This is a genomic window from Pseudomonas kuykendallii (genome assembly GCF_900106975.1).
Taxonomy (GTDB): domain Bacteria; phylum Pseudomonadota; class Gammaproteobacteria; order Pseudomonadales; family Pseudomonadaceae; genus Pseudomonas_O; species Pseudomonas_O kuykendallii.
In genome coordinates this window covers 164,891-274,870 of the sequence record NZ_FNNU01000006.1, presented here as the reverse complement: position 1 = coordinate 274,870, position 109,980 = coordinate 164,891, and the positions used below count along the sequence as shown (strand labels likewise).

The following is a 109,980-nucleotide window of genomic DNA, read 5'->3' as shown; positions in this document are numbered from 1 at the left end:
CGGGACACCGCTTGGTGGGTTACGCGGCTGTCCGGTGCGGAGCGGGTAGGCGGATCGAGCGAACGCTGCTATCCCAGCCTACGGTTCGGGGCCGCTTCGCCGCTGTCGAATGCACGCGTCGTTTTCGTAGGGCGGGTGCAACCCGCGAACGGATAAGTCAGTGATCAGCCTCCCGGACGCGCCACCAGGCCTTTCAGCAGCGCCTGGTGGAAGCGCTCAGGCGCCTGGATCTGCGGGGAATGGCCCAGGTCGGGAAAGGTCACCAGCACCGCGCCGGGAATCCGCGCGGCGGCTTCCCTGGCCAGTTTCGGGTAATTGCCGAGCTGGCTGCGCAACGCCTCGGGGGCCGCGTCCTTGCCGATCGCGGTGGTGTCTTTTTCGCCGATGATCAGCAGGGTCGGCACCTCGATCCGCTCCAGTTCGTAGTACACCGGCTGGGTCTGGATCATGTCGTAGGTGAGCGCTGAGCTCCAGGCGATGGCTTCGCGCCCCGGTCCGTTGAACATCCCGGCCTGCATTTGCACCCACTTGTCCCATTCCGGGTGCCATTGTCCGGCGTAGTAGGTGCTCCGCTGGTAGCTGCGGATGCTCCCGGCGGTGGTGTTCAGCTCGCGGGCGTACCACTCGTCCACGCGGCGATAGGGTACGCCCTTGGCTTTCCAGTCCTCCAGGCCGATGGGATCGACCAGCACCAGCTGCTCCAACTGCTGCGGATACATCAGGGCGTAGCGGGTGGCGAGCATGCCGCCCATGGAGTGGCCGAGCAGGCTGAAGCGCTCGATGCCCAGACTTTGCAGCAGTGCGTGGGTGTTGCTCGCCAGTTGCTGGAAGCTGTACTGGTAGTGCTCGGGCTTGCTCGATTTGCAGAAGCCGATCTGGTCCGGCACCACCACCCGGTAGCCGGCGCCGGTGAGTGCCCTGATCGTGCCTTCCCAGGTCGCGGCGCAGAAATTCTTGCCATGCAGCAGCACCAGCACGCCGCCGTTCGGGCGTTCGGGCAGCACGTCCATGTAGGCCATCTGGCGTTTGCCGTCCTGGGATTCGAACTCGAAATGCTGGACCGGGTAGGGATAGTCGAAGCCTTCGAGCTGGGCGCCGTAACTCGGCGTTTCCGCCCTAACGGTGGCGGCGGCGCACAGCACGAGCGCAGGTAACCAGCGTCTGTACATGATGTCGTTCCTTATCCGAAGTGAGCGTTACGCCTGTTTGTGAACCTGTGGCGGCGCTTCGGTTCGAGCGATGGCGCTTCGGCCTGCCAGGACGCCCCTGGCAGGCCAGCAACGCCGACGAAAGGTCATCTATCTCAACCTGTACAGGAATTCGATAATCGAGAATTCGTGTAGGATTTTCCTCTGTGTCACCCTACGCCGGTATATTTATCAGGCGGTTGCAGCGTGATGCAGCACGCATCGATCATTCCGGCCGTAGGCGAATCGACCCGTTCGAGTCCGTTCCGGCTCCGTGAGAGGAACGCCCTTGTACCCCAGTGAACGTGCAGCCGCGCTGGCCAGCGCCAGCGAAGTCTGTGCCCGAGAACCCATCCACATCCCCGGCAGCATTCAGCCGCATGGATTCCTGCTGGTGTTCGAGGCGTCCGACCTCAAGGTCATTCAGGCCAGCGAAAACGTTGCCGACCTGCTCGGCGTCGAGGTCGCCGGATTGCTCGGCCGCCACTTCGACGAGCTGCTGGAAGATGCCGCACGGCTGCGCGGCAAGCTCGATTCGCTGGCCAGTGAGGACCGCAATCCGTTTCACCTCGCCGATGTGACGTTCCGGGTCGGCGATCCGGGCCCGGCGTTCGCCCTGATGGTGCATCGCCACGACGGCGTGCTGATCACCGAGTTCGAGGCCGTGGACGATGGCACCGCCGCCTACCTGGACCTCTATCCGCTGGTGCGCACCTTCGTCACGCGCCTGCAGGAAACGCCCACCGCCGAACTGCTCTGCCAACTGGCGGTGACCGAGGTCAAGCGCATGACCGGTTTTGGGCGGGTCAACGCCTATCGCTTCGACGCCCTCGGCAACGGTGTGGTGATCGCCGAGGATGCTGATCCGGGCTACCCGCGCTACCTCGGCCTGCATTTCCCCGCCTCGGACATTCCGCAGCAGGCGCGCGCGCTCTACTGCGCCAACCGCATCCGCGTGATCGGCGATGCCGACTATCGGCCGTCGCCGATCCTGCCGCCGCTCAACCCCGTCAGTGGCCAGCCGCTGGACCTGAGTTACGCCGCGCTGCGCAGCGTTTCGCCGGTGCACGTGCAGTACATGAAGAACATGGGCACCCGCGCCTCGATGTCGATATCCGTCGTCGTCGACGGCGCGCTCTGGGGGCTGATTTCCTGCCACGACGCCGCGCCGCAGCGGGTGGGTTTCCAGACCCGTACCGCCTGCGAAATGCTCGGCCGCATCCTGTCGCTGCAGATCGAAGCCAAGGAAACCCACGCCAACGCCGACAGGCGGCTCAAGCTGCGCGAGCACATCGTGCAGATGCTCTCGCTGATGGCCGATCGCGAACGTGGCAGCGTCGCCGAGGGACTGCTGGCGGCACCGGACGTGCTTCTTGGTTTCGCCCGCGCCAGCGGTGCGGCCATCGTCCTCGCCAACCGCTGCGAGCTGATCGGCGAGACGCCGCCGCGCGAAGCCGTGGAGGCGCTGGTGCGCTGGCTGGCCGAGAGGGAGGTCGGCGAGGAATTCCACACCCATAACGTCGGGCGCGACATCGCCGAACTGACTGAGTTGAGCCGGTACGCCGGCGGGCTGCTGGCGGTGTCGCTCTCCGAGCTGCACTCGCATTACCTGATCTGGTTCCGCCCGGAGCTGGTGCGCACGGTCAACTGGGCCGGAAAGCCTGAGAAACACCTCGGGCAAGGCGGCGCGCTGAACCCGCGGCACAGCTTCGAAAGCTGGCAGGAAACCGTTTTCGGCCAGTCGCTCGGCTGGGACCGGCTGGAAATCGACAGCGCGCTGGAGCTGCGCAATGCGGTGCTTGGCATCGTCCTGCGCAAGGCCGAAGAGCTGGCCCAGCTGGCCGGCGAGCTGAAGAAGTCCAACCGCGAGTTGGAGGCGTTCTCCTACAGCGTTTCCCACGACCTGCGCGCGCCGCTGCGCCATATCGCCGGCTACGCCGAGTTGCTCGGCGAGGTCGAGGGCGGGCGCCTGACCGACAGCGGCATGCGCTTCCTCGCCAATATCAGCGAGTCGGCGCGCTTCGCCGGCACCCTGGTGGACAACCTGCTGAGCTTTTCCCAGATGGGCCGTGCCGCACTGCACCTGTCGGACGTCAACCTGCCGGCGCTGGTCGACTCGATCCGCCAGGAGATGCTTCCGGATTACCAGGGCCGCACGGTGGAGTGGCACGTCCAGCCGCTGCCGATCCTGATCGCCGATGCGGCGTTCATTCACCTGGCGCTGCGCAACCTGTTGTCCAATGCGATCAAGTACAGCCGCACCCGCGACGTCGCGGTAATCGAGGTGGGCGCCGAGGAACACCCCGACGAACATTGGGTCTATGTGCGCGACAATGGTGTCGGCTTCGACATGGAATACGCCGGCAAGCTGTTCGGCGTGTTCCAGCGCATGCACCGCATGGAAGAGTTCGAAGGCACGGGTATCGGCCTGGCCAGCGTGCGCCGCATCATCGAGCGGCACGACGGACGGGTCTGGGCGGAAAGCCGGCCGGACCAGGGGGCGACCTTCTATTTCGCGCTGCCCAAACGAATACATGCCCGCGTTTCACGCTGAGAGGTGATTCAAGCAAATGCTCAAACCTATCCTGTTGGTCGAGGATAACCCGCACGATCTCGAGCTGACCCTGGTCGCGCTCGAGCGCAGCCAGCTCGCCAACGAGGTCATCGTGCTGCGTGATGGCGCAGAGGCACTGGATTACCTGTTTCGCCGCGGTGCTCACAAGGACCGCGGTGAAGGCAATCCCGCGGTGCTCCTGCTGGACCTGAAACTTCCCAAGGTGGACGGCCTCGAGGTGCTCGAGGCGGTACGCAACGCCGAGCCGCTGCGCAGCATGCCGGTGGTGATGCTGACCTCCTCCCGCGAGGAGCCCGACCTGCAGCGCGCCTACGGGCTGGGGGTGAACGCCTACGTGGTCAAGCCGGTCGAGTTCAAGGATTTCGTCGCCGCGATTTCCGACCTGGGCATCTTCTGGGCGGTGCTCAACGAACCGCCGCCTGGCTCCGCGCGCCTGGCGCGTCGGCGCACGCCCCGTTCCGGTGGCGACGAGCAATGAGCAGGCCGCCGCGCGCAGCGGCGTGTTCAGCTGTAGTTCCGCCGCCTGTGGCCGGCATTTCCGAGGTACCGAAGTTGGCGGTGATCGATGTCCGCTAGACCGTTGAAGATGCTTTTCGTCGAGGACAGCCCGCATGACGCGGAACTGACCCTGGCGACCCTGACGCGGCACGGCTTCCAGGTCGACTGGACCCTGGTGCACAGTCATCAGGGCGTCGAGCAGGCGCTGCGCGCCGACAGCTTCGACCTGATCCTTTCCGACTTCCTGCTGCCGGGTTCCTCCGGCATGCAGGCGCTGCAGGTTGCGCGTCGTCTCGCACCGGAAATCCCGTTCCTGTTCCTCTCCGGCATCTTCGGCGAGGAACACGCGGTCGAGATGATGCGCCTGGGCGCCGTCGACTACGTGCTCAAGCAGAACCTCACCTTCCTGCCCAAGGCCATCGAACGCGCGATGGCGGAAGTCTCCGAGCGTCGCGAACGGCGCCGCGCCGAGGACGCGTTGCATGAGGTCGAGCTGCGCGCCGACCTCGCCATCGAAGCGGCGCGCCTCGGCCTGTGGGACTACCGGCCGCAGACCGATACGCTGATCTGGGACGCGCGCTGCAAGGCGCTGTATGGCCTGCCCAGCGGCAAGCAGGTGCGCGACATGGCTTCGTTTCTCGACGCCTGCGATCCGGCCGATCGCGAGCGCCTGCATGAGCAGGTGACGCGCACGCTGTCGCGCGACAGTGGCGACGAGCTGAGCGTCGAGTACCGCATCCAGGTAGCGGGCGCGGTGCGCTGGCTGTCGATCCGCGGGCGCGCCTCCTTCGAGGACGGTCGCTGCGTGCGCCTGATCGGCGTGCTGCAGGACATCAGCGAACAGAAGCAGGTGACCCTGGCGCTGCAGGAGCTGAACCAGACCCTCGGCGAACGCGTCGAGCGGCGCACGCGCGAGCGCGATCGCACCTGGGATCTGTCACGCGAGCTGCTCGCGGTGATGCGCTTCGACCTCACACCCATCGCCCTCAACCCGGCCTGGCACGAAACCCTGGGCTGGTCGCGGGAGGAATTCCTGCAGGGGCCGCTGTGGCATCTGCTGCATCCCGAGGATGTCGCCAGCACCCGCGCCGAGGCGCAGCGCATCGCCGACGGGTACGTTTCAACGCGCTTCGTCAACCGCCTGCGCCACGCCGACGGCGGCTATCGCTGGATGTCCTGGACGGTGGTGCCGGAGCAGAGCCTGATGTACGCCGCGGTGCGCGACATCACCAGCGAGCGCGAGGCCCTGGACGAGCTCGCCAGCAGCAACCGCCAACTGCTCGAACAGATCGCCGAGCGCGAGCGCGTCGAGGCCGCCCTGCAGCAGATGCAGCGCCTGGAAGCGGTCGGCCAGCTGACCGCGGGCGTAGCCCACGACTTCAACAATCTGCTGACGGTGATCCTCGCCAGCGGCTCCTTCCTGGCCCGCGATCTGCCGGCGACGCCCGAGTTCGACAAGGCGCGCCAGCGCCTGCAGAACATCCGCGAGGCGGGCGAGCGCGGCGCCAAGCTCACCGGGCAGCTGCTGGCCTTCTCGCGTCGCCAGCGGTTGACCCCGGAGCCGGTGGACCTCAACGACACCGTGCGCGGCATGCTCGAGCTGTTGAGAAGCACGCTCGGTGGCAGTGTGCTGATCGAGACCGAACTGGCCGAAAGCCTGCGCCTGGCACTGGTCGATCCGACGCAGTTGGAACTGATCATCCTCAACCTGGCGATCAATGCGCGCGACGCCATGGCGATGGGCGGCACCCTCTGCCTGAGCACCCGGCGCGAACGGGTCGAAACGCCGCCGCTGGGTGCCGAGGACCCGGAACCGGGCGACTACGTGGTGCTGTCGGTGCGCGACTCGGGCACCGGGATGAGCGACGAGGTGCTGGCCAAGGCGTTCGAGCCGTTCTTCACCACCAAGGATGTCGGCAAGGGTTCCGGGCTGGGCCTCGCCCAGGTATTCGGCTTCGCCAAGCAGTCGGGCGGCGGCGCGCGGATCGATACCCGCCTCGGTGCCGGTACCACGGTGAGCGTCTATCTGCCCTGCGCGCCGGAGGAGACGCTCGAGGCGCCGCCGTCATCGGCCGAGACCGTGCATGACGAGGCGCAGGGCCAGGCGTGCCGGGTGCTGCTGGTGGATGACGACCCCAACGTGCGCGCGGTGACCGCGATGCTGCTGGACGACCTCGGCTACCGGGTGGTCGAGGCCGACAGTGGCGTGCAGGCGCTGGAGCTGCTCGACGAGCACATCGACATTCTCCTCGCCGATTTCGCGATGCCCGGCATGAACGGTGCGGACGTGGCGCGCGCGGTGCGCCGGCGCTTCCCGGACATGCCGGTGGTGTTCATCACCGGTTACGCCGAGCTGGGTGGGCTGGACGTGGAGAACGCCCTGATCGTGCCCAAGCCGTTTCGCGGCGAGGAACTGTCGGCGAAGCTCAATGCGGCGCTGTTGTCCGCCGAATCGCGCGCCGACGGCTGATCGCGCGGGGGCCGCTTCTTCAGGCGCGGGTGTCGCTCAGGCTGGCGAGAAAGCTCGGCACGTCTGCAGCGCCGGCCTGGCGTAGGGCACGGCCCAGCGCATCGGCGGCGGCTTCCTCGCGCGGCAGCAGCAGCCATTCCGGCGTTCCGGGCGGGCTGATCTGGTCGAGGCGCGCGTAGGGCGTGCCGCTGCTCAGCAGCAGGTCCATGAATTGGGGATGTGCCCAGGCCTGCTCCGGCAGCGCGAGCACGTGGAAGGCTGCGTCCAGCGCCGCGAGTCCGGCTGGGTTCAGCCGGTAGTGCTGGCGGATCGCCGGAAGGATCACCTGCAGCCCACGCCGGCGCGCATAGGCCAGCGCCACGCCGAAGGCCGCTACCTGCTGGTGGCCACCCCAGTACAACCGGTTGCCGTGCCAGTCGGCCTGGCGCACCTCGATCTGCTGGCCGCTGAGGTAGCGAGGCAGGGCCAGGCTGATCGCCTTGACGAAATCCTTGTAGCTGATGATGCGCACCGCGCGCCCGGCCGGCGTTGTCGCGAAATCTTCCAGATGCGCAAGCGGGGGGTGCTCGCCGCGCGGCGCGCAGACGCCGTCCAGTTCGCGCAGGTCGAAGGCCTCGCTCTCCAGGCTCTGCAGCTCGACGCAGCGCACCAGCAGCGCGTGGGCTTGCGCCTTGACCTGCTGCACCGGACCAGAGAGCGCGCCGCGCGGCAGGTCGAACAGGCGTTCCAGCGGCGGGCCGTCCTGCCACCAGATACTGTCCTCCGGTCGCTGCAGCGCCTTGAATGGCAGATGCTCCAGCCCGGCGTGCTCGAGTCGCGGGCGCTGCCGGCCGCCCAGGCCCAAACGCTGCGCAAACTGGGACAGGCGCATGGCGAAGGAGGGTGGTTCGGGCACGGACATGGCGGCGCTTCTACTCCCGTAATGGCCGCAGTTTGGCTATGGACGGCGGGTTGACGCTACAACAATCTTTTGACGTCGGAGAGTCGATTCTTCCCGGATGAAGCGCTGTGGCACACTTCGCGAAACCGATCCCACGGACACGCCATGCAGCGCATCCTGCTCGACATCCACATCCCTGCCGACCGCCTGCTGGCGCTCTATCAGGGCCGCGCCAACCGCATCCTGCTCAAGGCTCGGGACGGCCGGAGCGTGAGCCTGCCGGCTCATCACCTGCGGCCGTATTTCGTCCATGACGGCGTGCACGGCGCCTTCGAGCTACAGGTGAGCGATTCCGGCGAGCTGCTGGAGCTACGGCGCCTCGCTTGAAGGTCGCCGCCCCGGCTATAATCCGCGGCTCGCTCACGACCCGAAGCCCGCCCAATGTATACCCTGGCTCGCGACCTGCTGTTCAGACTCTCCCCGGAAACCTCCCATGACCTGTCCCTGGACCTGATCGGTGCAGGCGGGCGGCTGGGCATCAATCGCCTGCTGACCAAGCCGCCGGCAAAACTGCCGGTGTCGGTGATGGGTCTGGAGTTTCCCAATCCGGTGGGCCTGGCCGCGGGTCTGGACAAGAACGGCGATGCCATCGACGGGTTCGCCCAGCTGGGTTTCGGTTTCGTCGAGATCGGCACCATCACGCCGCGTCCGCAGCCGGGCAACCCCAAGCCACGGCTGTTCCGCCTGCAGGAAGCCGAGGCGATCATCAACCGCATGGGCTTCAACAACCGCGGCGTCGACTACCTGTTGCAGCGGGTCGCCGCGGCGAAGTTCGACGGCATCCTCGGCATCAACATCGGCAAGAACTTCGACACGCCGGTCGAGCGCGCGGTGGACGACTACCTGATCTGCCTGGACAAGGTCTACGCCCACGCCAGCTACGTGACGGTCAACGTCAGCTCGCCGAACACGCCGGGGCTGCGCAGCCTGCAGTTCGGCGACTCGCTCAAGCAGTTGCTCGAGGCCCTGCGCCAGCGCCAAGAAGACCTGACGGCGAAGCACGGCAAACGCGTGCCGCTGGCGATCAAGATCGCCCCGGACATGACCGACGAGGAAACCGTGCTGGTCGCCGAGGCGCTGCGCGATGGGGGCATGGACGCGGTGATCGCCACCAACACCACGCTCGGCCGCGAAGGCGTCGAAGGGTTGCAGCACGGCGACGAGGCGGGCGGGTTGTCCGGCGCTCCGGTACGCGACAAGAGTACGCATACGGTGAAGGTGTTGGCCGGCGAGCTGGGCGGGCGACTGCCGATCATCGCGGTAGGCGGCATCACCGAAGGCAAGCATGCGGCAGAGAAGATCGCCGCCGGCGCCAGCCTGGTGCAGGTCTATTCAGGGTTCATCTACAAGGGCCCGGCGCTGATCCGTGCCGCCGTCGACGCCATTGCGGCGCTGCCCGGCTCGGCTCGCTAGCTTCGGAGCCATGAAAAAGGGCTCCCGAAGGAGCCCTGGGCACTACGCCCGCCGCCCGGATGGGGCGCGCTTCATGAGATGTAATCGATCCTGATCAGCCGACGGCGTGAAGTTCGTTAAGACGATGAATGCCGGCGGTGCCGGTAAATCCATCCCACTGATCGCCACGTCCCTCGCGCCAGCCGTTGATCCAGGCTTGGCGGGTGGCCGCAAGGGTGAAAGGACAAAGGTCGCGGGATTTACCATGAATGCCGTGCTGATAACCACGCAAGAATGCTCGTTCCAACGGATCACGCTTAAGTCTTCTCATAGGGTGTTGCCCTCACTGGTTGACTGTTATATGTCCCGTTGGCCTCGTGGCGAGGCCAGGCAGAATGCGATCTGCCGACGGAGCCGCTGCCGGCGTCGCGGTCTCCTTCCAGCGGCGTTGCACCGATGGGGTAACTGAGTTCTAACCAATGCCCGGAAGCATTGGAATGATCGTTTTGTCATAAGCACGTAATGCTTTTCTGAGTGAGGCCATAAGAACAGGGCGGGTTGGCACCTGACGGCGCATGAAGGCCGGTGCAACCGCGGCAGTAGACGGGGCGCCGACCAGGGCGTTATTGCGAACTACTCTTGCCTGTAAGGGCTCACTATTCCGACGAAGGGTCGTGTACGACCTTTTGCCACTTTCTGACGCGGCAGACACTGTCCGTCATCGACCGCCGCAGGCACCTGGAAACTCATGTCGGACCGTTATGAACTCGTTCTCACCTGCCCCAAGAGCCTCGAAGGGCTGCTACTCGAAGAAGCCACTGCCCTGGGGCTGGAAGAACCGCGCGAACAGACCGCGGCGATTCGCGGTTTCGGCAGCCTGGAGCTGGCCTACACACTGTGCCTCTGGTCGCGCCTGGCCAACCGCGTTCTGCTGGTTCTCGACCGCTTCACGATCAAGGACGCCGAATCGCTGTACGATGGCGTTCATGCCATCGACTGGAGCGAACATCTTCAGCCCGACGGCAGCCTGGCGGTGGAGTTCAGCGGTCATGGTTCGGGCATCGACAACACCCACTTCGGCGCGCTGAAGGTCAAGGATGCGATCGTCGATCGTCTGCGCCAGGCCGACGGCACGCGGCCCTCGGTGGACAAGATCAACCCGCATCTGCGCGTGCACCTGCGCCTGGACCGCGGCGAGGCGATTCTGTCCCTCGACCTGTCTGGGCACAGCCTGCACCAGCGCGGCTACCGCTTGCAGCAGGGCGCGGCGCCGCTGAAGGAAAACCTCGCCGCGGCGGTCCTGATCCGTGCCGGCTGGCCGCGCATCGCCGCCGAGGGCGGAGCGCTGGCGGACCCCATGTGTGGTGTCGGCACCTTCCTGGTGGAGGCAGCGATGATCGCCGCCGACATCGCGCCGAACCTGACCCGCGAGCAGTGGGGCTTCAGCGAATGGCTGGGCCACGTGCCGGCCTTGTGGAAGAAACTGCAGGGCGAAGCCCAGGAGCGTGCCGCCGCCGGCCTGGCACGGCCGCCGCTGTGGATTCGCGGCTACGAGGCCGATCCACGACTGATCCAGCCGGCGCGCAACAACATCGAGCGTGCCGGGCTGGGTGACTGGATCAAGGTCTACCAGGGCGAAGTGGCGACCTTCGAGCCGCGTCCGGACCAGAATCAGAGAGGCCTGGTCATCAGCAACCCGCCCTACGGCGAGCGCCTGGGTGACGAGGCGAGCCTGCTGTACCTCTACCAGAACCTCGGCGAACGTCTGCGCCAGGCGTGCATGGGCTGGGAGGCGGCGGTCTTCACCGGCGCGCCGGACCTTGGCAAGCGCATGGGCATCCGCAGCCACAAGCAGTACGCGTTCTGGAATGGCGCCTTGCCCTGCAAGCTGCTGCTGATCAAGGTGCAGCCGGATCAGTTCGTCACCGGCGAGCGGCGCACGGCGGAGCAGCGTCAGGTCGAACGCGAGCAGGCGCAGGCGTTGGTCGAGGAAACCGCGCAAGCGCCGAAGCTCAACCGGAACGGCAACCCGATCAAACCGACACCGGCGCCCGCGCCGGTGGTCGAGCAGGCTCGTCTGAGCGAAGGCGGGCAGATGTTCGCCAACCGCCTGCAGAAGAACCTCAAGCAACTGGGCAAATGGGCCAGGCGCGAGGGCATCGACTGCTACCGTGTGTATGACGCCGACATGCCGGAGTACGCCCTGGCCGTCGATCTGTACCACGACTGGGTGCACGTACAGGAATACGCCGCGCCCAAGTCGATCGATCCGGAAAAGGCCCAGGCCCGCCTGTTCGATGCCCTAGCGGCGATCCCGCAGGCGCTGAACATCGACAAGAGCCGGGTGATCATCAAGCGACGCGAGCGCCAGAGCGGCACCAAACAGTACGAGCGGCAGAGCGCCCAGGGCAAATTCGTTGAAGTCAGCGAGGGCGGCGTCAAGTTGCTGGTGAACCTCACCGACTACCTCGACACCGGGCTGTTCCTCGACCACCGCCCGCTGCGCCTGCGCATCCAGCGCGAGGCGGCCGGCAAGCGCTTCCTCAACCTGTTCTGCTACACCGCCACGGCCACCGTGCATGCGGCCAAGGGCGGCGCGCGGACCACCACCAGCGTCGACCTGTCGAAGACCTACCTGGACTGGGCGCGGCGCAACCTGTCGCTCAACGGCTTCTCCGACAAGAACCGCCTGGAGCAGGGCGACGTGATGGCCTGGCTGGCCGCCGACACCAACCAGTACGAGCTGATCTTCATCGACCCGCCGACCTTCTCCAATTCCAAGCGCATGGAGGGCGTGTTCGACGTGCAGCGCGACCATGTGCAGTTGCTGGACCTGGCGATGGCACGCCTGGCGCCCGCTGGCGTAGTCTATTTTTCCAACAATTTCCGCAAGTTCCAGCTCGATGAGGCACTTGCCCAGCGTTACCGGGTGGAGGAAATCAGCGCCGAGACCATCGCCGCCGATTTCGCCCGCAACCCGCGTATCCACCGCGCCTGGCGCCTTCAGCCGTTGAACGGCTGAGCAAACCGCGCCCGGGCAGGCCGACCTCTCCCCAACAGAGTGGTGTATGAAGCGACCGAACGCATTCAAGAAGAATCGGGGCTACATAGATCCAGCCACGGCTGGCTGGATGACCATCGGCGCGTCGCTGATCGTGGGCGCGCTGATCACTGTCGCGGTGTCCATCGTAACGCGTCACTTCTATGAGCAGCAGTTGCAGGAGCGCTTCGAGCTGGCCGCCGTCGAGCGTGCCAGCCTGGCCCGGGAGCGGCTGATCGACCAGACCCAGCGTCTGGACGCGCTGAGGCGGTTCTTCGTTTTTTCCGAGGACGTCGATCGCCGGTCTTTCGAGGGCTACAGCGAGCCACTGCTGAACGACACCTTCGCGCTGACCTGGTATCCGCGCATCGAGGCGAGTGCCCGCGACGCCTTCGAGGCCGCCGTACGCCAGGATGGCGTGGCAGACTTCCGCATCCGCGAGCTCGCCGATCCGGAAGGGGACGATCTGGCGCTGCGCCCGGCCGGCGAACGCGCCGAATACTTTCCCTTGCTCTACAGCGTCTCGCACCAGGCGCCGCGCCGCCCGCTGGGCTTCGACCTGCTGTCCTACGGCTCGCTGCAGCCGCTGCTCGACCGTGCGCGGACGGAGAACCGCACGATCATTTCCGAAAGCATCGCGCTGTTCGGCAGCCGCCGCCCACAGGACCGCGGGCTGCTGATCTTCGCCCCGGTCTACAACGCCACGCCGTCATCGCCGAGCGGGGCGCTGCAGGGCTACGTGGGGGCGCTGGTGAGCCTGCAGAGCCTCATGGAGTCGGGCATCTCCGACAAGAGCCGGCACAACCTGATGGTCGAACTGCTGGACGTGACGGGCGACTCGCCGCAGTCGCTGTACCGTTCCGAGGATCTCGCGGCGCACAGCGAGATGCGTTACGCCTTGCAATTTCCCCTGGATAACCGGCTGTTCGAGCTGAGAATCCAGCCGACCGACCTGTTCATGCAGGCCAACCAGTCGCCGCTGGTGATCTGGGTGGTGCTGTTCGGCATCGTCCTCACGCTGCTGATCAGTGCCTTTCTCTACAGCCTGGTCAACCAGCGCCAGCGCGCCCTGGCGCTGGTCACCGAGCGCACCGCCGACCTGCGGGCTCGCGAGCAGGAGCTGGCGGCCAGCGAACGGCGCTGGAGCTTCGCCCTGGACGGCTCGGGCGACGGGGTCTGGGACTGGGACATGCGCACCGACACCATGTTCTTCTCCGGCGCCTGGAAGAGCGGGCTGGGTTATGCGGAGGAAGACATCGGTAGCGGCTTGGACGAGTGGAGCAAGCGGGTGCACCCGGACGACCTGCCGCGCGCGGTGGACACCCTGCAGCGGCATTTCGACGGCGAGCTGCCGAGCTACCTGTGCGAATACCGCATGCTGCGTCGCGACGGCACCTGGGCCTGGATTCTGGACCGCGGCAAGGTGGTCGAGCGCGACGCCGAGGGCAAACCCACCCGCGCCATCGGCACGCATTCCGATGTCAGTTGGCGCAAGGCGGCGGAGCTGGAACTGGCGCGCGCCCACGGCCAGTTGAGCGGACTGCTGGACGCGGCGACCCAGGTGTCCATCGTCGCGACGGACATGCAGGGCCAGGTGATGACGTTCAACGTCGGCGCCCAGCGCATGCTTGGCTATTCGGCGCAGGAAGCCGTCGGCCAACTGAGCGTGCTGCAATTGCATGATCCCGAAGAACTGCAGCGGCGGGCCGAGGAACTCGGCCAACAGCTGGGCAGGCCGGTGGAACCCCTGGAGGCCATCGCCTTCGAGGTGCTCCGGGAGAATCGCCATGACGAGCGCGAATGGACGTTCGTTCGCCGCGACGGCAGCAGGCTCACCGTCAACCTGGTCCTCACCGGCATTCGCGACGAGGCGGGCACGCTGGTCGGCATTCTCGGCATCGCCACCGACATCACCGAGCGGCGTCGCGTGCGCGCGGCGCTCGAGGCGCGCGATCAGTTGCTGGAGAAACTCAGCTCGCGGGTGCCGGGGGTGATCTATCAGTACCAGTTGAACCCGGATGGCACCGCCAGCTATCCCTACGTCAGCGCGGGAATCCGCGAGGTCTACGAGATCGAGCCCGAGGCGTTGCGCCGGGATGCATCGCTGATTCACGAGCGCGTGCATCCGGACGACCGGGCGCGGGTCGATGAGTCCATCCAGCGTTCGGCCGAACGCCTGAGCTTCTGGACCGAGGACTACCGCGCGCTGCTGCCCGGCAAAGGATTGCGCTGGTTCCGCGCCGAGGCGCTGCCCGAGCGGCTGGCGGACGGCGCGGTGCTCTGGCACGGCTACCTCTCCGACATCACCGGCCTCAAGCTGGTCGAACAGGAGCTGCGCGAGCTGTCGATCACCGACTCGCTCACCGGCGTGTATAACCGCCGCTACTTCCAGCAGCAGCTGGAAATCCAGATCGTGCGTCTGCAGCGCCATCCCGGCGCGCTGTCGGTGGTGATGCTGGACATCGATCGCTTCAAGCAGATCAACGACCAGTTCGGTCACGGCACCGGGGACCTGGTGCTCAAGCGGATCAGCCAGCGCATCGGCCAGCGGGTGCGGCGCAGCGACGTGTTCTGCCGTCTTGGCGGCGAAGAGTTCGCCGTGCTCTGCCCGGATACCGATCTGCAACAGGCGGAAATCCTCGCCCGCGCGTTGCTCGAAGAGCTACGCCGCGATCCGGTCGAGGGCGTGGGCGTGGCCACCGCCAGTTTCGGCGTGGCCCTGTGGCAGGCGGGAGAGGACGCCGACGCGTTGCTGCGCCGGGCGGACGCGGGCGTCTACGCGGCGAAGCAGGCGGGAAGGGATCGGGTGGTGGTGAACTACGGTTGAGCAGCAGGCGCGCCGTCATAGCTGACGGTGCGCCCGTGGACCTCAACGCGTGGCGGTGCTGTTGGCGAGCTTGGGCTGGCGATACAGCTCGACGAGGATCTGGTCGAGCACCGAGGAGGCGCCCCACGGCCGCGGATCGTTGAGGATCGCCACCACCGCCCAGGTGTTGCCGTTGATGTCGCGACTGAAACCGGCGATGGCGCGCACGTTGTTCAGCGTGCCGGTCTTGATGTGGGCCTCGCCGACCAGGGCGGTTTTGTGCAGGCGCTTGCGCATCGTCCCGTCCATCGCCGCCAAGGGCAGCGAGGAAATGTACTCCGCGGCATAACGGCTTCCCCATGCGGCTTGCAGCAGGGTCGCCATCTCGCGCGCGCTGACCCGCTCGTCCCGCGACAGCCCGGAGCCGTTCTCCATCACCAGGTGCGGTGCGGTCAGTCCCTTCTTCGCCAGCCACTGGCGCACCACGCGTTGCGCGGCCTTGCCGTCGTCGCCATCGGCGTCGTTGCGAAACTGCGCGCCGAGGCTGAGGAACAGCTGCTGGGCCATGGTGTTGTTACTGAACTTGTTGATGTCGCGGATGATCTCGACCAGGTCCGGCGAATAGGCACGGGCCAGCAGGCGGGCGTCCTTGGGTACCACGTCGACGCGGTTGCCGCCGAGGATGCTGCCGCCCAGTTCCTGCCAGATCGCCCGCACGGCGCCGGCGGCGTAGTCCTTGTGATCGAGCAGCGACAGGTAGGTCTGTGCGCTGCAACCTTCGGCCAGTTCGCCGCTGGCCGTCACGGTGACGCCGCCGTTGGGGTTGTTCACCGAGTTGTAGACGACGTCCGGGTAGGTCTTGCACTTGCTCGCCTTCAGCGGCTTGACCCGGTTGTCGATCTGCACGTTGGCCATCGGCGGTTCGACCGCGACCGAAACCTTGCCGCTGTCGGTGCGGGCGATGAAGCGCATGGCCTTGAGGTTGATCAGCAGCGAGTCCGGGCGGACCAGGAACGGCTTGTTGCTGTCGCCGCCGTCGTCGTTGAACTCCGGCAGGTTGGGCTGGATGAAGTAGCTGCGGTCGAGCACCAGGTCGCCGGTGACTTTCTGTACGCCGTTGGCGCGCAGGTCGCGCATCAGCAGCCAGAGCTTCTCCATGTTCAGCTTGGGATCGCCGCCGCCCTTGAGGTAGAGGTTGCCGTTGAGCACGCCATCCTTGAGCTGTCCGTCGGCGTAGAACTCGGTGCGCCACTGGTAGGTCGGGCCGAGCATTTCCAGGGCGGCGTAGGTGGTCACCAGTTTCATGGTGGACGCCGGGTTCACCGACACGTCGGCGTTGTAGATGGTGGTCTGGCCCGGGCCGTTGAGCGGTATGGCCACCAGGGAGAGGGAGTTGGGCGAGATCTTGTTGGCCTTCAGCGTCTGCTGCACCTTGTCCGGCAGCGAGGTACTGACATTGGCGGCAAAACTGGAAGACGGCGCCCCGATGGCGAGCGGCAGCAGGCTGGCGAGGGCCAGGCGGCGAAGAATTCGATTCATGGGCAGGAGAGAGAAAGCGAAGCGTGGCATAGGGGGAAATTCCCACATCGTCAGGGAAGTGGCCGCATTATGCCCGAAGGCCGCGGCGCTGCCGAACGATGATTGAGGCGCCGTTATTTCCCTTCGGCGTCATGGAGGCGGGCGCGCGGCCGGCTAAACTGCTAGAGTGCCGCGCGTTTATCACTCTCGAGGACTTACTCCATGGCTACCAACCGTTCCCGCCGCCTGCGCAAGAAACTCTGCGTCGATGAATTCCAGGAGCTGGGCTTCGAGCTGAACCTGACCTACAAAGACGGCCTCGACGACAAGGCGATCGACGATTTCCTCGATGCCTTCCTCGACGATGCCATCGCGGCCAATGGCCTGAGCTATGTCGGCGGCGACGACTACGGCTTCGTCTGCCTCGGCAAGCGCGGTTCGGTCGACGAAGAACAGCGTACCCAGGTCGAAGCCTGGCTGAAGGGCCGCAGCGAACTGACCGAGTACAAGCTCAGCCCGCTGATGGACGTCTGGTATCCGGAAAACCCGATCAACCCGGCGTAACACCTGAGCGCAGGCGCGGCTCCGTCACGGAACGCGCCCGCGATCGCAACACCGCGTCACCCCCGCCTTTCGCCGGTATCCGCCGGTTCCGCTTTTCGGTCCAGACGCTTGCGCAGCAGGTCGATCACCTGGGCCACCAGCAACGCCAATGCCACCCCAAGCAGCGAGTTGAGAAGGCGCACGCCCGGTAGATGCCAGTCGCGCGACAGACTCTCCGACAGCAGCACGAAGCAGAACGTCGTCTGCAGCACGAACAGCCCGTAATGATTGACCTGGAAGGCGCGGCTCAGAACGATCAGCGGCAGCAGCGTCGCCACCATCAACGCCGGGCTTTGCAGGCTATGGCCGATGAACACCAGCAGCACGGCGGCCGCCAGGCTGGCGGCGCTGGCCTGTACGGCGCGCACGAGGCTGTTGTGGAACTCCAGTTGCAGGGTGGTGATGACCGCCACCGTCAGCCAGTACCCGCGCGGCAGATTGGCGAGGTTCACCAGCAGGCCGGCCAGCCCGCAGGCCAGCATGCAGCCCAGCGCATGCAGGCGCCATTCGCGGCGGGGCAGGCGCTGCGCGTGGCGGCGAAGTACCTTGAGCAGCGAGACGAAGCGCGGCAGGCGCGGCCACATGCGCAACCCATGGCCACCCCGCAGGGCGAAGGCGAGCAGCGTGACCCAGAGACCGCCGAGGACGAACAGGGCGGCGACCGCGTAGGGGTTGTGCAATGCGCCCATCGTTTGCTGGCCGTGGCCGAGGCTCAGGCAGACCGCCAGGCCGACGCCGAGCTTGCCGGCCTCGTTGCCGAACCGTTGTAGCCAGGCGAGAAGGAAGCCGAAGGCCGCGAACAGCATCAGGCTGCTGGTGGGCCAGGGCGCGGCCCAGAAGCCCAGCGCGGCGCTGCAGGCGCCCAGCGCGATCAGCAGGAGCATGCGCAACATGCCCAGGCGATGCAGCGGATTGGCCTGGGATGCCTGGAACGCGCCGACCGAGGCCCAGAGAAATCCGGGGTGGGCGCTGAACAGCCCGAGGAGCAGGGGCAATCCACAGCCGATACCCGCCACCATCGCCGGTCCCCAGGCGGGCGGTTGCGCTTTCCAGGTCAGGCTTGTGCGTAGAACCCTGTGCATCGGTGCTGGTTTTCCTCAGGCTGCCGCACCTCGTAGGGCGTGACGTCGTCTTCGTGGCCGTGCGGCCCGTCAGCGCTCATAGACTGACGGTTCGCCCCGGTCGTTCCCTCCGATCCGTCCGCGCCCGATGCCCGCCTGCCGGAGCTGCCTCAGGTCGGCGCCGAACGACCGGTCATTTCCCGCGCCATCTCGCTGGCATAGCTGTCGGTCATGCCGGCGATGAAATCGATCATGCGCAGGAACGAGTGGTGCAGCGAGCCATCGGGTTTCGGGGCGTTGTTGCCGAGCAGGTCGAGTATCCGCTGGTGCTTGAACGACGGCGTGCGACCACCATGCTGCTCCAGCGCCGCGCCGCAGAAGGCGTTGAGAAGGATTTCCAGGGTCGTATAGGCGCCGATCTCGTGCAGCGTCTTGCGCTTGTCCTGGAAAATCCGCTCCCGCGCGATGGCCTTGGCGCGCAGCACGCAGTGTTTCGCCGAGCCCTGCATGTGCTCGACCAGATCGCCTTGCAGGGTACCGGCAAGCAGCGCGCCTTGCTGTTCGACGAAAGCCTGGGCCGCGGCGTTGGTCAGGTGCTCGATGGCCTTGCCGCGCAGGATCGCCAGCTTGCGCCGCCGCGAGTCCTTCGGGCCCAGCTGGCGGTAGGTTTCGGGGAGGTCGCCTTCGACCAGGTCGAGCAGCAGTTCCTCGACCTCGCTGTAGTCGAGCAGCTCCATCTCCAGGCCATCTTCCAGGTCGATCAGCGCGTAGCAGATGTCGTCCGCGGCCTCCATCAGGTAGACCAGCGGATGACGCGCCCAGCGTTGCTCCTCCAGCAAGGGCAGGCCGAGCTTGCCGACGATCTGCTCGAGCAGCGGCAGCTCGCTCTGGTAGCAGCCGAACTTGTGCTTCTTGTAGCCGGGCGATTGCGCGTGGCGGGACGTCCAGGGGTATTTCAGGTAGGTGCCGAGCGTTGCGTAGGTGAGCCGCGTGCCGCCATCGAACTGGTGGTATTCCAGCTGGGTGAGCACCCGAAAACCCTGGGCGTTGCCTTCGAAGTTGAGGAAGTCGGCACGCTCGACATCGCTCATGTCGTCCAGCCAGCCGCGCCCGGCGGCCTGCAGGAACCAGTGGCGGATGGCGTCTTCGCCGGAGTGGCCGAACGGCGGGTTGCCGATGTCGTGGGCCAGGCAGGCCGATTGCACGATCATTCCCAGGTCGGCGGGATCGCACCAGTCCGGCAGCTCATCGCGCAGCACCTCGCCGGCTCGCATGCCCAGCGAGCGGCCGACGCAGCTGACTTCCAGCGAGTGGGTCAGGCGTGTGTGGATATGGTCGTTGCTGGTGACCGGATGAACCTGGGTCTTGCGCCCCAGGCGGCGGAACGCGCCCGAGAAGATGATCCGGTCGTGGTCCTTGTGGAAAGGGCTGCGTCCCAGTTCTTCGGTGTTCTGCAGGGACTTGCCGAGGCGTTCGCGGGTGAGCAGGGTCTGCCAATCCAAAGCGGGTACTCATCGTGGATGAATGGACCCGCTAGCTTCCCGGTTGTGGGCGGTCTATTCAAGCCGGCCCGACCGGCAACGTCGGCGCGTCCCGCGCGTCAGAGTCCGGCGGCGTCGATATCCACCAGCAGCAGGCGCCGGCCGTTGTCGATGAACAACCCGGCTGTCAGGCAGTACTGGTTGGTCGTGGCGTCGCGGTAGGTGCTGGAGAGCGTCAGGCGGCGCTCTTCCCAGCCCTCGGCGAGCAACTGGTAGAAGTACGGGCGCCACGACCAGTTGTGGTTCAGGTAGCGCGTATCTTCGTGCCAGGCGCCGTTACGCCACTCCAGGTTGGGGCTGACCTGGGTGCCGTGGCGATCGCACTCGTAGACCCGCAGCAGCCACGGGTACTGGACCGGTGGCGGAATGCTGTGGGGAAAACCGTCGGAAGCCAGTGTGCGCAGGCTGCTCATCAATTGAGTGAGTTGCTGACGCAGCGCCACCAGTCGCGCGCGTTCGGCCAGCTTGCGCTGCACGTAATGCTCGCGCAGCGCAGCGAAGCGCTCGACGAAGGCGTCCGAGGGGAAGAAGTTCTCCTCCGGCCGGGCGAACAGGTAGCCCTGCACGTAGCGGGCGCCACATTCGAGGGCGAAATCCAGCTCGGCCTCGGTCTCCACGCCCTCGGCGATGATCCAGCAACCGGTCTTCTCGGCCATCTGCGCCAGGGCCTTGACCACCTCTCCGCTCGGCCCGCCACGGGCGGCTTCCTGGAACAGGCGCATGTCGAGCTTGAGGATGTCCGGCTGCAGGGCCAGCACGCGATCCAGCTGCGAGTAACCGGCGCCGAAGTCATCGATGGCGATGCGGGCACCGGCCTCGCGATAGCGTTGGACAACTTCCGGCAGGCGCAGGCTCGCGCCGCCCAGTTCGGTGATTTCGAAAACGATGCGTTCCGGCGCAATGCCATGGGCGCGCAGTTGCTTGAGGCTGGGAAGCGGCTGGCTGGGTCGCAGGCGGCTGATCCAGCGCGGCGAGATGTTGATGCTGAGAAACCAGTCGGCGGGCGCTTCGTCCAGGCGGCTCAGGGCGTTATCGCGAATCTGGCGATCGAGTCTGCGCAGCGCGCTGGGGGAAACCTTGGGATCGACGAAGAGGGGGCCGACGGACGATACGGCGCCGTCCTCCTGGCGCAGTCGACCCAGGGCCTCGACGCCTGCGATGAGGCCGGTGGCGGTATCGATGAACGGTTGGAAAAATGCTATTGCTTGCCCGTTTATCACGGACGCATCCTTGATCAGAGAAAGGGAAACAATTCAAAGGCATGGTAACGAGTTTCGGCCGAATTGTTTCCCACTGTTTGCAAGAATGCGGCCAGCGCTGCGCCGGCCTTTTACTAAGGTCGCACGACGGGACGTTCGACCACGACGGTTTTTTTCTCGACGGAACCGAACGCCTTGACCAGCGGATAGACCGCCAGCCCAAGCCGGGCGATCTTGCCCAGCATGCCCAGGCGCTTGCCGAACAGCGTCAGCACGATCCCCGCACCGATCACCAGCGGCGTCTTGTTCGTCGAGGCGGAACTGCGGGCGGACATGAACTGTTTCGCCTGCTGCAAGGGGTGCGATAACGGCTGCGAGTGGTACAGCAACTGTTGGCGGTGCATCTCCATGCGCAGGCGGACGAGGTCCTTGCGCATGGCGCGTCGGGTAGCACTGGAAAGATGGCTCATGGCAGGAGTCGCTCCCGATTGCGGGCCAGTTCTTCGACGGTCGCCTGGAACGGAACGCTGGCCATCTCGGCAAGCCGGACCGCGCGCAGCACGCAGATGATCAGTCCCAGGCCATACACGACGCACAACCCGATGATGGCCGCGAGCCGGTAGCTGTCCCAGAAACCGATCAGGATGGCGGCCGAAATGCCTATGGTCACCAGGAGCCCGAAGAACAGACTCAGACCGGAAAAGATGAACAGTTGGAAGGTTCTCGATTTCTCTTCCTGAAGCTCTATTCCGATCAGCTCCAGATGACCCTGCATGAGCCCGACGAACGCTCCGCCCAGCTTCTTCAGCGAGGGCTTGGGAGCGTTTTCAGATGGCGAAGCGTCCATTGGTTCTCCTTAGCGGCGGCTGATCAGTCCTAGCAGGAAACCAACACCTGCGGCGATACCGATCGACTGCCACGGATGCAGGTGCACGTACTCTTCGGTCGCCTCGATCGCGGCCTTGCTCTGGTCGCGGCAGACGTTCTCGCGCTCCTTGAGCATGCCCTTGGCGCGGGTGATGTTCTCGTTGATCTTGACCCGCAGTTCGTCCGCCTGGGCGCCAGCGACCTCCTTGGTGTGCTGCAGCAGACGCTCGGTGTCGGCGATCAGGGTCTGGAACTCGGCGGCGAGCGCCTCCTGGGCGTCGCGCAGGTTGCGCTTGTGCTCGGGCACGTCGATCTGGGCGAGCGGGTCGAGTTCGTCGTTCACGGAAGGATTCAGGGTGTCTTGTACGGCCACGTCAATCTCCTTGGGGCTATTGCCACTGGTGAGTGTCTCTATCTTTCGAGCCCCTGGCTTGCGGCAAGGTTCCCGAGGCGGTCGAGACGACTGTCTGAGCATTCCTGGTGCGTCGTGCATAGCGTGCGCTCCCTTCCCGTGCGGGGCGAGCGCAACGCATGCCGATAGTGGCGGCTCGCTGGACGTTTGTCATTGCCATGCGCCTCGGGCAGCGATTCGCGGGCAAAAAAAACCCGCCTTGAGGCGGGCTTTCTTTCTGCCGCTGATTACATCAGTTGCAGGGTGTAGTTGAAGATCAGGCGGGTCTGGTCGGTATCGGCGTTGGCCGCACCGGTGTAGCCGCGGTAGGTACCGTGACGCAGGGTCACGCCAAAGCCTTTGAGCGCGCCTTCCTGGAAGACGTAGTCGATACGCTCGTCGCGTTCCCACTCTTTGTGATCGCCGCCCACACCATCAGTAGTTCGGGTCGGATCGTCCTTGATGTTGTCGCCGCTGATATAGGCAATGGATGCCTTCAGGCCCGGAATGCCGACTTTGGCGAAGTCGTAGCTGTACTGACCGAAGGTCGATTGCTCGCCCGCACGGGCGAACTGGTTAACCATGGCGTTGGTGAACAGGTAGAAGTCGGAGCCACCGTTGCCCTCGTTGCCGCCACTCGCGCCGGTAACGCTACCCTGGTTCAGCCAGACGAAGCCGCCGTCATCCGATACGCGCTGGTGGCCGAGCATCAGCGCATGACCGCCGAGGCTGTAGGTGAACATGGCGCTCCAGGTGGTGTTGTCTACTTCGTTCGCGTTTTTGGCGTAACCACCGTTGTTACTGAAGAAATAGCCGCTTTGGCCATTCTTGCCGTCGTCGCCGGACTTGAAGTAGCGCAGGTCGGTCTTGAACGACTGGTTGTCGCTGATCGGATAAACGTGGGTCAGGCCGGCGAAGTGCTGGTCGTAGTAGTTTTCCAGGTTCGCGTAGTAGTACTGGAGGGTCAGCTCCTTGTTGACCTTCCAGTCGGCACCGGCGAAGCGGAACTGGTTGCTGCCGCGGGTGCCGCCCGAAACCGACAGACTGGTGTAGTTGCTCGATGCGCGGCTGATCACATGGCTCAGTTGGCCTGCGCTGAACACTACGTTGTCGATTTCCTTCGAGGTGACCATACCGCCTTCGTAGGCCTGCGGCAGCACGCGCGAATCGTTCGACTGGATTACGGGCAGGCTCGGCATCAATGTGTTGCCATAGCGCAGTTCAGACTTGGAAAAGCGAGCCTTGGCAGTCGCGCCCATGCGGTTCCAGGCACCTACTGCCGAGCGATCGCTATCGCTGGGAATAAAGCTGTTGCTGTCGGGGTGGTGACCTTTGCCGCCATCGAGATGAAGTGCGAGCAGTCCCTGCACGTCCAAGCCGAAGCCGACGGTGCCTTCGGTAAAGCCGGAGATGTAGTCGGCACGGAATGCCTGCGCCCATTCGCGCTGGTCGTAACCATCTGGAGTCGTGGGAGCCGAACCCGTATAGGGGTCGCGGTTATCGTTGTCGTAGTAGAAGTTGCGCAGGGACAGGCTGACCTTGCTGTCCTTCAGGAACTCGGCCTGGGCCAGGGAGGGCACTGCGATGCTGGCGCCCAGTGCTGCGAGAGCGATAGCGCGGGCAAGTGGGGTGCTGCTCATTATTGTTGTCTCCTCGAATGGATGCTGGTCGATTCCTGACCGACCGGTTACGGCGCGATGAATAAAACATGTAGTAACTATCTAGGCGCTTAGACTTTAGTCGGCTTGCCTGGTCCTACCAAAGAGCCAGAGCGCTCTGGAAAAGACGAAATTCAGGGGGCCGGCTTTATTAACTCCCTTCCAAGCGCATCCCCTTCCTTGGGCGGGTTGATCCTACAGCCTGGCGTTGCGCTTGGACAGCCGGTGGTAGACTGCGGCGAGATGTTTTTACAGGAGCGTCGAGATGCTTCCGGAATGCCAGCTGTTGGGGACTTCGGGCTGCCATTTGTGCGAGTTGGCGGAGGCCATGCTCATGCCGTTCGTCGAGAACGGCCTGCTGGTCGAGCTGGTGGACATCGCCGAGCGGGAGGAGTGGGTGGAGCAGTACGGGCTGTCGATTCCGGTACTGCGCCGCTGCGATTCGTGGGCCGAACTGGTCTGGCCGTTCGATTCTGACCAGATAGTCGCTTTTCTTCGCTGAGCGCTCCGCCGCACCCTGAGGCGGCGGAGGCTCCCCTCATTTGTCCAGTGCGGCGCCGTTGGCGATCCAGGCGCCGATCAGGTCGCGTTCCTGCTGGGTCATCTGGGTGATGTTGCCCAGCGGCATGATCTGGTTGGTCACCGCTTGTGCCTGGATGCGCGGTGCCATCTGCTGGATTTGCTGCGGCGTGTCGAACATTACACCCGCCGGCGCTGCGCTGAACAACGGGCTGGTTGGCTGCGCCGAATGGCAGACCGTGCAGCGTTCATGAATCACCGCACTGACCTTGTCGAACTCGCGGGCTGCCGGTGCCTGCTGGGCAGCCGGCTGCGCGTTCGGCGCGGGGGTGGCGGGCGTGCCGAGTCTTCCCGAGGTGACGAACGCCAGGCTGATCATCCCCAGCGCCGCCAGCGGCAGCGCCCAGGCGAACTTGCCGGTGGCGTGGCGGGTGTTGAAGTAGTGGCGGACCAGCACGGCGAGCACGGAGATGGCGGCGAGGATCAGCCAGTTGTAGTGGCTGCCGTAGGTGCTCGGGAAGTGGTTGCTGATCATGATGAACAGCACGGGCAGGGTGAAGTAGTTGTTGTGCCGCGAGCGCAGCAGGCCCTTGGCCGGCAGCGCCGGATCGGGTTCGCGGTTCTGTTCGATGGCCGCCACCAGCGCGCGTTGCGCCGGCATGATGGTGCGGAACACATTGCCGACCATGATGGTGCCGATCAGCGCGCCGGTATGGATGTAGGCGGCACGGCCGCTGAACACCTGGGAGAAGCCCCAGGCGGCGAACACGATCAGCACGAAGAGGGTCAGGCCAAGCAGCGCCGGGTGCTTGCCGAGGGCGGATTCGCAGAGCAGGTCATAGATGAACCAGCCGGCGATCAGCGCGCCCAGGCCCACCAGCACCGCCTGTGCCGGGCTCAGCGAGCTGCCCGGCGCGAGCAGGTAGACGCCGGGGTTCAGGTAATAGACCACCATCAGCAGGGCGAAGCCGGAAAGCCAGGTGCTGTAGGCCTCCCACTTGAACCAGTGCAGGTTCTCCGGCATCTGCGGCGGCGCGAGCTTGTACTTTTCCAGGTGGTAGATGCCGCCGCCGTGGATCGCCCAGAGGTCGCCGGACAACCCTTCGCGCGGATTGCGCCGGTCCAGGTTGTTCTCCAGCCAGACGAAATAGAAGGAAGCGCCGATCCAGGCGACCCCGACGATCATGTGTATCCAGCGAATGGTCAGGTTCAGCCATTCGGTCAAGTGTGCTTCCAAGATTTCTACCTCATGCCTGCAGCGGCGGCTACCAGTCCTTCAAAGCTCGGGGTCGAGGAGCAACTGCTCGCTCTCGTCGAAAAAATGTTCGTCGCAGTTGTTGCCGGCGCCGCTGCGGTCGACCACCAGGAAGTCGTCCTGCGCGGCGATCGCCAGTACCGGGTGATGCCAGACGCCGCGGCGATAGTTCACGCCCTGTCGGCCGTCGCTGATGAAGGCCCGCACCTGCGCCGGATCGGGGCTGTCGCCGGGCGGGGCGACCACCACCAGGAACGGCTTGCCGAGCAGCGGCACGAAGGCCTGGCTGCCCTGCGGGTGGCGTTCGAGCATGCGGATGGTCAGCGGCATCTTCAGCGCCTCGGCGCGGAAGATGCTGATGATCGCCTGGTCGTCGGGCAGGTGGGTCTCCACCGTGGCCAGCTTGTGATAGCGGCGGGTGGAGCCGTTGTTGATCATGAAGAAGTCGCTGCCTTCGGTTTCGATGACGTCGCCGAAGGGGGCGAAGGCTTCCTTGGTCAGGGGCTCGATGATCAGTGTGCGCATGGCAGTCCGCTTTCCTGAGTGAACGTCCTCCCTTCGCTGGAAGGAAGGCTTCGGTACTTACTTAGCCAGTTTGCCGAACAGGCGCAGGCGGCTGACGCCACCGTCCGGGAACACGTTCAGGCGCACGTGAGTGATCGGGCCGAGTTTGACGATCTGCTCGGCGAACTCGTGTTCCTGGTGCATCTGCAGCTTCTGGCTGGGCAGCAGTTCGCGCCAGAACAGGCTTTGGGTCTCGATCTGGCTGTCGGTGCCGCCTTTGACGAACGCCGCCTGGATCGAGCAGCTGTCCGGGTAGTTGCCCTTGAAGTGCAGGGTGTCGACGACGATCCGCTCGATCTCGCCAGGATGACCGAGGGCGATGATCACCCAGTCGTTGCCCGGCGTGCGGCGGCGGGCGGTCTCCCAGCCGTCGCCCATGTTCACCCCGCGGCCGGGGTTGAGCAGGTTGCCCATGCTGCCGTAGTGCTCGTCGGAACAGGCCAGCGCGCGGCCGCCGTTGAGCGCCGAGGCGAGGTCGATCTGTTCGTCGGCGCTCTGCGCGGACCAGTCGCGATGCGGGATGCCATAGACGCGCAGGCGCGCCACGCCGCCATCCGGGTAGATGTTGAAGCGCAGATGAGTCCAGGGGCGGTCGTCGGCGACGGCGTGGTAGTGGTGGCTGTTGCCCTGCAGTTCGACGGCGGGGAGCACCTCGGTCCACTCGGTGGCGTCGTCCGGATCGCCTTCGGCGATGAAACAGGCCTCCAGCGAGGCGGACGGCGGGTAGTTGCCGGTGAAGTGGCTGGTGTCGATGTCGACGCCCTTGATCGAGCCGGCGATGCCCAGGCGGATCACCGCGCTGTCGTACCCCTCGAAGCGCTTGCGGCGCGACTCCCAGCCGTCCATCCACTTGCCGTTGTCGTCGAACACGCCTTCCTTCCACACCGCCGGCGTCGGCTGGAACAGGCGGTTGACGTCGGCGAACCAGTCGTCGGTGACCGACAGCGCCTTGGTGCCGAGGCGGGCGTCGGCGAGGTTGAGGTATTTTTCGAAGGGTGCGGCGTAGGTCTTCATGGTCTTCTCGTCGGTTACAGCGCTTGCAGGCGGAACAGCGCGATCTTGTTTATTTCGGCCAGGGCGCGGGCGAATTCCTGCTCTGGCGAGTGGTGGATGCGTTCCTCGAAGGCGGCGAGGATCTGGTGCCGGTTGCTGCCTTTCACCGCCATGATGAAGGGGAAGCCGAAGCGCGCCTTGTAGGCGGCGTTGAGTTCGGTGAAGCGGGCGAACTCCTCGGCGGTGCATTCGTGGATGCCGGCGCCGGACTGTTCCGAGGTGGAGGCGGCGGTCAGTTCGCCGCGCACGGCGGCCTTGCCGGCCAGGTCCGGGTGGGCGTTGATCAGGGCCAGCTGTTCGGCATGACTGGCCGCGAGCAGCACCTCGGCCATCCGCGCCTGGAGCACCTCGACCTCGTCGAAGCCGGCTTCGACGCCCTGGTCGAAGGTGCGTTCGGCGACCCAGGGCGAGTGCTCGTAGATGTCGGCGAAGGCCTCGACGAAGGCTGCGCGATCCAGCGTCGACGGCGTCAGGGTGCGGAAACGGCTCATGCACGGCCTCCCTTGAACGGGTGGGTGGCGTGCCAGTGGCGGGCGATGTCGACGCGGCGGGCGAACCAGACCTTGTCGTGGCCCTTCACGTAGTCGAGGAATCGCTGCAGCGCCGCGAGCCGCGCCGGGCGGCCGAGCAGGCGGCAATGCATGCCGATGGAAAGCATCTTCGGGGCGCCGGCTTCGCCTTCGGCGTAGAGCACGTCGAAGGCGTCCTTCAGGTACTCGAAGAAGTCGTCGCCCTTGTTGAAACCCTGCACCTGGGTGAAGCGCATGTCGTTGGTGTCGAGGGTGTAGGGGATTACCAGATGCGCCTTGTCCGGGCTTTCCGGGTCCCAGTAGGGCAGGTCGTCGTCGTAGGTGTCCGAGTCGTAGAGGAAGCCGCCTTCCTCGCGCACCAGGCGCCGGGTGTTAGGGCCGGTGCGCCCGGTGTACCAGCCGAGCGGGCGCTCGCCGGTGAGTTCGCTGAGAATGCGCACGGCTTCGTTCAGGTGCTCGCGCTCCTGGGCTTCGTCCATGTACTGGTAGTCGATCCAGCGCAGGCCGTGGCTGCAGATTTCGTGGCCGGCGGCGACCATCGCGCGGATCACATCCGGATGACGCTGCGCGGCCATGGCCACGGCGAAGATGGTCAGCGGGATGGCGTGTTTGTCGAACAGCTTGAGCAGTCGCCAGACGCCGGCGCGGCTGCCGTATTCATAGAGCGACTCCATGCTCATGTTACGCACGCCCTGCAGCGGCTGCGCAGCGACCATCTCGGAGAGGAACGCCTCGGATTCCTTGTCGCCATGAAGGATGTTGCGTTCGCCGCCTTCCTCGTAATTGAGCACGAAGGAAAGCGCGATGCGTGCCTCGCCGGGCCACTGCGGATGAGGAGGGCGATCGGCGTAACCGATCAGGTCGCGGGGGTATTCGGCACTCACGGCAGCTGTCCTTGGATCCTGGAGGTACATGCGTGGAGAAATTGTATACAGATTTGATTATGCTTTGCGAACAGTTATCGTGCGTCGAAACCGGCGGCGTCCATGACCGAAAACCGTAGCAAAAAACTTGCCTACCTGGTCAGGAGTTTTCCATGAAGGCCGCAGCGCACGTGATTTTCGGCCGATTCGTCCGAGCGGGGTTTTGCGTCCGTGACGCGTGCGGCGCTGTGCAACAATCCGTTCAATCCGCCCGTATCACGGGCTTACATCCGAGGAGGCGCGGCGCGGCCGCGATCGCAATGGGACGACTGACTACCCACGTACTGGATGCCTCGCAGGGCCGGCCGGGCCGCGACATCCTGATCGAGCTGTATCGCGTTGAAGGCGCCGAGTTGCGCCTGCTCGCCCGCACGCGCAGCAATGAAGACGGGCGCTGCGACGCGCCGCTGCTCGAAGGCCAGGATTACCGTTCGGGCGTTTACCAGCTGCACTTCCACGCCGGCGACTATTACCGCGCCTGCGGCATCGCCCTCGCCGAACCGGCGTTCCTCGACGTGGTGGTGCTGCGCTTTGGCATCGATGCCGCCCAGGAGCATTACCACGTTCCGCTGCTGATCTCGCCTTACAGCTATTCGACCTACCGCGGCAGCTAGTGTCGTCATGCACCGTGGATGGAGCCGCGTTCAGGCGTTCATGAATGCCGGATGGGCAGGTCGCTTGTCTGGTGACCCGAAACGGGGCGGCGCGGTTGATTACCCGCGTGACCTGCACGCTCGCGACGCACTGCCCAGGCGTTGCCGTAAACGATTTCTCGCATCGTCTGTGTACAATGTGAGCCCCTTTTCCCTGCTTCGAGCGAGTCGGCCGCCATCGCGGGCCCACGGCCGGGCAGTTCGCGGATACCAGCATGAGCCCAGAGTCGCAGCCCCGGAGCAAGTCAGTGCGCAGCGCCAAGCGCCGCAGCGGGACCCAGGACGAGCGGGTTTATGCGCACATCTTCGACGCCATCCTCGAGCAGCGCCTGGCGCCGGCGACCAAGTTGAGCGAGGAGGCACTCGGCGCCATCTTCGGGGTCAGCCGCACGGTGATCCGTCGTGCGCTGTCGCGGCTGGGGCATGAGGGCGTGGTGCTGTTGCGGCCTAATCGCGGCGCCGTGGTGGCCAGCCCGACGGCGGACGAGGCGCGGCAGATCTTCCATGCGCGGCGGATGATCGAACGGGCGATCACCGAACTGGCCTGCGAGCGCGCTAGCGCCGCGCAGATTGCCGAGCTGCGCCAGTGCGTGGCCGAGGAGCATGCCTGCTTTGCCCGCGGTGATCGCGGCACCGGCATTCGCCTGTCCGGCGAATTCCACCTCAAGCTCGCCGAAGTGGCCGGCAACGTTCCGCTGATCGGCTTCCTGCGCAGCCTGATCTCGCAAAGCTCGCTGATCATCGCGCTCTACGAAAAGCGCAACCAGGCGCATTGCTCGGACGAGGAGCACCTGCGCCTGATCGACGCCCTCGAGGCGCGTGACGTCGACACCGCCGTGGGGCTGATGATGCGGCACATGGACAGTGTCGACGACAAGCTCGACTTCGAGGAAGGCGCGCCCTCGGATGACCTGCAGGCGGTGTTCTCGCACCTGCTGCCGTCCGCCAGGAAGGCGTAGTCGCGGTCGTTGCCGACACTCAACGCGCGCGTCGCAACCGTCGCCAACCGAGCACCACGCCGCTCACGCTGACCACCAGCCCGCCGAGGCTGAAGGCGAGCATCAGCAGGTCGCGCAGCAGCGGGCGCTGCAACAGCGGCTGCCAGTCCCAGCTGTGCAGGAGGTTGAACAGCCAGCGCGCCAGGCGACGGCGTTCGTCCAACTGCTCCAACAGCGCGCCGCTGCGTGGGTCGATGTGCAGCCAGGTGCCGGCGGCATCGTCGATGCGCGCGCGCAGTACTGGAAGGGGTCGTTGCAGGCCGCCGTTCATGCTCTGCTCGGCACGGGCGAAGTAGTAGAAGTCGTAGGCCGTCAGCTCCTCGACCTCGAACGCCGTGCCCGCCGCCATCGCCTGAACGGCGCGGCGCAGGGTGCTTTCCGGCAGGCGCCGCAGCGGCTCGTTCGCGTCGTCCATCGCAAGCACGCGGCTGTTGCCGTTGCCCTCCAGCGCCTGCAGGACGCCTTCGCCGCCGACCATTCGCCATTCCAGTTCGCGCGGGTGCAGGCCCGCCTGGCGAAAGCGCGCCAGTGCCTCGCGCACCGGCAGTGGGAATGACTCGGCACGCAGGGCGCCGCCCTGGTAGGCCGACGCCGTCAGCGTGGATTGGCTATCCAGCAGGTGCCAGGGGCGCATCGACGTCAGCCCGCTGAAGATCCAGGCGATCACCACGCCGCCGAACAGCAACCCGCCGACGTGGTGCCAGCGCGCGAAGCCGCCGCGATAGGGCGAGCGCGAGCCGCTGCGATAAGGGCGCGAGAAACGCCAGCGCAGCACGCCGACTACCTGACCGAGCAACGCCATCGCGGTGGCGGCGAGCGCCGAGTAGATCACCAGGTTCGACCACCAGGGCCCGCGCAGCGGATACAGCCAGTGCAGCCAGGCACCGATCCAGTTCCAGGCGCGTTCGGTGCGGGTGGCATCGCGCACCACCGCGCCGCTGTGGCTGGAGATGTACAGCTGGCGACCCTCGGCATCGTCCAGTTGCACCCGGTGCAGCGGACGATCGCCGTCCAGCGCGCGGCTGTGGGTCCAGGCGTCCTCGTCGACCAGGCCGAGGTAATGCGCCGTGGCGCGGGGATCGAACTGCCGCGCGCTGGCCAGCGCGCCGGCTTCGTCGACCGCCTCGATACGCCTGCCGTCGAGGGCGTCCAGCGTCACGCCGCTGCCGTCGGCATAGCCGAGCAGGTAGCGCGGGCGCCCCTCGGCGCTGCTCAGGCGCAGGCTTTGCGGAGCGTCGTCGCGGCCGCTGGCGGCGAACACCTGCGCCAGGTCGATGCAGCAGTCGCGCGCGGGCAGCTCCGGCAGGTGCGTCAGGTGTTCGGCGGGCGTCAGCTTCGGGTAGCCGACGTAGAGCATCACCATGCCGGAGACGAACCACAGCGCCATCAGCAGACACAGGCCGATACCCAGCCAGCGGTGCCACAGATAGAAGTAGCGCTTCATCGGCGGCCTCAGAAGCGCGTGTTCAGCGACAGCTCCAGGCTGCGTGGTTCGCCCACGTAGTACTGGCTGTTGCTCTGGTGGATGAAGCGCGCGTAGACCTCGTCGGTGAGGTTGCGCAGTCGCGCGGTGAGGTCGGTGCGCTCGTCCACGCGGTACTTCACGAAGGCGCCGAACAGCGTGTAGGAGGGCACCCACATGGTGTTGGCGTTGTTCGCGTAGACCGAGGCCACGTAGCGTGCGTCGACGCCGCCCTGCCAGCTCGGGCCGAAGTCGTAGGTCAGCCAGAGGTTGCCGACGCGCTCGGGGATGTTCACCGGCGTCTTGCCCTTGCGCGACACCGGAACGCCGCCGGCGACCTCGTTGAAGTCGTCGTAGCGCGCATCGACCCAGGCGAAGTTCGCCTCTGCCAGCAGGCGCTCGGTGACCTTGAATGAGCCCGCCAGCTCGACGCCGTCGGAGGTCTGCTGGCCGGCCTGAATGGTCGCGTTGGCGTTGTTCGGGTCGGTGACCGGGAAATCCTTGCGCACGATGCGGTAGGCGGCGACCGTGGCGGAGGCACGACCGTCGAGGAAGTCCAGCTTGCTGCCGACCTCGACCTGGCGCCCGGTGCTGAGATCGAAGTCGCGCACCTGGGTGGCGCTGGCGCCGGTCAGCGTGCCGCCCGGCGGCTCGGCCGAGGTGCTGTATTGCACGTAGAAACTGGCGTTGTCGCTGAGGTCGAAGACCAGTCCGGCGCGTCCGGTGATGGCGTCCCAGCGGCGATCCACCTGCACGGCATTGAGGTGGTCGGTCACGCTGAAGTCGATGTGGTCGTAACGCAGCGCGGTGACCAGCGACAGGCGTTCGCCGAGTTCCTGGCGGTTCTCGACGAAGGCCGAACGGGTCTCGATCTCGTTGCTGCGGGATTTGCGCGCGGCTGCGCTCATGCCGGGGACGTCATCGAAATGGCCGGGGTCGAAGTCGCCCGGTGCGACGCTGTCGAAGGCGCCGCCCGAGTGCGGATACACCGATTGCTGGTTGACGCTGTAGTCCGCCCCCAGCGCCCAGTCGCTGGCGAGACCGAACAGATGCGCCTGGCGCAGCAGCTCGAAGCGGTTGCCGTTGAGCTCCTGGTCGTGGCGCTGCCGGTAGCCGCCGGAGCGGTTGATCGCCGAGTTGTCGGCGTTGTAGGCATACACCTCGAGGTTGCGGTAATCGCGCTGGCCTTCGTAGTGGTAGAAGGTGTTGCGCAGCGAGGTCTGCTCGTCGAGGCGGTAGTCGGTGATCGAGCGCAGCCAGCGGGTGCGCTGCTCGTAGCGGCCGTCCTCGACGTTGTAGTTGGCGAAGCGTTCGTGCCGGTCGATCTTCAGTTCGCCGGCTTTCGGGTTGAGCGTCGGCGTGCCCCAGTACGGGCTGTCCTCCTGCTCTTCCAGATATTCGATGGCCAGGGTGTGCGAGAGATCGGGCGTGAGGTCGCTGAGCAGCGAGAACGCCAGGTTGTCCGCGACGCGCTCCTGGCGGTCGATGTAGCCGTTGCTGGCGTCGCGGCTGAAATCCACCCGTGCGTAATGGCGCGGGCCGGGGCCTTTGTTGAGCGCCTGGTTGTAGCCGATGGCGGTCTGCTGGGTGTCGAAGCGGGCGTAGCTGATGCGCGCCTCGCCGGCGCTTTCCTCGCGGCTCGCCAGCTTGGTCACGTAGTTCAGCGTGCCACCCACCGAGCCGCTGCCGTGGGCGAACGAGGAAGGCCCGCCGATCAGCTCGACGCGGTCGTAGATCCAGGCGTTCACCGGGCGATTGGCCGAGCCGTATTGCAGGCTGATGCCGTTGAACAGCTGGTTGACCTGTGCACCGTTGAAGCCGCGGTAGGCGACGTAGCCGCCCCAGCCGGGCGGCGCCGAGGCGTTCACGCCGGGCAGCGCGTTGGCGACCTCCTGGAAATCGCGCGCGCCGAGGCGTTCGATGCGTGCGCGATCGGCAACGCTGACCGAGGCCGGGTTCTCGCGCAGGGTCAGGCCCAGGCGCGAGCCGGTGTCCGCCGTGTCGTCGAGTTGCAGGCCGGTGTTCTCTTCCTGCTCGGCGCTGACGCTGGCGCCGGGCAGGGTGAGGGGCGGATGGTCGGCAAACGCGGGGGTGCAGAAGCCGGCGAGCAGCGCCAGCGGGAGGCTGAAATCTTTCATCGTGGATGACTTCCATGCGAGGACGGTCGCTCTCCCGTGGACCGTGCGCGCAGGCGCCTGCCGGGAAGGGCGTGGAGTGTTCAGGACGATGGAAGCGTCAGGGCGAAGCGCGGGGGTTTATCGAAGGCCAGAGGTAGCGCGGTGGCGGTTGGGCGAAGGTCAGCGCCAGCAGCGGGGCGATGCCCGGCGCGGCGAGCGCCTGCACGAGCCAGCCGTTGCTGTTGATCGCCACGGCAACGGAAGCCGAGGAGCACAGCGGGCAGGCGTTCATCGACGGAAGTGTGGACTTGCCGTCGGAGGAGGGCGCATGGCTGCCGTGGTCGGCGCTCTCCGCCGAGCAGAAGCCGCCTTCCAGGCCGCTGAGGCTGAGCGCGCTCATCTGCCCGTGATGCAGGCCGCAGGCGAACAGATTGAGCAGGACGCAGGCGAGCAGCATCCAGGCAATCAGTGAGCGGTCTTGGCGGGCGATCTTCATGGGCCGCGACTCTAACAGCGTCGCGCCGCCGGGCAAACACCCGACGTGCGGCGGTCGCCTTAGTCGCGACGGTGCAGCGAGCGGCCGGCGGCGAAGGTTTCCTTCACCGCGCGGTCGTCGCCCAGGGTGATCAGCGCGAAGAGTTTCTCGGCGAAGGTCTTCGCCTGCTTCAGGCGGAACTCCAGCAGCGGCGTGGCCTTGTAGTCGAGCACCACGAAGTCGGCCTCCTTGCCGGCCGCGAAGTTGCCGATCTTGTCGTCGAGGTACAGCGAGCGGGCGCCCCCGAGAGTTGCCAGGTACAGCGACTTGAACGGGTTCAGCGATTCGCCGCGCAACTGCAGCACCTTGTACGCCTCGCTCAGGGTGGTCAGCTGGGAGAAGCTGGTGCCGCCGCCGACATCGGTGCCGAGGCCGACGCGCACGCCATGGCCTTCCACCCTCGGCAGGTCGAACAGGCCGCTGCCGATGAACAGGTTGGAGGTCGGGCAGAAGGCCACCGCCGAGCCGGTTTCGCCGAGCCGTGCGCACTCGTCGTCGCACAGGTGCACGCCGTGGGCGAACACCGCGCGCGGGCCGATCAGCCCGTGGTGGTCGTAGACGTCCAGGTAGTTCTTGCGCTCGGGGAACAGCGCCTTCACCCAGTCGATCTCCTTGAGGTTCTCGGAGAGGTGGGTGTGCATGTACAGGCCCGGGTACTCGCCGAACAGCTTGCCGGCCAGCGCCAGTTGCTCGGAGCTGCTGGTGGGCGCGAAGCGCGGCGTCACCGCGTAGCTCAGGCGGCCCTTGCCGTGCCAGCGCTCGATCAGCGCCTTGCTGTCGGCGTAGCCGGATTCCGGGGTGTCCTGCAGGAAGTCCGGCGCGTTGCGGTCCATCAGCACCTTGCCGGCGATCATCCGCAGGTTGCGCGCCAGGGCGGCCTCGAAGAAGGCGTCCACCGACTGCTTGTGAACGCTGCCGAACACCAGCGCGGTGGTGGTGCCGTTGCGCAGCAGCTCACCGAGGAACACCTCGGCATTCTCGGCGGCCACCTCGGCATCGGCGAAACGGCCTTCGGCGGGAAAGGTGTAGGTATTCAGCCACTCCAGCAACTGCGTGCCGTAGGAGCCGATCACGCCGACCTGCGGGAAGTGGATGTGGGTGTCGATGAAGCCCGGCGTGATCAGCGCGTCCGGGTACTCAGTTACCGTGACGCCGCTGAAGCGCACCAGTAATTCTTCGGCCGGGCCGCACGCGAGCACCTGGCCTTCCTCGACGACCAGCAGGCCGTCCTCGAAATACTCGTATGACTGCTCGACGCCGACCTTCGAGGGATCGGCCAGGCTGTGGAGGATGGCGGCGCGGTAGGCCTGGGTGGTGTGGCTCATGATGCGAGGTCTCATGCGTAGGGTGCGCTGTGCGCACCGAAAAATGGGGTGGGGCAGTGGTGCGCGCGGCGCACCCTACACGGGCATTGACTCAGAAGCGGCGTGAGGCAGGCAGTAGCTTCGCCACGCCGGACTCGCCTTTTTTCACACTCTGGCCAAAACCTGCGTTGTAGGTAGCGATCACTTCGCCGGCGATGGAAATGGCGATCTCCACCGGCAGTTTGCCTTTCACCTCGGCGATGCCCATCGGGCAGCGCATGCGTTGCAGCAGGTCGCTGCTCAGGCCGCGCTCGCGCAGGCGATGCTCGAACCTGACGCGCTTGGTCTTCGAGCCAATCAAGCCGAAGTAGGCAAAATCACCGCGTTTGAGGATGGCCGCAGTTAGCTCAAGGTCGAGTTGGTGGTCATGGGTCATGACGATGAAGTAGCTGCCGGCGGGCATCGCCGCGACCTGGTCGACCACGTCGTCGTCGAGCACCCGGACAACGCCGTCGGGAATCGCGGGCGGAAACTCGGCCTCGCGCGAGTCGATCCAGCGCACCTTGCACGGCAGCCCGGCGAGCAGCGGGACCAGCGCGCGACCGACGTGGCCGGCGCCGAACACGGCGATCTGCGCCTGGGGTTGGCCCATCGGCTCGAACAGCAGCACGGTGGCGCCGCCGCAGCACTGGCCGAGGCTGGCGCCGAGGGAAAAGCGCTCCAGGCGGGTGTCCTGGCTGCGCGCCGCGAGCATCTCGCGGGCCATTTCCATGGCCTTGAATTCCAGATGCCCGCCGCCGATGGTCTCGAAGGTTCGCTCGCGGGTGACGACCATCTTCGAGCCGGCGTTGCGCGGCGTCGAGCCACGCTCCTCGATGATGGTCACCAGCACGCACGGCTCGCCCTGCTGCTGCAGGTCGGCAAGGGCGTTGATCCAGCCGGTGTTGCTCATGTCCTTAACCTCGTCGACTGCCGCTTTTGGGCGGGCTTTGGTGGGCTGAAGCCCACCCTGCGTTGACCTCGGGCGCCGTATCCGCCGGTAGGGTGGGCTTCAGCCCACCGTGTGTTGCATCACGCCACGACCGTCGCCTGCGGCTCGGCGACCGCCTGCTGCTTGAGCGTGCGCATCTGTTCCACGCCCCAGAGCACGCGCTCCGGGGTGGCAGGGGCGTCGATCCGGGGCTGCACGCGGTAGTCGCCGAGACTCGCCACGGCATCCTTGATCGCGCACCAGGCGGAAATGCCGAGCATGAACGGCGGCTCGCCGACGGCCTTGGAATGGAACACGGTCTGCTCGGGGTTCTTGCGGTTCTCCACCAGCTTCACACGCATGTCCAGCGGCATGTCGGCGACGGCGGGAATCTTGTAGCTCGCCGGGCCGCTGGTCATCAGCTTGCCCTTGGCATTCCACACCAGCTCCTCGGTGGTCAGCCAGCCCATGCCCTGGACGAAGGCGCCTTCCACCTGGCCGATGTCGATGGCCGGGTTCAGCGAGTCGCCGACATCGTGGAGGATGTCGGCGCGGAGCATCTTGTACTCGCCGGTCAGGGTATCGACGATCACCTCGGTGCAGGCGGCGCCGTAGGCGAAGTAGTAGAACGGCCGACCGCGCGCCAGGCTGCGGTCGTAATAGATCTTCGGCGTGCGATAGAAACCGGTGGACGACAGCGACACCTGGCCGAAGTAGGCGAGCTGGATCAGTTCCTCGAACGACAGGTAGCGCTCGCGGGCACGCACCTGGCCATTGCGGAACTCGACTTCCTCCGGACCGATGCCGAAGTGCCGCGAGGCGAACTCCACCAGGCGCTGCTTGATCGTCTCGGCGGCGTTCTGCGCGGCCTTGCCGTTCAGGTCGGCGCCGCTGGACGCGGCCGTCGGCGAGGTGTTCGGCACCTTGTCGGTGTTGGTGGCGGTGATCTGGATGCGCGAGATGTCGACCTGAAAGACTTCGGCCACCACCTGCGCGACCTTGGTGTTCAGGCCCTGGCCCATCTCGGTGCCGCCGTGGTTCAGGTGGATGCTGCCGTCGGTGTAGACATGCACCAGCGCGCCGCCCTGGTTGAGAAAGCTGGAGGTGAAGCTGATGCCGAACTTCACCGGGGTCAGCGCCAGGCCCTTCTTCAGGTACGGGCTCTGCGCGTTGAAGGCGCGGATCGCCTCGCGGCGTTCGGCGTAGTCGGCGCTGGCTTCCAGCTCGGCGGTCATTTCCGCCATCAGGTTGTGTTCGACCGTCTGGTAGTAATGGGTGACGTTGCGCTCGTCCTTGCCGTAGTAGTTGAGCTTGCGCACGGCCAGCGGGTCCTTGCCCAGCCGGCGCGCGACGGCGTCCATGATTTCCTCGATGGCGACCATTCCCTGCGGGCCACCGAAGCCACGGTAGGCGGTGTTCGAGGCCAGGTTGGTCTTGCAGCGGTGGCCGTTGATCTCGGCATCGCCCAGGTAATAGGCGTTGTCGGCATGGAACATGGCGCGGTCGACGATCGCCCCGGAGAGGTCTGGCGAATAGCCGCAGTTGCCGGCCAGCTCGATGCGGATGCCGTGCAGCAGGCCATCGTCGTCGAAGCCGACGTCGTATTCGACGTAGAACGGGTGGCGCTTGCCGGTGATCTGCATGTCGTCGACGCGCGGCAGGCGCATCTTGGTCGGCCGCCCGGTGAGCCGCGCGATCACCGCGCAGAGGCACGCCGGCGCCGCCGCCTGGGTTTCCTTGCCGCCGAAGCCGCCGCCCATGCGGCGCATGTCGATGACGATCTTGTGCATCGGCACGCCGAGCACCTCGGCCACCAGCTTCTGCACTTCGGTGGGGTTCTGCGTCGAGGTGTAGACGATCATCCCGCCATCTTCGGCGGGCATCACCGAGGAAATCTGCGTCTCCAGGTAGAAGTGCTCCTGGCCGCCGATGTGCAGGCTGCCCTGCAGCCGGTGCGGCGCGCTGGCCAGCGCGGCGGCTGAGTCACCGCGCTTGTGCTGGTGGCTGTCGAGGACGAAGTGCTTGTTGCGCAGCGCCTCGACCACATCCAGCACCGGCTCCAGGTCTTCATACTCGATGATCGCCGCCATCGCCGCCTTGCGTGCGGTTTCCAGGCTGTCGGCCGCCACCGCGACGACGATCTGCCCGACGTACTGGACGATGTCCTCGGCCAGCAACGGATCGCCCGGCAGTACCGGACCGATGTCCAGCTGGCCGGGGACGTCCTTGCTGGTGATGGCGATGGCCACCCCGGGAATCGCGTAGCAGGGCGCGGTGTCGATCTTCAGGATGCGCGCGTGGGCGCGGTCGGAAAGCCGCGCGTAGACGTGCAGCTGGTTGGGAAACTCCAGGCGGTCGTCGATGTACACCGCCTCGCCGGATACGTGCTTGTCAGCGCTCTCGTGCTTGAGGCTGCGACCGACACCGGTGGTCAGCTCGGCGCGGAACAGTTCGGCCAGTTCCTCCTGGCTTTTGGTCGGCTTATGCATAAGCGGTGACTCGCGTTTCGGTGGCGGGGCGCTGCTGCTCGGCGAAGCACTTGCGCAGCAGGTTCTGGGCGACCAGCAGGCGATACTCGCGGCTGGCGCGGAAGTCGCTGAGCGGGGTGAAGTCCTCGGCCAGCGCGACGCAGGCGCGCTCGACCGTGTCGGCGTCCCAGGTGGCGCCGTTCAGCATGCGCTCGCAGGCGGCGGCGCGCCTGGGAATCGCCGCCATGCCTCCGAAGGCGATGCGCGCCTCGCGCACCAGACCGCCGTCGAGGCGCAGGGCGAAGGCGGCGCAGACCGCGGAAATGTCGTCGTCCAGTCGTTTCGACACCTTGTAGGCACGGAACTGCTGCCCGGCCGTCGCGCGCGGGACGATGATCTTCTCGATGAACTCGCCGTCCTCGCGAGCGGTGATCTTGTAGTCGATGAAGTAATCCTCCAGCGCCAGCTCGCGGCTCGCCGCGCCCTTGCGCAGGACGATGCGCGCGCCGAGGGCGATCAAGAGCGGCGGGGCGTCGCCGATCGGCGAGGCGTTGCCGATGTTGCCGCCCAGGGTGCCCTGGTTGCGGATCTGCAGCGAGGCGAAGCGCTGCAGCAGCTCGCCGAAATCGGCGTACTCGCGGTTCAGCACCTCGAAGCAATCGGTGAGCGCGGTGGCGGCGCCGATCTCGATGCGCTCGTCGAACACCTCGACGCGCTTCATCTCCTCGACATGGCCGACGTAGATCATCACCGGCAGGTCGCGGTGGAACTGGGTGACTTCCAGCGTCAGGTCGGTGCCGCCGGCGAGCAGGCGCGCCTGCGGATTGGCGAGGTACAGGTCGGCCAGGTCGGCGACGGTCAGCGGCAGCAGGCAGCGCTTGCTGCCGTCGCTCAGCTCGGCGGTGCCCTGCGGGGCGATGGCCTTGAGGCGGGCGATGGTATCGGCTTCGGCGGCGTCGAACTGGTCTGGCTGCGCCTGGCAACAACTCTGCTCGGCGGCATCGAGGATCGGCCGGTAGCCGGTGCAGCGGCACAGGTTGCCAGCCAGCGCTTCGTGCACCCGGTGCGCGTCGTGGCCTTTGTCGGCCTGGTTCTTCTGCAGGGCGAACAGGCTCATGACGAAGCCCGGCGTGCAGAACCCGCATTGCGAGCCGTGGTGGTCGACCATCGCCTGCTGCACGCTGTGCAACTGGCCCTGGTGCTTCAAGTCCTCGACCGCGATCAGCTGCTTGCCGTGCAGCGCGGAGACGAAGGTCAGGCAGGAATTCAGGGTGCGATAGCGGATGCGCTCGACGCCATCGGTACGGGTCAGCTCGCCGACCACCACGGTACAGGCGCCGCAGTCGCCAGAGGCGCAGCCTTCCTTGGTGCCGGGTTTGCCAACGCGTTCGCGCAGGTAGCGCAGCACGGTGAGGTTGGGGTCGAGGTCATGCTCGCTACGCAGCTCACGGTTGAGCAGAAACTGGATCAAATCGACCTCCGGCAAGGTTCTTTTCAGGCATGTTTTGCACGCGTGGAATCTAGAGTCGCTTGACTTGCAGGTCAATAAAAATTGACTTCAAAGTCAGAAAAAATCCCGTGACAGTGTCTGTTCACGGAGCGGAACCCTGAATTCATAGCGGATTCTGTGCCAAATGCCCGTGACGATGGCCGGGCGATCCGGCCGCCTCATGCCGTGGGGCGGCGGCCACGCGCGCAGCCAGCCGCTGGCCGGTCGTGACGATTTGTGGTGCGCGCTGCGCCGATGCGGGGCGTCAGGCTTCGGCGGTCGCGCTGGCGCTGCGGCCGTACTGGACGATCACCCGCGGCAGGTTGGCCAGCGACTCGCTGCTCTGCGCCGCGCCCAGGCGCAGCGCTTCCTTGGGCATGCCGAAGACCACGCAACTGGCTTCGTCCTGGGCCACGGTGCGCGAGCCGGCCTCGCGCATGGCCAGCAGCCCGCGGGCGCCATCGTCACCCATGCCGGTCATGATCACGCCGATGGCGTTCTGCCCGGCGTGGCGTGCGACCGAGCGGAACAGCACGTCCACCGAAGGCTTGTGGCGGTTGACCGGCGGGCCGTCGAAGACCTCGACAAAGTACTGCGCGCCACTGCGCTTGATCTGCATGTGCAGCCCGCCCGGCGCCACCAGCGCCAGGCCGGGCCGCACACGGTCCATGTGCTTGGCCTCGCGCACCTCGATCTTGCAGACGCTGTCGAGGCGCTGGGCGAAGGCGGCGGTGAATTTCTCCGGCATGTGCTGGACGATGACGATGCCCGGGCAATCCACCGGCAATTGCCGTAGCAACACTTCCAGCGCCTGGGTTCCTCCGGTCGAGGTGCCCAGCGCGACCACGCGGTCGGTGGTGGTGAGCAATGCCCTGGCGGCCTGATGCCCGGCATCGGCCAGTGTGTCCGGCGTGGCTTCCCGGGGCGGCGGCTTGCGCGGCATGGCGTGGGGATGGCTGCGCGCGGCCAGTTCGATCTGCTTGATCAGCTCGCCGGAAATCTGCTGCAGGCTCACCTTCAGGCCCAGCTTGGCCTTGGTGAATACGCCAACGGCGCCCGCGGCGAGAGCGTCGAGGGTGATCGCGGCGCCGTCCTCGGTGAGCGTCGAGCAGATGATCGACGGCGTCGGCCGCTCGGCCATGATCTTGCGCAGGAAGGTGATGCCGTCCATGCGCGGCATCTCGACGTCGAGCACCAGCACGTCGGGCCAGTCCTTCTGCATTTTTTCCAGGGCGAACAGCGGGTCGGACGCCTGGCCGATCACCTGAATGTTGGGGTGGCTTTCCAGGCAGGCGGTGAGCACCTGGCGAACCAGCGCCGAGTCGTCGATCAGAAAGACTTTTATTTTTTTACCGGTATCGATCTTCGCGACCATCATCGGTGCATTCCTTGAAAGGTGTCAGAGGCGCTCGAAGACCGAAGGCCTCACATTGCGCACGGGCAAGTCGAAACCGTGCAGGCTTTCAGCGTGGCCGATGAACAAAAGGCCGCCGGGGCGCAGGCGCTCCAGAAGTCGCGCGACCATGGCGAGCTTCTCGTTGGCGGTGAAGTAGATGAGTACGTTGCGCAGGAAGATCACGTCGAACGGCCCGACGCCCTGTGGCAGCGGGCGCGACAGGTTGACCTCGGCGAACGTCACCCGGTGACGCAGCGGCTGGCCGATGCGAAACAGCCCGTCGCTTTCTTCTATGCCGCGCAGGCAATGGCGCTTGAGCCAGCCGGCGGGAAACTGCTGCGCCTGTTCCATGGAGTAGGTGGCCGAGCGCGCCCGCTCCAGCACGCGGCGGCTGAGGTCGCTGGCGAAGATCGACCAGTCCTGCGTGCGGGCATTCTCGGCAACGCACATGGCCATGCTGAAGGCTTCCTCGCCCGAGGAGCTGGCGGCCGACCACAGGTGCAGCGGGCGGCGCTGGCGGCCGACCCACTCGCCGAGCACGTCGAAGTGCTGCGGCTCGCGGAAGAAGTAGGTTTCGTTGGTGGTCAGCAGATCGACGACCAGTCGCCGCTCGTCCTTTTCCACCGGGTTTTCCAGGACTTTCAGGTAGTCGCCGTAACTGCTCAGGCTGCGCGCGCGCAGGCGGCACATCAGCCGCCCGGCCATCAGCGTGCGCTTCTGCTCGGCCATGCGGATGCCCGACGCCTCCAGCATCATCTGCTGGAGGTGGCGGAAATCCTGGTCGCTGAGCTTGGGCAGGTTACGGGTAGGCATCAGCCGGCCTGCTGCGCCAGCGCGAGTTGCAGGATGTCGTCCAGCGACAGCACCCGGCGCACGTCGAGGACGATGGTGAAGCCTCGCTCGTCCCGTGCCATGCCGGCGATGAAGTCGGTGCGGATGCCGGCGCCGAACGCCGGCGCCTGCTCGACGTCGCCGGGTTCGATGTCGAGCACGGCGTCCACCGCATCGACGACCAGGCCGATGTTCTGCTGGGCGTCGTCCAGGTTCAGCTCGATGATCACGATGCAGGTGCGGTTGCCCGCTTCGGTGCGCTCGAAGCCGAAGCGCGCGGCCAGGTCGAGCACCGGCACCACGTTGCCGCGCAGGTTGATCACGCCGTGAATGAAGCCGGGCATCATCGGTACGGTGGTGATCTGGCCGTACTCGATGATCTCCCTGACCAGCTCGATGGGCAGCGCGTAGCGCGCCTGGCGCACGCGGAACGAGAGGTGCTGCACGGCGCCCTGCGGGCTCTCGTGGGCGAGGATCGACGGATTCATGCGGGGCTCCTGTCAGTTGAAGCTGACGAAATGGCCGTCATCATTCTGCAAGCGGGCGACCTTGTGCTCGACACGCTGCGGACGACGCAGTTCGCGCACGTTCTTCGGCGGCTCGTTGCGGCGGGCGGGCGCGGTCGGCTTTTCTTCCAGGCGGAAGTAGCCTATCAGCTCCAGCAACTGGCTGGCCTGGGCGTTCATTTCCTCGGAGGTGGCCGCCAGTTCCTCGGAGGCCGAGGCGTTCTGCTGGGTGATCTGGTTCATCTGGCTCATGGCGATGTTGATCTGCGCCGCGCCGCTGCTCTGCTCCTGCGAGGCCGCGGTGATCTCCTGGACCAGGTCGGAAGTCTTCTGGATGTTCGGCACGATCTGGTCGAGCAGCACGCCGGCCTGCTCGGCCAGGCTCACGCTGTTGCTCGCCACGCCACCGATTTCCTGCGCGGCGACCTGGCTGCGTTCGGCCAGCTTGCGCACTTCGGCGGCCACCACGGCGAAGCCCTTGCCATGGTCGCCGGCACGCGCGGCCTCGATGGCGGCGTTCAGCGCCAGCAGGTTGGTCTGGTAGGCGATGTCGTCGATGATGCCGATCTTGTCGGCGATCTGCTTCATTGCCAGGACCATGTCGCGCACGGCGCGGCCGCCCTCGACCGCATCGTTCGCGGCCTTGCCGGCGATGCCGTCGGTGATCTTCGCGCTCTCCGTGTTCTGCGCGATGGAGGCGGACATCTGCTCCACCGAGGCGCCGGTTTCCTCGACGCTGGCGGCCTGTTCGGTGGCGGCCTGGCTCAGCGACTGCGAGGTGGCGCTGACTTCCTCGGAAGCCGAGGACAGCGAGTCGGCGGCGCTGCGCACATCGCTCATCACCGCGCGCAGGCGTTCGGCCATGTTCTGCATGGAGGCGAGCAGGGCGCCGGTCTCGTCCTTGCTGTCGACCTGGATGTCGACGTTCAGATCGCCCTCGGCCAGCGAGTTGGAGGCGCTGACGGCGCGGTTCAGCGGGCGGGTGATGCTGCGGGTGACGAGCATGCCGATGCCGAAGCCGACCAGCGAGGCGATGATGACCAGGGCGATCATTTGCGTGCGCGAGTCGAAATAGATGGTGGTGATCGCATCGTTCGCTTCACCGGCTCGGGCCTTCTTCACCTCCACCAGTTCACCGAGGATGCGGTCCGCGGCGTTGCCCTCGGCACGCAGCTGCGGCATGAGTGCGCTGAACTCCGTGTTTTCGTTGATGCGCCCGGAATCCTTGTTCAGTTGCAGCATCTGCCGGGCGGTTTTCTCGTAGGACGTCAACTGCGAGACCAGAGCTTCGAGTTTTGCCCGGCTCTCGTCGCTGGTGAAGCTCGATTGCGCCTTGTCGAGGTTCTCGTGCAGGTTCTTGAACGCTTCCTGAACCTGCGCCATGGTCGCGTCGCGCTCCTCTACGGAGGTCGCGAGCAGGCTGCTGCGCAGGTGGCGGCCGGCGTAGACCAGCGCGAGGTTGGCGTTCTGCATGTGGTTCAGCGCCGCCATTTCCCGGGTGTACATCTGGTCCGAGAGCTCGTTGACCTTGCCCAGGTTGACTATGCCCAGGGCGCCGACCAGAGCGGTCAGGATCACCACCAGGGTAAAGCCGGCGATCAGGCGTACGCCGATCTTCATGTTGCGGATGAAATTCATGGTGGTTCTCCTAGGAGCCGAGGGAGTCTTGGTGAGGCTTGGTCGAGCGGAGTTCGCCCGGATTGCTGTCGACGTTCTGCTGCAGCTGGCGGAACAGGCTGGCGATGTCGAGGATCAGGGCGATCTGCCCGGAGCCCAGGATCGTCGAGCCGCTGATGCCTTGCAGGTGCTGGAACAGCAGCCCGAGAGGCTTGATCACGGTCTGCAGCTCACCGTGCAGGTTGTCGACCACCAGGCCGGCCTGTTGCCGGCCGAAGTTGACGACGACGATGTTGCGCCGCTTGCTGTTGCTGGCCGGAAGCTCGAAATGCGCGCCCAGGTCGATGCACGGCAGCGGCTTGCCGCGCAGGTTCAGGTAACCGTATTTGCAGCCGGCCAGCTGGACGTCGTCGAGTTCCAGGCATTCGGTGACCATGTCCAGCGGCACCACGAAGAACTCTTCGCCGAGGTTGACCAGGAAGCCGTCGATGATCGCCAGGGTCAGCGGCAGGCGGATGCGGAAGGTGCAGCCGACGCCGCGCGTGGAGTCGATCTCGACGCTGCCGCGCAGGGCATCAATGGCACTGCGCACCACGTCCATCCCGACGCCACGCCCGGAAAGGTCGGAAACGGCGTCGGCGGTGGAGAAGCCGGCGGCGAAGATCAGCATGTGGATGGCGTGTTCGTCGAGGTTGCTCTGTTCCTCGATCACCCCGCGGGCGATGGCCTTCTCGCGGATACGCTCGGTGTTCAGGCCGTGGCCGTCGTCGGAGATCTCGATGACGATCATCCCCGACTCGTGGTAGGCGTTCAGGCGCAGGTTCCCCTGCGCCGGCTTGCCGGCGGCGGCGCGTTCCTCGGCGGGTTCGATGCCGTGATCGATGGCGTTGCGCACCAGGTGGGTGAGCGGGTCGGCGAGCTTGTCGATCACTGACTTGTCCAGTTCGGTGTCGGCGCCGTGGATGTCCAAGTGGATGTCCTTGCCCAACTTCTGGCTGACGTCGCGGACCACCCGGTGGAAGCGGTTGAAGGTGTCGCCGATCTCGATCATGCGCAGCTTCAGCGCCGCTTCACGGATCTGCTCGACGTGCTGGTTGACCACCTGGGTGCTCTCGATGCAGATCGCATTGCCTTGGGCCTGGGCGTGCAGTTGCGCGCCGGCGGCGCTGATCACCAGTTCGCCGACCAGGTTGATCAGCTCGTCGAGCTTGTTGGCGGCGACGCGAATCTGGCTGCTTTCGCTGGCCTTGCGCTCGCGCGACGACTGCTGCTTGGCCAGCGCGGCATCCACCACCTGCGGCGCCACGCGGCCGCTTTCCACGAGCAGTTCACCGAGTGCCTGCTTGGGCGCGCCGTCGGCGACGTGCGCCTGGGCGGAGAGGCTCTCGGCCAGCTCGTGCTCGGTGAGCAGGCCGCTAGCGACGAGGATCTGGCCGACACGCTCGTCGGTTTCCGGAAGCGCCTGGATCAGCGCGAGGTAATCGCTCAGCGCGCTGTCCGGCGGGAGGATGCGCAGGGTGCAGAAATCCAGGATGAACTCGAAGACTTCCTCGATCTCGGCCTTGCTCGCCTGGGTCTGCAGGTCGATTTCCAGGCCGAGGTGGCAGCTCTCCGGGTCCAGCTCGGCAAGTTCCGGCAGGGCATCGTCGATGACCTCGAGAAAGCGGATTTCGCCCAGCCGCGAGAGGTAGCGAACGAAGGAGGCGAGATCGAAACCGTTGCGCAGCAGATCGGCATGGAAACGCAGGGAAATGTGCCAGTTGCCTTCGCGCGGGGCGCCCGACTCGGCCGCCGGTTCGGCGCTGGCGCCGACCGCTGGCACCTGGCCGCCGTGCTCGGCGAGTGCCGCCAGCAGTTGCGCCTGGTGCGCGTCGTCCACGTCGAGGGTGCCGTTGGAGACGTCGATCAGCTCGACCATGGAGGCGATTTCGTCGAGGCAGCGCAACATCACCGAAATCGCCGCCGGGCTGAGCGTGCGCAGGCCATCGCGGACCTCCATCAGCAGGCTTTCCAGGTGATGGGTGAAGTGCGTGATCGGCGTCAGCGAGAACAGCCCGGCCGAGCCCTTGAGGGTGTGCATGGCGCGGAACAGGCCGTTGATCGCCTCTTCGTCGTGGGGTGTGTCGTCGAGCAGCAGCAGGTATTCCTCGGCCTGCTTGATCAGGTCGCGGCCCTCTTCGATGAATCCCTGCAGCAGTTGGCTCCACTGGTTCTCGTTGAGCATCGTCGTCTCCGGATCAGCTCGCCACGACGGCGGGGTAGAGCGACTGCAGGCGCAGCAGCTGGAACAGCTCGATGACGCTTTCGGCCGGGTTGCACAGGCTCAGGCCGACGTTGGCGCGCTGTTGATGGCGTTGCACCGCGAGCAGCAACTGCACGCCGGCGCTGTCGACTTCCTCCAGCCCGGCGAGGTCCAGCTGCCAGTCGCGTGGCGGCTGCCGGAGCAGCACGTCGAGCAGCGCGGCGTGGGCGTCGCGCACTTCGTAGATGGTCAGCGCGCCGCTCATGTGCAGGCACGCCGGCTGGCTGTCGAGGTCCGCCGTGAGCTGGAACATCTCAGCCGACCAGCTTGTCGACGGCCGCGAGCAGTTGCTGCGGCTGGAAGGGTTTGACGATCCAGGCCTTGGCCCCGGCGGCCTGGCCTTCGGCTTTCTTGTTCTGCTCGCTCTCGGTGGTGAGCATCACGATCGGGGTGAAGCGGTAGTCGCCGAGCGCCTTGACTGCCTTCACCAGGCCGATGCCGTCGAGGTTGGGCATGTTCACGTCGCTGATGATCAGGTTGATCTTGCGCCCGTCGAGCTTGGTCAGCGCGTCGCGTCCATCCACGGCCTCGATCACGGTGTGCCCGGCCCCGGACAGGGTCATCTTCACCAATTGGCGCATGGAGAGAGAGTCGTCGACGATGAGGATGGTCTTGGCCATTGGGTGGTTACCTGGCGGAAGCGGTCAGAAAAAGGTGACGTCGTTTTGCGTCGCGCGGCTCTTTGCGCCGTGGCGCTCTTCGTCGGTGGTGAACTGCTGGCGCAGCTCGTCGAGCCAGCGCTGCGGCTGCGCGAGGCTGCCATCCTGGTCGCGCAGCGCCTGCAGCAGGCGCTGCAGGTCGAGCTGCAGGTGATCGAGCATCTGGTCCGAGCGGTCCTGGAACTGCAGGCCGACGATGATTTCGCGGATGTCGCCCTGGACCATGCGCGCGTCCTGCTGCAGCTGGTCCGAGGTGAGGGTGAGTTCCTGCAGGTTGGCGCTCAGGCCCTGCATGACCTCGCCGGCCACTTCGTCGAGGTAGCGCAGGTTCGCCTCTTCGCTGCTCGAGAGTTCGTCGGCGGCGGTCACCGTGGAGCGGATCGCCTGGTTGATCTCGCCGACTTTCTCGACCATGCGCTGGCCGGTTTCGGCGGAGAGGGTGGAGAGCTTGCGCACTTCGTCGGCGACCACCGAGAAGCCGCGGCCGTATTCGCCGGCGCGGGCGGCCTCGATGGCGGCGTTGAGCGCCAGCAGGTTGGTCTGGCTGGCGATGTCCTGCACGCGCTTGGACATCGCCTGCAATTCGCTGGCATAGGCGTTCAAATGGCCGATGGTGCCAAGCAATTCGCGCTTGCGCCCGTTGGCGCCGTGGAAGGCTTCCACCACCTGGTCGAGACGGGCATGCGCCTGGCGCAGGCTGTTGGTGACACCACCACCGCCGATCACTTCGTCGGAGCTGGACAGGGTCTGGTCGAGGCGCTGGGTGAGGCCGGAGAAGCGTCCGAACAACTGGTCAATGTTGGTCTGCAGCAGGCTGCGTACCTGGCCGAGGTTCTGCTCCCAGGCGGGCAGCACGGCATTCAGCAAGGGCTCCACATCGACGCGCTCGGGCTCGACGACCGGTGCGGCGAACTGCTCCTGCACCTTCGGCTGGCGCGGACGCATCGGCCAGGCGGCTATTGCCACCAGTACGCTACCGGCTACGCTGATCCACGGTGAGAGCAGCAGGCCGGCGAGGCTGATGGCGAGTCCGATCCAGAGGGTGAGATAGGCGAGCAAGAGGGCGATTCCCGGTTGGCGTTGTCAGGCTCGAACGATAGACAGCCATCGTCACCGGCGAAATCAGGGAATCCCCTATGTCGCCTAGGGGTGATCCGCTGTGGCTTAGACAGGGCACCGCAGGCATGATGGCAAACCGCTACGTTCAGAACCGGCCAGCCCGGCCGATAACCGATGAACCAAGGCCCACGGGCTAGCACTACCAGGCAACCCTTTTCAGGAGCGCATCATGGCCGGCATCCTCGATTCAGTGGATCAACGCACGCAGTTGGTGGGCGAGAACCGCCTGGAAATCCTCATGTTCCGCCTGGCGGGGCGGCAGCTCTTCGCGATCAACGTGTTCAAGGTGCAGGAAGTGCTGCAACTGCCACGCCTGACGCTGATGCCGCAGCGCCACCGCTGTGTCTGCGGGGTGATCAACCTGCGCGGGCAGACCCTGCCGGTGATCGACCTGTCTCAGGCGATCGGCATGCGCCCGCTGGTGCCGAACGAGAAGAGCACCATCATCGTCACCGAGTACAACCGCTCGGTGCAGGCCTTCCTGGTCGGCGGCGTCGAACGCATCCTCAACCTCAACTGGGAGTCGATCCTGCCGCCGCCCGGCGGAGCGGGGCGCCAGCACTACCTGACGGCGATCACCAAGACCGATGATCAGCTGGTCGAGATCATCGATGTGGAAAAGGTCCTCGCCGAGATCGTCCCTTACAGCGCCAAGGTCTCCGGCGACCGCCTGGCCGATCCGATCTTCGAGCGTGCCCGCGGTCGCGAAGTGCTGCTGGTGGACGACTCCAACGTGGCGCTCTCGCAGCTCAAGGAAACCCTGTCGCAACTCGGCCTCAAGCTGCACACCGCGAGCGACGGCCTCAAGGGCCTGCAAACGCTGAAGAAGTGGGCCGACGAAGGCCTGGTGATGACCGACAAGCTGCTGATGGTCTTCACCGACGCGGAGATGCCGGAGATGGATGGCTATCGCCTGACCACGGAAATCCGCACCGACCCGCGCCTGAAGGACCTCTATGTGGTGCTGCACACTTCGCTGTCCGGCAGCTTCAACGAAGCCATGGTGAAGAAGGTCGGCTGCGACAACTTCCTCTCCAAGTTCCAGCCCGACAAACTGGTCGACGTGATCCGCGAACGCCTGCTGCTGGACGGCCCGGCCTGACCACGGGCGTTCGCATCGCCTTTTCGCGTGGGCCGGAAGCCGCCCGCGCCTGACGCGATGCAGCTGCCGCGGCGGCGCTTCACGGGTTATCCTCGACGGCCTTTTTTACGTCGCCCAGGATGCCGCCCATGCACCTCTCCGCGCTCTATCGTTTCCCGCTGAAATCCGCCATCGGCGAAGCCTTGTCGGTGTCGCCCGTGGACAGCCTCGGGCTGCACGGCGACCGCCGCTGGCTGGTGGTGGACGCGAGCAACGGGCGCTTCCTCACCCAGCGCCTATTGCCGCAGATGACCCAGCTGCTGGCGCGCTATGCCGCGGACGACGCATTGACCTTGAGCGCGCCGGGCCTCGGCGAGATTCAGGTGGCGGTGCCGGCCGCCGATGCCGAGCTGCGCGGCGTCACCGTCTGGAGCGACAGCTTGCGCGTGCCGGATGCCGGCGACGAGGCCGCGGCCTGGCTCAGCCAGTTGCTCGGGCGTGCCTGCCGCCTGGTCTACCTGCCGGTCGAACGCGCCCGCCAGGTAAACGCCGGCTCCGGCGCGACGCAGGACAGGGTGGCGTTCGCCGACGGATTTCCCCTGCTGCTGATTGGGCAGGCATCGCTGGAAGACCTTTCCACGCGTGTCGGCCGGCCGCTGGAGATGCTGCGTTTCCGGCCCAACCTGGTGGTCGATGGCAGCGCGGCCTACGCCGAGGATGGCTGGAAGCGCATCCGCATCGGCGGCCTGGATTTCCGCGTGGCCAAGGGCTGCTCGCGCTGCATCATGACCACCCTCGATCCGCGCAGCGGCGAACGCAGCGCCGACCGGGAGCCGCTGACCACGCTGAAAACCTATCGCGAGCGCGATGGCGAGGTGTACTTCGGGCAGAACCTGATCTGCGACGGCCGTGGCGTGCTGGAAGTCGGCATGCCGCTGGAACTGCTGGAGTAAGGCCCTTGGCGCAGCGGAGCGGGTCCGCCGCGCCTTTCAGACCGGCATCACTGGTCGTCGAAGAAGCGCTCGTGCCAGTCCACCAACGGCTGCGGCGCGTTGAGCTTCTGGCCGTAGATCACCGCGTAGGTCAGTACGTTCTGCACGTACTGGCGGGTCTCGTCGAACGGAATGCTCTCCACCCAGACATCGAACGCCAGGTGATTGGCACCGCGTAGCCATTGGCGCACGCGGCCGGCGCCGGCGTTATAGGCGGCGGAAGCCAGCACCCGGTTGCCGTTGAACTGCGCGTGCACCTGGCTCAGGTAGGCGGCGCCGAGCTGGATGTTGGTCGCGGGCTGCAGCACGTTGTTCGGGTTGCTCAGCGGAATGCCGAACTTGCGCGCGGTTTCCTTGGCGGTGGCCGGCATCAGCTGCATCAGGCCCATGGCGCCGACACCCGAACGCGCGTCGGCCATGAAGGCGCTCTCCTGGCGGGTGATGGCGAACACCCAGCTGGAATGGATGCCGCGGGCGTTGGCCTGCTGCACCAGATCGGCGCGGTAGGCCATCGGGAAGCGGATATCCAGGTCGTCCCAGTACTGGGCCTGGCTGATGGTGCGGATCGCCGGGAAATACCACTGCATGTCGTAGGCGATTTTTGCCTGGGCGACCATCTCCGCCTGATTGAAGTGGCGGCTGACGTGGTACCACTCGCGCCGCGCATCCACCACCTGGCCGCGCGCGTAGAACTCCAGCGCACGGCGAATGCCGGGGGTGTTCTGCACTTTCTTCACCAGCTTCGGATCGAGCGGCAGCGGTTTGTTGTTCAGCTTGTACGGCGCCTGGATGCGGTCGGCGGCGAGGAAGCCGTAGAAGTCGCGCTCGGCCGCCACCGGCTTGTACAACGCCTGCAGCAACGCGCTCTGCGGCTGCGCCAGTTGCAGGCTGCGTGCCTGCCAGTAGCGCCAGCGGTTGGTCTCGGCGAGTTCCTTGGGCAACCGGCGGGTCAGCTGGTAGGCCTCGTCCCAGCGGCCCAGGCGCAGCAGCAGGCGCAGGCGCCACTCGGCGACGGTCGGGTCGCGCAGGTCGGGGTCGTACTGGGTCATCACGCCGAGGGCGCGGGGGTCGAAGCTCTTCGCCAGGGTCAGGCCGATCTCGCGGGCGATGGAAACCTTCTCTTCCTTGGAGAAGGCCATCTGCCGGGCGTAGCCGTCGAGCAGGGCGAGGGCCTTTTCCGGGTCCTGGCGCGCCAGCCGGCGCAGGCCGAGGCCGACGACATCGCCCATGGCCTCGTCGGCCGGAACGAAGCGGCCGGTCTGGGTGAGCATCTGCGGCTTCTGCGACACATCGATCAGCAATTGCGCCTGGTTCTGCAGGGTCGGCAGGGTTTTCGCCAGGTGGCTGGCGAGCCCGTAGTTGCGCGCCTCGGCCGCCAGCTTGGTGCGCTGCCAGCGCTTGGCCTCGGTGAGCTGGCCGGCGGCGGCCCATTGGTCGAACAGCACATCGCAGGCGGCCGGCTGGGATTTTCCCACCAGCCAGAGCTTCTCGGCGGTCGCATAGCCTTCGGCGGTCAGGCCGTGGGCGAGCTGGTACTGGCCGTTCAGGCAGTCCAGCTCGGTGAAGTTCATCGACCTGTCGTAATGGGCGACGAAGGTCTTCCAGTCGCCACGCTCGGCCAGCCAGCGCAACCAGCGCAGCTTCATCCAGTTGGCCTGGGGCAGGTCGCCGTGTTGGTCGAGGAACCGCTCGATTTCCTCGTTGCTGGCCCATTTCAGGCGCGCGGTGAGTTCGTCGTAGGCCAGATAGGGTTCCAGCGGGTAATCCTTCAGCGCGCCGGCGTAGCGCTGGTAGGGAGCGCTGTCGCCCTTCGCCAGGGCGGCCTTCGCCTGGTCGTACATTTGCCGTTGCTCGGGGAGCGAGGCGGCCTGTGCGACGTCGAGCGTGGTGGCAGTGAGGAGCAAACAGGACAAAAGACTGAACAGACGACCGCGCATGACACTTCCGGGCAGAAAAGGGCCTAGCTTAGCCTGATGCGCCAGGCAGTTAAACGCGGGGCTGTAACAGCCGATGAAGGGAATAACTTCGCCGGTGGGAGCGCCTGGCAGGGTGTGCTGCTGATATCATGCGCGGCCCGTTTTTGAAGAAGATCGTCATGACCCTGCTCAAGCTCTCCGATGTCTCTCTCGCCTATGGCACCACGCCGCTGCTGGACCAGGTTTCCTGGCAGATCGCGCGCGGCGAGCGGGTCTGCATCATCGGCCGTAACGGCACCGGCAAGTCGAGCATGCTGCGGGTGATCAAGGGCGAGCAGTCGGTCGATGATGGCGATGTCTGGCGCGCGCCGGGCCTGAAGATCGGCGAGCTGCCGCAGGAACTGCCACGGGCCGACGAGCGGACCGTGTTCGACGTGGTCGCCGAGGGCCTGGCCGGTGTCGGCGAGTTGCTCGCGCAGTACCACCACCTGAGCCAGAACATCAACGACCAGGACGACCTGGACAAGCTCATGCATGTCCAGCAGGACCTCGAGGCCCGCGACGGCTGGCGCCTGCAGCAACTGGTCGACAGCACCCTCAGCCGCCTGCAACTGCCGGCCGACAAGACCCTCGCCGAGCTTTCCGGCGGCTGGCGGCGACGCGTGCTGCTGGCCCAGGCGCTGGTCGCCGAGCCGGACCTGCTGCTGCTCGACGAGCCCACCAACCACCTCGACATCGGCGCCATCGCCTGGCTGGAAGAGGCGTTGATGGGCTTCCCGGGCGCGGTGCTGTTCATCACCCACGACCGCTCATTCCTGCAGAACCTGGCCACGCGCATCCTCGAGCTGGACCGCGGCCACCTGATCGACTGGAACGGCGACTACGCCTCCTTCCTGGTGCACAAGGAGCAGCAACTGGCGGCCGAAGAGACCGCCAACGCGCTGTTCGACAAGAAGCTCGCCCAGGAGGAAGTCTGGATTCGCCAGGGCATCAAGGCCCGCCGTACGCGCAACGAAGGCCGCGTGCGCGCCCTCAAGGAAATGCGCAACGAGCGCCGCGAGCGTCGCGAACGCCAGGGCAAGGCGAGTTTCCAGGTGGAAACCGCGGACAAGTCCGGCAAACAGGTGATCGTCGTCGAGCACGTCAGCTTCGCCCATCCCGGCGGCCCGAAGCTGATCGACGATTTTTCCATGGCCCTGCAACGCGGCGACCGCATCGGCCTGCTCGGCGCCAACGGCACCGGCAAGACCACGCTGCTCAAGCTGCTGCTGGGCGACCTGCAACCCACCAGCGGCAAGGTGTCCATCGGCACCAAGCTGGAAGTCGCCTATTTCGACCAGTTGCGTCATGCGCTGGAGCTGGAAAAGACGGTGATCGACAACCTCGCCGAAGGGCGCGATTTCATCGAGATCGACGGGCAGAACCGTCACGTGCTGAGTTACCTCGGCGACTTCCTGTTCAGCCCGCAGCGGGCCCGCACGCCGGTCAAGGCGCTGTCCGGCGGCGAACGCGCGCGGCTGCTGTTGGCCAAGCTGTTCAGCAAGCCGGCCAACCTGCTGGTGCTCGACGAACCGACCAACGACCTCGACGTGGAAACCCTCGAGCTGCTCGAGGAAGTGCTGCTGAGCTTCAAGGGCACGGTGCTGATGGTCAGCCATGACCGGGCTTTTCTCGATAACGTGGTCACCAGCACGCTGGTGTTCCAGGGCAACGGCGTGGTGCGCGAGTACGTCGGCGGTTATCTCGACTGGCTGCGCCAGGGCGGTTCGCCGCGCCTGCTGGGGGTCGGTGACAGCCGTCCGGAGAAGGCCGAGCCGGTGAAAGCCCCTGCACCGGTCGAAACTGCCGCACCCGCGCCGGCGAAGAAGAAGCTCAGCTATAAATTGCAGCGCGAGCTGGAGGCGCTGCCGGGCCAGATCGACGCCGTGGAGCAGCGCATCGCCGCAGTGCAGGCACAGATCGCCGATCCGGCCTTCTACCAGCGCCCGGCGGAGGAAACCCGCGACGTGCTGGCGCAGGTCGACAGCCTGCAGGCAGAACTCGATACCTTGCTCGAGCGCTGGGCCGAATTGGAAGAATGAGCCGGGAGTAAGCAGTCAGCATGGCCATCGAATACCGCGTCAGCCTGGATGATGAGCATTCGTTCAGTTACCTGATTCAGCTCGATCGCGACTACGACGACGAGCGTGCCGCCGCCGCGCCGAAGTGGACGCGCCTCGCTCACGAACGTTGCAGCAACTGCCCGCTGGAGCCCGAGCGCTTCAGCCATTGCCCGGCGGCGGTCGACATCCATCGGGTGATCGAGGATTTCCACGGCCTGCCGGCGTTCACCAAGGCGCACGTCTGGGTACGCACGCCGGAGCGCGAGTACAGCAAGCTGGTCGGTCTGGAGGAGGGCCTGCGTGCGCTGCTCGGAGTGATCATGGCGACCAGCGCCTGCCCGATCCTCGCCAGCCTCAAGCCGATGGCCCAGCAGCATCTGCCCTTCGCCAGCAACCAGGAATTCGCCCTGCGCGCCGTTTCGTTGTACCTGACGCGGCAGTATTTCAACCTGCGCGAAGGGCGCCACGCGGACTGGGAACTCAAGGGGCTGGTGCGGGTGTTCCAGCAGCTGCAGCTGGTCAACCAGGCGTTCTGGCAGCGTATCCATGACACCTGCGAGGGCGACTCCAACCTCAAGGCGTTCCTGACGTTCTTCTCCATGGCGTCGAGCATGACCTACTCGCTGGAGACCCAGTTGCAGAAGATTCGTCCACAGGTGATGAGTGCCGGAGACGGCATCGAGGCGTTGCCGTTCACCTCGCGGCGCGGCGACTGAAAGGATGGCGGGCGAGGCAGGCTCGCCCGCGCGGAACTCACTGGTCCTTGGTCAGGCGGACCGCCAGCACGTCGCAGGGCGCGCCATGCAGGACATCGTTGGCGGTGGAGCCCAGCAGCAGCGCAAGGCCATGGCGGCCATGGCTACCGACCACGATGAGGTCGCACTTCTGCTCGGCGGCGAGGCGGTGGATCTCCTGACGTGGCTGGCCGTAGGCGAGGTGGCGATGCTCCGGGGTGAGCTCCGGATAGCGGCTGGCGAAGCCGTCCAGGCGCTCGCGGGCCTGATCGAACTGCTGCTGCTGGAGCATCGACAGGTCCATCGGTACGTCGCCGCCGAACGCCATGGCCATGGGTTCGACGATGTGCACCAGGGAAAGCTGCGCTCCACTGCTCGCCGCCAGTGCCTGGGCGCGGCGCATGACCGGATGACACTCGTCGGCCAGATCGATGGCCACCAGGATGTGCTGGTACGTCATGAGGTGTTTCCTCCTTGGATGTTTGTCTCTTATTAGATGCCGCTGTCGGGCGCCTTGCCATGCTTTTTTATCAGGATGTCGCTTGTGACGCTGTGGATCATATTGCTGCTCGCCGTGCTGCTCAGCCCGCTGGTATGGCTGCTGCCTTCGCACCGTCAGCGCGGGCAGATGGACGTTCGCCTGGCTGCCCGGCGCCGCGGGCTCGCCATGAACCTGTCGCGGCAGGACTGGCCGCACTGGCTTGAACGCACGCCGCCGAATCCGTGCGCACAGTATCACCGTGCCCGCCGTCCCGGGCGCAGCGATACCTGGTCGTACTGGCAGAGCCCATCTGGTGAATGGCTGAACCAGTGGCGTGAGCCCTGCAAGGACGAGCGACTGCTCGCGCAGTTCGCCAGCCTGCCCGCGGATGCCTACCGCATCGAGGCGGGTGTGCAGATGATCGGTATCTGCTGGGGAGAACGCGGCGGTGCCGAGGATCTGGACAGGCTTGCGGCAGTACTGGGCGCTCTGGCCTGACGGCTGATTTCTTCTTCCTGCCGACCTGGGCGCGGCTTCTTCCCCGATCTTCTACGCTCAGCGTTCCACTCTACCGGAGGGCGCACGGCGAGCTATCGCCCAGCAAAAGTCTGGCGGCGGCGGTCAAACCGATAGCCAATTGACAAGCACACGCTTTTCCGAGAAGGTGTGCTACCCAAATCAAACGGGCGTATGAATTGAGCGTTTGCCTTGCGGCGCTCTAGAACAACAACCCGAAGATCGCGTCGGAGGGTGTGCCAGCAGTGTCGGATTTCACTCGACGGCCAAGCCGCGGGAAATCCAGTGTCGGTGTCCGATGTGTACTGTTCAGCTTCCATTTCGTGGAGATCAGTTGATGATTTACGAAGGTAAAGCCATCACGGTTAAGGCTCTTGAGGGTGGCATCGTCGAATTGAATTTCGACCTCAAGGGTGAGTCCGTCAACAAATTCAACCGCGTCACGCTGAGCGAATTGCGCCAGTCCGTGGACGCCATCAAGGCAGACGGCTCGATCAAGGGCGTCGTCGTCACCAGTGGCAAGGACGTATTCATCGTCGGCGCCGACATCACCGAGTTCGTCGACAACTTCAAGTTGTCCGACGAGGAGCTGATTGCCGGCAACCTCGAAGCCAACAAGATCTTCAGCGATTTCGAAGACCTCGCGGTGCCGACCGTCGTCGCCATCAACGGCATCGCCCTCGGCGGCGGCCTGGAAATGTGCCTGGCCGCCGACTACCGCGTCGCCTCCGAGACCGCGAAAATCGGCCTGCCGGAAGTCAAGCTGGGCATCTACCCGGGCTTCGGCGGCACCGTGCGCCTGCCGCGCATCGTCGGCACCGACAACGCCATCGAGTGGATCGCCTCGGGCAAGGAAAACCGTGCCGAAGACGCGCTGAAAGTCGGCGCCGTCGACGCCGTGGTCAAGGCTGACAAGCTCAAGGAAGCGGCTCTGGACCTGGTCAAGCGCGCCATCTCCGGCGAACTGGACTTCAAGGCCAAGCGTCAGCCCAAGCTGGAGAAGATCAAGCTCAACGCCATCGAGCAGATGATGGCCTTCGAAACCGCCAAGGGTTTCGTCGCCGGCCAGGCCGGTCCGAACTACCCGGCGCCGGTCGAGGCGATCAAGACCATCCAGAAGGCCGCGAACTTCGGTCGCGAGAAGGCGCTGGAAGTCGAGGCCGCCGGCTTCGTGAAACTGGCCAAGACGCCGGTTGCCGCGAGCCTCATCGGCCTGTTCCTGAACGATCAGGAACTGAAGAAGAAAGCCAAGCAGTACGACGAAGTCGCCAAGGACGTGAAACTGGCCGCCGTACTCGGCGCCGGCATCATGGGCGGCGGCATCGCCTACCAGTCGGCGTCGAAAGGCACGCCGATCCTGATGAAGGACATCCGCGAGGAAGCCATCCAGCTCGGTCTGGGTGAAGCCTCGAAGCTGCTCGGCAAACAGGTCGAGAAGGGCCGTTTGACGCCGGCGAAGATGGCTACCGCACTGAGCGCCATCCGTCCGACCCTGTCCTACGGCGATTTCGGCAACGTCGACATCGTCGTCGAGGCCGTGGTCGAGAACCCGAAGATCAAGCAGTCCGTACTTGCCGAAGTGGAAGGCCAGGTCAAGGAAGACGCGATCATCGCGTCGAACACCTCGACCATCTCCATCAGCCTGCTGGCCCAGGCGCTCAAGCGCCCCGAGAACTTCTGCGGCATGCACTTCTTTAACCCGGTGCACATGATGCCGCTGGTGGAAGTGATCCGTGGCGAGAAGACCGGTGAAACGGCCATCGCCACCACCGTTGCCTACGCCAAGAAGATGGGCAAGAGCCCGATCGTGGTCAACGACTGCCCGGGCTTCCTGGTCAACCGCGTGCTGTTCCCGTACTTCGGCGGTTTCGCCAAGCTGCTCAGCTTCGGCGTCGATTTCGTCCGCATCGACAAGGTGATGGAGAAGTTCGGCTGGCCGATGGGCCCGGCGTACCTCTCCGACGTGGTCGGCATCGACACCGGCCACCACGGGCGCGACGTCATGGCCGAGGGTTTCCCGGACCGCATGGCGGTGGAAGGCAAGACCGCCGTCGACGTCATGTACGAGGCCAACCGCCTCGGCCAGAAGAACGGCAAGGGCTTCTACGCCTACGAGACCGACAAGAAGGGCAAGCCGAAGAAGGTCGTCGATCCGCAGGCCTACGAGATCCTCAAGCCGATCGTCACCGAGCAGCGTGAAGTGACCGACGAGGACATCGTCAACTTCATGATGATCCCGCTGTGCCTGGAGACCGTGCGCTGCCTGGAAGACGGCATCGTCGAAACCGCCGCCGAGGCCGACATGGGCCTGATCTACGGCATCGGCTTCCCGCCCTTCCGTGGGGGCGCGCTGCGCTATGTCGATTCCATCGGTGTCGCCGAATTCGTCGCGCTGGCCGACAAGTACGCCGACCTGGGCCCGCTGTATCACCCGACTGAAAAGCTTCGCGAAATGGCCAAGAGCGGCCAGAAGTTCTTCGGTTAAGAGAGCGAGAGACTATTTATGAGCCTGAATCCGAGAGACGCCGTCATTGTCGACTTCGGCCGCACGCCGATGGGCCGATCCAAGGGTGGCATGCACCGCAACACCCGCGCCGAAGACATGTCCGCGCACCTGATCAGCAAGTTGCTGGAACGTAACGGCAAGGTCGATCCGGCCGAAGTCGAGGACGTGATCTGGGGCTGCGTCAACCAGACCCTGGAGCAGGGCTGGAACATCGCGCGCATGGCCTCGCTGATGACCCAGATCCCGCACACCAGCGCCGGGCAAACCGTCAGCCGCCTGTGCGGTTCGTCGATGAGCGCGCTGCACACCGCCGTCCAGGCGATCCAGACCGGCAACGGCGACGTCTTCGTCGTCGGCGGCGTGGAGCACATGGGCCACGTCGGCATGATGCACGGCGTAGACCCGAACCCGCACCTGTCCCTGTATGCCGCCAAGGCCTCGGGGATGATGGGCCTGACCGCTGAAATGCTCGGCAAGATGCACGGCATCAGCCGCGAGGCCCAGGACCAGTTCGGTGTGCGTTCGCACCAGCTGGCCCACAAGGCCACCGTCGAAGGCAAGTTCAAGGATGAAATCATCCCGATGCAGGGCTACGACGAGAACGGCTTCCTGAAAGTCTTCGACTATGACGAAACCATTCGTCCGGAGACCACCCTCGAAAGCCTGGCGGCGCTGAAGCCGGCGTTCAACCCGAAAGGCGGTACCGTGACCGCGGGGACGTCTTCGCAGATCACCGACGGCGCATCCTGCATGATCGTCATGTCGGCACAGCGCGCCCAGGACCTCGGCATCCAGCCGCTGGCCGTGGTGCGTGCGATGGCGGTGGCGGGCGTGGACCCGGCTATCATGGGCTACGGCCCGGTTCCGGCGACCAAGAAGGCGCTGGCGCGTGCTGGCCTGAGCATAGACGACATCGATTTCGTCGAGCTCAACGAGGCCTTCGCGGCGCAGGCACTGCCGGTGCTCAAGGACCTGAAACTCCTCGACAAGATGGAGCAGAAGGTCAACCTGCATGGCGGCGCCATCGCCCTGGGTCACCCGTTCGGCTGTTCCGGTGCGCGGATTTCCGGCACCCTGTTGAACGTGATGAAACAGAACGGCGGTACCTTCGGTGTGTCTACCATGTGCATCGGCCTTGGTCAGGGCATCACCACTGTGTTCGAACGCGTCTAACTCGCTCGGCACGTGAAGCCGGGGCCAGGTGCCCCGGCTTTTTATTTTCTCGGCTGCGGTTTTTCCGCGCTGATCGAGCAGCGAGGCGACATGACTCTACAACCCGGCCTTTACCGTCATTACAAGGGGCCCGAGTACCGAGTGATCGGTGTCGCGCGGCATTCCGAGACGGAGGAGGAGATGGTCGTGTACCAGGCGCTGTACGGCGAGTTCGGCTTCTGGGTACGCCCTCTGAGCCTGTTTTGCGAGACGGTCGACGTGGACGGCGAACAGGTTCCGCGCTTTGCTCTGATTCGCGCCGACGCAGCCTCTTTCGAGCTTTAGCAAGCGAAGCGCCGAGCAAGACCGGCGCTTGACCTTGGCTCTCTCGCCACTATATATAGCGGTGCCGCAACGGCGGCCCCCTCGTTTTTTACTCATCCAATTCAGGAATTTTCCGATCCATGGGCAAATCGCTGGTCATCGTGGAATCCCCGGCCAAGGCCAAGACCATCAACAAGTACCTGGGCAACCAGTACGTGGTGAAGTCGAGCATCGGCCACATCCGTGACCTGCCCACCAGTGGTTCGGGGAATGCCGCCAAGGAGCCGGCCAAGCGCGGCAAGGCCGCCGCGGCCGAAGCGCCCGCGCTGTCGCCCAAGGAAAAAGCCAAGCGCCAGCTGTTCACCCGCATGGGCGTCGACCCGGAGCACGGCTGGAAAGCCAAGTACGAAATCCTTCCCGGCAAGGAGAAGGTGATCGAAGAGCTGCGCCGTCTCGCCAAGGATGCCGACACCATCTATCTCGCGACCGACTTGGACCGCGAGGGGGAAGCCATCGCCTGGCACCTGCGCGAAGCCATCGGCGGCGACGACAGCCGCTACAAGCGCGTGGTGTTCAACGAGATCACCAAGAAGGCGATCCAGGAAGCCTTCTCCAAGCCCGGGGAGCTGGACATCGACCGCGTCAACGCCCAGCAGGCACGGCGCTTCCTCGATCGCGTGGTGGGCTACATGGTCTCGCCGCTGCTCTGGGCGAAGATCGCTCGCGGCCTGTCCGCCGGGCGCGTGCAGTCGGTGGCGGTGAAGCTGGTGGTGGAGCGCGAGCGTGAAATCCGCGCCTTCGTTCCCGAGGAATACTGGGAAATCCACGCCGACCTCGGTACCGCCAAGGATGCCAAGGTCCGCTTCGAGGTCGCTCGCGAGAAAGGCGAAGCCTTCAAGCCGGTCAACGAGGCGCAGGCGATGGCCGCCGTGGCGAAGCTCAAGTCCTCCAGTTACAGCGTGATCAAGCGCGAGGACAAGCCGACCAGTAGCAAGCCGACGGCGCCGTTCATCACCTCGACCCTGCAGCAGGCGGCGAGCAACCGCCTCGGGTTCGGCGTGAAGAAGACCATGATGATGGCCCAGCGCCTCTACGAGGCGGGCTACATCACCTACATGCGTACCGACTCCACCAACCTGTCGAACGACGCCATCGAGATGGTGCGCGGTTTCATCGACGGCGAGTTCGGTGCCAAGTACCTGCCCGCCAAGCCGAACTCCTATTCGAGCAAGGAGGGCGCCCAGGAGGCGCACGAAGCAATTCGTCCCTCCGACGTGAACATGCGTCCGACCCAGCTCTCCGGCATGGAGCGCGACGCCGAACGTCTGTACGAGCTGATCTGGCGCCAGTTCGTCGCCTGCCAGATGCCGCCGGCGGAATACCTGTCGACCACCGTCAGCGTCAAGGCCGGTGACTTCGAGCTGCGCGCCAAGGGCCGCATCCTCAAGTTCGACGGTTACACCCGCGTGCAACCGCAGCAGAGCAAGCCCGGCGAAGACGCCGTGTTGCCGGACATGAAAGAAGGCGAGGCGCTGAAACTGGTCAAGCTCGACCCCAGCCAGCACTTCACCAAGCCGCCGGCGCGCTTCTCCGAAGCCAGCCTGGTCAAGGAGTTGGAAAAACGCGGGATCGGCCGTCCATCCACCTATGCTGCGATCATCTCGACCATCCAGGACCGCGGTTACGTCACCGTGCACAATCGCCGTTTCTATTCCGAGAAGATGGGCGACATCGTCACCGACCGGCTGTCCGAGAGTTTCTCCAACCTGATGGACTACGGCTTCACCGCCGGCATGGAAGAGAACCTCGATGACGTGGCCCAGGGCGAGCGCGACTGGAAGAACGTGCTCGACGAGTTCTACGGCGACTTCAAGCACAAGCTCGAAGCGGCCGAGACCGGTGGCAAGAGCGAGGCCGGCGGCATGCGTGCCAACCAGCCGACGCCGACCGACATTCCCTGCCAGCTGTGTGGCCGTCCGATGATGATCCGCACCGCGTCCACCGGGGTGTTCCTCGGCTGCTCCGGTTACAGCCTGCCGCCGAAGGAGCGCTGCAAGGCGACCCTGAACCTGATTCCCGGCGACGAGATCGCCGAGGATGACGAGGGCGAATCCGAATCCCGCGTCCTGCGCGGCAAGCACCGTTGCCCGATCTGCAGCACGGCGATGGACGCCTACCTGCTGGACGAGCACCGCAAGCTGCACATCTGCGGCAACAACCCGGATTGCGCCGGCTATGAGATCGAGCAGGGCACCTACCGGATCAAGGGCTACGAAGGCCCGAGCCTGGAGTGCGACAAGTGCGGCAGCGAGATGCAGCTGAAGACCGGCCGTTTCGGCAAGTTCTTCGGTTGCACCAATCCGGCCTGCAAGAACACCCGCAAGCTGCTCAAGAGCGGTGAGGCGGCGCCGCCCAAGATCGACCCGATCAGGATGCCGGAGCTCAAGTGCGAGAAGGTGGACGACACCTACGTGCTGCGTGATGGCGCTTCGGGCCTGTTCCTGGCCGCCAGCCAGTTTCCGAAGAACCGCGAAACGCGCGCACCTCTGGTGCTGGAGCTGATTCCGCACAAGGATGAGCTGGACGAGAAGTATCACTTCATCCTCGAGGCACCGACGAAGGACCCCGAGGGCCGCCCGGCAGTAATCCGCTTCAGCCGCAAGACCAAGGAACAGTACGTGCAGTCGGAAGTCGACGGCAAGCCAACCGGCTGGCGGGCGTTCTACGACGGCGGCAAGTGGAAGGTCGAAGACAAGCGCTGATGTCCTTACCGTCGGGCGCGCGGGCGATTGCCCACGCGCCTGCGCAGCGCTAGCGTGGTCCCCATCCGCCGGCTCGTTCGCCGGCGCCAGCGTGGAGCAGCAGCATGGCCCATGAGCTCTATACCCGCACCAACCAGAAAATCTATTTCGCCGGACTAGCGCTGGACGGATGGCGCAAGGCCGAAGAAGGCCGCGTGATGAACGCGCTCGCGCTGATCCAGGCCGAGCGCGAAGCGGCGCTGTTCCATTTATATGGTGCCTTGCTCGGCCTGTGCCACGAGATCGCCGGGTTCTATCGCCTGCCGAATTTTCAGGCGCCCCGCGCCGAGCTGTTGCTCAATCGCGCGGTGCTCGACGAGGCGCCCAGCCCGGAGCTGGCCGAGCTGGTGGAAATGGCACAGCAACCTGAAACCTGGCTGGGTCAGTTGCTGGCCGCTTACGCACAGCTGTTCCAGCCGCCCCAGGCGCCGCGTAAAGCCAGGCTCGATCCTTCGACGCCGCTGATCCATTCGGTCACGCTGGATGAGGAAGAGCTCGAGTCGGCGCTGTCTCGCGAGGAACTGGACGCCTGGCGCCAGCAGCTCAAGCAACTCGCCCTGCGTTTTCGCGCGAGCCTCACCGAAAGCTGAGTTAAAGCGGTAGGGTGCGCCATGCGCACCGTCGAACCGTCAGTTCTGGGAATGACTGGAATGCCGCCATGGCGGCGCTCAGCTGCCTCGTGGAGGCACTGCTACGGTGATCGGCTTTGGCTCACGCAATTTGAGTGATGCTCTGGTGGGCTGAAGCCCGCCCTACGGCATCGGTGTACCCATATACGCTTCGCTTCCGTTTGGTGGGTCACGCTTCGCCGACCCACCAAACGCAGCCCTGGTCGGACGAAAAGTCTGATCACGCTTGCGAACCAGGGCCAGTGGCCGGCATCACGATCATCGCCGTACCACTAGGGAGCCATGGTTTCCACTGCTACAATGACGCGCCTTCCATCGAGACCCTTTTCATGCCTACCTCCTTTCTGGAAATCGTCGAACTGCCCGATGGGCGCATTGCGCTGCGCCGCGCCGAGGATGAGGAGGCGCTGGTGGTTCTGGATTTCTCCGAGGATGCCAAGGCGTTCCTGCAGGGCCACCACGTGGAAGTGGCCAAGGCGATGCTGAATGTTGGCGTGCAAATGGCCGGAAAGATGGCCGAAGGGGATTTCGAGCGAGACCAGGAGCCCCGCGTTCTTCATTGAGAAGAGCGAAAGCTTTGCGGCTTTGGTAGAAGAAGCTGCCTGGGCGAGCGCCGGCAGTTAAGCGAATACGTCGATCACGACACGTCCCTGTGTCGGCAAACTCTCAACCCAGACGAACATTGAGGCTCTGCGCGCCACCTTGGCGAGCCGCAGCAGCAAGGCGTGCGCGCGCCGAACGGTCCAACTGAAGCCAGCTGACCACAGTATGACTGCGCCCCAGACGCAGAGCCTCGCAGGTCAACTCCAGCGCGCTCTGCTCGCCGCGTGGCTGGAGCAGCAGAATCCGTTCGCGGTTGAGCCCTGCATCGCGCAACCAGGCTTGCGTGAGGCTGCCAGGCGGTGCGATCAGCGTGAGCCAGCGTGCGTCGGTCTCCTCGCTGAGTTCGCGCAGCATCGGCGCCAGCAGGTTGAGGCAGTGATTGGCAGCTCCGCGCAGCGATATCTCGCTGAAGGCTTCCGCTTCGTCCAACCAGGGGGAATCCAGCGCCTGGGTCAGCAGGGGGATGGCCGGCTGTGCGAGAAACGCCTCGAACAGCGGCAGTTGCGGGAGGTCAAGCGTCTGCGGGAACTGCATGGAACGTCTCCTTTAGCGGCGAATGACGCCGACACTCAAGCCTTCGATCACCAGGCTCTGTTGTTCGAGATCCACTTCGATGGGCGCGAAGTCGGGGTTCTCCGCGATCAACCAGACCTTGTTGCCCTGGCGCTTGAAGCGTTTCACGGTGACTTCGTCGTCCAGTCGCGCGACCACTACCTGGCCGTTGCGCGCTTCGCGGACCGTGTGCACGGCCAGCAGGTCGCCGTCGAGGATGCCGATGTCCTTCATGCTCATTCCGTGCACGCGCAGCAGGTAGTCGGCGCGGGGGTGGAAGAAGGCCGGGTTGATCTTGCAGGACTCCTCGACGTTCTGTTCGGCGAGGATCGGCGCGCCGGCGGCGACGCGACCGATGATCGGCAGCGAATCTTCGTCCACCACGGCTTCGCTGCCGGGGATGCGAATGCCGCGCGAGGCGCCTGGAGTCATCTCGATCGCGCCCTTTCGGGCCAGTGCCTTGAGATGCTCCTCGGCCGCATTAGGCGACTTGAAGCCAAGAGCCTGGGCGATTTCCGCTCGAGTCGGCGGGTAGCCGTTGTCTTCCAGGCACTGCTTGATGAAAGCGAGGATCTCGGCTTGGCGTGGCGTCAGTTTCAGCATGGTCAGCGCTCTGGGTTTTTGTACAGTGACTGGGATTATATACAGTGAATCTCCTGTGGCAATCTTTCATTTACATCCCTGTCGAGCCCGCCTGGCGATGCCTGGATATTGCAAAAGCGCGACGGGCACGGCCAAATGTGACCGGCGCGTCAGGCCAGGCGCGATGCGTCTTGACAGTGGACGGGCTGAAAACGTATGTTTCAAACAAGTGTTTGTCAGGCGATTTGAATCATGGCCCAGTCCGAAACCGTTGAACGCATCCTCGATGCCGCGGAACAGCTTTTTGCAGAGAAGGGCTTCGCCGAAACGTCCCTCCGGCTCATCACCAGTAAAGCGGGCGTCAACCTGGCCGCGGTGAACTATCACTTCGGCTCGAAGAAGGCGCTTATCCAGGCGGTTTTCTCGCGTTTCCTCGGTCCGTTCTGCAGCAGCCTCGAGCGCGAGCTGGAGCGACGCCAGGCCAAGCCGGAAGAGAAGGCCAGCCTCGAGGAACTTCTCGAACTGCTGGTCGATCAGGCGCTTGCGGTCAAACCCCGCAGCGGCAACGACCTCTCCATATTCATGCGTCTGCTCGGTCTTGCGTTCAGCCAGAGCCAGGGCCACCTGCGCAAGTATCTGGAAGAGGTCTACGGCAAGGTCTTCCGCCGTTACATGCAGTTGGTCAACGAGACCGCGCCGCGGATTCCGCCGCTGGAGCTGTTCTGGCGCGTGCACTTCATGCTGGGCGCCGCCGCGTTCAGCATGTCGGGGATCAAGGCGCTGCGGGCGATGGCCGAGGCCGATTTCGCGGTGAATACCTCGATCGAGCAGGTCATGCGCATGATGGTGCCGTTCCTCGCGGCGGGCATGCGCGCGGAAACCGGTATCTCCGACGAAACCCTGGCCGCCGCGCAGATGCGCCCGCGTACCAAGAGCGCCGCGCTGCCTGCCCAGGCCTGACCACGGTGGGCGGGCGAGGGGCGATCGGCTAAGCTAGCGCGCATGCCAAACCTCGACCTCCTGCATATCTCCATCGACGACCAGACGCTCTTCGGATTTGCCGAAGGGCGTCTCGTGCTGCGTCTGCCGGTTTCCACCGCCGCCAATGGCGCCGGCGAGCGCAACGGTTCCAATTGCACGCCGCGCGGCCTGCATCAGGTTCGCGCCAGGATCGGCGATGGCTTGCCCCTTGGCGCGGTCTTGCGGGGGCGGCGCTGGACTGGCGAGGTCTGGTCGACCGAGCTGCATGAGCAGTTCCCCGGTCGCGACTGGATTCTCACGCGGATTCTCTGGTTGTCCGGCTGCGAGCCGGGCTTCAACCGCCTGGGCCCGGTCGATACCTTCCGCCGCTACATCTATCTGCACGGCACACCGGACAGCGTCGTCCTCGGTGTGCCCGGTTCCCATGGCTGCATAAGGCTGCGCAACAGCGACCTGCTGGCGCTGTATCCGCGCGTGCCACTGCATTGCCCCGTTCGTATCGAAGAGGCTGCCCGTCCCGAGTGGATGTCGGCCGAACTCGATTAAGGATTTTCCCGTGACCATTCCCCTGCAAGGTTCGCTGATGCTCGATGTCGGCGGCTACTGGCTGACCGCCGAGGACCGCCAGTTGCTGCGCCAGCCGGAAGTCGGCGGCCTGATCATCTTCGCCCGTAATATCGAGCACCCGCGTCAGGTGCTCGAGCTGAGCCGCTCGATCCGCGCCCTTCGCCCCGATCTGATCCTCGCCGTCGACCAGGAAGGTGGCCGCGTCCAGCGCCTGCGCCAGGGTTTCGTACGGCTGCCGGCGATGCGTGCGCTGGCTGCGCAGGCGAATGCCGAAACGCTGGCCGAGCACTGTGGCTGGCTGATGGCCACCGAAGTGCTGGCCGTGGGGCTGGATATCAGTTTCGCCCCGGTGCTGGACCTGGATCACCAGCGTAGCCAGGTGATCGGTGCCCGCGCGTTCGAGAGCGATCCGCTGCGCGCCGCCGATCTCGCCAGCGCGTTCATTCGCGGCCTGCGCGCGGCCGGGATGGCTGCCACCGGCAAGCACTTCCCCGGGCACGGCTGGGCGGAAGCGGATTCCCACGTGGCGATCCCGATCGACGAGCGCAGCCTCGAAGAGATCCGCGCCTGCGACCTGCAGCCCTTCGCACGACTGGCCGGCGAGCTGGACGGGATGATGCCGGCGCACGTGATCTACCCCCAGATCGACGCACAGCCGGCCGGATTCTCCCGGCGCTGGTTGCAGGACATCCTGCGCGGTGAACTGGGCTTCTCCGGGGTGATTTTCAGCGACGACCTGTCGATGGCCGGTGCGCACGTAGTCGGCGATGCCGGCGAGCGCATCGAGGCGGCATTGAACGCCGGTTGCGACATGGGGCTCGTATGCAATGACCGCGCGGCTGCCGAGCTGGCGTTGAGCCGTCTGCAACGTCTGCGCGTCGGCCGGCCGGGCAACCTTTCGCGGATGCGTGCGCGCAGCTGGCCCGATACCAGCTATCGCCAGCACCCGCGCTGGTTGCAGGCCACCGCCGCGTTGCGCAGCGCCCAATTGATCGACTAAGGAGCACGCATGACCGTTTACGCCATCATCGGTGGAACTGGCCTGACCCAGCTCGAAGGCCTCGACCTGAGCGTGTCGCTGGATGAACAGACGCCCTACGGCGCTGCCTCGGCGCCGGTCCTGCGCGGCGAGTATGGCGGTCGGGAGGTGCTGTTCATCGCCCGCCACGGGCATCCGCACCGGCTGCCGCCGCACAAGGTGAACTACCGCGCCAACCTGTGGGCGCTCAAGCAGGCCGGCGCCGAGGCGATCATCGCGGTCAACGCGGTGGGGGGCATCAACCCCGGCATGGGCACCGGGCACCTGTGCGTGCCGCATCAGCTGATCGACTACACCTGGGGCCGCGAGCACACCTTCTTCGATGGCGAGCCGCAGCCGGTGACCCACATCGACTTCAGCAATCCCTACGATGAGCTGCTGCGCATGCGGCTGCTGGAGGCACTGCAGGCCAGCGGATACGCGTACAGCAACCTTGGCGTCTACGGCTGCACACAGGGGCCGCGCCTGGAGACCGCGGGCGAAATACTGCGCATGGAGCGCGACGGTTGCGACCTGGTCGGCATGACCGGAATGCCTGAAGCCGCGCTCGCGCGCGAACTCGCGCTGCCCTACGCCTGTCTGGCCCTGGTGGTGAATCCGGCGGCGGGAAAGAGTGTCGAGATCATCACCATGGCCGACATCGAGGCGGCGCTGGCCGAGAGCATCGACCGCGTGCGCGAGGTGATCGGCCGGGTACTGGCGAGCGATGCCTGAGCCGGCGCCGCAATGAAAAAGGCCGATGCACTGCATCGGCCTTTTTTCATTGCGCCATTCGGCAGGGCGATCAGAGCGGGCTGACGCGCACCAGCAGGCCCAAGCTGGAGTGATCCAGGTAGGTCAGTTCGCCGATCTTCAGCCGGCTGGTCTGCTTGAGGTGCTCGCTGGCGGCGATCAGGTTTTGGCCATCGAACTGATTGACCCAGAAATCCGCCTCGACATCGACGAAGCGCACCTGCGACAGGCTCAGGGTGCCCTCGACCGGGAAATGCCCGAGCTGTTCGCTGCCGGCGCTCACGGCCACCTTGCTCGGGGTGGCGCCGATGTTCTGCAGCCAGGCCTTGTGCATCAGCACCTGGTAGCCCTTGCCGGCGGTCAGCCTGGCTGCCTGGCTATCCAGTGCGCGGGCGGCCTCGCTTGCCAGCGGGGTGGCGCCGGCGGCCCAGTCGTCCGGTGCCGGCTGGCTGGCATCCACCGCCGGCGCCTGGCGGAACAGGATCACCTCGACCTGATAGGTGCCGTCGGCGAAAGCCGCGGGGGCGAGGAGGGCGAGCAGCAGCGGGAACAGGCGAAACAGCGGCATTGCGAAATCCTTCATGGCGAGAGGCCCGCACGTGGCGGGCAGAGTCTTCAGGCGTTCGGGGCGAGGCGCTCGAACAGCGCCTCCAGGGTGTTGAAGCGCTCTTCCGGTCGCTCCATCGGCACCTGGAACCTGAACAGGGTGGCCCCTTCGAACTTATAGCGTTTGGGCTGGCTCTGGATCAGCTTGATCAGCACCAGCGGATCGACCGCGGTGTCTGCCGCGAACTCGATGCGACCGCCCTGCGGGCCGGCGTCGACCTTCTTGATCCCGAGCTTCTCGGCCTGCAGCTTCAGCAGGGTCAGACGCACCAGGTTCTTGGTCGGTTCCGGAAGCAGGCCGAAACGGTCGATCATCTCCACCTGCAACTCCTTCAGACCATCCTCGTCGGCGGCATTGGCGATGCGCTTGTAGAGGATCAGCCGCGCATGCACGTCGGGCAGATAATCCTCGGGGATCAGCGCCGGCAGGCGCAGGTTGATCTCCGGGCCGCCGCCCAGCGGCTGGTCAAGGTTCGGCTGCTCGCCCTTGCGGATGGCTTTCACCGCGCGCTCGAGCATTTCCATGTAGAGCGTGAAACCGACTGCCTGGATCTGCCCGCTCTGGCCGTCGCCGAGCAGTTCGCCGGCGCCGCGGATTTCCAGGTCATGGGTCGCCAGGACGAAGCCGGCGCCGAGATCCTGGGCGTTGGCGATGGCTTCGAGGCGCTTCTGCGCATCGTCGGTCATCTGCTTGCGGGGTGGCGTGAGCAGGTAGGCGTAGGCCTGGTGGTGGCTGCGCCCGACGCGCCCGCGCAACTGGTGCAGCTGGGCCAGGCCGAACTTGTCGGCGCGCTCGATGATGATGGTGTTGGCATTCGGCACGTCGATTCCGGTCTCGATGATGGTCGAGGCCACCAGCACGTTGAAGCGCTTGTGATAGAAGTCGCCCATCACCTGTTCCAGTTCGCGCTCGTGCATCTGCCCGTGGCCGATGCCGATGCGCGCTTCGGGCACCAGTTCGGCCAGGTCGGCGGCGCACTTCTCGATGGTCTTCACGTCGTTGTGCAGGTAGTAGACCTGGCCGCCACGCAGCAGCTCGCGCAGCAGCGCTTCCTTGATCGTCGGCTTGTTCTGCTCCATGACGAAGGTCCGCACGGAGAGCCGGCGCGCCGGCGGCGTCGCGATGATCGACAGGTCGCGCATCCCTGCCACCGCCATGTTCAGCGTGCGCGGGATCGGCGTGGCGGTGAGGGTGAGGATGTCCACCTCGCTGCGCAGCGCCTTGAGCTGCTCCTTCTGGCGCACGCCGAATCGGTGTTCCTCGTCGATGATCACCAGGCCGAGGTTCTTGAACTTGACGTCCTCGGACAGCAGCTTGTGCGTGCCGATGACGATGTCCACCTGGCCTTCGCCCAACTGCTGCACGGCCTCGCCGACTTCCTTGGCCGACTTGAAGCGGCTCATCACCTCGACCTTCACCGGCCAGTCGGCGAAGCGGTCGCGGAAGCTGTTGTAGTGCTGCTGGGCGAGCAGGGTGGTCGGCACCAGCACCGCCACCTGACGACCGCTGTGCACGGCGATGAAGGCGGCACGCATGGCCACTTCGGTCTTGCCGAAGCCGACGTCGCCACAGACCAGGCGATCCATCGGCTTGGGCGCCAGCATGTCCTCGCGCACCGCCTCGATGGCGGTCTGCTGGTCCGGCGTCTCCTCGAAGGGAAAGCCGGCGCTGAAGGTTTCGTAATCCATCTTCGGATCGTCGAATGCGTAACCTTCGCGGGCTGCGCGGCGGGCATAGATGTCGAGCAGTTCGGCGGCGACGTCGCGGACCTGCTCGGCGGCCTTGCGCTTGGCCTTCTGCCAGGTTTCCGAACCGAGCCGGTGCAACGGCGCCAGGGCATCGTCGCTGCCGGTGTAGCGGGCGATCAGGTGCAGGCTGGCGACCGGCACGTAGAGCTTGGCTTCCTCGGCGTACTGCAGGGCGAGGAATTCCGCGGCCTGGCCCTCGATCTCCAGGGTGATCAGGCCGAGGTAGCGGCCGACGCCGTGGTCGATGTGCACCACCGGCGCACCCTCGCGCAGTTCGGTGAGGTTCTTGATGACGTTGTCGCCATCGTGCTGGCGCTTGTCGCGGCGCCGGCGCTGCATGATCCGCTGGCCGAACAGCGGGCTTTCGGCGACCAGCGCGAGCGCCGGCGTCTCCAGCAGAAGGCCTTCGTCCAGCGGCGCGATGGCGATCGCCAGGCGCTCCTCGCCGGCGACGAAATCGGCCCAGCCCTCGACCTGCTGCGGTTTCAGCTTGAGCCGCGCGAGCAGTTCCAGCAGCACCTCGCGGCGCCCGGCGGTCTCGGCAGTGAACAGCACGCGGCCGGAGAATTCGTCGAGGAAGCGCCGCAGCGCGCCCAGCGGCTCGCTGGCCTTGGCCTCGATCGCCAGATCGGGAAGCGCTGCGGCGGGGAAGCGCTCGCGGCCGACGCCGGTTTCCAGGTCCTGCTGGCCGGCGACCACGCGGGGCCAGTTCTTCAGGCGGGCGAAGCAATCCTCCACTGGCAGGAAAACGTCGGCCGGCGGCAGCAGCGGGCGTTCAGGGTCGACGCGGCGGTCCTCGTAGCGGTTGCGCACGTCGTTCCAGAACTGCTCGGCGGCCTGTTCGATGCCTGGCAGCGAGAACACCTGGGTGTCCTGCGGCAGGTAGTCGAACAGCGTCGCGGTTTCCTCGAAGAACAGCGGAATGTAGTACTCGATGCCGGCCGGGGTGATGCCGCTGGCCAGGTCCTGATAGATCGGGCAGCGGCGGAAGTCGACGTCGAAGCGCTCGCGGAAGCGTCCGCGGAAATCGGTCACGGCCTTCTTGTCCAGCGGGAACTCGCGCGCCGGCAGCAGGCGGATCGACTCGACCTTGTCGATCGAACGCTGGGTCTCCGGATCGAAGGTGCGCAGCGTCTCGATCTCGTCGTCGAACAGGTCGATGCGGTAGGGCAGCGAGCTGCCCATCGGAAACAGGTCGATCAGCGCCCCGCGCACGGTGAACTCGCCGTGCTCGTAGACGGTGTCGACGTAGCGATAGCCGGCGGCTTCGAGGCGCGCGCGCAGCATCTCGACGTCGAGCTTCTGGCCGACGTCCATCACCAGGCTGGTGCCGAGCAGAAAGCGCGTCGGTGCCAGCCGATGCAGGGCCGTGGTGATCGGTACTACCAGGACGCCGTGCTGCAACTCGGGTAGGCGATAGAGCGCGGCGATGCGCTGGGAAATGATGTCCTGGTGCGGCGAGAACAGGTCGTAGGGCAGGGTTTCCCAGTCGGGAAAATGCAGCACCGGCAGTTGCGGGGCGAAGAAGCGCAGTTCCTCCTGTAGGCGTTCGGCGCTCTGGCTGTCGTTCGTCAGCAGCAGGGTGAAACGTTTGGCGGCGCTGGCGGCCTCGGCGATGGCCAGGGAGAGCGCGGCACCAGGCAGGTTGCCCCAGTACTGCTTGCCGGCGGCAGACGGGAGAAGCGGGAGGCGCAATACAGGCACGTGGGGTCTTGGCTCCGGAGAGAAAGTTGAGCGCAGGGATTGTAACTATCCGGGGCGACGGCTGTCAGTGTCATGGTCGCTGCGATTGCCGGCCGATCTGAGCGTCGGCATAATGTAGCCCCTTTTTACAGCCCCTACATATGGAAGGTACTGCCCGTGAATCAGAAGCCCGACCAGTGTCTTGGTGAATGGATCGATCGTGAGGCTCTTGCGGAAACCATGATTCCGCTGATCGGCCAGCTCTACCGCAACAACAATGTGGTGATCTCCATCTATGGCCGCAGCCTGATCAACCGTTCGGTCATCGAGATCCTCAAGGCGCATCGCTTCACGCGCCACCGCCAGGCAGACGAGACCGAACTCTCGGTCCATGACACCTTCCCGATCCTGAAGACCATGAGCGAGCTCAAGCTGGGCGCCGCTTCGGTCGATCTGGGCAAGATGGCCGCTAAATTCAAGGACGGTAAAGGCGAGCGCAGCATCGAGCAGTTCGTCCGCGAAGAACTCGCCGATGTCATCGGCAAGCAGAACGAAACCCCGCACAAGGGCAAGGACGTGGTCCTCTACGGCTTCGGCCGCATCGGTCGCCTGCTGGCGCGCATCCTGGTCGAGAAGACCGGTAGCGGCGAAGGCCTGCGCCTGCGCGCCATCGTCGTCCGCAAGGGCGCCGAAAACGACCTCGCCAAGCGCGCCAGCCTGCTGCGCCGCGACTCCGTGCACGGCTCGTTCTACGGCACCATCATCGTCGACGAAGAGAACAACACGCTCAACGTCAACGGCAACCTGATCAAGGTGATCTACTCCAACGATCCCTCTACCGTCGACTACACCGCCTATGGCATCCAGGACGCGCTGCTGGTCGACAACACCGGCAAATGGCGCGATGCCGAGGGCCTGTCCCAGCACCTCAAGTGCCCGGGCGTGGACCGCGTGGTGCTCACCGCACCAGGCAAAGGCAAGCTGAAGAACGTCGTCCATGGCATCAACCATGGCCAGATCACCGCCGAAGACAAGATCGTCTCCGCGGCGTCCTGCACCACCAACGCCATCGTGCCGGTGCTCAAGGCGGTCAACGACAAGTTCGGCATCGTCAACGGCCACGTCGAAACGGTTCACTCGTACACCAACGACCAGAACCTGATCGACAACTTCCACAAGGGCAACCGTCGTGGTCGCAGCGCCGCGCTGAACATGGTGATCACCGAGACCGGCGCCGCCACCGCTGCGGCCAAGGCGCTGCCGGAACTGGCCGGCAAGCTGACCGGCAACGCGATCCGCGTGCCGACGCCGAACGTCTCCATGGCGATCCTCAACCTGAACCTGGAGAAGGGCACCAGCCGCGAAGAGATGAACGAGTACCTGCGCTACATGGCGCTGTATTCGGATCTGCACAACCAGATCGACTTCGTCAATTCGCCGGAAGTGGTTTCCACCGACTTCGTCGGTTCGCGCTACGCCGGCGTGGTCGATGCCGAAGCCACCATCTGCAGCGATAACCGTGTCGTCCTGTACGTCTGGTACGACAACGAGTTCGGCTACAGCTGCCAGGTCGTTCGCGTGATGGAAGACATCGCCGGGGTCAACCCGCCGGCGTTCCCGCGCTGATCGATCGTCGCCAGTGAATGACGGGAGCTTCGGCTCCCGTTTTCATTTCCGTGCGAGAAGGCTCTGCGGCGCGGCCTGCATGGTCGCCAGCCGGTTCGCTGCGGCGCTATGATGCCGTCTGTCGAATTTTCGGTGGGGAGCGGCGGTCTTGAACACACGGCATACAGGCAATCCCTCGCAGGCGCGCGCGCGCGTCCTTGCGCGCGCGCTCGGCGCGACGCTGGCCGGCATCGCCGCGCTCTGTCTGGGCGGTTGTTCGGACAGCCTGGAGTCCTTCGGCGGCCCGACCATGGGCAGCACCTATACGGTCCAGTACGTGCGTGGCAGCGGCATGCCGGCGCCGGAGGCGCTGCAATCGGAGGTGGAGAAGATCCTCGCCGACATCGATCAGCAGATGTCCACCTACCGCAGCGACTCCTTCATCGAGCGCTTCAACGACGGGCCGGCGGGTTGCCAGGCAGCGCCGGCGTCGGTTCTGAAACTGGTGGAGTACGGCGAAGGCTTGTCGCGCAACAGCGACGGTGCCTTCGATCTCACGGTCGAGCCGTTGCTCAACCTGTGGGGCTTCGGCCCGAAAGGCGAAGGCCTGCGCGTGCCCTCCGCGGAGGAGCTGGAGGCGGTGCGGGCGCTCTATGGCTATCACCACCTGCAGGTGAAGGGGGCCGAGCTGTGCAAGGACCGCGACGAGATCCAGGTGGACTTCAACGGCATCGCCGCCGGTTATGCGGTCGACCTGATCGCCGGGCGCCTCGAACAGCTGGGGGTGAAGAGCTATCTGGTGGAGGCCACCGGCGAGCTGAAGGCGGTTGGCCGCAAGCCGGACGGTTCGCCCTGGAAGATCGCCATCGAGGCGCCGCAGAGCGAGACCCGCGTGCCGCAGATGATCGTCGCCCTGGACGGCTATGCCATGACGACCGCCGGCGACTACCGCAACTTCTTCGAGGAGAACGGCCAGCGCTACTCCCACACGCTGGACCCGTCGACCGCCGCGCCCGTGGCGCATGCGCTGGCCGCGGTGACGGTGATCGATCCTTCCGCACTGAACGCCGACGGGCTGGATACCCTGCTGATGGTGCTCGGTCCCGAGCGCGGCCTGGCCTACGCCGAGCGTGAGCACATCGCGGCGTTTTTCGTGTCCCATGATGGCAAGGGTTTCGTCTCACGCAGCAGCAGCGCCTTCGACGCGCTGGTCGCGGCGCAACAGGGAAAACCCTGAGCGCGTGCGCATGTAGTGGCGGCGAAGCTCGCCTACCTCGCGACCAACCGCTACTGTGCAGCGCGAATCGAGCCGATTAGGCTGAGTGAAATGCTGCGGCATCCCGTGTCGCGGCCCTGTCGGGGCGCATTGCGCATCCCGACTCGTCCAAGGAGTAACTATGGCGGTTTACAGCTACGACGTGGTGGTTCTGGGTTCCGGCCCGGCGGGTGAAGGCGCGGCGATGAATGCTTCGAAGGCAGGGCGCAAGGTCGCGGTGATCGACGACCGTCCCCTGGTCGGCGGCAACTGCACCCACCTCGGCACCATACCCTCCAAGGCGCTGCGTCACTCCGTCCGGCAGATCATGCAGTTCAACACCAACCCGATCTTTCGCCAGATCGGCGAGCCGCGCTGGTTCTCTTTCCCCGACGTGCTCAAGGATGCCGAGCGCGTCATCGCCAAGCAGGTCGCCTCGCGCACCGGCTACTACGCGCGCAACCGCATCGACACCTTCTTCGGTACCGCCAGCTTCGCCGACGAGCAGACCGTCGAAGTGGTCTGCCTGAACGGCGTGGTGGAAAGGCTGGTGGCCAAGCAGATCGTCATCGCCACTGGCTCGCGACCCTATCGCCCGGTGGACATCGACTTCAGCCACCCGCGGGTCTACGACAGCGACACCATCCTGCAGCTGAACCACACGCCGCGGCGGTTGATCATCTACGGCGCCGGGGTGATCGGCAGCGAATACGCCTCGATCTTCAGCGGCCTTGGCGTGCTGGTCGACCTGATCGACAACCGCGACCAGTTGCTCAGCTTCCTCGACGACGAAATCTCCGATGCGCTGAGTTATCACCTGCGCAACAACAACGTGCTGATTCGCCATAACGAGGAGTACGAGCGCATCGAGGGGCTGGACAACGGGGTGATCCTGCACCTGAAGTCCGGCAAGAAGATCAAGGCCGACGCCTTGCTCTGGTGCAACGGGCGGACCGGCAACACCGACCGCCTCGGCCTGCAGAACATCGGCGTGAAGGTCAACAGCCGCGGGCAGATCGACGTCGACGAGCACTACCGCACCAGTGCGTCCAACGTCTATGCCGCGGGCGACGTGATCGGCTGGCCGGCGTTGGCCAGCGCCGCCTACGACCAGGGCCGCTCGGCGTCGGGGAGCATCGTCGAAAACGACAGCTGGCGGCATGTCGACGACGTGCCGACCGGCATCTACACGATTCCGGAGATCAGCTCGCTGGGCAAGACCGAGCGTGAGTTGACCCAGGCGAAGATTCCCTACGAGGTCGGCAAGGCCTTCTTCAAGGGCATGGCGCGTGCGCAGATCGCCGTCGAGCCGGTGGGCATGCTGAAGATTCTCTTCCACCGCGAGACGCTGGCGATCCTCGGTGTGCACTGCTTCGGTTATCAGGCTTCGGAAATCGTCCACATCGGCCAGGCGATCATGAACCAGCCGGGCGAGGCGAATACCCTGAAGTACTTCGTCAACACCACTTTCAACTACCCGACCATGGCCGAAGCCTACCGGGTCGCGGCGTTCGACGGGCTCAACCGGCTTTTTTGAGCAACTCCGGCCGGTGGCCTGAGCCGGCCGGGGAGAATCCCTTCGGCGACTCCCGCGCTTGGCAATGGCCGAATCGGGAAAGTTTCTGAACAGGCCGGAAGAACCGATCCGCGAGGGTCGGTTTTTTTATGGCTGGGGAATGGGGTCTTTAGGGGGGACTGGTGGGCTGAAGCCCACCCTACACGGGATATGCCGTAGGGTGGGCTTCAGCCCACCAGCCTGATCAACGCTGCAGCGTCGAAACCGCCGTACCCGGGAAGTCGGTGATGATGCTGTCGACGCCGAAGTCGGCGAGACGACGCATCAGCGCCGGTTCGTTCACCGTCCATACCGAGACGTGCAGCCCTTGTTTCTGCGCCTTCTGCAACCGCTCGGGGGTGCACAGCGTCCAGTTCAGCGCGAGCAGGCTGCAGCCGTGCTGCTTGGCGACTTTCAGCGGATCGAGCCAGTTGTACTCGGCCACCAGACCGCGGGAGATTTCCGGCGTCAGGCGGTTGAGCGCGCGCAACACCTCGCGCGAGCTGGAGGTGACGGTGACCTTGTCGATCAGGCCATAGCGCGTGGCGAGTTCCTGGATCGCCAGCACGGTACGCGCCGCGCGCACCCGCGAGGCGCTCTTGACCTCCAGCTGCCAGTGCTCGAACGGGCATCTCTCGAACAGCTCGGCCAGTCGCGGAATCGGCGCCGGCTGCAGCCAGCCCGGACCGCCCTGGCGCGCGTCGTAGTCGACCAACTCGTCGGCGTCGTGTTCGACCACCTTGCCACGGCGGCCGGTGGTGCGTTTCAGGGTCGGGTCGTGGATCACCATCAGCTCGCCGTCGCGTGACAGGTGCAGGTCCAGTTCGCAGCGGCGCACGCCGTGCTCCAGGCATTTCTGGAAGCCGGCGAGGGTGTTCTCGGGGGCTTCGCCCTTTGCGCCGCGATGGCCGTAGATCAGGGTCAAGAGGTCATTCCTTGAGGTTGTGGGGCTGGTGGTGACGCACGCTGTCGATCACCCGGCCGCTTTCGAAGTAAACGGAGAATTCGCGGTAGTCCCAGCGCGTGATCGGCGGTCGGCCGACGGCCGGGTGCTCCTCGTCGGCCAGGCCGAAGCGTTCCAGCACGGCGCGTTGCGAATCGCCGCGGGCGGGCAGGGCGAGGTCCGCCCGGCCCTGTTCCCCGAGGGGGATTTCGAGGGTCTGGGCACGCAGCCCGCCCGCACAGAGCAGGGCGATGAGCAGAAGCGCGCGCTTCATGCGTCGGTACTGGGGCGTTGCAGCGCCTGGCGCCGGTCCAGTGCCTGCTTTTGCAGGATGTGCCGGGCGAGCAACTGGCGCTGGGCTTCGGTGAGCCCTTCGAACTCGGTGCCGATCTCGAATTGCCCGTCGGCCTTTTCCTGGCAATGGATCACTTCGGCGCGCAGCAGGAGGCCGAGGGCCTGGGGCATCAACACCATCTTGATCGCCAGCTGCCTGCCTACCGGAATTTCCCGCGGATTGTCGAAGCCGATGCCGCCCTCGGACAGGCTCACCTGCTTCGGCGAGCCGACGTCACGCAGGAGATTCTGCGCCAGCGCCTGGCCGAGCAGGTCGATGCGCTTGTTGATCACCTTGAGGTAGTTGGCCAGGGTGCGATCGCGCTCGCCGATGTGGCGCAGCAATTGTTGCGATTCGAAGTCCGCCAGGTGCAGGTCGCTGAGCAGGTTGAACAGCGGCGAGGCGTCGTGCAGCGCCTCCTGGGTCTGGGCTTCGGCGCCCGACAGAAGGTGAAATTCCAATGCGATCGTGTCGTCGATACGGTAGTATTCGCGGCGATCATCGGTGTCTGAGGGCGGCATGGCGGTCCCATGGCAGCAGTGATTGGCTGAGTGTAAGGCCGCGCATCGTGCCCTGCTACATCGGCTGTCAAAAGCCGCTTTTCGTACCTTGCATTCGCGGCGTACGGGAACCGGACAGGGGAGTGCCGTTGTCACACGGCGCACGCATTCAACATGACGTAACACCTCCAGCCTCTGCGCTGCGTCGTTTGCCTGCACACTTCGTCCGCGTTCGTTTCGTCACCTGATGGACGTTCCCTTTCCAGCGAACAAGCCCCCGACATGTTCAGACCCCTGTCAATCTTCATCGGCGCGCGCTACACGCGGGCCAAGCGGCGCAACCATTTCGTTTCCTTCATTTCGCTGACCTCGATGATCGGGCTCGCCCTTGGCGTGCTGGTGATGATCGTGGTGCTTTCGGTCATGAACGGTTTCGACTACGAGATGCGCACCCGCGTGCTCGGCATGGTGCCGCACGCGACGCTCGAATCGCCGCAACCGATCCCCGACTGGCACGCGCTGGCGACGCTCGCGGAGGCCAATCCGCAAGTCGCCGCGGTAGCGCCGTTCACCCAGATGCAGGGCCTGCTGACCAATAACGGCCAGGTGCAGAAGGTGCTGATCGATGCGGTCGACCCGCAGTTCGAGCATCGGGTTTCGATCATCGACCAGTTCTTCCTGTCGGGAAAAGGCAACCTCGACGCCCTGCAGTCGGGCGGCTTCGGCATCGTCATCGGCGATCGCGCGGCGCAGAAGCTCGGCGTCGACATCGGTGACAAGCTGACCTTCGTCGCCCCGGAAGTCGCGGTGACGCCGGCCGGGATGTTCCCGCGGATGAAGCGCTTCACCGTGGTCGGGATCTTCCACGTCGGCGCCGGCGAGCTGGACGGCTACCTGGCGCTGACCCACCTGGACGATGCCGCGCGCCTCAAGCGCTGGAAACCGGACCAGGTGCAGGGCGTGCGCCTCAAGCTCCACGACCTGTTCCAGGCGCCGCGCGTGGCCTACCAGCTCGCCAACAGGCTCGGCCCGGATTACTACGCCCGTGACTGGACGCGCACCCACGGCAACCTCTACCAGGCCATCGGCATGGAGAAGGCGATGATCGGCCTGTTGCTGTTGCTGATCGTCGCGGTCGCCGCGTTCAACATCATTTCCACGCTGGTGATGGTGGTGACCGACAAGAAGTCGGACATCGCCATCCTGCGCACCCTGGGCGCCACGCCGCGGCAGATCATGGCGATCTTCATGGTCCAGGGCACCGTGATCGGCGTGGTCGGTACGCTGATCGGCGCGGTGCTCGGCATCCTCGCGGCGCTCAACGTCAGCGCGATGATCGCCGGCCTCGAGCGGCTGCTGGGGCACAAATTCCTCAGCGCCGAGGTGTATTTCATCGATTACCTGCCCTCGCGGCTGATGGCCGAGGACGTCGTCCTGGTCTGCTCCGCCGCGCTGGTCCTGAGTTTTCTCGCCACCCTTTATCCGGCCTGGCGTGCCTCGCGCACCCAACCAGCGGAGGCTTTGCGTTATGAGTGATAAGGCAGTCCTGAGTTGCCGCAACCTGGGCAAGCGTTACGAACAGGGCCCGGTGGCGGTCGACGTGCTGGCCGGCGTGCAGCTGGAGCTGCATCCGGGCGAGCGCATCGCCATCGTCGGCACCTCCGGTTCCGGCAAGAGCACGCTGCTCAACCTGCTCGGCGGGCTGGATACGCCGAGCCAGGGCAGCGTCTGGCTGGCCGGCGAGGAGCTGTCCGCGCTGAACGAGAAGGCGCGCGGCCTGCTGCGCAACCGCGCGCTGGGCTTCGTCTATCAGTTCCACCACCTCCTGCCGGAGTTCACCGCGCTGGAGAACGTCTGCATGCCGCTGCTGATCGGCAAGACCTCCATTGCCGAAGCGCGCCAGCGCTCCACCGCGCTGCTCGAACGCGTCGGCCTCGCTCATCGCCTCGAGCACAAGCCGGCCGAGCTGTCCGGCGGCGAGCGCCAGCGCGTGGCCATCGCCCGGGCGCTGGTCAACAATCCGGCGCTGGTGCTGCTCGACGAGCCCACCGGCAACCTCGACAACCACACCGCCCACGGCATCCAGGACATGATGCTGGAGCTCAGCCGCTCCTCGCAGACCGCCTTCCTGGTCGTTACCCACGACCTGCAGCTGGCGCAGCAGATGGACCGCGTGCTGCGCCTGGAAGACGGCAAGCTGGTGGCCGCCTGATGTTCCGCCCGCTCTCGATCTTCGTCGGGCTCCGCTACACGCGGGCCAAGCGCCGCAACCATTTCATCTCGTTCATCTCGCTGACCTCGATGATCGGCCTGGCGCTCGGCGTGCTGGCGATGATCGTGGTGCTCTCGGTGATGAATGGCTTCCAGCAGGAGATGAGCTCGCGGATTCTCGGCATGGTCTCCCACGCCACCTTGTCCGCCGACAAGCCGCTGGACGACTGGAAGGCCGTCGCCGATGCGGCGATGAAGAATCCCGAGGTCACCGGCGCGGTGCCCTTCGCCGAACTCGAAGGGATGATTTCCTTCAAGGGGGCGATGCAGCCGCTGCAGGTCAACGGCATCGATCCGCAGGAAGAACCCAAGGTCTCGATCATCGGCCAGCACATGGTCCAGGGCAGCCTCGACGACCTCAAGGCCGAGCAGTTCGGCGTGGTGCTCGGGGAGATCACCGCGCGGCGCTTCGGCCTGCGTCTGGGCGACAAGGTCACCCTGATCGTCCCGGAGCTGAGCAGCGCGCCCGGCGGCATCACCCCGCGCATGCAGCGGCTCACCGTGGTCGGGCTGTTCAAGGTGGGCGCCGAGCTGGATGGCTCGCTGGCGCTGGTGCACATCGCCGACGCCGGAGAAATCCAGCGCCTGCAGCCGGGCCAGGTGCAGAGCGTGCGGCTGGCGCTGAAGGACCTCTATCGCGCGCCCGAGGTGTCCGCGGCGATCGCCGGCGGCCTGGGCCAGGGCTACCGCGCCGACGACTGGACCCACACCCAGGGCAGCCTGTTCAGCGCGATGAAGATGGAGAAGACCATGATCGGCCTGCTGCTGATGCTGATCATCGCGGTGGCGGCGTTCAACATCATCGCCACGCTGATCATGGTGGTCGCCGACAAGCGTGCCGACATCGCCATCCTGCGTACCCTCGGTGCCACGCCGCGCCAGGTGATGGCGATCTTCATGGTCCAGGGCAGCGTGATCGGCTGCATCGGCACGCTGATCGGCGGCGTGCTCGGCGTGCTCGCGGCCATCAACATCAGCAGCCTGATCGCCTGGGTCGAAGGTGCGCTCGGCATGCGCATCCTCAGCTCCGACCTGTACTTCATCAGTTCGCTGCCGTCGAAGCTGGAAGTCTCCGACGTGGTGCTGATCTGCGCGGTGGCGCTGATCCTCAGCTTCCTCGCCACGCTCTATCCGGCCTGGCGCGCCTCGCGCACGGAACCCGCCGAAGCGCTGCGTTACGAGTGACCCAGGGCAGCGCCCCGGTCCCGGGGCGCCGCCCGCAGGCGATTGAAAAACTACCTGCGTTGGCAATACAGCGTTGAAAACGGCCTCGAAATGCTCATTTACAGCCATGTGAACTCCGCTTTCTCGGCCCTTTTCGCCTCGTCTTGCCTGCCTCGTTCAGGTTTTTCAAAGGCCTGCTAGGCTGCACCGATCGTTTCACCTGGCCGCATTCCACGGCCGGATCATGGAGTCGATCCAGCATGCGCACAGGGATGATTGCGCTCGCCGCGGGGCTTTTGCTCCTGCGTTTTCTGCCCGCGTTGCCCGACACTCGATGGCTGAGCGGCCTGGCCCTGGTCGGCCTGCTGTCGCTGGCCTGCCGCCGCTATCGGGTGGCGATGCTGCTTCTCGGACTGAGCTGGGCCTGCGTGTCCGCGCAATCGGCGCTGGACGATCGCCTCGCGCCGGAACTGGACGACCGTACGCTGTGGCTGGAAGGGCAGGTCGTCGGCCTGCCGGCGGTGTCCGACGAGGTGGTGCGCTTCGAGCTGGCGGAGGCCGAATCGCGCCGCGTGCGGCTGCCGCAGCGGATGCGCCTGGCCTGGTACGGCGGCCCCGCGCTGCGGGCGGGTGAACGCTGGCGCCTGGCGGTGCACCTGAAGCGTCCGCATGGTCTGGTCAATCCGCAATCCTTCGATTACGAGGCCTGGCTGCAGGCCCAGCGTATCGGTGCCACCGGCACGGTGAAGAGCGGCGAGCGCCTGGCGCCGGCGGAGGGCATCGGCGCCTGGCGTGACGCGCTACGGCAACGGCTGCTGGCATTGCCCGCGTTCGGTCGCCAGGGCGGGCTGACGGCGCTGGTGCTGGGCGACGACTCCGGGCTTTCCCGCGCCGACTGGCAACTGCTGCAGGACAGCGGAACGATTCACCTGATGGTGATCTCCGGCGGCCACGTCAGCCTGATGGCCGGTTTGGTCTACGGGTTGATCGTCCAGCTGGCGCGTCACGGGCTGTGGCCACGTCGTCTGCCCTGGCTATCCTGGGCCTGCGCGCTGGGTTTCGCCGCGGCGCTCGGCTACTCGCTGCTGGCCGGCTTCGAGGTGCCTATCCGCCGCGCCTGCATCATGCTCGCGGTGGTGCTGATCTGGCGCCTGCGCTTTCGCCATCTGGGCGTGTGGACGGCGCTGCTGCTGGCCTTCGATCTGGTGCTGTTGATCGAGCCGCTCGCCAGCCTGCAGGCGGGTTTCTGGCTGTCCTTCGGCGCGGTGGCGATCCTCGCCCTGACCTTCGCCGGTCGCCTCGGTGCCTGGAGCGCCTGGCGCACGCTGGGACGGGCGCAGTGGGTGATGACCATCGGCCTGCTGCCCGGCTTGCTGGCGCTCGGGCTGCCGATCAGCATCAGCGGCGCGCTGGCCAATCTGATCGCGGTGCCCTGGGTCAGCTTCGTCGTGTTGCCACCGGCGCTGTTGGGCACACTGTTGCTGCCGGTTCCCTGGCTGGGCGAAGGGCTGTTCCAACTGGCGGGCGGTCTGCTCGAGTTGCTGTTCCTGATCCTGGCGCCCATGGCGCGCTGGTGGCCTGCCTGGCTGCCGACGGCGGTTCCGCTGTGGGCCTGGCTGCTCGGCGCGCTCGGCGCCTTCCTGCTGTTACTGCCCAGCGGCGTGCCGTTGCGGGTATTCGGCCTGGCGTTGTTGTTGCCGATGCTGTTTCCGCCGTCCGGCGCGCCGCCGGAGGGACGAGCCGAGGTGTGGCAGTTCGACGTGGGGCAGGGGCTTTCGGTCCTGATCCGCACGCGCAGCCATGCCTTGCTCTACGACGCTGGCCCGCGCTATGGCGACTTCGACCTCGGCGAACGCGTGGTGCTGCCGTCGCTGGCCGGGCTGGGCGTGCGCCGGCTCGACCGGTTGTTGCTCAGCCATGCCGATTCGGACCATGCCGGCGGCGCCCTGGCGATCCAGCGTGGCCTGGCGCCGGCGCAGGTCATCAGCGGCGAGCCGGACCGGTTGCCCGCGTCGCTGCAGGCCCGGCCGTGCGTCGACGGCGCCCGTTGGCAGTGGGACGGCGTGCGCTTCAGCACCTGGCGCTGGAGCGGGGCGACGACGGGCAACCAGGCGTCCTGCGTGTTGAAGGTCGAGGCCAATGGCGAGCGCATGCTGCTCACTGGCGACATCGATATCCAGGCCGAGCGCGCGTTGATCGATGCAGGCCGCGACCTGCGCGCCGAGTGGCTGCTGGCGCCGCACCACGGCAGCCGCAGTTCCTCGTCGATGGCCTTCCTGCAGGCGGTACAGCCGCGCGCGGTGCTGTTCTCCCGCGGGCAGCACAACGCCTTCGGTCACCCGCATCCGACGGTCGTCGCGCGCTACCGGGCGCTCGCCATCGCGCTCCATGACAACGTCGAGGAGGGCGCTCTGCGCATCGAGCTGGGCGCATTCGGGCCTGCCCGGCCGCTGCGCGCGCAGCGGCGGTTCTGGCGTGACCCGCTTGCTCCCGAGGCCGCTCCAGGCCCCGTCGGACAAACGCCTTGAGACGCTGCGTTGCGCAGTTGCTCAAGCCTTGGGAACCCTATGCTAGAGTGGCGCCATTTTTCGCGAAGGGGTCGTTGCCGTGTGGGAACTGGTCAAAGCGGGCGGCTGGATTATGCTGCCCATCATCCTCTGCTCCGTGGTCGCCCTGGCCATCGCTGCCGAACGTCTCTGGACCCTGCGCGCGAGCCGCGTCTCGCCGCCGCACCTGGTCGGGCAGGTCTGGCGCTGGATCCAGGAAGGCCAGCTGGGCAGCCTGCGGCTCAAGGAGCTGCGCGCCTCTTCGCCGCTGGGTGAAGTGCTCGCCGCCGGCCTCGCCAACTCCAAGCACGGCCGCGAGATCATGAAGGAAAGCATCGAGGAAGCCGCCTCGCGGGTGATCCACGAGCTGGAACGCTACCTCAACACCCTCGGCACCATCGCCGGCATGGCGCCGCTGCTCGGCCTGCTGGGTACCGTGCTCGGCATGATCGAGATCTTCAGCGCCTTCAACGCCGCCGGCCAGACCAACGCCGCCGGCCTCGCCGGTGGTATCGGCAAGGCGCTGGTGACCACTGCGGCGGGCTTGATAGTCGCCATCCCGGCGCTGTTCTTCCACCGCTTTCTGGTGCGTCGCGTCGACGAACTTGTGGTCGGTATGGAGCAGGAGGCGATCAAGCTGGTCGAGGTGGTGCACGGTGATCGCGACGTCGATTTCAACGAGGGCAAGGCGTGAAGTTTCGCAGACGTCGCGTGCGGGAAAACATCGAGATCAACCTGGTGTCGTTGATCGACATCGTGTTCGTCCTGCTGCTGTTCTTCGTGGTCACCACCACCTTCACCCGCGAAACCAACCTGAAGGTCGACTTGCCCGAGGCGGTCAGCGGCGAGCAGACCACGCCCTCGGAGCTCAAGCAGCTGGAAATCCTCATCGACGCCACGGGCAGCTACGCGCTGAACGGCCAGGCGTTGCTGAAGAACGACCTGGACGGCCTGATGACCGCGCTGCAGAAGGAATCCGCCGGTGACAACAGCCTGCCGCTGACCATCAGCGCCGACGGCAAGACACCCCACCAGGCGGTCATCACCGCGATGGATGCCGCCGGTAAGCTCGGCTTCTCCCATCTGCGCCTGACCACGGTCGAGGCCACGGCGAAACCCTGATGGCCCTGCGCGATAGCCTGCTCGACGCCTGGTACCGCGGTCATCCGGCGCTGGCGCTGCTGCGCCCGCTGGAGGCGCTTTACCGTGGCGTGGTGCGGCGCAAGCGCACGCGTTTTCTTGCTGGCGAAGGCGAGATCTACCGCGCGCCGGTACCCTTGATCGTGGTCGGCAACGTCACGGTGGGTGGCACCGGCAAGACGCCGATGATCCTCTGGCTGATCGAGCACTGCCGCGCACGCGGCCTGCGCGCCGGCGTGGTCAGTCGCGGCTACGGCGCCCGGCCGCCGCAACTGCCCTGGCGCGTGCGTGCCGGGCAGAGCGCCGAACAGGCGGGCGACGAGCCGCTGATGATCGTCCAGCGCAGCGGCGTGGCGCTGGTAATAGACCCCGATCGCGCGCGCGCGGTACGCGCGCTGGTGGACGACGAAGCGCCCGACCTGATCCTCTGCGACGACGGCCTGCAGCATTACCGCCTGGCGCGCGACCTCGAACTGGTGCTGATCGACGCCGCACGTGGTCTCGGCAACCGTCGCTGCCTGCCCGCTGGTCCGCTGCGGGAGCCGGCCGAGCGTCTCGCCGAGGTCGACGCCGTGCTGTTCAACGGTGCCGGCGAGGACACCGCCGAGGGTTTCGCCCTGCAGTTGCGTCCTTCGGCGCTGGTCAACCTGCGCAGTGGCGAGCGCCGTCCGCTCGATCATTTTCCGCCCGGGCAGGCGTTGCATGCCCTGGCCGGCATCGGCAACCCCCGGCGTTTCTTCGCCACCCTCGAGGCGCTAAACTGGCGTCCCATCGAGCACGCCTTCGCCGATCACGCCCGCTACACGGCGGAGCAGCTGCAGTTCAGCCCCGCATTGCCACTGCTGATGACCGAAAAGGATGCGGTGAAATGCCGTGACTTCGCCGCCGAGGACTGGTGGTACCTGGCGGTAGAAGCGCAGCCTTCCGGCGCCTTCATCGCCTGGTTCGATTCCCGACTGGCGCACCTGCTACCCGAACGTCTCTGACTCCCGAGGAACTTCCCATGGACCTAAAACTGCTCGACATCCTGGCCTGCCCGGTCTGCAAGGGCCCGCTGAAGCTCAGCGAGGACAAGACCGAGCTGATCAGCAAGGGCGCCGGCCTGGCCTATCCGATCCGCGACGGCATCCCGGTGATGCTGGAAAGCGAAGCGCGCAGCCTCAACGTCGACGAGCGCCTGGACAAGTAAGATGACTGCCGATTTCACCGTGGTCATCCCGGCGCGCTATGCCTCCAGCCGCCTGCCTGGCAAGCCGCTGCAGGAGATCGCCGGCAAGCCGATGGTCCGTCACGTCTGGGAGCAGGCCCGCAAGAGCGCGGCCCGGCGCGTGGTGATCGCCACCGACGATGAGCGCATCGTCGCGGCCTGTCGCGCGTTCGGCGCCGACGTGCTGCTGACCCGCGCCGACCACAATTCCGGCACCGACCGCCTGGCCGAGGTGGCTGTGCAGCTCGGCCTGGCCGACGACGCCATCGTGGTCAACGTGCAGGGCGACGAGCCGCTGATTCCGCCCGCGATCATCGACCAGGTCGCGAGCAACCTCGCGGCGCATCCCGAGGCGGGGATCGCCACCCTGGCCGAGCCTATCCTGGACGTCGCGTCCCTGTTCAACGCCAACGTGGTCAAGGTCGTCAGCGACCTCGACGGCCTGGCGCTTACCTTCAGCCGCGCGCCGCTGCCGTGGGCGCGAGACGCCTTCGCCGCCAGCCGCGAACATCTGCCGGAGGGAATTCCCTACCGCCGCCACATCGGCATCTATGCCTACCGCGCCAGCTTCCTCTTCGATTTCGTCGCCTGGGGCCCCTGCTGGCTGGAAAGCGCCGAGTCGCTGGAGCAGCTGCGTGCGCTCTGGCACGGCGTGCGTATCCATGTCGGCGATGCGCTGGAGGCGCCGCCCACCGGGGTGGATACGCCGGAAGACCTGCAGCGGGTTCGCCGTCTGCTGGGAGGCTGAGCCGTGAAGGTGCTGTTCGTCTGCCTCGGCAACATCTGCCGCTCCCCGACCGCCGAGGGCGTGTTCCGTCATCAGGTGCGCGCCGCCGGTTTGCAGGATGAAATCGAGGTCGACTCCGCCGGCACCGGCGACTGGCACGTCGGCAAGGCGCCTGACAGCCGTACCGCGCGTGCGGCGCGGCAGCGCGGCTACGCGCTCGACGATCTCCGCGCCCGCCAGTTCGAGGTTGCTGACTTCCAGCGTTTTGACCTGATCCTGGCAATGGACCGGAGCAACCTGCGCGACCTGCAGGCGCTGCGCCCCGCCACGTCGCGGGCGGAACTGGATCTTTTCCTGCGCCGTTGCGGCCAGGCCGAACAGGAGGTTCCCGATCCCTATTACGGCGGCGCCGACGGTTTCGACCAGGTGCTCGATCTCATCGAGTGCGCCGGCGCCGCCTTGCTCGCCGACCTGAGGGCACAGTTGTGAGCCTGTCGCTGCAGCACGATGTCTCGCTCAAACCCCTCAATACCTTTGGCGTCGACGTGCGGGCCCGGCTGTTCGCCGAGGCCCGAAACGATGGTGAGGTGCGCGAGGCGTTGCGGATCGCCGCGCACGAGGGGCTGCCTCTGCTGCCCATCGGCGGCGGCAGCAACCTGCTGTTGACCGGCGATGTCGATGCGCTGGTGTTGCGCCTGACCAGCCGGGGCATTCGTGTCCTGGTCGACGACGGCGAACGCGTGCTGGTCGAGGCCGAAGCCGGCGAACCCTGGCACGACTTCGTTCTTGCCACCCTGGACATGGGCCTGGCCGGCCTGGAAAACCTCAGCCTGATTCCCGGCACGGTCGGCGCCGCGCCGATGCAGAACATCGGTGCCTATGGCGTCGAGATCAAGGACGTGTTCGCCGGTCTGACCGCGCTCGATCGGCAGACCGGCGACCTGCGCGATTTCAGCCTGGAGGAGTGCGCCTTCGGTTACCGTGACAGCCGCTTCAAGCGCGAAGCCGGGCGCTGGCTGATCCTGCGTGTGCGTTTCTCCCTGAGTCGTACCGCAACCCTGCACCTCGATTACGGCCCGTTGCGGCAGAAGCTGGCGGAGCAGGGCGTCAGTGCGCCGACGCCGGCGGACGTCAGTCGCGCGGTCTGCGCCATTCGCCGCGAGAAACTGCCCGATCCCGCCAAACTGGGCAACGCCGGCAGCTTCTTCAAGAACCCGCTGGTGAGCGCCGAGCAGGCCGCTCGCCTACGCGCCGAGCATGCCGACCTGGTGGCGTTCGCGCAGCCCGATGGCCAGGTGAAGCTGGCGGCCGGCTGGCTGATCGATCGCGCCGGCTGGAAAGGCTTCCGCGAGGGCGACGCGGGTGTTCACCGTCTGCAGGCCCTGGTGCTGGTGAACTACGGCGCGGCCAGCGGCAACCAGTTGCTGGCGCTTGCGCGAAACATCCAGGCGGATATCGCCGAGCGTTTCGGCGTCGAACTGGAAATGGAACCTAACCTGCTCTGACTTCGCCCGTCATGGCGATGCCTCGAGGTGCGTAGCGCACCGTCCGCCGGAGAAATAAAAAAGGGGATGCCAATGGCATCCCCTTTTTCGTCACTCGGACTCGATCAAACCTTCGGTTTTTCCTCGTCTTCGTTCTGGGCTTCGACCTCGGTCGGCTCCGGTGCGCGGGTAGCAGCCTGTTCGGCTTGCGCTTCCAGCGTTTGCGGGGCGACTTCGATCTCCGTCTCGGCCACCGGCTGGATGGCTGCCGGTGCGGCCGGTTCTTCGGCCTCGATCATCGGCTCGGCAGCGACCGGCGCCTGACCCAGTTCGGACGCGTACTCGGCGACCGGCTCGGGCTGTGCTTCGCCGACCGAGGGCACTTCGACCTGCGAGGCGGTTTCACCGACGGTGGCGGCTTCGGCAGCTTCACGCGCGAGACGCTCGGCTTCCAGACGACGGCGACGCACTTCACGCGGATCGTTCGGTGCACGGCCGCCGGCAGCCTGTTCGACCACGACGCCTTCGGCCTGCGGGGCTTCGATGATCGGAGCGGCCGGCTCGACGACGGCGACTTCGCTCGGCGTTTCGACTTCGGCAACGGGCTCGCTGACCGGCTCGGCGATCGGCTCGACGGGCGCAGGTGCTTCGCTCACCAACGGAGCCACCGGCTCGGCTTCGACCGGGACGGGCAGTTCGCTGTCCTGGGTCTGTACCGGTGCTTCGGCGGATTCCACGGCGGCGGGCTCGCTGGCTTCGGCGATGGGCTGAACGTAGGTGGTTTCGGCAACCGGTGCGTCGTCGGCGACAGGAGCGGCCTCGACCTGGGCCGGAGTGCTTGCCGGCTCGTCGCCTTCGGTAGGCGCTGCAGCCAGCGAACTGGCCACGGCGGCCGCAACGGCGATGTCGGCAGCGGCAGGCGCATTGTCCGACGTTTCCGCGCTTTCACCTTCCTCGTTCTCGATGATCTCGCCATTGGCGTCACGCTGACGCTCACGACGGTTGCTGCGGCGACGCTGGCCGCGCGAACGGCGACGCGGACGGTCGTCATCGCTGCCTTCGTTGCTTTCCTCGATCACTTCTTCGTTGTTCAGCAGTTCCTCGTCGGTCACCACCGGCTGCTCGGCGCGCGGTTGACGCTCTTCACGCGGGGCGCGCTCGGTGCGTTCACGACGGCCTTCGCCGGCCTCGCGTGGCTGACGCTCTTCACGCGGCTCACGGGTTTCGCGCGGCTCGCGGGGCTCACGCAGTTCGCGCGGCTCGCGGGCTTCACGCGGCTCGCGTGGCTCACGCAGCTCGCGGGTCGGACGCTCTTCGCCACCACGGGCTTCACGCGGCTCGCGCGGCGTGCGCTCGCGGCGGGTTTCCTGACCTTCGCGCGGCTCGCGGGCTTCACGAGGTGCGCGTTCTTCGCGGGGGGCACGCTCTTCGCGCGGTGCGCGGTCCTCACGGGGCTGGCGTTCTTCGCGTGGTTTGCGCTCTTCGCTGTTGGCGCGCGCTTCACGCGGCTCGCGGTTGTCACGGCCACCGTCGCGACGACGGTTCTGCTGACGACCATTGCGGCGTTCGTCGCTGCGCTGCGGACGCTGCGCGGCGGGCTTCTGCTCGGTCGGTTGGGCGACGGCTTCTTCCTTGCTGGCGAACAGGCTGACCAGGGACTTCACCAGGCCCTTGAACAGGCTCGGTTCTGGCGCGCTGGCGGCCGGTTGTGCGGCAGCGACCGGAGCGGTCGGTGCCGGGGCAGGGCGCTCGGGGGAAACGGTCTTGACCACTGCTTCCTGGCGAACCAGGGTGCGCGTGGCGCTGACCGGCTGGACTTCCTCTTCCTCGACCGCCGCCATTTCGTAGCTGGACTGGCCGGCGAGCAGCTCGGGGCTGTCGTCGCGCAGGCGCTGCACCTCGAAGTGCGGGGTTTCCAGGTGGTCGTCCGGCAGAATGAAGATGCGTGCACGGGTACGCAGCTCGATCTTGGTGATCGCGTTGCGCTTCTCGTTAAGCAGGAAAGCGGCTACCTGGAACGGAACGCGGGCGCGGACTTCGGCGGTGCGGTCTTTCAGGGCTTCTTCTTCGATCAGGCGCAGGATCGCCAGCGACAGCGATTCGACGTCGCGAATGATGCCCTGGCCGTTGCAGCGCGGGCAGACGATGCCGCTGGTTTCACGCAGCGACGGACGCAGGCGCTGACGCGACATTTCCAGCAGGCCGAAACGCGAGATGCGGCCGATCTGGATGCGTGCGCGGTCGGCCTCGAGGGCTTCGCGGACCTTTTCTTCCACGGCGCGCTGGTTCTTCGCCGGGGTCATGTCGATGAAGTCGATGACGATCAGGCCGCCGATGTCGCGCAGGCGCAGTTGGCGGGCGATTTCTTCGGCCGCTTCCAGGTTGGTCTGCAGGGCGGTTTCTTCGATATCGCCGCCTTTGGTCGCACGCGCCGAGTTGATGTCGATGGACACCAGGGCTTCGGTCGGGTCGATGACGATGGAACCGCCGGACGGCAGCTTCACTTCGCGCTGGAAGGCGGTTTCGATCTGGCTTTCGATCTGGAAGCGGTTGAACAGCGGAACACTGTCTTCATACAGCTTGATCTTGCTGGCGTACTGCGGCATCACCTGCTGGATGAAGCTCAGCGCTTCGTTCTGGGCTTCGACGCTGTCGACCAGTACTTCGCCGATGTCCTGGCGCAGGTAGTCGCGAATGGCGCGGATGATGACGTTGGATTCCTGGTAGATCAGGAAAGGTGCGCTACGGCCTACCGAGGCTTCCTTGATCGCGGTCCAGAGTTGCAGCAGGTAGTCGAGGTCCCACTGCAGTTCTTCGCTGGAGCGGCCGAGGCCGGCGGTGCGTACGATCAGGCCCATGTCGGCGGGGGCGTCGAGGCCGTTCAGCGCTTCGCGCAGTTCGTTGCGCTCTTCGCCTTCGATGCGGCGGGAGATGCCGCCGGCGCGGGGGTTGTTCGGCATCAGCACCAGATAACGACCGGCCAGGCTGATGAAGGTGGTCAGGGCAGCGCCCTTGTTGCCGCGTTCTTCTTTCTCGACCTGGACGATGACTTCCTGGCCTTCCTTGAGGACTTCCTTGATGTTCACGCGGCCTTCGGGGGCCTTGCTGAAGTATTCGCGGGAAATTTCCTTGAGGGGCAGGAAGCCGTGGCGATCGGCGCCGAAGTCGACGAAGGCGGCTTCCAGGCTGGGTTCTACGCGGGTGATTCGGCCTTTGTAGATGTTGGCCTTCTTCTGCTCACGGGCGCCCGATTCGATGTCGAGGTCGTAGAGTTTCTGGCCATCTACCAGCGCGACACGCAACTCTTCGGGTTGAGTCGCGTTAATCAGCATTCTTTTCATGTAATACCGTTCGGTTTCCGGGCTGCCGGAAACGGCGTTCGGCACACACGACTCTCGCGGTCGGTGTCAGGTGCGCGTCAACAGCGGCTTACCGCTGTAGTGTCCAGCGATGCCAGGCCAACGGGGCCGGGTTCGCGACGACGTCTCCTGCTTCTGTCGTAACAAAAGCACTTTGTCAGGAGGAGGAATCAATCATCGACAGCGGACGAGATGAAGCGTCTTGAATAAAGCCTGAAGCTACGCAGTCCGATGATTGTGCATCTCCACCCTACACGTATCCCTTGAAAATCGGGTGCCGCTCGCAGAATCCGCAGCGGGTTTTCATTTATCGCGATGCTCCTACGGGGCAGCGCGTATGGGCTCAAGGCTGGGTTTCGAGCTACTCGCGACAATACGGCGAGTAACTTCGTCGGACGGCCTCACGTCCTGGCATGGGTTGCTAGCGGCGGTGGACGAACGATTCAGCGGGTGTCCACCAGGCCAGGCCGCTTTTGGCGGCGTTCGGGACTATAGCAGTAATCATTAAGTGCTTCAATTCCATGAAAAATTGCTATCATTGCGCGATGACGACTCCCGCCCAACCGACCACTGGCGTTCAACTGCTGGAGGTCTCGCCGGAATTTGCCGGCCAACGTATAGACAACTTTCTTCGCACTCAGCTCAAGGGCGTTCCCAAAACCCTGATTTACCGCATTCTTCGCAAGGGCGAAGTGCGTGTGAACAAGGGGCGGATCAAGCCCGAATACAAGCTGCAGGCCGGGGATGTCGTGCGCGTGCCGCCGCTCCGCCTGGCCGAGCGGGACGAGCCCGCGCCTTTGGCGCTGGGTTTGCTCGAGCGTCTCGAAAAAGCCATCGTCTACGAAGACAAGGCCCTGATCGTGCTGAACAAGCCGGCCGGCATCGCCGTACACGGCGGCAGCGGATTGAACTATGGCGTGATCGAGGCGTTCCGCCAGTTGCGCCCCGACGCCAAGGACATCGAGCTGGTGCATCGGCTGGATCGCGATACCTCAGGCCTGCTGATGATCGCCAAGAAGCGCAGCATGCTGCGTCACCTGCACGAGGCGTTGCGCGGCGACGGTGTCGACAAGCGCTACATGGCGCTGGTGCGCGGCAACTGGCCGGCGGCGAAGAAGAAGATCAGCGCGCCTTTGCTGAAGAACAACCTGCGCTCTGGTGAGCGCATGGTCGAGGTCAATCCCGAGGGGAAGGAAGCGCTCACGGTGTTTCGTGTGCTGCGTCGCTTCGGCGAGTTCGCCACCCTCGTCGAGGCCAGCCCCATCACTGGTCGCACTCACCAGATTCGCGTTCATGCCAAGCACGCGGGGCACTCGATCGCGGGCGACAGCAAGTACGGCGACGAGGAGTTCACCCGCGAGATCCGCGAACTGGGCGGCAAGCGGCTGTTCCTGCATGCCTATGCGCTGACCGTGCCGCTGCCCGAGGGCGGCGAGTTGAAGGTCGAGGCCGAGGTGGATGAAGTCTGGGAGCGCACCCTGGAGCGCCTGGGTGCCTGATTACGAACTGCTGATCTTCGACTGGGACGGCACCTTGTGCGATTCCATCGGTCGTATCGTCGATTCGATGCGCGCGGCGGCAAGCCTTGACGGATTGGGCGAACGCAGCGACGAGGCGATCAAGGGCATCATCGGGCTCGGTCTTCCGGAGGCTATTGCCACGCTTTATCCGGAGCTGGTCGAGGTCGGCCGGGTGGAAGTGTTCCGGCAGCGTTACGCCGAGCGCTACATGGCGCTGGACATGCGTCCATCTCCCTTGTTTCCCGGGGTGGTCGAGTGTCTGGAGTCTTTTCGCCGGCGTGGCCTGCGCATGGCGGTCGCCACCGGCAAGAGCCGCCGTGGGCTGGATCGGGTGCTGGCGGGGCATGGTTGGCTGGATTACTTCGAGATCACCCGCTGCGCCGATGAAACGGCCAGCAAGCCCGATCCGCTGATGCTCAACGAAATTCTTGTCCACTGCGGCGTGCCGCCGGAAAAGGCGCTTATGGTCGGCGATTCCTCGTTCGATCTGGACATGGCACGCCGCGCGGGCATCGATTCGGTGGCGGTCGGCTACGGTGCCCAGTCACTGAGCGAGCTGCTCGCGTTTGCGCCCAAGCTCGCCATCAACGAGTTTTCCGAACTGCGCCGCTGGTTCGACGGCGCCGCCAATGGCTCACTGATCAAGGAGTACGAGAATGTCGGATGATTGGAAGGCTTCGGCTTCCACGGGCGACGAAAAGAGCTGGAAGCTGCTGGAAAAGGCACTGCTCGCCAGTGTCCAGGAACAGCGCCGCTCGCGCCGCTGGGGCATCTTCTTCAAGCTGCTGACCTTCGTCTACCTGTTCGGCATGCTGGCGCTGTTTTCGCCGATGCTCAACTTGCGCAAGGCCGGATCGTCCGGCGGCAGCTACACCGCGGTGGTCGATGTGCGCGGGATGATCGCCGACAAGGAGGCCGCCAGCGCAGACAACATCATCGGCAGCCTGCGCGCCGCTTTCGAGGACGAAAGCACCAAGGGCGTGATCCTGCGTATCAACAGTCCAGGCGGCAGCCCGGTGCAGTCCGGCTATATCTATGACGAAATCCGTCGCCTGCGCGCCGAGAAGCCGGCGATCAAGGTCTATGCGGTCATTTCCGACCTGGGCGCCTCCGGTGCCTATTACATCGCCAGTGCGGCCGACGAGATCTACGCCGATAAATCCAGCCTGGTAGGCTCCATCGGTGTCACTGCCGCGGGTTTCGGTTTCGTCGGAACCATGGAGAAGCTGGGGGTCGATCGTCGCGTCTACACCTCCGGCGAGCACAAGGCGTTTCTCGATCCCTTCCAGCAACCCAAGGCGGATGAAGCCGAGTTCTGGCGGGGTGTGTTGCAGACGACCCATCGCCAGTTCATCGACAGTGTGAAGAAGGGGCGTGGCGACCGCTTGAAGGACAAGGATCATCCGGAACTGTTTTCCGGTCTGATCTGGTCGGGAGAACAGGCGCTACAACTGGGCCTGATCGATGGTCTTGGCAGCACCAGTTACGTTGCGCGCGAAGTCATCGGCGAGAAGGAAATAAAGGATTACACCGTCGAGGAAACGCCTTTCGACCGTTTCGCCAAGAAGATCGGTGCCAGCGTCGCCGACAATCTCGCGATGTGGATGGGCTTCCAGGGTCCTTCGCTGCGCTGATCGCTGCTCCTTATATGGCTAGGGCGTGCGGATTCAAGGAATCCGTACGCCTTCGGCCAGCAGCATGTCCACCAGGCGAATCAGTGGCAGGCCGACCAGGCTCGTCGCGTCGCTGCCTTCGGTCGCGCGAAACAGGCTGACGCCCAATCCTTCCGATTTGAAGCTGCCGGCGCAGTCAAAGGGTCTTTCGGCTTCCAGATAGCGCTCGATCCGATCGTCGTCGAGCTCGCGAAAGTGCACGGTGAACGGCACGCAGTCCACCTGGCATTCGTCGGTGGCGGTGTTGAGCAGGGCTACCCCGGTGAGAAACACCACGCTGCTGCCGCTGGCGCCACGCAATTGCGCCTGGGCGCGAGCGAAATTCATCGGTTTGCCAAGAATCTGTCCGTCCAGCACGGCCACCTGGTCCGAGCCGATGATCAGGTGTTGCGGGTGCAGGTGGGCGAGGGCGCGCGCTTTTTCCTCGGCAAGGCGCAGTACCAGGGCTTCGCCTTCTTCATTTGGTTGGCGCGTTTCGTCGATCGCCGGCGCGGACCAACTGAACGGCAGGCGCAGGCGTTCGAGCAATTCGCGGCGGTAGGCGGAGCTGGATGAGAGAACCAAGGGCAGCATGCGTTTTCTCCTGTTGTTCGCCGGGATTCTAACGATCGCATCCGATAGCGGACAGGGTGGATTTTCTTTGACAGCGACGACCTACATCCCTAGAATCTCGCGCCTATGTTGAATGGGCCGATTCCACCTCAGGTTGATCCACGCAAGCTTGCAGATCGCGGTACCACCCTTGAGGGTGATCTGCAGCAGGCAAGCTTGCCGCGTCTGAGCGCTCAACTCGCTGATAACGCCGGTACGGTGCATGTCAAGCTGATGTTCGATCGCAACGAGCGTCGCGCTGCGTTCATTCGCAGCGAGTTCAGCGCTGAGGTAAAGATGATCTGCCAGCGTTGTCTGGAGATCGCCGCTCTGCCGATCCATGGCGAATGCATTTACGCCGTGGTCAAGGAAGGGGCTTCCGACCAGTCAGTGCCGAAAGGCCATGACGCGCTGGAGGTGGGGGAGGAGCCCCTGGATCTGCTGACGCTGGTTGAGGATGAGTTGCTGCTCGCCTTGCCTATCGTTCCGGTCCATGAAGATTGCCAGCCGCCGGCGGGGCTCGATGAGCCTGAACCGAGCGAGGACGAGGTTTCGCGGTCCAACCCGTTCAGCGTACTGGCCCAGTTGAAGCGTGACCCAAACGTTTAGGAGTTAAATCAGTATGGCTGTTCAGCAGAACAAAAAATCCCGTTCCGCCCGTGACATGCGTCGTTCGCACGACGGTCTCGAGTCGAACGCCCTGTCCGTGGAAAAGACCACCGGTGAAGTTCACCTGCGTCACCACGTTTCCCCGGAAGGTGTGTACCGCGGTCGCAAAGTGATCGACAAGGGCGCCGACGAGTAATCTTGTCCGCTCCGATCATCGCGATTGATGCAATGGGTGGGGACTTCGGTCCCCGCTTCATTGTTCCAGCCAGCATCTCCTGCCTGGCTGAATCCCCCTCGCTTCACGTGGTCCTCGTCGGCCAGACCGCTCTCCTCGAAGAAATCATTGCGCGCCATCCCGGTGTCGATCGCTCGCGCCTGCATATAAAGCACGCTGGCGAAGTTGTCGGTACCAACGAGCGGCCCTCCCAGGCATTGCGTGGCAAGCCCGACTCGTCCATGCGCGTCGCTCTGGAGTTGGTGCGCGACGGATACGCCCAGGCCTGTGTCAGTGCCGGCAATACCGGTGCGCTGATGGCGTTGTCGCGGCACCTCTTGAAAACCCTTCCGGGTATCGATCGCCCGGCGATGGTCACTGCCATTCCTACCCGCACGGGAAGCTGTCATCTGCTCGATCTGGGCGCTAACGTCGATTGTTCGGCCGAGCAGCTCTATCAGTTCGCCGTGATGGGCGTGGTTGCCGCCGAGGCCCTGGGCACTCCGCATCCGCGCGTTGCGCTGCTCAACATCGGTACCGAAGAGATCAAGGGCAATCAGCAGGTCAAGCTGGCCGCCAGCCTGCTGCAGAAGGGAGAGGGGCTCAATTTCATCGGTTACGTCGAGGGTGACGGTCTCTATCGTGGAGAGGCCGACGTGGTGGTGTGCGACGGTTTCGTTGGCAATATCCTGCTCAAGTCCAGCGAAGGCCTGGTTTCGCTCGTGTCGTCGCGGCTCGAAGCGCTGTTTCGATCGGGCGTCACCTCACGGCTGGTGGGGGTTCTCGCCTTGCCGCTCCTGCGCCGGCTACAGGCCGAGCTGGCGCCCGCCCGACACAATGGCGCGAGCTTTCTCGGGTTGCAGGGCATCGTGGTGAAAAGTCATGGCTCTGCCGGGCAGGAGGGTTTTCAGAGCGCTATTCGCCGCGCGGTCGTGGAGGTGCGGGAGAACCTGCCTCGCCGTCTGCATGGGCGCCTCGAAGATCTGTTGCTGTAGGATGTGTGACCGTTTTCGATCCTCTGACATCCAAAGATGATTCGCGACGCCGGCAAGCGGACTGCATGTCGGGCGTTTTTCCGATAAGAGATTCAAAAAGGGCCCGTTGCAATGTCCGCACCCCTCGCATTCGTGTTTCCCGGTCAAGGCTCGCAGTCGCTCGGCATGCTGGCTGAGCATGGTGCACAGCCGGGAACTGTTCTACAGACTTTTGCTGAAGCGTCCGATGCGCTCGGCTATGACCTCTGGGCGTTGATCCAGCAGGGCCCTGTGGAGCGTCTCAACGAAACCGACAAAACCCAGCCGGCCATCCTCGCGGCATCGATCGCGCTCTGGCGCCTTTGGTTGGCCGAGGGTGGCGCCACGCCCGCCTTCGTTGCCGGGCACAGCCTCGGCGAGTATTCCGCTCTGGTGGCTGCCGGCAGCCTGCCGTTCGCCTCAGCGGTGAAGCTGGTCGAGCGTCGTGGACAGTTGATGCAGCAGGCAGTGCCGGCCGGGCAGGGCGGGATGGCTGCGATCATCGGGCTCGATGACGCCGACGTTCTGGCTGCCTGTGCCGAGGCGGCTCAGGGCGAAGTGGTCAGTGCGGTGAATTTCAATGCCCCCGGCCAAGTCGTGATCGCAGGCGGTGCGGCTGCCGTGGCGCGTGCCATGGAGGCCTGCAAGGCCCGCGGCGCCAAGCGAGCGCTGCCTCTGCCGGTGAGCGTGCCGTCACACTGCGAACTGATGCGGCCGGCTGCCGAGCGCTTTGCCGAGTCGGTTCAGGCGATTGCCTGGCAGGCGCCGAGCATTCCGCTGGTGCAGAACGTCAGCGCAGCGGTAGTTGCCGATCTGGACACCCTTCAGCGCGACCTGCTGGCGCAGCTGTATAGCCCGGTCCGCTGGGTCGAGTCGATCGTTCGCTTGAGCGAACAGGGTGTGACCGATCTTGTCGAGTGCGGTCCTGGCAAGGTGTTGAGCGGCCTGAACAAACGCTGCGTGAAAGACCTCCGCACGCACAATCTGGATACCCCCGAAGCCTTCGCCGCGACACGCGCGACGCTGGCCTGAGCATGGAGAAGAGTATGAGTTTGCAAGGTAAGGTGGCGCTGGTCACCGGCGCGAGTCGCGGTATCGGCCAGGCCATCGCCCTCGAATTGGGTCGCCAGGGTGCGATCGTCATCGGCACTGCCACGACGCCCGCCGGCGCCGAACGTATCGCTGAAACCCTAAAGCAGAACGGCATCGAAGGGGCTGGCCTAGTCCTCGACGTGACCGACAGCGAGTCGGTCTCGAGTACCCTGGAGCACATCCAGCAGCATCTCGGTCAACCATCGATCCTCGTCAATAACGCAGGGATCACGCGTGATAACCTGATGTTGCGCATGAAAGACGATGAGTGGTTCGAGGTCATTAATACCAACCTCAACAGCCTGTTCCGTCTGTCCAAGGCCGTTCTGCGCGGTATGACCAAGGCGCGTTGGGGCCGTATCATCAATATCGGTTCGGTCGTCGGCGCCATGGGCAACGGTGGCCAGGCCAACTATGCCGCAGCCAAAGCCGGTCTCGAGGGGTTTGGTCGCGCGCTGGCGCGTGAAGTTGGTTCGCGGGCGATTACCGTCAATGCGGTAGCGCCGGGCTTCATCGATACCGACATGACCCGTGAATTGCCGGAAGCGCAACGTGATGCGTTGCTTGGACAGATTCCGCTGGGCCGTCTGGGGCAAGCCGAGGAAATCGCCAAGGTCGTGGCTTTCCTTGCGTCGGATGGCGCGTCCTATGTCACCGGTGCGACCATTCCGGTCAACGGCGGCATGTACATGAGCTAATGTGACGGAATCCTTAAGGAATCTGTCACAGGAACGGTCTAGAATCCGCTCCCAATTATCGCTGGTAGAATAGGCGGCGTCGTACGGCTCAGGGAAGGTCGGTGGCGTTCAGCTTGAAAAGCGGAAAACCCTTTCTATACACTTACCCGCAGCCCAGCTGCCGGGACTTGTCCACTAGGAGTGAAAACAAAACATGAGCACCATCGAAGAACGCGTCAAGAAAATCGTCGCTGAGCAACTCGGCGTCAAAGAAGAGGAAGTGACCAACAGTGCTTCCTTCGTCGAAGACCTGGGCGCGGACTCTCTTGACACCGTCGAGCTGGTGATGGCTCTGGAAGAGGAATTCGAGACCGAGATCCCGGACGAGCAAGCTGAGAAGATCACCACTGTTCAGGAAGCCATCGATTACATCAACGCGCACGCGCAGTGATCTCGTAATCGTCGACTTTCCGACTGGGAAAAGCCGCACTGCCTTTCGGGGCGTGCGGCTTTTCTTTAAGCGCCATTCCAGGGCGCACGATAAGAAGAGGATATAGCAGTGTCGCGCAGACGCGTCGTGGTCACCGGTGTGGGTATGTTGTCGCCGCTGGGGACCGATGTGCCGAGCAGCTGGGAGGGAATTCTCGCCGGCCGCAGTGGCATCGCTCCCATCGAGCACATGGACCTTTCCGCCTACAGCACCCGTTTCGGGGGCTCGGTGAGGAATTTCAATGTCGAGGAATACCTCTCGGCCAAGGAAGCTCGCAAGATCGACCTGTTCATCCAGTACGGACTGGCCGCCAGCTTCCAGGCGGTTCGCGATTCCGGGCTGGAGGTCACCGATGCCAATCGTGAGCGCATCGGCGTGGCCATGGGCTCCGGTATCGGCGGCCTGACCAACATCGAGAACAACTGCAAATCGCTGATCGAGCAGGGGCCGCGGCGCATTTCGCCGTTCTTCGTGCCCGGGTCGATCATCAACATGGTGTCCGGCTTCCTGTCCATCCATCTGGGTATCCAGGGGCCGAACTACGCCATCGCCACGGCTTGTACCACTGGCACCCATTGCATCGGCATGGCCGCGCGGAACATCGCCTATGGCGAAGCCGACGTAATGATCGCCGGCGGCTCGGAAATGGCCGCCAGCGGCCTGGGCATCGGCGGGTTCGCCGCCGCGCGGGCGCTGTCCACGCGCAATGACGATCCGCAGCGCGCCAGCCGTCCCTGGGACAAGGGCCGGGACGGCTTCGTGCTGTCCGACGGTGCCGGCGCGCTGGTGCTGGAAGAACTCGAGCATGCCAAGGCGCGCGGCGCGACCATCTATGCCGAGCTGGTCGGCTTCGGCATGAGTGGCGACGCCTACCACATGACTTCGCCGCCCGATGATGGCGCCGGTGCCGCCCGCTGCATCCGCAACGCGCTGCGCGACGCTTCGCTGAATCCGGAACAGGTGCAGTACATCAATGCCCACGGCACTTCCACGCCGGCTGGCGATCTCGCCGAGGCGATGGCGATCAAGAGCGTCTTCGGCGATCACGCCTACGCGCTGTCGGTCAGTTCGACCAAGTCCATGACCGGTCACCTGCTGGGTGCGGCGGGCGCGGTCGAGGCGATCTTCAGCGTGCTGGCGATCCGCGACCAGGTCGCGCCGCCAACCATCAACCTGGAGGAACCGGACGAGGGCTGCGACCTCGATTTCGTGGCGAACCAGGCCAAGGCGCGGCCGATCGACGTCGTACTGACCAACTCCTTCGGTTTCGGCGGCACCAACGGTTCGCTGGTGTTCAGCCGGTTCGCCGACTGATGCTCCGCTGGGTCGACGGTCGACCCAGCGAGACGCTGTCCAGTCTGGATCGCGGCCTCGCCTACGGTGATGGGCTTTTCGAGACCATCGCCGTGCGCAGCGCCCGCCCACGGCTGCTCGAACATCATCTGGCGCGGCTGGCCGACGGCTGCCGACGGCTGTCCATCCCCCTCGACCAGGCGCTGCTGCGCGCCGAGCTGTTGGCTTTCGCCACGCAGTTGGGTGAGGGCGTCGCCAAGCTGGTCGTCACCCGCGGCGACGGTGCCCGCGGTTATGCGCCGCTTGGCGCGGCCACGCCGCGCCGGTTGTTGTTCGGCAGTCCCTGGCCATCCTATGCGCCAGCCAACGTCTCTCAGGGCGTCGAACTGTTTCCCTGTCGCACGCGCCTCGCCGAGCAGCCATTGCTGGCCGGTATGAAGCACCTGAACCGGCTCGAGCAGGTCATCGCCCGTGGCGAGTGGCAGGAGCCGCGCTATGCCGAGGGGCTGATGCGGGACATGTCGGGACGGGTGGTGGAGGGGGTTTTCAGCAACCTGTTCCTGGTCCGCGAGGGCCGATTGATTACCGCCGAGCTGAGCCGCTGCGGTGTCGCCGGGGTGATGCGGGCCTGGCTGCTAGAGCAGGCGGCGGAACAGCAGATCTTGGTTGAGATCCGGGATGTCGATTACGACGAGTTGCTCGCTACCGACGAAGTGTTTCTCTGCAATAGCCTTTATGGAATCTGGCCCGTGCGCCGTCTGGAGGGACATGTCTGGCCCGCCGGGGCGCTCACCCGTAAACTGCAGGGCATCCTCCGCACGCTTCTGGATTTCTGATTCGTGATACGCAAATTGTTGATTCTGCTCGAGGTTGGCGTATTGCTCGGCGGTCTTGCGCTGGGTTTCTGCGCCTGGCGGCAACGCGAGGCGCTGCAGCAGCCGCTGGCCCTCGCCGAGGAGCGCCTGCTCGAGGTGCCCACTGGCAGCACGCCAGGTGGCCTGCTGGGTGAGCTGGAGAGCGAAGCCGTGCTGCGCGATTCGTTCTGGCTTCGCCTCTACTGGCGTTTCAATCTGTCCGGGCAGAGCCTGCACAGCGGCGAGTACCGTCTCACGCCGAACATGAGCGCCGCGGATCTGCTTCGCCTGTGGCAGCACGGTGAGGTCGTTCAGTACAGCCTGACGCTGGTGGAGGGCTGGAATTTCCATCAGGTGCGCCAGGCGCTGGAGAAACAGACCAAGCTGGAGCAGACCCTCGCCGGCGTGGACGACCGCGAGCTGATGGCGCGCCTGGGCGAATCTGGCGCACATCCTGAAGGGCGCTTCTTCCCGGACACCTATCGCTACGTGCGCGGCACCAAGGACATCGACCTGCTGAAGCAGGCCAGGCAGCGCCTGCAACAGGTGCTCGACGAGGAATGGGCGCAGCGCGCCGAAGGCTTGCCGTACGCCGACGCCTACCAGGCGCTGATCATGGCCTCGCTGGTGGAGAAGGAAACCGGCGTGCCATCCGAACGCGGGCAGATCGCCGGCGTGTTCATCCGCCGCCTGGGTCTGGGCATGCTGCTGCAGACCGATCCGACCGTGATCTATGGCCTGGGCGAGCGCTACAACGGCAAGCTGACGCGCGCCCACCTGCGCGAGGCCAATCCCTACAACACCTACATGGTCGCCGGGCTGCCGCCGACGCCGATCTCTCTGGTCGGCCGCGAGGCGATCCACGCCGCCCTGCATCCGGAGCCCGGTAGCAGCCTGTACTTCGTCGCCCGGGGCGACGGCAGCCACCTGTTCTCCGACGACCTGGAGTCGCACAACCGTGCGGTGCGCGAGTACCAGTTAAAGCGCCGCGCCGATTACCGTTCCAGTCCGGCGCCGATTCCCGTTCCCCCGCAATCCCAGCAGAAGGAAGCCCCGTGAGCGGCCTGTTCGTCACCCTGGAAGGCCCGGAAGGCGCCGGCAAGAGCACCAATCGCGAGTACCTCGCCGGGCGCCTGCGGGCGAGCGGCGTCGAAGTGCTGCTGACCCGCGAGCCGGGCGGCACACCGCTGGCCGAGCGCATTCGCGAGCTGTTGCTGGCACCTAGCGACGAGCCCATGGCGGCCGATACCGAGCTGCTGCTGGTGTTCGCCGCTCGCGCGCAGCATCTGGCCGAGGTCATCCGTCCGGCGCTGGCGCGTGGTTGCGTGGTGCTCTGCGATCGATTCACCGATGCCACCTACGCCTACCAGGGCGGCGGTCGCGGCTTGTCCACGGCGCGTATTGCCGAACTCGAGGCGTTCGTCCAGGGCGACCTGCGCCCGCAGCTGACGCTGATCTTCGACCTGCCTGTGGAAATCGGCCTGTCGCGCGCTGCCGCGCGTGGCCGTCTCGATCGCTTCGAGCAGGAGGGCCGTGGCTTCTTCGAAGCGGTGCGCCAGGCCTATCTCACCCGCGCCGCCGCCGTGCCGGCGCGCTACCGCATCGTCGATGCGGCGCAGCCGCTGGACGCCGTACAGCGCGCGCTCGATGGGCTGCTGCCCGAGTTGCTGGAGTTCGCCCGTGGCTGAAGCCTTTCCGTGGCAGGCCGCGCTCTGGCAGCAGATGGCCACGCGCAGCCAGCATGCTCACGCCTATCTGCTGCACGGCCCGGCCGGAATCGGCAAGCGCGCCTTCGCCGAGCGGCTGATGGCCCGGCTGCTCTGCCTGCAACCGCAGGGCGCCGATGCCTGTGGTCAATGCAAGGCCTGCCATCTGTTGGCGGCAGGCACCCACCCGGACAATTTCGTGCTGGAGCCCGAAGAGGCCGACAAGCCGATCAAGGTCGACCAGGTGCGTGAGCTGGTGTCATTCGTGGTGCAGACGGCGCAACTCGGCGGGCGCAAGGTGATCCTCGTCGAGCCCGTCGAGGCGATGAACCTCAACGCCGCCAACGCGCTGCTCAAGAGCCTCGAGGAGCCCTCGGGGAACACCGTGCTGCTGCTGATCAGCCATCAGCCCAGCCGCCTGCTGCCCACCGTCAGGAGTCGCTGCGTACAGCAGGCCTGCCCGCTGCCGAGTGCCGAGCAGAGTCTGGCCTGGCTCTCCGCCAACCTTCCGGAGGCGACGCCGGAGATGCTCGCCGAGCTGCTCGAGCTGGCCGGCGGCTCGCCGCTGGCGGCTAAGCGCCTGCATGGGCAGGGTGTGCTCGAGCTACGCGCGCAGGTCGTCGATGGGGTGAAGAAGCTGCTCAAGCAGCAGCAGGGCGCCAGCCAGTTGGCCGAAGGCTGGAACGCCGTACCGCTGCAACTGCTGTTCGACTGGTTCCATCAGTGGGCGCAGCTGATGCTGCGCTATCAACTGACCCGTGATGAAGACGGGCTCGGGCCGGCGGACATGCGCAAGGTCGTCCAGTATCTGGCGGACAAAACTCCGCAGGGCAAACTGTTGTCGATGCAGGACTGGCTGTTGGCGCAGCGGCAGAAGGTTCTCGGCAAAGCCAATCTGAACCGTGTGCTGCTTCTCGAGGCTCTCCTCGTGCAGTGGGCAAGCCTGCCTGGGCCGGGCTAGAATCGCGTCAACTACCGCATTGGGATACCGCATGAGCCTGCCACCGAACCTGGGTCCGCGTAACGGAATCCTGTCCCTGACCATCAAGGACAAATCCGTGCTGTATGCCGCCTACATGCCCTTCATCCGGAACGGCGGTCTGTTCATCCCCACCAACAAGAGCTACAAGCTCGGTGACGAAGTGTTCATGCTGCTGAACCTGATGGACGAGCCTGAGAAGATTCCGGTGGCCGGTAAGGTGGTCTGGATCACGCCGAAGGGTGCCCAGGGCAACCGCGCCGCCGGTGTAGGCGTGCAGTTCAACGAGGGTGACAACACCGCCCGCAACAAGATCGAGACCTACCTCGCCGGCGCGTTGAAGTCCGATCGCCCGACCCACACGATGTGACCCAACCCGTTGGCGCCCGCCATACCTTCCTCATCCTCGTAGATTTGCCATGCTCGTCGACTCCCATTGCCACCTCGATCGCCTCGACCTGGCTGCCCACGGCGGCTCTCTCGATGCCGCGCTGGAGGCGGCGCGCGCGCGCGGCGTCGGACATTTCCTCTGCATCGGCGTGAGCGCGGACAACGCCGCGGCCGTGAAGGCGCTGGCCGAGCGGTATGCCGATGTGCACTGTTCGGTTGGCGTGCATCCGCTGGACCTTCAGCCCGGCGCCGCGCCGGCTCTCGACTGGCTGTTGGCCGAGCTCGAGCATCCGCGCGTCGCCGCCATCGGCGAGACCGGTCTGGACTATCACTACGAACCGGAGGCGGCCGAGGTGCAGCGGCAGGCATTCCGTCTGCACCTGCGGGCGGCGCAGATCACCAGCAAGCCGGTCATCGTGCATACCCGCGAAGCGCGGGCGGACACCCTCGCGCTGCTGCGCGAGGCGGCGCTGCCCCAAGCCGGCGTGCTGCACTGCTTCACCGAGGACTGGGAAATGGCCAAGGCGGCGCTGGATATCGGGTTCTACATCTCGCTGTCGGGCATCGTCACCTTCCGCAACGCCGACGCACTGCGCGAAGTGGCGCGGCAGGTGCCAGCGGATCGCCTGCTGGTGGAAACTGATTCGCCTTACCTCGCACCGATCCCCCATCGCGGCAAGCCCAACCTGCCGCAATACGTACGTGAAGTGGCGGAGTTCCTCGCCGAGCTGCGCGGGGTCGGCTTTGACACGCTGGCCGAGCAGACCACGGCCAACTTCAAGCGGCTGTTCCCGCTCGCGCGGCTCTGAGCAGGCAAAAAAAACCCGGGTTCTGGGGGTGAATCCGGGTCAAGACCATTTAGGAGTTGCATCAGGACGCGCGGTCCACGGCGCCTGGCCGTTCGACGTTCGGGGGAAAACGCCGCATCCGGTGAATGGATTATTGACCAGGGCGGCGTGGCGTCCAGCGAATGCTGATCGTTTTTTAAACAGATTTGGAATACCGCTGCGTTTGCTGAGCACTCACCCCTCTACCTTCTGACGCAGCACGTTCAGGGTCTCCTCGATTACCCGCGTTTCGGTGTAGAAGTGCGGCGACAAGCGAATGCCGGCGCCTCGCTGGGCGCAAACCACCTGATGCTGTTTCAGATGGTCGAACAGGGCGGCGTTGTCGCAGCCGTTCAGGCTGAAGGTCAGGATTCCGGCGCGGCGGGCCGGGTTCAGCGGGCTGTGCAGGCGGACGCCGGGAATTGCCTGCAGCCCTTCCTGCAGCCATTGCACGCGCTCTTCCAGCGCCTTGCCCACCGCGTCCATGCCGACCTCTTCGAGCAACGACAGGCTGGCTTCCAGGCCCATGGCGCCGAGCATGTTCGGGCTGCCGCATTCGAAGCGGCGTGCGCTGCGTGCCGGTTCCCAGTCGACACGGTCGTAGTCGCCAGCGTGCTCCAGCATGTGCCAGCCGTATTCGTGCAGCTTCAGCTGGTCGCGCAGATCGCGGCGGCAATAGAACACGCCGAGGCCTTCCGGACCGAGCATCCACTTGTGTCCGTCAGCCATGGCGAAGGCGCAGTGGCTGGCCTGGACATCGAAGGGCAGGGCGCCCAGTTGCTGGATAGCGTCGATGCAAAGGAGCACGCCGTTCTGCTGGCAGCCCTGGCCCAGGCGCGGCAGGTCCAGGCGCAGTCCGCTGGCGTATTGCACCGCACTGATGGCCATCAGTCGCGTTCGTGGTCCGCAGGCGGCGAGCAGCGCGGCTTCGGGGTCCTTGCCGACCAGTCTGACCTGGATCACCTCGACACCCTGCGGCTTGAGCGCCTCCCAGACGACGCGGTTGGACGGAAACTCCTCGTCGCTGATGATCACCTGGTCGCCGCTGCGCCAGTCGAGGCCGAAGGCCACGAACGACAGCGCCTCGGAGGTGTTCTTCACCAGCGCGATATCCGCGATGCCGGGCGCGTTAAGCAGGCGTCGCAGGCGTTCGCGCAGGCGGTGTTCCACGTCCAGCCATTGCGGGTAGTCACGCGCGCCGTGCGTGGCGTTCTCTTCGGCGAAGGCGCTTATCGCCAGGCTCGCGCGTTTTGGCCAGGGGGCCACCGCGGCGTGATTCAGATAACGCAGACCCAAAGCCTGCGGGAACTCGTCTTGAAAGGCATACATGATGGATGTTCCGTGCAATTTGCGGCCGGTTGGGCATAATATCCCGCTTCGATTTTCACCTTAGTCTTCCTATGCAGAAAGAACCCCGTAAGGTCCGAGAATTCCGCCGCCGTGAGCAGGAGATCCTCGACACCGCGCTCAAGCTGTTCCTCGAGCAAGGTGAAGACAGCGTCACTGTCGAGATGATCGCCGACGCAGTCGGTATCGGCAAAGGCACGATCTACAAGCACTTCAAGTCGAAGGCGGAGATTTACCTGCGCCTGATGCTCGACTACGAGCGCGACCTCAACGAGCTGTTCCACTCGGACAAGCTCGACAACGACAAGGAAGCGCTGTCGCGCGCCTACTTCGAGTTCCGCATGCGCGATCCGCAGCGCTACCGGCTGTTCGACCGGCTCGAGGAGAAGGTCGTCAAGGGCAACCAGGTGCCGGAAATGATCGAGGAGCTGCACAAGATCCGCGCCTCGAACTTCCAGCGTCTGACCCGCCTGATCGAAGGCCGTATCGCCGAGGGCAAGTTGGAGAACGTGCCGCCGTATTTCCACTATTGCGCCGCCTGGGCGCTGGTGCACGGCGCGGTCGCGCTCTACCACTCGCCGTTCTGGAGCAATGTGCTGGAGGATCAGGAAGGCTTCTTCCAGTTCCTCATGGACATCGGCGTGCGCATGGGCAACAAGCGCAAGCGCGACGGCGATACGCCCGCTGCCTGAGGGCTGCGGGCGGTTCCTGCGGGTGGCGCGGCCACTCGTCCGCTGAATTTCTCCCCGCATGTTCGGTCCGTTGTAGTGATGGCGCGGAAGCTGCATTGACCGTCCATCCGCCGGTTTCCCGTCGCCGGCGCCAGGAGAAGATTCGATGCGACCCATGATTCCGTGGTTGGTGCTGCTTTGCCTGAGCGGCTGCATGAAGGTCAGCGACATGGCCGAGGGCACCCGCTATCAACTGGCCGACGCCGGCATCCTCGATCACAGTGCCACCGAGCGGGCGAACAACCGGCGTCTGCAACCCGACTCCTTCATTTATATCGCCCAGGGGTATTTCATTCCGCCCGGTAGCGCCTACCCGCGACCCAACGTCGTCGCCGAGGAAGCCTTCAACGGTTTCGTCGAGTATTTTCCGATGGTTCGCCGCGCACGTGGTCCGCTCGGGCTGGACGAGGCGATGGCCGAGGCGCGCAGCTTCGGCGCGCATTACCTGCTGTACGCCCGTTTCGCCAGCGCCGACGACCGCATAGGCACGGTGGAGGAGTGGGAGGACCAGGAGGCGCTCGACCGCCTGGGCACCGATCG

The 109,980-nt window shown here is 65.5% G+C and carries 101 protein-coding genes (1 of these 101 running past the window's edge); 58 read left to right on the top strand and 43 right to left on the bottom strand.

Annotated features, from left to right (window positions below; genetic code table 11):
* Positions 1–164: 164 nt before the first annotated feature.
* Positions 165–1,169 (bottom strand): alpha/beta fold hydrolase, encoded by a 1,005-nt coding sequence (locus BLV15_RS19365; protein ID WP_090231339.1) that lies wholly within the window; start codon positions 1,167–1,169, stop codon positions 165–167.
* Between the two features lie 307 nt (positions 1,170–1,476).
* On the opposite strand from BLV15_RS19365, the gene BLV15_RS19360 reads away from it, so the two are divergent.
* The 3 genes from BLV15_RS19360 to BLV15_RS19350 all read left to right on the top strand — a co-directional run bounded on the left by BLV15_RS19360 (position 1,477) and on the right by BLV15_RS19350 (position 6,730).
* Positions 1,477–3,741, top strand: a complete 2,265-nt coding sequence (locus BLV15_RS19360; RefSeq protein WP_090231338.1) for an ATP-binding protein — start codon at positions 1,477–1,479, stop codon at positions 3,739–3,741.
* A 16-nt stretch (positions 3,742–3,757) separates the two neighbouring features.
* Complete coding sequence (locus tag BLV15_RS19355; RefSeq protein ID WP_090231337.1) at positions 3,758–4,240, top strand: response regulator; 483 nt, start codon at positions 3,758–3,760, stop codon at positions 4,238–4,240.
* An 87-nt stretch (positions 4,241–4,327) separates the two neighbouring features.
* Positions 4,328–6,730 carry a hybrid sensor histidine kinase/response regulator gene (locus tag BLV15_RS19350; protein WP_090231336.1) on the top strand — a complete coding sequence of 801 codons (2,403 nt, stop codon included), beginning with the start codon at positions 4,328–4,330 and terminating at the stop codon, positions 6,728–6,730.
* Between the two features lie 19 nt (positions 6,731–6,749).
* Here the strand turns inward: BLV15_RS19350 and BLV15_RS19345 are convergent, their stop codons facing one another.
* Positions 6,750–7,631 carry a DUF6685 family protein gene (locus BLV15_RS19345; RefSeq protein WP_090231335.1) on the bottom strand — a complete coding sequence of 294 codons (882 nt, stop codon included), beginning with the start codon at positions 7,629–7,631 and terminating at the stop codon, positions 6,750–6,752.
* Positions 7,632–7,775: 144 nt separating this feature from the next.
* Here BLV15_RS19345 and BLV15_RS19340 point away from each other — a divergent pair, with 144 nt between their 5' ends.
* Both BLV15_RS19340 and BLV15_RS19335 read left to right on the top strand, forming a co-directional pair.
* Positions 7,776–7,997 carry a DUF2835 domain-containing protein gene (locus BLV15_RS19340; protein WP_090231334.1) on the top strand — a complete coding sequence of 74 codons (222 nt, stop codon included), beginning with the start codon at positions 7,776–7,778 and terminating at the stop codon, positions 7,995–7,997.
* 54 nt (positions 7,998–8,051) lie between these two features.
* Positions 8,052–9,083 (top strand): quinone-dependent dihydroorotate dehydrogenase, encoded by a 1,032-nt coding sequence (locus BLV15_RS19335; protein WP_090231333.1) that lies wholly within the window; start codon positions 8,052–8,054, stop codon positions 9,081–9,083.
* A 94-nt stretch (positions 9,084–9,177) separates the two neighbouring features.
* Here BLV15_RS19335 and rmf read toward each other — a convergent pair whose 3' ends face one another.
* A complete protein-coding gene (rmf, locus tag BLV15_RS19330; RefSeq protein ID WP_090231332.1) occupies positions 9,178–9,393 on the bottom strand; it encodes a ribosome modulation factor in 216 nt (71 codons plus the stop codon).
* A 417-nt stretch (positions 9,394–9,810) separates the two neighbouring features.
* On the opposite strand from rmf, the gene rlmKL reads away from it, so the two are divergent.
* Together rlmKL and BLV15_RS19320 are read left to right on the top strand one after the other, a co-directional pair.
* The gene (gene rlmKL, locus BLV15_RS19325; protein WP_090231331.1) at positions 9,811–12,084 is read left to right on the top strand and encodes a bifunctional 23S rRNA (guanine(2069)-N(7))-methyltransferase RlmK/23S rRNA (guanine(2445)-N(2))-methyltransferase RlmL; all 2,274 of its coding nucleotides are present in this window, start codon (positions 9,811–9,813) and stop codon (positions 12,082–12,084) included.
* 46 nt (positions 12,085–12,130) lie between these two features.
* A complete protein-coding gene (locus tag BLV15_RS19320; protein WP_090231330.1) occupies positions 12,131–14,929 on the top strand; it encodes a sensor domain-containing diguanylate cyclase in 2,799 nt (932 codons plus the stop codon).
* A 42-nt stretch (positions 14,930–14,971) separates the two neighbouring features.
* Here the strand turns inward: BLV15_RS19320 and dacB are convergent, their stop codons facing one another.
* Positions 14,972–16,447 (bottom strand): D-alanyl-D-alanine carboxypeptidase/D-alanyl-D-alanine endopeptidase, encoded by a 1,476-nt coding sequence (dacB, locus tag BLV15_RS19315; RefSeq protein ID WP_090231360.1) that lies wholly within the window; start codon positions 16,445–16,447, stop codon positions 14,972–14,974.
* 201 nt (positions 16,448–16,648) lie between these two features.
* Here dacB and BLV15_RS19310 point away from each other — a divergent pair, with 201 nt between their 5' ends.
* A complete protein-coding gene (locus BLV15_RS19310; protein ID WP_090231329.1) occupies positions 16,649–16,990 on the top strand; it encodes a 50S ribosome-binding protein YggL in 342 nt (113 codons plus the stop codon).
* Positions 16,991–17,046: 56 nt separating this feature from the next.
* On the opposite strand, the gene BLV15_RS19305 is transcribed toward BLV15_RS19310, so the two are convergent.
* From BLV15_RS19305 to BLV15_RS19275, 7 genes are all read right to left on the bottom strand, one after another.
* On the bottom strand, positions 17,047–18,111 hold the full coding sequence (locus BLV15_RS19305) for an FUSC family protein (RefSeq protein WP_090231328.1): 1,065 nt from the start codon (positions 18,109–18,111) through the stop codon (positions 17,047–17,049).
* A 149-nt stretch (positions 18,112–18,260) separates the two neighbouring features.
* Positions 18,261–19,592: a deoxyguanosinetriphosphate triphosphohydrolase gene (locus BLV15_RS19300; RefSeq protein ID WP_090231327.1), complete on the bottom strand. Its 1,332-nt coding sequence runs from the start codon at positions 19,590–19,592 to the stop codon at positions 18,261–18,263.
* A 98-nt stretch (positions 19,593–19,690) separates the two neighbouring features.
* On the bottom strand, positions 19,691–20,851 hold the full coding sequence (locus BLV15_RS19295; RefSeq protein ID WP_090231326.1) for an EAL domain-containing protein: 1,161 nt from the start codon (positions 20,849–20,851) through the stop codon (positions 19,691–19,693).
* Positions 20,852–20,964: 113 nt separating this feature from the next.
* Entirely contained in the window at positions 20,965–21,300 is a 336-nt protein-coding gene (locus BLV15_RS19290) for a hypothetical protein (RefSeq protein WP_090231325.1), read from the bottom strand.
* A complete protein-coding gene (locus BLV15_RS19285) occupies positions 21,297–21,677 on the bottom strand; it encodes a phage holin family protein (protein ID WP_090231324.1) in 381 nt (126 codons plus the stop codon). Before BLV15_RS19285 ends, BLV15_RS19290 begins: the two co-directional genes overlap by 4 nt.
* Before the next feature lie 9 nt (positions 21,678–21,686).
* On the bottom strand, positions 21,687–22,040 hold the full coding sequence (locus tag BLV15_RS19280) for an ElaB/YgaM/YqjD family protein (RefSeq protein WP_376747745.1): 354 nt from the start codon (positions 22,038–22,040) through the stop codon (positions 21,687–21,689).
* A 296-nt stretch (positions 22,041–22,336) separates the two neighbouring features.
* Positions 22,337–23,728, bottom strand: a complete 1,392-nt coding sequence (locus BLV15_RS19275) for an OprD family porin (RefSeq protein ID WP_090231322.1) — start codon at positions 23,726–23,728, stop codon at positions 22,337–22,339.
* Between the two features lie 283 nt (positions 23,729–24,011).
* Here BLV15_RS19275 and BLV15_RS19270 point away from each other — a divergent pair, with 283 nt between their 5' ends.
* Positions 24,012–24,248 (top strand): glutaredoxin family protein, encoded by a 237-nt coding sequence (locus tag BLV15_RS19270; protein ID WP_090231321.1) that lies wholly within the window; start codon positions 24,012–24,014, stop codon positions 24,246–24,248.
* A 36-nt stretch (positions 24,249–24,284) separates the two neighbouring features.
* On the opposite strand, the gene BLV15_RS19265 is transcribed toward BLV15_RS19270, so the two are convergent.
* Genes BLV15_RS19265 through puuE form a run of 5 tightly spaced genes read right to left on the bottom strand, consistent with a single transcriptional unit; the run spans position 24,285 to position 28,551 of the window.
* A complete protein-coding gene (locus BLV15_RS19265; RefSeq protein ID WP_090231320.1) occupies positions 24,285–25,502 on the bottom strand; it encodes a urate hydroxylase PuuD in 1,218 nt (405 codons plus the stop codon).
* Between the two features lie 39 nt (positions 25,503–25,541).
* Positions 25,542–26,045, bottom strand: coding sequence for an ureidoglycolate lyase (locus BLV15_RS19260; RefSeq protein WP_090231319.1), 504 nt, complete (start codon positions 26,043–26,045; stop codon positions 25,542–25,544).
* Positions 26,046–26,102: 57 nt separating this feature from the next.
* Positions 26,103–27,098: an allantoicase gene (alc, locus tag BLV15_RS19255; RefSeq protein ID WP_090231318.1), complete on the bottom strand. Its 996-nt coding sequence runs from the start codon at positions 27,096–27,098 to the stop codon at positions 26,103–26,105.
* Between the two features lie 14 nt (positions 27,099–27,112).
* Positions 27,113–27,628 carry a 2-oxo-4-hydroxy-4-carboxy-5-ureidoimidazoline decarboxylase gene (uraD, locus tag BLV15_RS19250; protein WP_090231317.1) on the bottom strand — a complete coding sequence of 172 codons (516 nt, stop codon included), beginning with the start codon at positions 27,626–27,628 and terminating at the stop codon, positions 27,113–27,115.
* A complete protein-coding gene (gene puuE / locus BLV15_RS19245; protein WP_090231316.1) occupies positions 27,625–28,551 on the bottom strand; it encodes an allantoinase PuuE in 927 nt (308 codons plus the stop codon). Before puuE ends, uraD begins: the two co-directional genes overlap by 4 nt.
* Before the next feature lie 299 nt (positions 28,552–28,850).
* Between puuE and uraH the strand changes: the two genes are divergently transcribed.
* The gene (gene uraH / locus BLV15_RS19240; RefSeq protein ID WP_090231315.1) at positions 28,851–29,204 is read left to right on the top strand and encodes a hydroxyisourate hydrolase; all 354 of its coding nucleotides are present in this window, start codon (positions 28,851–28,853) and stop codon (positions 29,202–29,204) included.
* Between the two features lie 254 nt (positions 29,205–29,458).
* Positions 29,459–30,202 carry a GntR family transcriptional regulator gene (locus tag BLV15_RS19235; protein ID WP_090231314.1) on the top strand — a complete coding sequence of 248 codons (744 nt, stop codon included), beginning with the start codon at positions 29,459–29,461 and terminating at the stop codon, positions 30,200–30,202.
* A 19-nt stretch (positions 30,203–30,221) separates the two neighbouring features.
* Here BLV15_RS19235 and BLV15_RS19230 read toward each other — a convergent pair whose 3' ends face one another.
* The 15 genes from BLV15_RS19230 to BLV15_RS19160 all read right to left on the bottom strand — a co-directional run bounded on the left by BLV15_RS19230 (position 30,222) and on the right by BLV15_RS19160 (position 48,842).
* Positions 30,222–31,685 carry a PepSY domain-containing protein gene (locus BLV15_RS19230; protein ID WP_090231313.1) on the bottom strand — a complete coding sequence of 488 codons (1,464 nt, stop codon included), beginning with the start codon at positions 31,683–31,685 and terminating at the stop codon, positions 30,222–30,224.
* A gap of 8 nt (positions 31,686–31,693) precedes the next feature.
* Positions 31,694–33,841 carry a TonB-dependent receptor gene (locus BLV15_RS19225; RefSeq protein ID WP_090231312.1) on the bottom strand — a complete coding sequence of 716 codons (2,148 nt, stop codon included), beginning with the start codon at positions 33,839–33,841 and terminating at the stop codon, positions 31,694–31,696.
* 97 nt (positions 33,842–33,938) lie between these two features.
* Entirely contained in the window at positions 33,939–34,316 is a 378-nt protein-coding gene (locus tag BLV15_RS19220) for a DUF2946 domain-containing protein (RefSeq protein ID WP_090231311.1), read from the bottom strand.
* Positions 34,317–34,375: 59 nt separating this feature from the next.
* On the bottom strand, positions 34,376–35,680 hold the full coding sequence (guaD, locus tag BLV15_RS19215; RefSeq protein ID WP_090231310.1) for a guanine deaminase: 1,305 nt from the start codon (positions 35,678–35,680) through the stop codon (positions 34,376–34,378).
* A 91-nt stretch (positions 35,681–35,771) separates the two neighbouring features.
* A complete protein-coding gene (gene xdhC, locus BLV15_RS19210) occupies positions 35,772–36,611 on the bottom strand; it encodes a xanthine dehydrogenase accessory protein XdhC (protein WP_090231309.1) in 840 nt (279 codons plus the stop codon).
* Between the two features lie 119 nt (positions 36,612–36,730).
* Complete coding sequence (gene xdhB, locus BLV15_RS19205) at positions 36,731–39,118, bottom strand: xanthine dehydrogenase molybdopterin binding subunit (RefSeq protein ID WP_090231308.1); 2,388 nt, start codon at positions 39,116–39,118, stop codon at positions 36,731–36,733.
* On the bottom strand, positions 39,111–40,568 hold the full coding sequence (gene xdhA, locus BLV15_RS19200; RefSeq protein WP_090231359.1) for a xanthine dehydrogenase small subunit: 1,458 nt from the start codon (positions 40,566–40,568) through the stop codon (positions 39,111–39,113). Before xdhA ends, xdhB begins: the two co-directional genes overlap by 8 nt.
* Before the next feature lie 283 nt (positions 40,569–40,851).
* Entirely contained in the window at positions 40,852–41,964 is a 1,113-nt protein-coding gene (locus BLV15_RS19195; RefSeq protein WP_245728233.1) for a protein-glutamate methylesterase/protein-glutamine glutaminase, read from the bottom strand.
* A gap of 21 nt (positions 41,965–41,985) precedes the next feature.
* Entirely contained in the window at positions 41,986–42,795 is an 810-nt protein-coding gene (locus BLV15_RS19190; RefSeq protein WP_090231307.1) for a CheR family methyltransferase, read from the bottom strand.
* Complete coding sequence (locus tag BLV15_RS19185) at positions 42,795–43,301, bottom strand: chemotaxis protein CheW (protein WP_090231306.1); 507 nt, start codon at positions 43,299–43,301, stop codon at positions 42,795–42,797. The genes BLV15_RS19190 and BLV15_RS19185 overlap by 1 nt, the downstream gene beginning before the upstream one ends.
* Before the next feature lie 12 nt (positions 43,302–43,313).
* Positions 43,314–44,957, bottom strand: coding sequence for a methyl-accepting chemotaxis protein (locus BLV15_RS19180; RefSeq protein WP_090231305.1), 1,644 nt, complete (start codon positions 44,955–44,957; stop codon positions 43,314–43,316).
* 10 nt (positions 44,958–44,967) lie between these two features.
* Positions 44,968–47,160 (bottom strand): chemotaxis protein CheA, encoded by a 2,193-nt coding sequence (locus BLV15_RS19175; protein WP_090231304.1) that lies wholly within the window; start codon positions 47,158–47,160, stop codon positions 44,968–44,970.
* A 13-nt stretch (positions 47,161–47,173) separates the two neighbouring features.
* The gene (locus BLV15_RS19170; RefSeq protein WP_090231303.1) at positions 47,174–47,491 is read right to left on the bottom strand and encodes an STAS domain-containing protein; all 318 of its coding nucleotides are present in this window, start codon (positions 47,489–47,491) and stop codon (positions 47,174–47,176) included.
* Position 47,492: 1 nt separating this feature from the next.
* Entirely contained in the window at positions 47,493–47,858 is a 366-nt protein-coding gene (locus BLV15_RS19165; RefSeq protein WP_090231302.1) for a response regulator, read from the bottom strand.
* A 24-nt stretch (positions 47,859–47,882) separates the two neighbouring features.
* Positions 47,883–48,842: a methyl-accepting chemotaxis protein gene (locus BLV15_RS19160; protein ID WP_139210759.1), complete on the bottom strand. Its 960-nt coding sequence runs from the start codon at positions 48,840–48,842 to the stop codon at positions 47,883–47,885.
* A gap of 343 nt (positions 48,843–49,185) precedes the next feature.
* Here BLV15_RS19160 and BLV15_RS19155 point away from each other — a divergent pair, with 343 nt between their 5' ends.
* On the top strand, positions 49,186–50,118 hold the full coding sequence (locus BLV15_RS19155) for a chemotaxis protein CheV (protein WP_090231300.1): 933 nt from the start codon (positions 49,186–49,188) through the stop codon (positions 50,116–50,118).
* A gap of 128 nt (positions 50,119–50,246) precedes the next feature.
* Positions 50,247–51,050, top strand: coding sequence for an MOSC domain-containing protein (locus BLV15_RS19150; RefSeq protein WP_407072447.1), 804 nt, complete (start codon positions 50,247–50,249; stop codon positions 51,048–51,050).
* 47 nt (positions 51,051–51,097) lie between these two features.
* On the opposite strand, the gene BLV15_RS19145 is transcribed toward BLV15_RS19150, so the two are convergent.
* Positions 51,098–53,026, bottom strand: coding sequence for a transglycosylase SLT domain-containing protein (locus BLV15_RS19145; RefSeq protein ID WP_090231298.1), 1,929 nt, complete (start codon positions 53,024–53,026; stop codon positions 51,098–51,100).
* Positions 53,027–53,184: 158 nt separating this feature from the next.
* Between BLV15_RS19145 and BLV15_RS19140 the strand changes: the two genes are divergently transcribed.
* Together BLV15_RS19140 and BLV15_RS19135 are read left to right on the top strand one after the other, a co-directional pair.
* The gene (locus BLV15_RS19140; RefSeq protein WP_090231357.1) at positions 53,185–55,086 is read left to right on the top strand and encodes an ATP-binding cassette domain-containing protein; all 1,902 of its coding nucleotides are present in this window, start codon (positions 53,185–53,187) and stop codon (positions 55,084–55,086) included.
* 20 nt (positions 55,087–55,106) lie between these two features.
* A complete protein-coding gene (locus BLV15_RS19135; protein WP_090231297.1) occupies positions 55,107–55,823 on the top strand; it encodes a DUF6901 family protein in 717 nt (238 codons plus the stop codon).
* Positions 55,824–55,860: 37 nt separating this feature from the next.
* On the opposite strand, the gene BLV15_RS19130 is transcribed toward BLV15_RS19135, so the two are convergent.
* Positions 55,861–56,301 (bottom strand): universal stress protein, encoded by a 441-nt coding sequence (locus BLV15_RS19130; protein WP_090231296.1) that lies wholly within the window; start codon positions 56,299–56,301, stop codon positions 55,861–55,863.
* 84 nt (positions 56,302–56,385) lie between these two features.
* Here BLV15_RS19130 and BLV15_RS19125 point away from each other — a divergent pair, with 84 nt between their 5' ends.
* The 7 genes from BLV15_RS19125 (at position 56,386) to BLV15_RS19095 (ending at position 64,813) form a co-directional block, all read left to right on the top strand.
* Positions 56,386–56,820, top strand: coding sequence for a hypothetical protein (locus BLV15_RS19125; protein WP_090231295.1), 435 nt, complete (start codon positions 56,386–56,388; stop codon positions 56,818–56,820).
* A gap of 355 nt (positions 56,821–57,175) precedes the next feature.
* Positions 57,176–59,323 carry a fatty acid oxidation complex subunit alpha FadB gene (gene fadB, locus BLV15_RS19120; RefSeq protein WP_090231294.1) on the top strand — a complete coding sequence of 716 codons (2,148 nt, stop codon included), beginning with the start codon at positions 57,176–57,178 and terminating at the stop codon, positions 59,321–59,323.
* A gap of 18 nt (positions 59,324–59,341) precedes the next feature.
* Positions 59,342–60,517 (top strand): acetyl-CoA C-acyltransferase FadA, encoded by a 1,176-nt coding sequence (gene fadA, locus BLV15_RS19115; RefSeq protein ID WP_090231293.1) that lies wholly within the window; start codon positions 59,342–59,344, stop codon positions 60,515–60,517.
* Positions 60,518–60,607: 90 nt separating this feature from the next.
* Positions 60,608–60,841, top strand: a complete 234-nt coding sequence (locus tag BLV15_RS19110; RefSeq protein ID WP_090231292.1) for a DUF1653 domain-containing protein — start codon at positions 60,608–60,610, stop codon at positions 60,839–60,841.
* Positions 60,842–60,960: 119 nt separating this feature from the next.
* Complete coding sequence (topA, locus tag BLV15_RS19105; RefSeq protein WP_090231291.1) at positions 60,961–63,582, top strand: type I DNA topoisomerase; 2,622 nt, start codon at positions 60,961–60,963, stop codon at positions 63,580–63,582.
* A gap of 104 nt (positions 63,583–63,686) precedes the next feature.
* Entirely contained in the window at positions 63,687–64,211 is a 525-nt protein-coding gene (locus BLV15_RS19100; RefSeq protein ID WP_090231290.1) for a DUF6586 family protein, read from the top strand.
* Between the two features lie 368 nt (positions 64,212–64,579).
* Positions 64,580–64,813, top strand: coding sequence for a hypothetical protein (locus BLV15_RS19095; RefSeq protein WP_090231356.1), 234 nt, complete (start codon positions 64,580–64,582; stop codon positions 64,811–64,813).
* Between the two features lie 103 nt (positions 64,814–64,916).
* Here BLV15_RS19095 and sulA read toward each other — a convergent pair whose 3' ends face one another.
* Both sulA and lexA read right to left on the bottom strand, forming a co-directional pair.
* Complete coding sequence (sulA, locus tag BLV15_RS19090) at positions 64,917–65,387, bottom strand: SOS-induced cell division inhibitor SulA (RefSeq protein ID WP_090231289.1); 471 nt, start codon at positions 65,385–65,387, stop codon at positions 64,917–64,919.
* Positions 65,388–65,399: 12 nt separating this feature from the next.
* Positions 65,400–66,008, bottom strand: coding sequence for a transcriptional repressor LexA (gene lexA, locus BLV15_RS19085; protein WP_090231288.1), 609 nt, complete (start codon positions 66,006–66,008; stop codon positions 65,400–65,402).
* A gap of 231 nt (positions 66,009–66,239) precedes the next feature.
* Here lexA and BLV15_RS19080 point away from each other — a divergent pair, with 231 nt between their 5' ends.
* From BLV15_RS19080 to BLV15_RS19065, 4 genes are read left to right on the top strand one after another with little or no spacing between them, the layout of a single operon-like run.
* Positions 66,240–66,947: a TetR/AcrR family transcriptional regulator gene (locus tag BLV15_RS19080; RefSeq protein WP_090231287.1), complete on the top strand. Its 708-nt coding sequence runs from the start codon at positions 66,240–66,242 to the stop codon at positions 66,945–66,947.
* 42 nt (positions 66,948–66,989) lie between these two features.
* Positions 66,990–67,514: a L,D-transpeptidase gene (locus BLV15_RS19075; RefSeq protein ID WP_090231286.1), complete on the top strand. Its 525-nt coding sequence runs from the start codon at positions 66,990–66,992 to the stop codon at positions 67,512–67,514.
* Between the two features lie 22 nt (positions 67,515–67,536).
* Positions 67,537–68,535, top strand: coding sequence for a beta-N-acetylhexosaminidase (gene nagZ, locus BLV15_RS19070; protein ID WP_090231355.1), 999 nt, complete (start codon positions 67,537–67,539; stop codon positions 68,533–68,535).
* 9 nt (positions 68,536–68,544) lie between these two features.
* Complete coding sequence (locus tag BLV15_RS19065; protein WP_090231285.1) at positions 68,545–69,288, top strand: S-methyl-5'-thioinosine phosphorylase; 744 nt, start codon at positions 68,545–68,547, stop codon at positions 69,286–69,288.
* A 70-nt stretch (positions 69,289–69,358) separates the two neighbouring features.
* On the opposite strand, the gene BLV15_RS19060 is transcribed toward BLV15_RS19065, so the two are convergent.
* Both BLV15_RS19060 and mfd read right to left on the bottom strand, forming a co-directional pair.
* Positions 69,359–69,874, bottom strand: coding sequence for a CsiV family protein (locus BLV15_RS19060; protein ID WP_090231284.1), 516 nt, complete (start codon positions 69,872–69,874; stop codon positions 69,359–69,361).
* A 47-nt stretch (positions 69,875–69,921) separates the two neighbouring features.
* On the bottom strand, positions 69,922–73,365 hold the full coding sequence (gene mfd / locus BLV15_RS19055) for a transcription-repair coupling factor (protein WP_090231283.1): 3,444 nt from the start codon (positions 73,363–73,365) through the stop codon (positions 69,922–69,924).
* A gap of 156 nt (positions 73,366–73,521) precedes the next feature.
* Here mfd and BLV15_RS19050 point away from each other — a divergent pair, with 156 nt between their 5' ends.
* The 3 genes from BLV15_RS19050 to sthA all read left to right on the top strand — a co-directional run bounded on the left by BLV15_RS19050 (position 73,522) and on the right by sthA (position 77,741).
* The gene (locus BLV15_RS19050) at positions 73,522–74,970 is read left to right on the top strand and encodes a glyceraldehyde-3-phosphate dehydrogenase (protein WP_175534399.1); all 1,449 of its coding nucleotides are present in this window, start codon (positions 73,522–73,524) and stop codon (positions 74,968–74,970) included.
* Positions 74,971–75,259: 289 nt separating this feature from the next.
* Positions 75,260–76,186 carry an FAD:protein FMN transferase gene (locus BLV15_RS19045; protein WP_090231353.1) on the top strand — a complete coding sequence of 309 codons (927 nt, stop codon included), beginning with the start codon at positions 75,260–75,262 and terminating at the stop codon, positions 76,184–76,186.
* Positions 76,187–76,346: 160 nt separating this feature from the next.
* Positions 76,347–77,741, top strand: a complete 1,395-nt coding sequence (gene sthA, locus BLV15_RS19040) for a Si-specific NAD(P)(+) transhydrogenase (RefSeq protein WP_090231282.1) — start codon at positions 76,347–76,349, stop codon at positions 77,739–77,741.
* A 223-nt stretch (positions 77,742–77,964) separates the two neighbouring features.
* Here the strand turns inward: sthA and BLV15_RS19035 are convergent, their stop codons facing one another.
* From BLV15_RS19035 to BLV15_RS19025, 3 genes are read right to left on the bottom strand one after another with little or no spacing between them, the layout of a single operon-like run.
* Entirely contained in the window at positions 77,965–78,684 is a 720-nt protein-coding gene (locus BLV15_RS19035; RefSeq protein ID WP_090231281.1) for a glycerophosphodiester phosphodiesterase, read from the bottom strand.
* A 4-nt stretch (positions 78,685–78,688) separates the two neighbouring features.
* Entirely contained in the window at positions 78,689–78,976 is a 288-nt protein-coding gene (locus BLV15_RS19030; protein ID WP_090231280.1) for a Coa1/Tim21 domain-containing protein, read from the bottom strand.
* On the bottom strand, positions 78,973–79,557 hold the full coding sequence (locus BLV15_RS19025; RefSeq protein ID WP_090231279.1) for a PilZ domain-containing protein: 585 nt from the start codon (positions 79,555–79,557) through the stop codon (positions 78,973–78,975). The genes BLV15_RS19030 and BLV15_RS19025 overlap by 4 nt, the downstream gene beginning before the upstream one ends.
* Before the next feature lie 261 nt (positions 79,558–79,818).
* Between BLV15_RS19025 and BLV15_RS19020 the strand changes: the two genes are divergently transcribed.
* The 11 genes from BLV15_RS19020 (at position 79,819) to murB (ending at position 90,096) form a co-directional block, all read left to right on the top strand.
* Positions 79,819–81,072 (top strand): lipoprotein-releasing ABC transporter permease subunit, encoded by a 1,254-nt coding sequence (locus tag BLV15_RS19020; RefSeq protein WP_090231278.1) that lies wholly within the window; start codon positions 79,819–79,821, stop codon positions 81,070–81,072.
* Entirely contained in the window at positions 81,065–81,748 is a 684-nt protein-coding gene (lolD, locus tag BLV15_RS19015; protein ID WP_090231277.1) for a lipoprotein-releasing ABC transporter ATP-binding protein LolD, read from the top strand. The genes BLV15_RS19020 and lolD overlap by 8 nt, the downstream gene beginning before the upstream one ends.
* Entirely contained in the window at positions 81,748–82,992 is a 1,245-nt protein-coding gene (locus tag BLV15_RS19010; RefSeq protein WP_090231276.1) for a lipoprotein-releasing ABC transporter permease subunit, read from the top strand. The genes lolD and BLV15_RS19010 overlap by 1 nt, the downstream gene beginning before the upstream one ends.
* Positions 82,993–83,231: 239 nt before the next feature.
* Positions 83,232–85,499, top strand: coding sequence for a DNA internalization-related competence protein ComEC/Rec2 (locus tag BLV15_RS19005; protein ID WP_090231275.1), 2,268 nt, complete (start codon positions 83,232–83,234; stop codon positions 85,497–85,499).
* 79 nt (positions 85,500–85,578) lie between these two features.
* Entirely contained in the window at positions 85,579–86,211 is a 633-nt protein-coding gene (locus tag BLV15_RS19000) for a MotA/TolQ/ExbB proton channel family protein (RefSeq protein WP_090231274.1), read from the top strand.
* Positions 86,208–86,639: an ExbD/TolR family protein gene (locus BLV15_RS18995; protein ID WP_090231273.1), complete on the top strand. Its 432-nt coding sequence runs from the start codon at positions 86,208–86,210 to the stop codon at positions 86,637–86,639. The genes BLV15_RS19000 and BLV15_RS18995 overlap by 4 nt, the downstream gene beginning before the upstream one ends.
* The gene (lpxK, locus tag BLV15_RS18990; RefSeq protein WP_090231272.1) at positions 86,639–87,643 is read left to right on the top strand and encodes a tetraacyldisaccharide 4'-kinase; all 1,005 of its coding nucleotides are present in this window, start codon (positions 86,639–86,641) and stop codon (positions 87,641–87,643) included. Before BLV15_RS18995 ends, lpxK begins: the two co-directional genes overlap by 1 nt.
* 17 nt (positions 87,644–87,660) lie before the next feature.
* Complete coding sequence (locus BLV15_RS18985) at positions 87,661–87,846, top strand: Trm112 family protein (RefSeq protein WP_090231271.1); 186 nt, start codon at positions 87,661–87,663, stop codon at positions 87,844–87,846.
* A gap of 1 nt (position 87,847) precedes the next feature.
* Positions 87,848–88,612 carry a 3-deoxy-manno-octulosonate cytidylyltransferase gene (gene kdsB / locus BLV15_RS18980; protein WP_090231270.1) on the top strand — a complete coding sequence of 255 codons (765 nt, stop codon included), beginning with the start codon at positions 87,848–87,850 and terminating at the stop codon, positions 88,610–88,612.
* Positions 88,613–88,615: 3 nt separating this feature from the next.
* Positions 88,616–89,080 carry a low molecular weight protein-tyrosine-phosphatase gene (locus BLV15_RS18975; RefSeq protein ID WP_090231269.1) on the top strand — a complete coding sequence of 155 codons (465 nt, stop codon included), beginning with the start codon at positions 88,616–88,618 and terminating at the stop codon, positions 89,078–89,080.
* Positions 89,077–90,096, top strand: a complete 1,020-nt coding sequence (gene murB, locus BLV15_RS18970; RefSeq protein ID WP_090231268.1) for a UDP-N-acetylmuramate dehydrogenase — start codon at positions 89,077–89,079, stop codon at positions 90,094–90,096. Before BLV15_RS18975 ends, murB begins: the two co-directional genes overlap by 4 nt.
* Before the next feature lie 104 nt (positions 90,097–90,200).
* Here the strand turns inward: murB and rne are convergent, their stop codons facing one another.
* Positions 90,201–93,416, bottom strand: a complete 3,216-nt coding sequence (gene rne, locus BLV15_RS18965) for a ribonuclease E (protein WP_090231352.1) — start codon at positions 93,414–93,416, stop codon at positions 90,201–90,203.
* 563 nt (positions 93,417–93,979) lie between these two features.
* Here rne and rluC point away from each other — a divergent pair.
* Genes rluC through sppA form a run of 3 tightly spaced genes read left to right on the top strand, consistent with a single transcriptional unit; the run spans position 93,980 to position 96,588 of the window.
* The gene (gene rluC / locus BLV15_RS18955; protein ID WP_090231267.1) at positions 93,980–94,933 is read left to right on the top strand and encodes a 23S rRNA pseudouridine(955/2504/2580) synthase RluC; all 954 of its coding nucleotides are present in this window, start codon (positions 93,980–93,982) and stop codon (positions 94,931–94,933) included.
* Positions 94,926–95,621: an HAD-IA family hydrolase gene (locus tag BLV15_RS18950; protein WP_090231266.1), complete on the top strand. Its 696-nt coding sequence runs from the start codon at positions 94,926–94,928 to the stop codon at positions 95,619–95,621. Before rluC ends, BLV15_RS18950 begins: the two co-directional genes overlap by 8 nt.
* Positions 95,611–96,588: a signal peptide peptidase SppA gene (sppA, locus tag BLV15_RS18945; protein ID WP_090231265.1), complete on the top strand. Its 978-nt coding sequence runs from the start codon at positions 95,611–95,613 to the stop codon at positions 96,586–96,588. The genes BLV15_RS18950 and sppA overlap by 11 nt, the downstream gene beginning before the upstream one ends.
* A gap of 33 nt (positions 96,589–96,621) precedes the next feature.
* Here sppA and BLV15_RS18940 read toward each other — a convergent pair whose 3' ends face one another.
* Complete coding sequence (locus BLV15_RS18940) at positions 96,622–97,200, bottom strand: Maf family protein (protein ID WP_090231264.1); 579 nt, start codon at positions 97,198–97,200, stop codon at positions 96,622–96,624.
* A gap of 105 nt (positions 97,201–97,305) precedes the next feature.
* Between BLV15_RS18940 and BLV15_RS18935 the strand changes: the two genes are divergently transcribed.
* From BLV15_RS18935 to BLV15_RS18875, 13 genes are all read left to right on the top strand, one after another.
* On the top strand, positions 97,306–97,827 hold the full coding sequence (locus BLV15_RS18935; RefSeq protein WP_090231263.1) for a YceD family protein: 522 nt from the start codon (positions 97,306–97,308) through the stop codon (positions 97,825–97,827).
* Positions 97,828–97,840: 13 nt separating this feature from the next.
* On the top strand, positions 97,841–98,023 hold the full coding sequence (gene rpmF, locus BLV15_RS18930; RefSeq protein WP_090231262.1) for a 50S ribosomal protein L32: 183 nt from the start codon (positions 97,841–97,843) through the stop codon (positions 98,021–98,023).
* 2 nt (positions 98,024–98,025) lie between these two features.
* Positions 98,026–99,036: a phosphate acyltransferase PlsX gene (plsX, locus tag BLV15_RS18925; RefSeq protein WP_090231261.1), complete on the top strand. Its 1,011-nt coding sequence runs from the start codon at positions 98,026–98,028 to the stop codon at positions 99,034–99,036.
* A 111-nt stretch (positions 99,037–99,147) separates the two neighbouring features.
* Positions 99,148–100,086: an ACP S-malonyltransferase gene (gene fabD, locus BLV15_RS18920; RefSeq protein WP_090231260.1), complete on the top strand. Its 939-nt coding sequence runs from the start codon at positions 99,148–99,150 to the stop codon at positions 100,084–100,086.
* A gap of 14 nt (positions 100,087–100,100) precedes the next feature.
* A complete protein-coding gene (gene fabG, locus BLV15_RS18915; protein ID WP_090231259.1) occupies positions 100,101–100,844 on the top strand; it encodes a 3-oxoacyl-ACP reductase FabG in 744 nt (247 codons plus the stop codon).
* 193 nt (positions 100,845–101,037) lie between these two features.
* On the top strand, positions 101,038–101,274 hold the full coding sequence (gene acpP, locus BLV15_RS18910; protein WP_003283670.1) for an acyl carrier protein: 237 nt from the start codon (positions 101,038–101,040) through the stop codon (positions 101,272–101,274).
* Positions 101,275–101,382: 108 nt separating this feature from the next.
* Positions 101,383–102,627, top strand: a complete 1,245-nt coding sequence (fabF, locus tag BLV15_RS18905) for a beta-ketoacyl-ACP synthase II (protein WP_090231258.1) — start codon at positions 101,383–101,385, stop codon at positions 102,625–102,627.
* Positions 102,627–103,442 carry an aminodeoxychorismate lyase gene (gene pabC, locus BLV15_RS18900; RefSeq protein ID WP_090231257.1) on the top strand — a complete coding sequence of 272 codons (816 nt, stop codon included), beginning with the start codon at positions 102,627–102,629 and terminating at the stop codon, positions 103,440–103,442. Before fabF ends, pabC begins: the two co-directional genes overlap by 1 nt.
* Before the next feature lie 6 nt (positions 103,443–103,448).
* Positions 103,449–104,519: an endolytic transglycosylase MltG gene (gene mltG, locus BLV15_RS18895; RefSeq protein ID WP_090231351.1), complete on the top strand. Its 1,071-nt coding sequence runs from the start codon at positions 103,449–103,451 to the stop codon at positions 104,517–104,519.
* Complete coding sequence (tmk, locus tag BLV15_RS18890; RefSeq protein WP_090231256.1) at positions 104,516–105,148, top strand: dTMP kinase; 633 nt, start codon at positions 104,516–104,518, stop codon at positions 105,146–105,148. Before mltG ends, tmk begins: the two co-directional genes overlap by 4 nt.
* The gene (locus tag BLV15_RS18885) at positions 105,141–106,127 is read left to right on the top strand and encodes a DNA polymerase III subunit delta' (protein WP_090231255.1); all 987 of its coding nucleotides are present in this window, start codon (positions 105,141–105,143) and stop codon (positions 106,125–106,127) included. Before tmk ends, BLV15_RS18885 begins: the two co-directional genes overlap by 8 nt.
* Before the next feature lie 31 nt (positions 106,128–106,158).
* Complete coding sequence (locus BLV15_RS18880) at positions 106,159–106,515, top strand: PilZ domain-containing protein (RefSeq protein ID WP_090231254.1); 357 nt, start codon at positions 106,159–106,161, stop codon at positions 106,513–106,515.
* A gap of 49 nt (positions 106,516–106,564) precedes the next feature.
* Positions 106,565–107,344, top strand: coding sequence for a TatD family hydrolase (locus BLV15_RS18875; protein WP_090231253.1), 780 nt, complete (start codon positions 106,565–106,567; stop codon positions 107,342–107,344).
* Between the two features lie 213 nt (positions 107,345–107,557).
* On the opposite strand, the gene BLV15_RS18870 is transcribed toward BLV15_RS18875, so the two are convergent.
* The gene (locus tag BLV15_RS18870; RefSeq protein WP_090231252.1) at positions 107,558–108,691 is read right to left on the bottom strand and encodes an aminotransferase class V-fold PLP-dependent enzyme; all 1,134 of its coding nucleotides are present in this window, start codon (positions 108,689–108,691) and stop codon (positions 107,558–107,560) included.
* Between the two features lie 71 nt (positions 108,692–108,762).
* On the opposite strand from BLV15_RS18870, the gene BLV15_RS18865 reads away from it, so the two are divergent.
* Complete coding sequence (locus BLV15_RS18865; protein WP_090231251.1) at positions 108,763–109,401, top strand: TetR/AcrR family transcriptional regulator; 639 nt, start codon at positions 108,763–108,765, stop codon at positions 109,399–109,401.
* A 145-nt stretch (positions 109,402–109,546) separates the two neighbouring features.
* On the top strand, positions 109,547–109,980 hold the 5' portion of the coding sequence (locus BLV15_RS18860) for a DUF4823 domain-containing protein (RefSeq protein WP_090231250.1). Its footprint extends 172 nt past the window's final position; 434 of the gene's 606 nt are visible here — the first part of the coding sequence; it begins with the start codon at positions 109,547–109,549; its stop codon lies off the right edge, out of view.

Coding starts and splice junctions, on each gene's coding strand:
- rluC (WP_090231267.1), top strand. CDS start 93,980: ATGACGACTCCCGCCCAACCGACCACTGGCGTTCAACTGCTGGAGGTC.
- xdhB (WP_090231308.1), bottom strand. CDS start 39,118: ATGCATAAGCCGACCAAAAGCCAGGAGGAACTGGCCGAACTGTTCCGC.
- rmf (WP_090231332.1), bottom strand. CDS start 9,393: ATGAGAAGACTTAAGCGTGATCCGTTGGAACGAGCATTCTTGCGTGGT.
- BLV15_RS19025 (WP_090231279.1), bottom strand. CDS start 79,557: ATGCCGCCCTCAGACACCGATGATCGCCGCGAATACTACCGTATCGAC.
- BLV15_RS19150 (WP_407072447.1), top strand. CDS start 50,247: ATGCACCTCTCCGCGCTCTATCGTTTCCCGCTGAAATCCGCCATCGGC.
- BLV15_RS18985 (WP_090231271.1), top strand. CDS start 87,661: ATGGACCTAAAACTGCTCGACATCCTGGCCTGCCCGGTCTGCAAGGGC.
- sppA (WP_090231265.1), top strand. CDS start 95,611: ATGTCGGATGATTGGAAGGCTTCGGCTTCCACGGGCGACGAAAAGAGC.
- alc (WP_090231318.1), bottom strand. CDS start 27,098: ATGAAGACCTACGCCGCACCCTTCGAAAAATACCTCAACCTCGCCGAC.
- BLV15_RS19345 (WP_090231335.1), bottom strand. CDS start 7,631: ATGTCCGTGCCCGAACCACCCTCCTTCGCCATGCGCCTGTCCCAGTTT.
- BLV15_RS18870 (WP_090231252.1), bottom strand. CDS start 108,691: ATGTATGCCTTTCAAGACGAGTTCCCGCAGGCTTTGGGTCTGCGTTAT.
- BLV15_RS19310 (WP_090231329.1), top strand. CDS start 16,649: ATGGCTACCAACCGTTCCCGCCGCCTGCGCAAGAAACTCTGCGTCGAT.
- BLV15_RS19320 (WP_090231330.1), top strand. CDS start 12,131: ATGAAGCGACCGAACGCATTCAAGAAGAATCGGGGCTACATAGATCCA.
- rne (WP_090231352.1), bottom strand. CDS start 93,416: ATGAAAAGAATGCTGATTAACGCGACTCAACCCGAAGAGTTGCGTGTC.
- BLV15_RS19020 (WP_090231278.1), top strand. CDS start 79,819: ATGTTCAGACCCCTGTCAATCTTCATCGGCGCGCGCTACACGCGGGCC.
- BLV15_RS19100 (WP_090231290.1), top strand. CDS start 63,687: ATGGCCCATGAGCTCTATACCCGCACCAACCAGAAAATCTATTTCGCC.
- BLV15_RS19155 (WP_090231300.1), top strand. CDS start 49,186: ATGGCCGGCATCCTCGATTCAGTGGATCAACGCACGCAGTTGGTGGGC.
- lexA (WP_090231288.1), bottom strand. CDS start 66,008: ATGCTGAAACTGACGCCACGCCAAGCCGAGATCCTCGCTTTCATCAAG.
- BLV15_RS19010 (WP_090231276.1), top strand. CDS start 81,748: ATGTTCCGCCCGCTCTCGATCTTCGTCGGGCTCCGCTACACGCGGGCC.
- kdsB (WP_090231270.1), top strand. CDS start 87,848: ATGACTGCCGATTTCACCGTGGTCATCCCGGCGCGCTATGCCTCCAGC.
- BLV15_RS19335 (WP_090231333.1), top strand. CDS start 8,052: ATGTATACCCTGGCTCGCGACCTGCTGTTCAGACTCTCCCCGGAAACC.
- BLV15_RS19340 (WP_090231334.1), top strand. CDS start 7,776: ATGCAGCGCATCCTGCTCGACATCCACATCCCTGCCGACCGCCTGCTG.
- BLV15_RS19065 (WP_090231285.1), top strand. CDS start 68,545: ATGACCGTTTACGCCATCATCGGTGGAACTGGCCTGACCCAGCTCGAA.
- BLV15_RS19145 (WP_090231298.1), bottom strand. CDS start 53,026: ATGCGCGGTCGTCTGTTCAGTCTTTTGTCCTGTTTGCTCCTCACTGCC.
- BLV15_RS19305 (WP_090231328.1), bottom strand. CDS start 18,111: ATGCACAGGGTTCTACGCACAAGCCTGACCTGGAAAGCGCAACCGCCC.
- BLV15_RS19365 (WP_090231339.1), bottom strand. CDS start 1,169: ATGTACAGACGCTGGTTACCTGCGCTCGTGCTGTGCGCCGCCGCCACC.
- lpxK (WP_090231272.1), top strand. CDS start 86,639: ATGGCCCTGCGCGATAGCCTGCTCGACGCCTGGTACCGCGGTCATCCG.
- BLV15_RS19175 (WP_090231304.1), bottom strand. CDS start 47,160: ATGCTCAACGAGAACCAGTGGAGCCAACTGCTGCAGGGATTCATCGAA.
- BLV15_RS19005 (WP_090231275.1), top strand. CDS start 83,232: ATGCGCACAGGGATGATTGCGCTCGCCGCGGGGCTTTTGCTCCTGCGT.
- BLV15_RS19165 (WP_090231302.1), bottom strand. CDS start 47,858: ATGGCCAAGACCATCCTCATCGTCGACGACTCTCTCTCCATGCGCCAA.
- BLV15_RS19060 (WP_090231284.1), bottom strand. CDS start 69,874: ATGCCGCTGTTTCGCCTGTTCCCGCTGCTGCTCGCCCTCCTCGCCCCC.
- BLV15_RS18875 (WP_090231253.1), top strand. CDS start 106,565: ATGCTCGTCGACTCCCATTGCCACCTCGATCGCCTCGACCTGGCTGCC.
- guaD (WP_090231310.1), bottom strand. CDS start 35,680: ATGAGCCACACCACCCAGGCCTACCGCGCCGCCATCCTCCACAGCCTG.
- rlmKL (WP_090231331.1), top strand. CDS start 9,811: ATGTCGGACCGTTATGAACTCGTTCTCACCTGCCCCAAGAGCCTCGAA.
- BLV15_RS18940 (WP_090231264.1), bottom strand. CDS start 97,200: ATGCTGCCCTTGGTTCTCTCATCCAGCTCCGCCTACCGCCGCGAATTG.
- fadA (WP_090231293.1), top strand. CDS start 59,342: ATGAGCCTGAATCCGAGAGACGCCGTCATTGTCGACTTCGGCCGCACG.
- BLV15_RS19170 (WP_090231303.1), bottom strand. CDS start 47,491: ATGTTCCAGCTCACGGCGGACCTCGACAGCCAGCCGGCGTGCCTGCAC.
- BLV15_RS19225 (WP_090231312.1), bottom strand. CDS start 33,841: ATGAAAGATTTCAGCCTCCCGCTGGCGCTGCTCGCCGGCTTCTGCACC.
- BLV15_RS18880 (WP_090231254.1), top strand. CDS start 106,159: ATGAGCCTGCCACCGAACCTGGGTCCGCGTAACGGAATCCTGTCCCTG.
- xdhC (WP_090231309.1), bottom strand. CDS start 36,611: ATGAGCAACACCGGCTGGATCAACGCCCTTGCCGACCTGCAGCAGCAG.
- BLV15_RS19095 (WP_090231356.1), top strand. CDS start 64,580: ATGCCTACCTCCTTTCTGGAAATCGTCGAACTGCCCGATGGGCGCATT.
- BLV15_RS19110 (WP_090231292.1), top strand. CDS start 60,608: ATGACTCTACAACCCGGCCTTTACCGTCATTACAAGGGGCCCGAGTAC.
- BLV15_RS19185 (WP_090231306.1), bottom strand. CDS start 43,301: ATGAATCCGTCGATCCTCGCCCACGAGAGCCCGCAGGGCGCCGTGCAG.
- BLV15_RS19080 (WP_090231287.1), top strand. CDS start 66,240: ATGGCCCAGTCCGAAACCGTTGAACGCATCCTCGATGCCGCGGAACAG.
- BLV15_RS19030 (WP_090231280.1), bottom strand. CDS start 78,976: ATGAAGCGCGCGCTTCTGCTCATCGCCCTGCTCTGTGCGGGCGGGCTG.
- fabG (WP_090231259.1), top strand. CDS start 100,101: ATGAGTTTGCAAGGTAAGGTGGCGCTGGTCACCGGCGCGAGTCGCGGT.
- BLV15_RS19075 (WP_090231286.1), top strand. CDS start 66,990: ATGCCAAACCTCGACCTCCTGCATATCTCCATCGACGACCAGACGCTC.
- BLV15_RS18865 (WP_090231251.1), top strand. CDS start 108,763: ATGCAGAAAGAACCCCGTAAGGTCCGAGAATTCCGCCGCCGTGAGCAG.
- BLV15_RS19235 (WP_090231314.1), top strand. CDS start 29,459: ATGAGCCCAGAGTCGCAGCCCCGGAGCAAGTCAGTGCGCAGCGCCAAG.
- pabC (WP_090231257.1), top strand. CDS start 102,627: ATGCTCCGCTGGGTCGACGGTCGACCCAGCGAGACGCTGTCCAGTCTG.
- BLV15_RS19285 (WP_090231324.1), bottom strand. CDS start 21,677: ATGGACGCTTCGCCATCTGAAAACGCTCCCAAGCCCTCGCTGAAGAAG.
- BLV15_RS19275 (WP_090231322.1), bottom strand. CDS start 23,728: ATGAGCAGCACCCCACTTGCCCGCGCTATCGCTCTCGCAGCACTGGGC.
- uraD (WP_090231317.1), bottom strand. CDS start 27,628: ATGAGCCGTTTCCGCACCCTGACGCCGTCGACGCTGGATCGCGCAGCC.
- sulA (WP_090231289.1), bottom strand. CDS start 65,387: ATGCAGTTCCCGCAGACGCTTGACCTCCCGCAACTGCCGCTGTTCGAG.
- BLV15_RS19355 (WP_090231337.1), top strand. CDS start 3,758: ATGCTCAAACCTATCCTGTTGGTCGAGGATAACCCGCACGATCTCGAG.
- BLV15_RS19140 (WP_090231357.1), top strand. CDS start 53,185: ATGACCCTGCTCAAGCTCTCCGATGTCTCTCTCGCCTATGGCACCACG.
- BLV15_RS19260 (WP_090231319.1), bottom strand. CDS start 26,045: ATGCGCACACTGATCATCGAGCCCCTGACCAAGGAAGCCTTCGCCCCC.
- fabD (WP_090231260.1), top strand. CDS start 99,148: ATGTCCGCACCCCTCGCATTCGTGTTTCCCGGTCAAGGCTCGCAGTCG.
- BLV15_RS19180 (WP_090231305.1), bottom strand. CDS start 44,957: ATGAATTTCATCCGCAACATGAAGATCGGCGTACGCCTGATCGCCGGC.
- BLV15_RS19230 (WP_090231313.1), bottom strand. CDS start 31,685: ATGAAGCGCTACTTCTATCTGTGGCACCGCTGGCTGGGTATCGGCCTG.
- BLV15_RS19220 (WP_090231311.1), bottom strand. CDS start 34,316: ATGAAGATCGCCCGCCAAGACCGCTCACTGATTGCCTGGATGCTGCTC.
- BLV15_RS19045 (WP_090231353.1), top strand. CDS start 75,260: ATGGGCAGCACCTATACGGTCCAGTACGTGCGTGGCAGCGGCATGCCG.
- BLV15_RS19130 (WP_090231296.1), bottom strand. CDS start 56,301: ATGACGTACCAGCACATCCTGGTGGCCATCGATCTGGCCGACGAGTGT.
- BLV15_RS19350 (WP_090231336.1), top strand. CDS start 4,328: ATGTCCGCTAGACCGTTGAAGATGCTTTTCGTCGAGGACAGCCCGCAT.
- BLV15_RS19195 (WP_245728233.1), bottom strand. CDS start 41,964: ATGATGGTCGCGAAGATCGATACCGGTAAAAAAATAAAAGTCTTTCTG.
- acpP (WP_003283670.1), top strand. CDS start 101,038: ATGAGCACCATCGAAGAACGCGTCAAGAAAATCGTCGCTGAGCAACTC.
- BLV15_RS19190 (WP_090231307.1), bottom strand. CDS start 42,795: ATGCCTACCCGTAACCTGCCCAAGCTCAGCGACCAGGATTTCCGCCAC.
- lolD (WP_090231277.1), top strand. CDS start 81,065: ATGAGTGATAAGGCAGTCCTGAGTTGCCGCAACCTGGGCAAGCGTTAC.
- dacB (WP_090231360.1), bottom strand. CDS start 16,447: ATGAATCGAATTCTTCGCCGCCTGGCCCTCGCCAGCCTGCTGCCGCTC.
- uraH (WP_090231315.1), top strand. CDS start 28,851: ATGGGACGACTGACTACCCACGTACTGGATGCCTCGCAGGGCCGGCCG.
- topA (WP_090231291.1), top strand. CDS start 60,961: ATGGGCAAATCGCTGGTCATCGTGGAATCCCCGGCCAAGGCCAAGACC.
- BLV15_RS19160 (WP_139210759.1), bottom strand. CDS start 48,842: ATGCGTCCGCGCCAGCCGAAGGTGCAGGAGCAGTTCGCCGCACCGGTC.
- BLV15_RS19270 (WP_090231321.1), top strand. CDS start 24,012: ATGCTTCCGGAATGCCAGCTGTTGGGGACTTCGGGCTGCCATTTGTGC.
- fadB (WP_090231294.1), top strand. CDS start 57,176: ATGATTTACGAAGGTAAAGCCATCACGGTTAAGGCTCTTGAGGGTGGC.
- BLV15_RS18935 (WP_090231263.1), top strand. CDS start 97,306: ATGTTGAATGGGCCGATTCCACCTCAGGTTGATCCACGCAAGCTTGCA.
- BLV15_RS19290 (WP_090231325.1), bottom strand. CDS start 21,300: ATGAGCCATCTTTCCAGTGCTACCCGACGCGCCATGCGCAAGGACCTC.
- BLV15_RS19135 (WP_090231297.1), top strand. CDS start 55,107: ATGGCCATCGAATACCGCGTCAGCCTGGATGATGAGCATTCGTTCAGT.
- sthA (WP_090231282.1), top strand. CDS start 76,347: ATGGCGGTTTACAGCTACGACGTGGTGGTTCTGGGTTCCGGCCCGGCG.
- rpmF (WP_090231262.1), top strand. CDS start 97,841: ATGGCTGTTCAGCAGAACAAAAAATCCCGTTCCGCCCGTGACATGCGT.